The 93,994-nt window shown below is 60.4% G+C and carries 87 protein-coding genes, 2 tRNA genes and 2 riboswitches (1 of these 91 running past the window's edge); of the genes, 36 read left to right on the plus strand and 53 right to left on the minus strand.

Going from position 1 to position 93,994, the window contains the following annotated elements:
• Positions 1–434, plus strand: partial view of an FAD-dependent thymidylate synthase gene (gene thyX, locus AADA15_RS15365; protein WP_341642437.1) — the 3' portion only. Its footprint begins 325 nt before the window's first position; 434 of the gene's 759 nt are visible here — the last part of the coding sequence; its start codon lies off the left edge, out of view; its stop codon occupies positions 432–434.
• 391 nt (positions 435–825) lie between these two features.
• On the opposite strand, the gene AADA15_RS15370 is transcribed toward thyX, so the two are convergent.
• Positions 826–901 (minus strand) — tRNA-Lys (locus tag AADA15_RS15370).
• A 189-nt stretch (positions 902–1,090) separates the two neighbouring features.
• Between AADA15_RS15370 and dapF the strand changes: the two genes are divergently transcribed.
• Both dapF and mtaB read left to right on the plus strand, forming a co-directional pair.
• Complete coding sequence (gene dapF / locus AADA15_RS15375) at positions 1,091–1,933, plus strand: diaminopimelate epimerase (RefSeq protein ID WP_341642438.1); 843 nt, start codon at positions 1,091–1,093, stop codon at positions 1,931–1,933.
• A complete protein-coding gene (gene mtaB / locus AADA15_RS15380; protein ID WP_341642439.1) occupies positions 1,930–3,192 on the plus strand; it encodes a tRNA (N(6)-L-threonylcarbamoyladenosine(37)-C(2))-methylthiotransferase MtaB in 1,263 nt (420 codons plus the stop codon). The genes dapF and mtaB overlap by 4 nt, the downstream gene beginning before the upstream one ends.
• 101 nt (positions 3,193–3,293) lie before the next feature.
• On the opposite strand, the gene AADA15_RS15385 is transcribed toward mtaB, so the two are convergent.
• The 4 genes from AADA15_RS15385 to AADA15_RS15400 form a co-directional block, all read right to left on the minus strand.
• Complete coding sequence (locus AADA15_RS15385; protein WP_341642440.1) at positions 3,294–4,085, minus strand: cytochrome c1; 792 nt, start codon at positions 4,083–4,085, stop codon at positions 3,294–3,296.
• 19 nt (positions 4,086–4,104) lie between these two features.
• Entirely contained in the window at positions 4,105–5,436 is a 1,332-nt protein-coding gene (gene petB, locus AADA15_RS15390; RefSeq protein ID WP_341642441.1) for a cytochrome b, read from the minus strand.
• Between the two features lie 11 nt (positions 5,437–5,447).
• Positions 5,448–6,008: a ubiquinol-cytochrome c reductase iron-sulfur subunit gene (gene petA, locus AADA15_RS15395; RefSeq protein ID WP_341642442.1), complete on the minus strand. Its 561-nt coding sequence runs from the start codon at positions 6,006–6,008 to the stop codon at positions 5,448–5,450.
• A 214-nt stretch (positions 6,009–6,222) separates the two neighbouring features.
• Entirely contained in the window at positions 6,223–6,825 is a 603-nt protein-coding gene (locus AADA15_RS15400; RefSeq protein WP_341642443.1) for a glutathione S-transferase, read from the minus strand.
• A 119-nt stretch (positions 6,826–6,944) separates the two neighbouring features.
• Positions 6,945–7,204: riboswitch (FMN riboswitch) on the plus strand.
• 79 nt (positions 7,205–7,283) lie between these two features.
• Between AADA15_RS15400 and AADA15_RS15405 the strand changes: the two genes are divergently transcribed.
• On the plus strand, positions 7,284–7,733 hold the full coding sequence (locus AADA15_RS15405; protein WP_341642444.1) for a 6,7-dimethyl-8-ribityllumazine synthase: 450 nt from the start codon (positions 7,284–7,286) through the stop codon (positions 7,731–7,733).
• 122 nt (positions 7,734–7,855) lie between these two features.
• Here the strand turns inward: AADA15_RS15405 and AADA15_RS15410 are convergent, their stop codons facing one another.
• Genes AADA15_RS15410 through thiB form a run of 3 tightly spaced genes read right to left on the minus strand, consistent with a single transcriptional unit; the run spans position 7,856 to position 11,044 of the window.
• On the minus strand, positions 7,856–8,548 hold the full coding sequence (locus AADA15_RS15410) for a thiamine ABC transporter ATP-binding protein (protein WP_341642445.1): 693 nt from the start codon (positions 8,546–8,548) through the stop codon (positions 7,856–7,858).
• On the minus strand, positions 8,535–10,091 hold the full coding sequence (locus tag AADA15_RS15415) for an ABC transporter permease family protein (protein ID WP_341642446.1): 1,557 nt from the start codon (positions 10,089–10,091) through the stop codon (positions 8,535–8,537). Before AADA15_RS15415 ends, AADA15_RS15410 begins: the two co-directional genes overlap by 14 nt.
• A complete protein-coding gene (gene thiB / locus AADA15_RS15420; RefSeq protein ID WP_341642447.1) occupies positions 10,067–11,044 on the minus strand; it encodes a thiamine ABC transporter substrate binding subunit in 978 nt (325 codons plus the stop codon). The genes AADA15_RS15415 and thiB overlap by 25 nt, the downstream gene beginning before the upstream one ends.
• 46 nt (positions 11,045–11,090) lie before the next feature.
• Positions 11,091–11,182, minus strand: a riboswitch (TPP riboswitch).
• A gap of 159 nt (positions 11,183–11,341) precedes the next feature.
• Between thiB and aroC the strand changes: the two genes are divergently transcribed.
• Both aroC and AADA15_RS15430 read left to right on the plus strand, forming a co-directional pair.
• Entirely contained in the window at positions 11,342–12,445 is a 1,104-nt protein-coding gene (gene aroC, locus AADA15_RS15425) for a chorismate synthase (protein ID WP_341642448.1), read from the plus strand.
• 13 nt (positions 12,446–12,458) lie between these two features.
• Positions 12,459–13,403, plus strand: coding sequence for an AEC family transporter (locus AADA15_RS15430; RefSeq protein WP_341642449.1), 945 nt, complete (start codon positions 12,459–12,461; stop codon positions 13,401–13,403).
• 57 nt (positions 13,404–13,460) lie between these two features.
• On the opposite strand, the gene AADA15_RS15435 is transcribed toward AADA15_RS15430, so the two are convergent.
• The 4 genes from AADA15_RS15435 to AADA15_RS15450 all read right to left on the minus strand — a co-directional run bounded on the left by AADA15_RS15435 (position 13,461) and on the right by AADA15_RS15450 (position 16,734).
• Positions 13,461–13,793, minus strand: coding sequence for a hypothetical protein (locus AADA15_RS15435; RefSeq protein ID WP_341642450.1), 333 nt, complete (start codon positions 13,791–13,793; stop codon positions 13,461–13,463).
• Between the two features lie 299 nt (positions 13,794–14,092).
• Positions 14,093–15,646 (minus strand): DUF427 domain-containing protein, encoded by a 1,554-nt coding sequence (locus tag AADA15_RS15440; protein WP_341642451.1) that lies wholly within the window; start codon positions 15,644–15,646, stop codon positions 14,093–14,095.
• Between the two features lie 121 nt (positions 15,647–15,767).
• A complete protein-coding gene (locus AADA15_RS15445) occupies positions 15,768–16,469 on the minus strand; it encodes a winged helix-turn-helix domain-containing protein (protein ID WP_341642452.1) in 702 nt (233 codons plus the stop codon).
• Complete coding sequence (locus AADA15_RS15450; RefSeq protein WP_341642453.1) at positions 16,441–16,734, minus strand: hypothetical protein; 294 nt, start codon at positions 16,732–16,734, stop codon at positions 16,441–16,443. The genes AADA15_RS15445 and AADA15_RS15450 overlap by 29 nt, the downstream gene beginning before the upstream one ends.
• Before the next feature lie 213 nt (positions 16,735–16,947).
• Here AADA15_RS15450 and AADA15_RS15455 point away from each other — a divergent pair, with 213 nt between their 5' ends.
• The 8 genes from AADA15_RS15455 (at position 16,948) to AADA15_RS15490 (ending at position 24,561) form a co-directional block, all read left to right on the plus strand.
• Positions 16,948–17,424 (plus strand): hypothetical protein, encoded by a 477-nt coding sequence (locus tag AADA15_RS15455; RefSeq protein WP_341642454.1) that lies wholly within the window; start codon positions 16,948–16,950, stop codon positions 17,422–17,424.
• 104 nt (positions 17,425–17,528) lie between these two features.
• Positions 17,529–18,146, plus strand: coding sequence for a ribonuclease HII (gene rnhB, locus AADA15_RS15460; protein WP_341642455.1), 618 nt, complete (start codon positions 17,529–17,531; stop codon positions 18,144–18,146).
• Positions 18,147–18,255: 109 nt separating this feature from the next.
• Entirely contained in the window at positions 18,256–19,359 is a 1,104-nt protein-coding gene (locus AADA15_RS15465; RefSeq protein WP_341642523.1) for a site-specific DNA-methyltransferase, read from the plus strand.
• 194 nt (positions 19,360–19,553) lie between these two features.
• Positions 19,554–20,951 (plus strand): adenylate/guanylate cyclase domain-containing protein, encoded by a 1,398-nt coding sequence (locus AADA15_RS15470; RefSeq protein WP_341642456.1) that lies wholly within the window; start codon positions 19,554–19,556, stop codon positions 20,949–20,951.
• A 280-nt stretch (positions 20,952–21,231) separates the two neighbouring features.
• Positions 21,232–22,701, plus strand: a complete 1,470-nt coding sequence (locus AADA15_RS15475) for a methyl-accepting chemotaxis protein (protein ID WP_341642457.1) — start codon at positions 21,232–21,234, stop codon at positions 22,699–22,701.
• A gap of 385 nt (positions 22,702–23,086) precedes the next feature.
• Positions 23,087–23,162 (plus strand) — tRNA-Thr (locus AADA15_RS15480).
• A 513-nt stretch (positions 23,163–23,675) separates the two neighbouring features.
• Positions 23,676–23,966: a hypothetical protein gene (locus tag AADA15_RS15485; RefSeq protein WP_341642458.1), complete on the plus strand. Its 291-nt coding sequence runs from the start codon at positions 23,676–23,678 to the stop codon at positions 23,964–23,966.
• Positions 23,967–24,003: 37 nt separating this feature from the next.
• On the plus strand, positions 24,004–24,561 hold the full coding sequence (locus tag AADA15_RS15490; protein ID WP_341642459.1) for a hypothetical protein: 558 nt from the start codon (positions 24,004–24,006) through the stop codon (positions 24,559–24,561).
• 34 nt (positions 24,562–24,595) lie between these two features.
• Here the strand turns inward: AADA15_RS15490 and AADA15_RS15495 are convergent, their stop codons facing one another.
• The 5 genes from AADA15_RS15495 to ahcY all read right to left on the minus strand — a co-directional run bounded on the left by AADA15_RS15495 (position 24,596) and on the right by ahcY (position 32,107).
• The gene (locus tag AADA15_RS15495) at positions 24,596–26,629 is read right to left on the minus strand and encodes a DEAD/DEAH box helicase (RefSeq protein WP_341642460.1); all 2,034 of its coding nucleotides are present in this window, start codon (positions 26,627–26,629) and stop codon (positions 24,596–24,598) included.
• 253 nt (positions 26,630–26,882) lie between these two features.
• Positions 26,883–27,290, minus strand: coding sequence for a hypothetical protein (locus AADA15_RS15500; protein ID WP_341642461.1), 408 nt, complete (start codon positions 27,288–27,290; stop codon positions 26,883–26,885).
• A gap of 289 nt (positions 27,291–27,579) precedes the next feature.
• The gene (locus tag AADA15_RS15505) at positions 27,580–29,685 is read right to left on the minus strand and encodes a molybdopterin oxidoreductase family protein (protein ID WP_341642462.1); all 2,106 of its coding nucleotides are present in this window, start codon (positions 29,683–29,685) and stop codon (positions 27,580–27,582) included.
• A gap of 238 nt (positions 29,686–29,923) precedes the next feature.
• Positions 29,924–30,577, minus strand: a complete 654-nt coding sequence (locus tag AADA15_RS15510) for a VPLPA-CTERM sorting domain-containing protein (RefSeq protein ID WP_341642463.1) — start codon at positions 30,575–30,577, stop codon at positions 29,924–29,926.
• A gap of 141 nt (positions 30,578–30,718) precedes the next feature.
• Positions 30,719–32,107: an adenosylhomocysteinase gene (gene ahcY / locus AADA15_RS15515; RefSeq protein ID WP_341642464.1), complete on the minus strand. Its 1,389-nt coding sequence runs from the start codon at positions 32,105–32,107 to the stop codon at positions 30,719–30,721.
• A 946-nt stretch (positions 32,108–33,053) separates the two neighbouring features.
• On the opposite strand from ahcY, the gene AADA15_RS15520 reads away from it, so the two are divergent.
• A complete protein-coding gene (locus AADA15_RS15520; protein ID WP_341642465.1) occupies positions 33,054–33,467 on the plus strand; it encodes a response regulator in 414 nt (137 codons plus the stop codon).
• A gap of 79 nt (positions 33,468–33,546) precedes the next feature.
• Here AADA15_RS15520 and AADA15_RS15525 read toward each other — a convergent pair whose 3' ends face one another.
• The 6 genes from AADA15_RS15525 to msrA form a co-directional block, all read right to left on the minus strand.
• Positions 33,547–34,095 carry a biotin transporter BioY gene (locus tag AADA15_RS15525; protein WP_341642466.1) on the minus strand — a complete coding sequence of 183 codons (549 nt, stop codon included), beginning with the start codon at positions 34,093–34,095 and terminating at the stop codon, positions 33,547–33,549.
• A 51-nt stretch (positions 34,096–34,146) separates the two neighbouring features.
• Positions 34,147–34,746, minus strand: a complete 600-nt coding sequence (locus AADA15_RS15530; RefSeq protein WP_341642467.1) for an energy-coupling factor transporter transmembrane component T family protein — start codon at positions 34,744–34,746, stop codon at positions 34,147–34,149.
• On the minus strand, positions 34,721–35,485 hold the full coding sequence (locus AADA15_RS15535) for an energy-coupling factor ABC transporter ATP-binding protein (protein WP_341642468.1): 765 nt from the start codon (positions 35,483–35,485) through the stop codon (positions 34,721–34,723). Before AADA15_RS15535 ends, AADA15_RS15530 begins: the two co-directional genes overlap by 26 nt.
• A 239-nt stretch (positions 35,486–35,724) precedes the next feature.
• Positions 35,725–38,091 (minus strand): EAL domain-containing protein, encoded by a 2,367-nt coding sequence (locus AADA15_RS15540; protein ID WP_341642469.1) that lies wholly within the window; start codon positions 38,089–38,091, stop codon positions 35,725–35,727.
• Between the two features lie 6 nt (positions 38,092–38,097).
• Complete coding sequence (locus AADA15_RS15545; protein WP_341642470.1) at positions 38,098–38,874, minus strand: substrate-binding periplasmic protein; 777 nt, start codon at positions 38,872–38,874, stop codon at positions 38,098–38,100.
• Between the two features lie 186 nt (positions 38,875–39,060).
• Positions 39,061–39,726: a peptide-methionine (S)-S-oxide reductase MsrA gene (gene msrA / locus AADA15_RS15550; protein WP_341642471.1), complete on the minus strand. Its 666-nt coding sequence runs from the start codon at positions 39,724–39,726 to the stop codon at positions 39,061–39,063.
• Positions 39,727–39,869: 143 nt separating this feature from the next.
• On the opposite strand from msrA, the gene AADA15_RS15555 reads away from it, so the two are divergent.
• Both AADA15_RS15555 and AADA15_RS15560 read left to right on the plus strand, forming a co-directional pair.
• On the plus strand, positions 39,870–40,778 hold the full coding sequence (locus tag AADA15_RS15555) for a D-amino acid aminotransferase (protein ID WP_341642472.1): 909 nt from the start codon (positions 39,870–39,872) through the stop codon (positions 40,776–40,778).
• Positions 40,778–41,494 carry a sulfotransferase-like domain-containing protein gene (locus tag AADA15_RS15560; protein ID WP_341642473.1) on the plus strand — a complete coding sequence of 239 codons (717 nt, stop codon included), beginning with the start codon at positions 40,778–40,780 and terminating at the stop codon, positions 41,492–41,494. The genes AADA15_RS15555 and AADA15_RS15560 overlap by 1 nt, the downstream gene beginning before the upstream one ends.
• A gap of 39 nt (positions 41,495–41,533) precedes the next feature.
• Here the strand turns inward: AADA15_RS15560 and AADA15_RS15565 are convergent, their stop codons facing one another.
• From AADA15_RS15565 to AADA15_RS15580, 4 genes are all read right to left on the minus strand, one after another.
• Positions 41,534–41,914, minus strand: coding sequence for a hypothetical protein (locus AADA15_RS15565; protein WP_341642474.1), 381 nt, complete (start codon positions 41,912–41,914; stop codon positions 41,534–41,536).
• A 104-nt stretch (positions 41,915–42,018) separates the two neighbouring features.
• Positions 42,019–42,303 carry an SCP2 sterol-binding domain-containing protein gene (locus AADA15_RS15570; protein WP_341642475.1) on the minus strand — a complete coding sequence of 95 codons (285 nt, stop codon included), beginning with the start codon at positions 42,301–42,303 and terminating at the stop codon, positions 42,019–42,021.
• 79 nt (positions 42,304–42,382) lie between these two features.
• The gene (locus tag AADA15_RS15575) at positions 42,383–42,847 is read right to left on the minus strand and encodes a DUF1810 domain-containing protein (protein ID WP_341642476.1); all 465 of its coding nucleotides are present in this window, start codon (positions 42,845–42,847) and stop codon (positions 42,383–42,385) included.
• On the minus strand, positions 42,844–44,070 hold the full coding sequence (locus AADA15_RS15580; RefSeq protein ID WP_341642477.1) for an argininosuccinate synthase: 1,227 nt from the start codon (positions 44,068–44,070) through the stop codon (positions 42,844–42,846). The genes AADA15_RS15575 and AADA15_RS15580 overlap by 4 nt, the downstream gene beginning before the upstream one ends.
• A gap of 137 nt (positions 44,071–44,207) precedes the next feature.
• Here AADA15_RS15580 and AADA15_RS15585 point away from each other — a divergent pair, with 137 nt between their 5' ends.
• A complete protein-coding gene (locus tag AADA15_RS15585; protein WP_341642478.1) occupies positions 44,208–44,966 on the plus strand; it encodes a hypothetical protein in 759 nt (252 codons plus the stop codon).
• A 70-nt stretch (positions 44,967–45,036) separates the two neighbouring features.
• A complete protein-coding gene (gene ilvA, locus AADA15_RS15590; RefSeq protein ID WP_341642479.1) occupies positions 45,037–46,275 on the plus strand; it encodes a threonine ammonia-lyase IlvA in 1,239 nt (412 codons plus the stop codon).
• A gap of 15 nt (positions 46,276–46,290) precedes the next feature.
• Here the strand turns inward: ilvA and AADA15_RS15595 are convergent, their stop codons facing one another.
• Complete coding sequence (locus AADA15_RS15595) at positions 46,291–46,614, minus strand: Hpt domain-containing protein (protein ID WP_341642480.1); 324 nt, start codon at positions 46,612–46,614, stop codon at positions 46,291–46,293.
• Positions 46,615–46,827: 213 nt separating this feature from the next.
• On the opposite strand from AADA15_RS15595, the gene AADA15_RS15600 reads away from it, so the two are divergent.
• A complete protein-coding gene (locus tag AADA15_RS15600; RefSeq protein ID WP_437343207.1) occupies positions 46,828–48,060 on the plus strand; it encodes a PP2C family protein-serine/threonine phosphatase in 1,233 nt (410 codons plus the stop codon).
• Between the two features lie 276 nt (positions 48,061–48,336).
• On the opposite strand, the gene AADA15_RS15605 is transcribed toward AADA15_RS15600, so the two are convergent.
• Positions 48,337–48,774: an NUDIX hydrolase gene (locus tag AADA15_RS15605; protein WP_341642482.1), complete on the minus strand. Its 438-nt coding sequence runs from the start codon at positions 48,772–48,774 to the stop codon at positions 48,337–48,339.
• Positions 48,775–48,850: 76 nt separating this feature from the next.
• On the opposite strand from AADA15_RS15605, the gene hslO reads away from it, so the two are divergent.
• The 8 genes from hslO to AADA15_RS15645 all read left to right on the plus strand — a co-directional run bounded on the left by hslO (position 48,851) and on the right by AADA15_RS15645 (position 58,269).
• Entirely contained in the window at positions 48,851–49,834 is a 984-nt protein-coding gene (gene hslO, locus AADA15_RS15610; RefSeq protein WP_341642483.1) for an Hsp33 family molecular chaperone HslO, read from the plus strand.
• A 26-nt stretch (positions 49,835–49,860) separates the two neighbouring features.
• Positions 49,861–50,472, plus strand: a complete 612-nt coding sequence (locus AADA15_RS15615) for a CoA pyrophosphatase (protein ID WP_341642484.1) — start codon at positions 49,861–49,863, stop codon at positions 50,470–50,472.
• Complete coding sequence (locus AADA15_RS15620) at positions 50,472–51,635, plus strand: CCA tRNA nucleotidyltransferase (RefSeq protein ID WP_341642524.1); 1,164 nt, start codon at positions 50,472–50,474, stop codon at positions 51,633–51,635. Before AADA15_RS15615 ends, AADA15_RS15620 begins: the two co-directional genes overlap by 1 nt.
• A gap of 220 nt (positions 51,636–51,855) precedes the next feature.
• Positions 51,856–53,700, plus strand: a complete 1,845-nt coding sequence (locus AADA15_RS15625; protein WP_341642485.1) for an ABC transporter ATP-binding protein — start codon at positions 51,856–51,858, stop codon at positions 53,698–53,700.
• Positions 53,694–55,550, plus strand: a complete 1,857-nt coding sequence (locus AADA15_RS15630; protein ID WP_341642486.1) for an ABC transporter ATP-binding protein — start codon at positions 53,694–53,696, stop codon at positions 55,548–55,550. The genes AADA15_RS15625 and AADA15_RS15630 overlap by 7 nt, the downstream gene beginning before the upstream one ends.
• 69 nt (positions 55,551–55,619) lie before the next feature.
• The gene (locus tag AADA15_RS15635; RefSeq protein ID WP_341642487.1) at positions 55,620–56,867 is read left to right on the plus strand and encodes a class I SAM-dependent RNA methyltransferase; all 1,248 of its coding nucleotides are present in this window, start codon (positions 55,620–55,622) and stop codon (positions 56,865–56,867) included.
• Between the two features lie 30 nt (positions 56,868–56,897).
• On the plus strand, positions 56,898–57,689 hold the full coding sequence (locus AADA15_RS15640) for an ion transporter (RefSeq protein ID WP_341642488.1): 792 nt from the start codon (positions 56,898–56,900) through the stop codon (positions 57,687–57,689).
• Positions 57,690–57,750: 61 nt separating this feature from the next.
• A complete protein-coding gene (locus tag AADA15_RS15645; RefSeq protein WP_341642489.1) occupies positions 57,751–58,269 on the plus strand; it encodes a L,D-transpeptidase family protein in 519 nt (172 codons plus the stop codon).
• Positions 58,270–58,357: 88 nt separating this feature from the next.
• Here AADA15_RS15645 and dalA read toward each other — a convergent pair whose 3' ends face one another.
• Positions 58,358–58,852, minus strand: coding sequence for a divisome-associated lipoprotein DalA (gene dalA, locus AADA15_RS15650; RefSeq protein WP_341642490.1), 495 nt, complete (start codon positions 58,850–58,852; stop codon positions 58,358–58,360).
• Positions 58,853–59,018: 166 nt separating this feature from the next.
• On the opposite strand from dalA, the gene AADA15_RS15655 reads away from it, so the two are divergent.
• Both AADA15_RS15655 and AADA15_RS15660 read left to right on the plus strand, forming a co-directional pair.
• The gene (locus AADA15_RS15655; RefSeq protein WP_341642491.1) at positions 59,019–59,636 is read left to right on the plus strand and encodes a L,D-transpeptidase family protein; all 618 of its coding nucleotides are present in this window, start codon (positions 59,019–59,021) and stop codon (positions 59,634–59,636) included.
• Positions 59,637–59,774: 138 nt separating this feature from the next.
• Positions 59,775–59,957 carry a hypothetical protein gene (locus tag AADA15_RS15660; protein ID WP_065272066.1) on the plus strand — a complete coding sequence of 61 codons (183 nt, stop codon included), beginning with the start codon at positions 59,775–59,777 and terminating at the stop codon, positions 59,955–59,957.
• Positions 59,958–60,058: 101 nt separating this feature from the next.
• On the opposite strand, the gene AADA15_RS15665 is transcribed toward AADA15_RS15660, so the two are convergent.
• From AADA15_RS15665 to AADA15_RS15685, 5 genes are all read right to left on the minus strand, one after another.
• Positions 60,059–63,061, minus strand: a complete 3,003-nt coding sequence (locus AADA15_RS15665; RefSeq protein ID WP_341642492.1) for an aminotransferase class III-fold pyridoxal phosphate-dependent enzyme — start codon at positions 63,059–63,061, stop codon at positions 60,059–60,061.
• 157 nt (positions 63,062–63,218) lie between these two features.
• Positions 63,219–63,611 carry a hypothetical protein gene (locus tag AADA15_RS15670; RefSeq protein WP_341642493.1) on the minus strand — a complete coding sequence of 131 codons (393 nt, stop codon included), beginning with the start codon at positions 63,609–63,611 and terminating at the stop codon, positions 63,219–63,221.
• 85 nt (positions 63,612–63,696) lie between these two features.
• Entirely contained in the window at positions 63,697–64,251 is a 555-nt protein-coding gene (locus tag AADA15_RS15675; protein WP_341642494.1) for a hypothetical protein, read from the minus strand.
• A 186-nt stretch (positions 64,252–64,437) separates the two neighbouring features.
• On the minus strand, positions 64,438–65,499 hold the full coding sequence (gene hemH, locus AADA15_RS15680) for a ferrochelatase (protein WP_341642495.1): 1,062 nt from the start codon (positions 65,497–65,499) through the stop codon (positions 64,438–64,440).
• A gap of 121 nt (positions 65,500–65,620) precedes the next feature.
• Positions 65,621–66,463 carry a methyltransferase domain-containing protein gene (locus AADA15_RS15685; protein ID WP_341642496.1) on the minus strand — a complete coding sequence of 281 codons (843 nt, stop codon included), beginning with the start codon at positions 66,461–66,463 and terminating at the stop codon, positions 65,621–65,623.
• Positions 66,464–66,477: 14 nt separating this feature from the next.
• Between AADA15_RS15685 and AADA15_RS15690 the strand changes: the two genes are divergently transcribed.
• Positions 66,478–67,206 carry a ComF family protein gene (locus AADA15_RS15690; RefSeq protein ID WP_341642497.1) on the plus strand — a complete coding sequence of 243 codons (729 nt, stop codon included), beginning with the start codon at positions 66,478–66,480 and terminating at the stop codon, positions 67,204–67,206.
• A 684-nt stretch (positions 67,207–67,890) separates the two neighbouring features.
• On the opposite strand, the gene AADA15_RS15695 is transcribed toward AADA15_RS15690, so the two are convergent.
• The 4 genes from AADA15_RS15695 to AADA15_RS15710 are packed head-to-tail and all read right to left on the minus strand — an operon-like array spanning position 67,891 to position 71,854.
• Positions 67,891–68,652, minus strand: a complete 762-nt coding sequence (locus AADA15_RS15695; protein ID WP_341642498.1) for a proteasome-type protease — start codon at positions 68,650–68,652, stop codon at positions 67,891–67,893.
• Between the two features lie 29 nt (positions 68,653–68,681).
• On the minus strand, positions 68,682–69,485 hold the full coding sequence (locus AADA15_RS15700) for a transglutaminase family protein (RefSeq protein ID WP_341642499.1): 804 nt from the start codon (positions 69,483–69,485) through the stop codon (positions 68,682–68,684).
• A 3-nt stretch (positions 69,486–69,488) separates the two neighbouring features.
• Positions 69,489–70,424 carry an alpha-E domain-containing protein gene (locus AADA15_RS15705; protein WP_341642500.1) on the minus strand — a complete coding sequence of 312 codons (936 nt, stop codon included), beginning with the start codon at positions 70,422–70,424 and terminating at the stop codon, positions 69,489–69,491.
• Positions 70,424–71,854, minus strand: coding sequence for a circularly permuted type 2 ATP-grasp protein (locus AADA15_RS15710; protein ID WP_341642501.1), 1,431 nt, complete (start codon positions 71,852–71,854; stop codon positions 70,424–70,426). The genes AADA15_RS15705 and AADA15_RS15710 overlap by 1 nt, the downstream gene beginning before the upstream one ends.
• Positions 71,855–72,086: 232 nt before the next feature.
• On the opposite strand from AADA15_RS15710, the gene AADA15_RS15715 reads away from it, so the two are divergent.
• Positions 72,087–73,085 carry an aldo/keto reductase gene (locus AADA15_RS15715; RefSeq protein ID WP_341642502.1) on the plus strand — a complete coding sequence of 333 codons (999 nt, stop codon included), beginning with the start codon at positions 72,087–72,089 and terminating at the stop codon, positions 73,083–73,085.
• Positions 73,086–73,163: 78 nt separating this feature from the next.
• Here AADA15_RS15715 and AADA15_RS15720 read toward each other — a convergent pair whose 3' ends face one another.
• From AADA15_RS15720 to AADA15_RS15735, 4 genes are all read right to left on the minus strand, one after another.
• The gene (locus tag AADA15_RS15720) at positions 73,164–73,985 is read right to left on the minus strand and encodes an ABC transporter permease (protein ID WP_341642503.1); all 822 of its coding nucleotides are present in this window, start codon (positions 73,983–73,985) and stop codon (positions 73,164–73,166) included.
• Positions 73,978–74,745, minus strand: a complete 768-nt coding sequence (locus AADA15_RS15725; protein WP_341642504.1) for an ABC transporter ATP-binding protein — start codon at positions 74,743–74,745, stop codon at positions 73,978–73,980. Before AADA15_RS15725 ends, AADA15_RS15720 begins: the two co-directional genes overlap by 8 nt.
• Positions 74,746–74,810: 65 nt before the next feature.
• The gene (locus AADA15_RS15730; protein ID WP_341642505.1) at positions 74,811–75,833 is read right to left on the minus strand and encodes an ABC transporter substrate-binding protein; all 1,023 of its coding nucleotides are present in this window, start codon (positions 75,831–75,833) and stop codon (positions 74,811–74,813) included.
• Between the two features lie 50 nt (positions 75,834–75,883).
• Positions 75,884–76,501: a GntR family transcriptional regulator gene (locus AADA15_RS15735; protein WP_341642506.1), complete on the minus strand. Its 618-nt coding sequence runs from the start codon at positions 76,499–76,501 to the stop codon at positions 75,884–75,886.
• A gap of 202 nt (positions 76,502–76,703) precedes the next feature.
• Here AADA15_RS15735 and AADA15_RS15740 point away from each other — a divergent pair, with 202 nt between their 5' ends.
• Both AADA15_RS15740 and exaC read left to right on the plus strand, forming a co-directional pair.
• Positions 76,704–77,684, plus strand: coding sequence for a GAF domain-containing protein (locus AADA15_RS15740; protein WP_341642507.1), 981 nt, complete (start codon positions 76,704–76,706; stop codon positions 77,682–77,684).
• Positions 77,685–77,792: 108 nt separating this feature from the next.
• Positions 77,793–79,313, plus strand: coding sequence for an acetaldehyde dehydrogenase ExaC (gene exaC / locus AADA15_RS15745; protein WP_341642525.1), 1,521 nt, complete (start codon positions 77,793–77,795; stop codon positions 79,311–79,313).
• A gap of 51 nt (positions 79,314–79,364) precedes the next feature.
• Here exaC and AADA15_RS15750 read toward each other — a convergent pair whose 3' ends face one another.
• The 3 genes from AADA15_RS15750 to AADA15_RS15760 all read right to left on the minus strand — a co-directional run bounded on the left by AADA15_RS15750 (position 79,365) and on the right by AADA15_RS15760 (position 85,306).
• Entirely contained in the window at positions 79,365–80,795 is a 1,431-nt protein-coding gene (locus AADA15_RS15750; RefSeq protein ID WP_341642508.1) for a Hint domain-containing protein, read from the minus strand.
• Positions 80,796–81,031: 236 nt separating this feature from the next.
• Positions 81,032–84,151, minus strand: a complete 3,120-nt coding sequence (locus tag AADA15_RS15755; RefSeq protein WP_341642509.1) for an efflux RND transporter permease subunit — start codon at positions 84,149–84,151, stop codon at positions 81,032–81,034.
• A gap of 3 nt (positions 84,152–84,154) precedes the next feature.
• Positions 84,155–85,306: an efflux RND transporter periplasmic adaptor subunit gene (locus tag AADA15_RS15760; RefSeq protein WP_341642510.1), complete on the minus strand. Its 1,152-nt coding sequence runs from the start codon at positions 85,304–85,306 to the stop codon at positions 84,155–84,157.
• A gap of 71 nt (positions 85,307–85,377) precedes the next feature.
• Between AADA15_RS15760 and AADA15_RS15765 the strand changes: the two genes are divergently transcribed.
• Positions 85,378–86,040, plus strand: coding sequence for a TetR/AcrR family transcriptional regulator (locus AADA15_RS15765; RefSeq protein WP_341642511.1), 663 nt, complete (start codon positions 85,378–85,380; stop codon positions 86,038–86,040).
• 1,105 nt (positions 86,041–87,145) lie between these two features.
• On the opposite strand, the gene AADA15_RS15770 is transcribed toward AADA15_RS15765, so the two are convergent.
• From AADA15_RS15770 to AADA15_RS15800, 7 genes are read right to left on the minus strand one after another with little or no spacing between them, the layout of a single operon-like run.
• Complete coding sequence (locus AADA15_RS15770; protein WP_341642512.1) at positions 87,146–87,478, minus strand: DUF8776 family protein; 333 nt, start codon at positions 87,476–87,478, stop codon at positions 87,146–87,148.
• A gap of 2 nt (positions 87,479–87,480) precedes the next feature.
• Positions 87,481–87,867, minus strand: coding sequence for a response regulator (locus AADA15_RS15775; protein ID WP_341642513.1), 387 nt, complete (start codon positions 87,865–87,867; stop codon positions 87,481–87,483).
• A gap of 34 nt (positions 87,868–87,901) precedes the next feature.
• The gene (locus tag AADA15_RS15780; RefSeq protein WP_341642514.1) at positions 87,902–88,768 is read right to left on the minus strand and encodes a CheR family methyltransferase; all 867 of its coding nucleotides are present in this window, start codon (positions 88,766–88,768) and stop codon (positions 87,902–87,904) included.
• Positions 88,765–89,253, minus strand: coding sequence for a chemotaxis protein CheW (locus AADA15_RS15785; protein ID WP_274848828.1), 489 nt, complete (start codon positions 89,251–89,253; stop codon positions 88,765–88,767). The genes AADA15_RS15780 and AADA15_RS15785 overlap by 4 nt, the downstream gene beginning before the upstream one ends.
• On the minus strand, positions 89,237–91,402 hold the full coding sequence (locus AADA15_RS15790) for a chemotaxis protein CheA (RefSeq protein ID WP_341642515.1): 2,166 nt from the start codon (positions 91,400–91,402) through the stop codon (positions 89,237–89,239). Before AADA15_RS15790 ends, AADA15_RS15785 begins: the two co-directional genes overlap by 17 nt.
• Before the next feature lies 1 nt (position 91,403).
• Positions 91,404–91,778, minus strand: a complete 375-nt coding sequence (locus AADA15_RS15795; protein WP_341642516.1) for a response regulator — start codon at positions 91,776–91,778, stop codon at positions 91,404–91,406.
• Positions 91,775–92,062 (minus strand): STAS domain-containing protein, encoded by a 288-nt coding sequence (locus AADA15_RS15800; protein ID WP_341642517.1) that lies wholly within the window; start codon positions 92,060–92,062, stop codon positions 91,775–91,777. Before AADA15_RS15800 ends, AADA15_RS15795 begins: the two co-directional genes overlap by 4 nt.
• A gap of 420 nt (positions 92,063–92,482) precedes the next feature.
• On the opposite strand from AADA15_RS15800, the gene AADA15_RS15805 reads away from it, so the two are divergent.
• A partial coding sequence (locus tag AADA15_RS15805; RefSeq protein WP_341642518.1) for a HAMP domain-containing protein occupies positions 92,483–93,994 on the plus strand: 1,512 nt, incomplete at its 3' end.

A 93,994-nucleotide genomic window follows, 5' to 3' on the forward strand; every position in this document is an offset into this window, starting at 1 on the left:
CTTTCAGCCAGCTTTCCCAGCAGTACCACGACGAAAGCGAGGCGCGTGTCCTGCCGCCTGAGGGGCTTGAGGGTGAAGCGAAAGAAATCTGGGAAGCTGCCACATCAAAAGCGATTGGAGCTTACCGCAGGATTGTGGAGTTGACCGAAACGAATGAGGCAGCAAATCCAGAACGTAAACGTCGTCTGCGATCTGAAGCCAGAAGCCTTCTACCAAATGCGGTGGAAACTGTGATTGCTATAACTGCGAACGCTCGCTCGATTCGGCATTTTCTCAAGTTGCGCGGAGCGATTATCGGTGATATCGAGATGCGCCGAGTGAGCGCCGCAATCTATCATATGGTCGTCGGCGATGCTCGCGCGCTTTTTTCCGATTTCGAGGTCATTGAGCATAGCGACGGATACCCATTAGTCCGTCAACGTCTCGATCCCTGAGCATGGCTCCATGCTCGAAGAAGGTATCCAACCGACTTCGATAGATATCACCCTCCGGCTTCCTGCGTTGGCTGTTTGCTAGTGCCACGACCTACCACGGCGGCTACAATTATATCTCTTAAGGCCTATAGGCGTTGCTACTGGGGGTATCGGGATGTGCGTTTGTCGCCTCGCACAAGGGAGAACCCAAGCGATGCAGGCGCAGACTGAAAGTTTAGTTTGGGCTGTTGGCCGTCAACATGCATGTCTGCGACTTCAAGTGTTAGGCCTGTGACGGGAAAACCACGGGCCAATCTTGGTCACAGTGCTTCCGTATTGCTTCCGGAAGTTAGAGGCGCGAAAGCCGCGTCAGGTGACGCGGCTCGCAACATCTTGATATTCAAGAAAAAAGTGGTGAGCCGTGCAGGATTCGAACCTGCGACCCACTGATTAAAAGTCAGTTGCTCTACCAACTGAGCTAACGGCCCACTTCCTTTGTGCGGTCTAAGCGAAAACATCCCGAAGGATCAAGCGCTTATTTCGCGTCGGTCCGGCGTGGCTTGGTGTTCCATGCTGTCCCGATAGGCGGCGTATCTAGGGGGAGTAGCGCGGGGGGTCAACCCCCTTTTTTCAAGTTTATCCGCGCAAGGCTGGATTCATTTCCACGCCGGGTCTATATGCCCGCCATGAGCACATCAGATCATACCGGATTCCCCTTCATGAAGATGCACGGGCTGGGCAACGACTTTGTCGTTGTCGACGCACGCGTGCAGGATATCGCGATCACCCCCGCGCGTGCGAAGGGAATCGCCCATCGCCAGTTCGGGGTGGGATTCGATCAGCTCGCCGTGATTTCAAACGGTGTCGGGGATGCGCATCTGACATTTTACAACGCTGATGGCTCCACCTCGGCGGCCTGTGGCAATGCCACCCGTTGCATCGCCCGTCACCTGATGGGGGAAACCGGCAAGGGCGCGCTACACCTGACCACGGATCGCGGCGATCTATACGCGCGGGACGCGGGCGAGGGGCTGACCTCGGTCAATATGGGGCAGCCGCAGCTGGACTGGCAGGAAATCCCGCTGGCCGAAGAAATGGACACGCTGGAGCTGCCCATTGAGGGCGGCCCCACCGCGACTGGGATGGGCAATCCCCATTGCACGTTCTTTGTCGAGGATGCCGATCTGATCCCGCTTGCGGAGTTCGGCCCGCGCTATGAACATCACCCGCTCTACCCTGAGCGCACCAACGTGCAGGTGGCCCATATCGTAGGCCCCGATCACATCCGCATGCGGGTGTGGGAGCGCGGCGTGGGGGTCACGCTGGCGTCTGGCTCTTCCTCCTGCGCCACGGCCGTCGCAGCGGCGCGCAGGGGCCTCACAGGGCGCCGGGTGCGTATCGATCTGGACGGCGGCACCCTCTGGATCGACTGGCGCGAGGATGGCGTCTGGATGACCGGTCCGACCATGCATGTGTTCAGCGGCACCTTCACCGCAGATTTTCTGGAGTCGCTGGGATGACAGCGCCAAAATTCACCACGCTGGGCTGCCGCCTGAACGCCTATGAGACCGAGGCGATGAAGGAGCTGTCGCGCGCCGCAGGGCTGGAAAACGCCGTGGTGGTGAACACCTGCGCGGTGACGGCCGAGGCGGTGCGCAAGGCCCGCCAGGAGATCCGCCGCCTGCGCCGGGAAAACCCCGATGCGCCGATTATCGTCACCGGCTGCGCCGCCCAGACCGAGCCGGAGACCTTTGCCGCCATGGAAGAGGTCACCCGCGTCATCGGCAATACCGAGAAGATGCAGCCCGGTACCTGGGCTGAGATCGCCAAGGGGCCGGATTTCATCGGAGAGACGGAAAAGGTGCAGGTCGACGATATCATGTCTGTGACCGAAACCGCCGGCCATCTGATTGATGGGTTCGGAACTCGCTCCCGCGCCTATGTGCAGGTCCAGAACGGCTGCGATCACCGCTGCACCTTCTGCATCATTCCCTATGGCCGGGGCAATTCCCGCTCGGTGCCTGCGGGCGTGGTAGTGGACCAGATCAAGCGGCTTGTGGACCGGGGCTATAACGAGGTCGTGCTGACGGGCGTTGATCTCACCTCATGGGGCGCCGACCTGCCTGCGCAGCCGAAACTGGGCGATCTGGTGATGCGGATTCTGAAGCTGGTGCCGGATCTGCCGCGCCTGCGGATTTCATCCATCGATTCGATCGAGGTGGACGAGAACCTGATGCAGGCCATCGCCACCGAGCCACGCCTGATGCCGCATCTGCACCTGTCCTTGCAGCATGGCGACGACATGATCCTCAAACGGATGGCGCGGCGTCATCTGCGCGATGATGCCATCCGCTTTGCCGAGGAGGCGCGCAAACTGCGCCCCGAGATGACCTTTGGCGCCGATATCATCGCCGGTTTCCCGACCGAGAGTGAGGCGCATTTCGAGAACTCGCTGAAGCTGGTGACCGACTGCGACCTGACCTGGCTGCATGTCTTTCCCTACTCAAAACGCGAGGGCACGCCTGCGGCGAAGATCCCGAAACAGGTCGATGGCAAGACCATCAAGGAGCGCGCCGCCCGCCTGCGCGCCGCAGGCGATGCCCAGGTGCAGAAACATCTGGCCGCGCAGGTGGGGCAGACCCACCGCATCCTGATGGAAAACCCTCACATGGGCCGGACAGAGCAGTTTACCGAGGTGATCTTCGAGACGCCTCAGGAGGAAGGGCAGATCGTGACGGCAGTCATCACCGGCGCAAGGGGTGCTCAGCTGACGGCCTGACGTGTGCTGGTGTTCCGAGCGGCTTGAACGTGACATCACCTCTCAAAAGAAAACCCCCGCCAATGGCGGGGGTTCCTGTTTCTGCATCAGGGGCAGACCGATCAGGAGGTCTTCTTGCCCTTGTGCGGTGCCCAGAGGCGCTTGTTGGTGAGGTACAGCAGCACCGACAGCACGGTCAGGATCAGCACGCCGACGAAACCGGCGGTCTGGCGGGCCATCATCTTGGGCTCTGCGGTCCACATCAGGAAGGCCGCGACGTCTGCCGACATGCTTTTGACGTCATTGGCATGACCATCCGCGAATTCGACCTGCTCGTCGGACAGCGGCGGTGCCATCGAGATCCAGCCGCCGGGGAAGGCGGTGTTCTCGTAGAAGATGGTGCCCGCCTCTTCCTTTTCCTCACCGGTGTAGCCGTCCAGCAGGGAGGCGATGTACTCGGCGCCGCCCATGCCCTTGAACAGCTGGTTCATGCCCGACCCATAGGGGCCGTGGAAACCGGCACGCGCCTTGGCCATCAGGCTGAGGTCAGGGGCGTTGGCTGCCGTGTTTTCAGGGAAGTGATCGACGGGTTTCGCTGGGCGGAAATCGTCCAGCTCTTCGTCGAAAACCTGAAAGTTTTCGGCCGCATAGGCACGCACCTGATCCTCGGGCAGGCCGGGGCCGCCTTCGTCGGAAAGGGTGCGCAGCGGCACAAACTTGAGGCCGTGACAGGCCGCGCAGACCTCGGTGTAGATTTGAAGGCCGCGCTGCAGCTGGTTCTGGTCATAGGTGCCAAAGGGGCCTTCGAAAGAGAACTGGAAGTCCTCCACGTGCCCCGCTCCGCCTGCCGCAAAACCTGCGGCAGGGGTGAGCGCCAGAGCGAAGGCGGCACCGGTTGCGAGTTTCTTCAACATGGGTAGCAGTCCTTCTAGCTTACTCGGCAGGAGTGGCTTCACCGGATTTCTTGCCATAGTGGGCGTCGAAATCCTCTTCGATGGTTTCCGGCATTGCGTCCGGCTTCTCGATCACACCCAGCAGCGGCAGGATCACCAGGAAGTAGGCGAACCAGTAGGCCGATGCGACCAGGGAGTACATGTCGTAGGGGTACTCTGCCGGCATCGCCCCCAGCCACATGAGGGCAAAGAAGTCGATGACCAGAAGGTAGAACCACCATTTGAACATCGGACGGTAGCGACCCGAACGCACGCGGCTGGTGTCCAGCCAGGGCGCCAGGGCCATCACCGCGATGGCACCGAACATGGCCAGCACGCCGAAGAACTTCGCGTCGATGATGCCGCCGGTCACGAAGGAGGCGATCTGAACCACCCAGACGTCAGCGGTAAAGGCACGCAGGATCGCGTAGAAGGGCAGGAAGTACCATTCGGGCACGATGTGTGCGGGCGTCGCCAGCGGGTTGGCTTCGATGTAGTTGTCGGGGTGACCCAGGTAGTTCGGCATGAAGCCGACAATCGCCCAGAAGATCACCAGCACGATGGCCAGACCCAGGAAGTCCTTGATCACGAAGTAGGGCCAGAAGGGCAGGGTGTCTTTCTTGGCTTCTTCCTTCGAACCACGACGCACTTCAACACCGGTGGGGTTGTTGTTGCCAGTGGTGTGGAAGGCCCAGATGTGAACGATCACAAGCGCGGCGATCACGAAGGGCAGCAGGTAGTGCAGCGAGAAGAAGCGGTTCAGCGTGGCGTTGTCCACTGCCGGTCCGCCCAGCAGCCAGGTCTGGATCGGCTCCCCGATGAAGGGAATGGCGCCGAACAGGCCGGTGATCACGGTCGCACCCCAGAAGGACATCTGACCCCAGGGCAGAACGTAGCCCATGAAGGCGGTGCCCATCATGCAGAGGTAGATCAGCATGCCGATGATCCAGGTGATCTCGCGCGGGGCCTTGTAGGAACCATAGAACAGGCCGCGGAAGATGTGGATGTAGACGGCAACGAAGAACAGCGATGCGCCGTTCGCGTGCAGATAGCGGATCATGTAGCCGCCATTGACGTTGCGCATGATGTGCTCAACCGAGGCAAAGGCGAGATCCACATGGGGGGTGTAATGCATCACCAGAACGATGCCGGTGATGATTTGCAGGGCAAGGCAGAAGGCCAGAACGATGCCCCAGATCCACCACCAGTTCAGGTTCTTGGGGGTGGGGATCATGATGGTGTCGTAGATCAGACCGACGATCGGCAGACGGCTGTGGAGCCACTTTTCGCCGCCAGTCTTCGGTTCGTAATGGTCGTGCGGAATACCGGACATGTTGCGTCTCCTTATCCCAGCTTGATTGTGGTTTCGTCGACGAACTCGGCGACCGGTACGTGCAGGTTCTGCGGTGCGGGACCTTTGCGGATCCGCCCGGCAGTGTCGTAGTGCGACCCGTGGCAGGGGCAGAACCAGCCGTTGAACTCACCGGCACCGTCGCCCAGAGGCACACAGCCGAGGTGGGTACAGACACCCATCATCACCAGCCATTCGCCGGCGTCGTCCATGGTGCGGTTCTCGTCCGATGCATCGGTGCCCGGCTTGTTGGGGTTTTCCGAGGCGGGATCGATCAGATCGCTCAGCGCAACCGCGCGGGCTTCGTCGATTTCGGCCTGGGTCCGGCGACGGATGAATACCGGCTTGCCGAGGAACATCACGGAAATCTGGGTTCCCACTTCAACGCCACTGATATCGACCAGGATCGAGGACAGCGCCTTGACGTCGGCAGATGGGTTCATCTGATTGACGAGGGGCCATACTGCGGCACCCGCGGTGACTGCCCCGGCGCCGGCAGTGGCGTAGTAGAGGAAATCTCTCCGGGTTCCTTCGTTGTCTTCTGCGTGGGACACGAGGTTTTCTCCAATTCCAGCGCCCGTTTAGGGCAAACATGCGCATGCACTGCCAGAAATCCGCAGTGCCTCATCGCGGGTATCTAGCGGGGAGAAGCCCTTTCGTCCAGCCGTCATATACGCGCACCGGGCCTGCCCGGGCAGTTTCTTTTGACAGACTGTCACAAAAACCACTTGTGAAACGATTGGTTGGTCAACTGACCAGGTGGTGACGTCAACTCGCGGGGGGCTTTGTTTCCTGCATGGAGGGGCGCGATTCGAAGGACGCGAACCATTCTGCCAGGGCTTCGTTGCCGTGGCGCCAGTTTGACGTGGGATGACGGAAATCGAGATAGGCCAGAGCGCAGCCTACGGCGATTTGTCCCATGTCCAAGGGCCCTTTCAGGTGCGCCATCCAGCGATCATTGAGCGCCGAGCAGGCGCCGAGCACCTTGCCCAGTTGCGCGTCCAGCCAGGGTTCGAAGATCATGTTCTCGGGGCGCAGGCGACGCTCGTAGGTCATCAGGACGGCCGCCTCCATGATTCCGTCTGCGGTGGCCTCCAGCACCTTGGTATCCCAGGAACGGCCATAAAGATTGCTGCCCGCACGATGGTCCAGATAGGCGCAGATCACCCGGCTGTCATACAGGGTCGGACCGTTGCCGCGCGACAGGGCGGGGATCTTGGCCAGAGGGTTGCTGGTCTTGAGATCCTGATCGGGGCTCAGGGCCGTGGTCTGTACGTCAATGATGTCGACATCGTCGAGCTGGTCGGTTTCGTGCAGCACCACCATGACCTTGCGAACGAATGGCGAGGCCGCCGAGAAATAGAGCTTCATGATGTTTCTCCCCTGGTTTTCGGGCAGCCTACAGCCTGCCGCGACAAAGAAAAGAGGGCGCCTGCCTTTGCGCCCTGGTCAAGGCCTCTTGAAACTTGATACGGCCCTTGGCAAGGTCGCTTCGTTCTCAGGGCGGGGCGGAATTCCCCACCGGCGGTATGCGGGGCATCGACCCCGAAAGCCCGCGAGCGGCTTTCCGGGTCACGCACCCACAGCCAATGAGACGAAGATCGGCCCCGATGCCGTGGACAAACGCGTTCACAGCCCGAAAAGTGGGACTCGGTTTTCGGATCAAGCTGTGGAGCAGACAGGAAAGTGTCTAGCAGATCTGGTGAGAGGCCAGAGCCGACGGTTAAAGTCCGGATGGAAGAGAACGTGCGACAGGGCCTGCCATGGTGGCGGGTCTCCTGCCGTTCGTTATCGCCTTGGGTGACGTGTCGAACCTAAAGGAGATACCCATGACACACACCCGATATGCATTCATCAAGGCCAACTGGCACGCCGATATCGTCGATCGCGCGCTGGAGGGGTTTCAGGAATTGATCCCGGCCGATCAGATCGATGTCTTTGACGTGCCCGGCGCCTTTGAAATGCCGCTAATGGCTCAGGAACTGGCCAAGACGGGGCAATACGCCGCCGTGGCCTGTGCTGCGCTGGTGGTGGATGGCGGCATCTATCGCCATGACTTTGTCGCCCAGGCTGTAGTGGACGGGCTGATGCGCGCAGGGATGGACACCGGGGTGCCGGTGCTGTCCGTCTCGCTGACGCCGCATCACTTCCAGGAGACCGATCATCACATGGCAATCTACCGCGACCATTTCGTGCAAAAGGGCCGCGAGGCCGCCCAGGCCGCGCTGATGATCACCAGGACGCGGGCACAGGCAAAGGGATTGGCGCAGGCTGCGTAAACCTTTCTGTGTGTGACCAACAGCCTGCCGCTTCAGCGGCAGGCACGCGTCCGCCCGCCCCCACGGCGGGCGCGTTCCGCTCCCACCTCGGTCGGACGCTGAACTGCACTTCCGAAAACAAACTACCCCAGATAGGCCTTCAAGGCAGGCGGCGGGTTGTTCAAAAGCTCTGCCGTGTCTTGTGGCGCATGGGCTGTGCCCTCGGCCACCAATACCACCTGATCGGCGATGCGGCGGGCATCGCTCGGATCATGGCTCACCATCAACAGCGTTGCGCCGCTCTCCTGCGCCAGCTCGGCGACCAGATCCAGCATTTCGGCCTTCAAGGCAGGCCCCAGCGCCGCAAAGGGTTCATCCAGCAGAAGAATATCCCGCGCCTGCACCAGCACCCGCGCCAGTGCGACACGGCTTTGCTGCCCGCCAGACAGGGCAGCGGGCTTGCGCGACTCCATCCCCTCAAGGCCGACGCGGGTAAGCGCCTCTTGCACTCGGGCGTGTTCGGCATCCGTCAGCCGCAGGTTCGGCTTCACACCAAGACCCACATTCTGCGCTGCTGTCAGGTGGGGAAACAGGTTGCCGTCCTGAAACAGCATCGCCACCGGGCGTTTTCCGGGCAGGTGGTTGGTCAGATCCGCACCCTCCCAAATGACACGGCCAGCAACGAGAGGGAGAAAGCCTGCAATCGCCTCGATCAAGGTGGATTTCCCCGCGCCCGAGGGGCCGATCACCGCCACCTGCGCGCCACGCGGGATCTCCAGATCCGCCGTCAGGGTAAAACCGCCGTTGTCGATACGGATGCGATCAAGCTTCAGCATGCCAGCGGCCTCCTCGGTCCAGGATCCAGAATGCCGCCATCGACAGCACCAAAAGGAGCAGCGCCGCCCCGGCCGCCGCCTGCATCTGATAGGCGCCCATCAGGCGATAGACCTGCAAGGGCAAGGTGGCGACTTCGGGGTCGGCAAAAAGGGCGATGACCCCAAGATCTCCCATCGACAGCGCCGCGGCAAGCCCTGCGGCAAAGCCGATCTGCGCCCGCAGGCGTGGCAGCACCACATGGCGCAGGAAGGGCCAGCCGCGCATATCAAGCGTCAGCGCCAGTTTGCGATGCCGCTGAACCACGTCTCGGCAGGCGGGCACCAGTATGCGCAGGGCAAAGGGCAGCGCCATCACCGCATTGACCAGCGCCGTCACCGGCAGCGCCAGCGCAAATGGGCTGGCCACGGGGTAGATCAGGATGAACAGCCCTGTCCCGATCACAAGGGGCGAGGCGGCAAGACCCAAGAGCCCCGCGATCTCCATGGGCAAAGGCCGACCAAGGGCAGCCGCCAGCGCCATCGGCAGCGCCAGCGCCAGCAGGATCAGGGTGCTCGCCCCCGCCACAAGGACCGAGGCCAAGGCCGCCTGCCAGACCGAAGCAGGCAGGGACAGAACACCGGGCAAGCCAGACAGAACCACCGCCAGCAAAGGCAGCAATAGGAACAGGCCTGCAAAGACAATCCAAAAGGCATCAAGGCCCCGCGCCATTGCGCTGCGCCCGTCCCAGCGGCGCAGCATCCGGTCAAGGCCGGTGCCGAACCCCTCACCCACCGGCGCGCGCAGGGCCAGCGTTGCCGCCAGAGCGGTCAGCACCAGTTGCAGCCCCGACAAAAGCGCCGCGCGCCCGAGGTCGAAATCGAAGCTGAAGGCTTGGAATATCGCCAGCTCGATGGTGGTGGCGCTGGGGCCTCCGCCGAGGGTCAGCGCCACGGCGAAACTCGACAGGCAGATCGCAAAGACAACCGCCAGCGCGCCCGGTACGACGCGGGCCAGCATCGGCGCTTCCAGAAGCTGCCACATGGCGCGCGGCCCTGCATCCAGCTGCGCGGCAAGGCGAAAGCGTTCGGCTGGGATCTCTTGCCAGCCCTGCAGGATCAGCCGGGTGGCCAGCGGCAGGTTGAAGAACACATGCGCCAGCACCACGCCATGCAGCCCGTAGATGCTGAGCGGCTCCAGCCCGAACAGCGCCAGCGCATCGCTGACCCAACCCGCACGGCCAAAGACCGCCAGAAGGCCAAGGATGGCCACGATCACAGGCAGGATGAAGGGCGCACCCAGAAGGGCGATCAGCATAGACCGGCCTTTAAAGCGCCGCCGCGCCAGCGCGCGGGCAACGGGGACTGCCAGTGTGACGCTGAACAGGGCAGACAGGCTCGCCTGTACCAGGGTGAACCGCACGGCCGCCCAGTCGGCGGAACTCAGGCCCCGCCCGGCTTCGGCCCGCAGGGCAACTGCCGCCAGCGTGCCAAGGATCAGCGCCGCCACAAGGGCAGCGGCGCCATATCCCGCAGCCGGGCTTAGCGGCTGAGCGCGCCGCGCCATTCGTCCAGCGCCGCGTCACGCACCGCCGCAGCCTCATCCGCAGGCAGCAGCAGCGATTTCTCCGGGGTGATCAGGGTCTCGAACCCCTTGGGCAGACCGCCTGCCGGGGTCACCGCCGGATACATCCAGTTGGTGGTGGGAATGATCGACTGGAAGGCATCCGAAACCATGAACTGCAGGAACTGATCGGCCAGCTCGGGCTGATCACTTGCGGCCAGCTTTCCGGCAACCTCGACCTGCATATAGTGCCCTTCGGCGAACGACGCGGCCGCCTTGCCGGCGTCTTCCTCGGCGATCAGGTGATAGGCGGGGGAGGTGGTGTAGGAGAGCACCATGTCCGCCTCGCCCTCAAGGAACATGCCGTAAGCTTCGGACCAGCCCTTGGTGACGGTGACGATATTGTCAGACAGACCTTCCCAGATCGCGGGGGCTTCATCGCCATAGGCGGCCTTTACCCACATCAGAAGGCCCAACCCTGGGGTGGAGGAGCGCGGATCCTGGATCACGATCTTGGTGTCGCTTGCGGCCAGCGACTTGAAATCACCCGGAACATCGGCGTCTGCGTTGTGGACAAAGGCAAAATAGCCCCAGTCATAAGGAACGAATGTGTCGTCACCCCAGGCGATGGGCAAGTCGTAGTCAGCGGTGACGGAATGCGCGGCAAACAGCCCGCTGTCCTTTGCGGCGGCGGTGAGGTTGGTATCCAGCCCCAGCACCACATCGGCATCCGAGCGCGCGCCTTCCAGTTTGACGCGCGCCAGCAGCGCGGCGCCATCGCCCGCGCCGACCAGTTTCAGGTCGCAGCCGCAGACCTCTTCAAACGCGGCCTCAACCGCCGGGCCGGGGCCCCAGTCGGAGACAAAGCTGTCGTAGGTGTAAACGGTCAATTCGGGCGTCTCGGCAAATGCCGCCGATGCGCCCAGCAGTCCCGCTGCAAAAACAGAATACTTCATGGCATCCTCCTTTGCGGCGACGGGCAAGGGGAGGGCCTGACGTGCGGGGCTGCTCCAAAACCTTCCCTCCGCCGGTATGAGCCGGTTCAGGTTCAACGGGTGTACTCTCAGCGCCGCAGCGCACCCCGAGGTGAGCCGCAAACTAGGCTGCGTGCAGCGGAAAGACAAGGAAGAGCGGAATGTTTCGCGCGCGAAACAGGTGACCGGGGCCTTGCCGCACCGTGCGCAGCAGGCGCAATTGCACTTGAGCCATGCCCGCCCCGCCGCTAAGCACGTTTCGCAAAGGAGACCGCCCCCATGTCGATGAACAGCTTTGGCCATCTTTTCCGCGTCACCACCTGGGGTGAAAGCCACGGTCCCGCGCTGGGCGCCACCGTCGATGGTTGCCCGCCGAACGTGCCGATTGAACCGGAAATGCTGCAGCAGTGGCTCGACAAGCGGCGCCCCGGGCAGAACAAGAACATGACCCAGCGCAACGAACCCGATGCGGTCAGGATCCTGTCGGGTGTGTTCGAGGGCAAATCCACCGGCACGCCGATCCAGCTGATGATCGAGAACACCGACCAGCGGTCCAAGGACTACGGCGATATCGCCCAGACCTTTCGCCCCGGTCATGCGGATATCACCTACTACCAGAAATACGGCAATCGCGATTATCGCGGCGGCGGGCGTTCCTCGGCGCGGGAAACCGCAGCGCGGGTGGCTGCGGGCGGTGTTGCCCGCGAGGCGATCAAAGCGCTGGTGCCGGGGCTGGAAATCAAGGGCTACATGGTCGCCATGGGCGAGATGGAGATCGACCGCGAGCGGTTTGATTGGGACGCCATCGATCAGAATGACTTCTGGATCCCCGATGCGGGTGCGGTTCAGGACTGGGAAGACTACTTGCAGGCCCTGCGCAAGGCGCATGATTCCGTCGGCGCGGTGATCGAGGTTGTCGCGCGCGGCGTGCCCGCAGGCATTGGCGCGCCTGTCTATGGCAAGCTGGACACCGATCTGGCGGCGGCGATGATGTCGATCAATGCGGTCAAAGGCGTCGAGATTGGCGAGGGTATGAATGCCGCGCGTCTGAAAGGGTCTGAAAACGCCGATGAGATCTTCATGGGCAACGATGGCCAGCCGGTCTATTCCAGCAATCACGCAGGCGGGATTTTGGGCGGTATTTCCACGGGTCAGGATGTGGTGGTGCGCTTTGCGGTCAAACCGACCTCCTCGATCCTGACGCCGCGCCAGTCGATCCGCAAGGATGGCTCTCCGGCCGAGGTGATCACCAAGGGGCGCCACGATCCCTGCGTCGGTATTCGCGCCGTGCCGGTGGCCGAAGCGATGATGGCTTGCGTTATCCTCGATCACCTGCTTCTGCATCGTGGACAGATCGGCGAAAATCAGGGTGTGATCGGCTAAGAGGGTCTGTCCCATGGGCGCGATCCTTGCCATCACATTTCCGATCTATGCGGCGCTGGGCCTTGGCTATCTCATCGTCTGGAAGGGCTGGTTTGCCCCCGAGGACATGCGCCGGTTCGGATCCTATGTTCTGAACATCGCCCTGCCTGCGCTGATCTTTTCCGCTGTGGCCGCACGTAGCCCGGCGGAGGTGTTTCAGCCGGGATATGTGCTGATCTATGCCCTTGGCGGGCTGATGACCATTCTTGTGGCCTATGGGCTGTTCACCCTTCGTGGCGTCGATCCGCGCCGTCGGGCGCTGGGAGTGATGGGATCGACCTGTCCCAACAACGGCTTTGTCGGTTATCCGATCATGCTGTTGGTCTTTCCCGACCTTGCGGGGGTGATCCTGGCGCTGAACCTTCTGGTCGAGAACCTGATCCTGATCCCCGCCTGTCTTTTGCTGATGGAGCTTGCGGCCAGCGCTCCCGGTCAGAGGTTGCTGCCAAAGCTGCGCGGTATCCTGTGGAACATGGCGAAGATGCCGATGTTGATCGCGCTGGCGCTGGGTCTGGTGGTGTCCGCCAGCGGGCTTTCGCTGCCGGGGCCGTTTTTGCGGTTCGTGGATATGCTGGCAGCCTCGGCCGGGGCCTTGTCGCTGGTGGTGATCGGTGGCTCGCTGGTGGGTCTGCCGATGCACGGCAACCGCAGCCTCGCGGCGCAGATCGCAGCTGGCAAGCTGCTCTTGCACCCGGCGCTGGTGGCGGGGGGTGCGGCGGTTCTGCTTGGCGCGGGGCTGGTGACGCTACAGCCCGAGCTGCACAGCGCGGTGATCCTGTCGGCGGCGATGCCGATGTTCGGGATCTACACGGTGCTGGCCCAGCGGCAGGGGGTGGAGGGGGCTGCGAGCCTCGCCATGCTGACCGCCACCAGCCTAGCCTTTGTGACGCTGACCGCGCTGTTGTGGCTGCTGGTCTGACACGGTCGAAATGATGCAGCATGCTTGGCGCTGGCGTGCCACTCGTGTCTCTTTGGATCAGAAAGAGTTGCGGCGCAGGTAGCGAATAAGGCCGATCAGAACCAACCCGATCGGCACCCAGAAAATGGCACCCGCCAGCAAGAACCAACTCATCCATAAAAGGCTGTGGAGCAATCCACCGATGTCGGCGCCCAAGACGGTGCAGGCTTCGGGCCCCTTTGCCAGGGTCTTGCAACCGGTCAGGGTGGCAATCTGAACGACTGCAAAGCCAACAGCCCACAGCAAGGCTGGCCAGGTGAGGATCAGGACAGAAAGCCAGCCGGGGAGCTCGTCCGGGTCTGGGTCCGAAGGGGAGGGCCTATCTGGAGATGGGTCTGGGGGGCGTGTCATGAAGAATGAGCCAATAAGAACATGGGAATGACCAAATCACAGCCAAGGCAGGACAACAATGGTGGGGTGCTCCCGCGCCCGCAGGGGGTCGGCTGCGCCAACTCCCTTTTGTGCGGCCTTGGGCCGGGCGCTGCCCTTCGGGCAGCGAAGAAGGATCTGCTGAGAGGTCCGCTGAGGGGCAGATCTGCCCTCAGGCGGACCCTGTCGATGGTCATGCCCGCTGGTGACGCCTCAAGGGTGAACCGCGCTGTCGCGCGGCCGCGATGCGGCCCTTGACCCCTCACCAGCGCGCGTCAGGATCAGGCCGCCCTGATCGCGTAGCTGTTCACCGGGCGGGAGACTCCGTGCAGCTCGACCTCGCCCAGCGGGATGGCGGTGGAGGGATCCTTCAGAACATCGGCGCTGACCACGATCTGATGGCCGAGCGATTTGCCGTATTCACCAAGCCGCGCCGCCACATTGGCGGCCTGGCCGATCACGGTGAAATCGAGCCTCTCCTGCGATCCGACGTTTCCATAGGTCACGGACCCATAGGCGATCCCCGTGGAGCAGTGGAGTGTCTCGAGGCCGGTCTCCTCCGCAAGGGCGGGCAGGGCGTCGACGATGGCGCGGGCCGATGTCAGCGCCTGCTTGCGGGCGCGGAAGCTCTTGTGCGGATCGGCCGGAAAGACCGCCAGCACAGCGTCGCCGATGAATTTCAACACCTCGCCGCCATTGTCGTGCACGATGGTCGAAACGGTTTCGAAGAACCCGTTCAAGAGCTGGATATAGGCGCGGCGACCCAGCTCCTCTTCCAGCCGGGTGGAGTTGCGCAGATCGCAGAACATGATGGCGGCGTCGATCTCATCCCCGTCGCCGCGGCGGATCTCACCGCCCAGAACGCGGGCACCGGAACGTTTTCCGACGTAGGTTTCCAGCAGCGACTGCGCGTTCTCGCGCTGCATGAAGACCTCATAGTAGCGGGCAATCACGGCAGAGCATTCGAAGATCAGGCCGAGGTTGGCGGTGGTGAAGCCGTCGGGATGATCGCTTGCGACGGTCATGACGTTGATGCGCCCGTCAGAGAAGGGAAGCGGCATGGCGACATAGTCGGTCGCGCCTTCCTCGCGCAGATCCTGCAGGATCGGGAAGGCGTCATCCGGCAGATCCCGGTGCAGCCGGTGGCGCACGCCACCCAGCCCCTGCGAGACATGGCGCAGGGGGCTGCTTTGATATTCGGGTGAGCTGAGAATGTCATAGCTGGGTGCGAGGACGGTGATATCGTCGGTGCTTTGTTTCCAGACGTAGTTTTTCCCTGCGATCATCGGGTGCAGGGACCAGGACAGGACCGACAGGCGGGTCAGATGCACGCCCTGTTCGCGCAGTTTTTGCGCCAGCGCCCTGGTGAAGTCCTCGGGCGTTGGCAGCATCGCCGCCTCCCGCAGGAGCCAGTCGATCAGCGGGCCCGAGATATTGCCGTGATCGGGCGGGGTGATCTCATTGTCACCAAGGTCGATGTGGGTTTTCTCATCGCAGACAAAGCCCACATGGCCCGCGATCCCGGCGGCCTCAGGCAGCGTCTGCTCGTAGATCCAGACGGCGTTATCCACGCGCCCGTCCTGCAGCTTGAGGTCATGGTAGCAGGCGGTGCCCTTGAAGGGACAGAAGGTCTGCAGGCCCACGTGGTCCGACAGAGGGACTTGGATGGCCTCGCGCGGGAAATAGACCGAGGGCGGCAGGCGGGTTTCATACATCACCTTCGCGGCCGTGGTTTCCGCGAGAAGCACGCCATTGCGATAGACGCGCACCGGACCGCTCAGCGGTTCGACAAGGATACCATAGCCCCCGGTGGGTGGTGCAACATGAACATTCATTTGGGAAACGACCTCTTCGGGACGGCAGGCCGCCAATATGGACCCGAAACGCGCGGTTTTCCAGAGGTCGCGGCAGGCGCTCTCGCACAGGTGATGTGCAGGGCAGAGCGGTAGGGCGCGGTCAGACCATGCGGATCACGTCCTTGCTGATGGCAAGTACATAGCCGCGTTTGGCGATGTTCTTGACCAGAAGTTCGCTCACCATCTGGTTGCCCAACGTATCGCGCAGGCGTTTGATGCGGGTGGCGCCTGCGGCCTCGTCGCAATCACTGCTGTGGCGACCCGAAATCACCGCTTCGATTTCTGCGCCTGACAAGACATCGTCGTCCATGCGCGCCTCGGCGAGGGCCGAGAGGGTCTCCATCGCTGCCGGGGTCAGCTTGAACCCCATGCTGTTGAGATAGACGGTGTTCTCTTCGCGGCTGATCAGCAACTCGTTGACCTGAATGCCCGCCCGCTCGATCTGGGCCATACGCCGGTTCAGCATCAAAAGCATCGCCAGCACCACCAGTGCGGCGATCAGCATCGCGGTGGCAAAGATCAGCAAGACAAAGATCACCATGCGATAGCTGGCCAGAGTATCAGCAAAGGCGGTGCCGGACTGGGCGAGGATTTCCAGGAGCTTGATCTCGGCCTGGCTGGTCAGGTCGTTCTCGACAAAGACCCGCTCGACCCGCGCGTTGAAGGCATTGGCGTCGGGCAGGGTCAGGAGCAGCAGGGTACCCGCGATCACAAGGATGCCGACGATGGCGCCGATGCCGAGGGTGATCACCCGCCCGCCGGCCGCGCGCATTTCAGAAACGGAGGAAGTAGGAGCCCGCATTGGCCTTCCTTTGTTGCAGCCCCTCGGGGCCAAAGAGCGAGATCACATTCAAAAGTGTCCAGCCCACCGGGGCAAGACGGACGGCGATTTCCCGGCCTGCGGCGCCTTTCTCGCAGGGGCCGGACAGCTGAATGACGCCGTAGTGCAGTTTCAGCGGATTGTCCTGCTTGGCCTTGTAATCGGCATAGCAATCCGCCGCGCGGGCCTGCGGGGCAGTTGCCACAAGGGCCAGAGCAAGAAGGGGGATCAGGAGGATCTGTTTCATGAGGCAACCCTGCGCGCGATTGCGCCGATATTCAATAACAACAGCGCGTTGGGCGGGCTGATATCGGATAGCAGGGCGCCGTTATTGCCTGTCCGGCGAGGGCGGGGCGAGGGTCGGATCACCGGCTCGGATCACTTGCTCCGCGCCATCACCTTCTCTTTTGGTGCATGCCCATGAGCGGCAGCGACGCGCCCCATACCGAAAGGCTTTGCCATGTCTCTTTTCTCTTCGCCCCGCAATCAGCACCGCAAGTTCATCACGCTGGTTCTGTCGCTTTCGCTCGCCGTGACTGGGTTTTCAGCGGCACCGGCCCGCGCCGATGAAGACGTTCTGAAGTTCATCGCGGGTGCGGCGCTGCTTGGGATCCTGGGGGCGGCCATCAACGATGCGCGACACGACAGACGTGCCAATCCTTCGGTTGTCACCCCGCCGCGCCCGCCCCATCCCGGTCCGCGCCCGTTGCCGCCGCATGTTGCGAAATACGATCTGCCTGCGCAATGCGTGCGCTACTTCCCGCGCTACAGCAACACGCGCACCCTGCTGGGGCAGAAATGCCTGCGAAAAAACTATCAGTATATGCACAGCCTTCCGCAGTCCTGCCGCGTGACCTTCTGGAACGGGCAGCGCAACCGCGCGGGCTACAAGCCGCGTTGCCTCCAGCGGAAGGGATACCGACTGGTGCAAAGATGAGCGGCGTTCCGCTTTGATCCAAGAGGGGGCCGCTGGCCCCTCTTTTTGTGTTCCTGCGCCATGCATCCCTTGCAAATCGGCGCGGGTTTGGGTCTGACAGGGGGATGGATATGCCGGATTACAGCCTGGAAAGAGCGGCCCTTGAGCGGGGTCATGTCAGAATCGCCGGAGTGGATGAAGTGGGCCGCGGCCCGCTTGCCGGGCCAGTGAGTGCCGCCGCGGTGATCCTGGATCCCGAAAACATCCCCGAGGGCCTGAACGATTCCAAAAAGCTGAGCGCGAAAAAGCGCGAAGCGGTGGAGGCAGAGATCTTTGAGCGGGCCACGGTGTCCATCGCCCATGCAACGGTGGAAGAGATTGATTCCCATAACATCCTGCGGGCTTCGCACATCGCAATGGAGCGCGCCGTTGCCGCCCTTGACCCCCAGCCTGACTACCTGCTGATCGACGGAAACCTGATCCCAAAGGGCCTCAGGATTTCGGCCGAAGCGGTGGTCAAAGGGGACGGCAAATCACTGTCGATCGCGGCGGCTTCGATTGTTGCCAAACTGGCCCGCGATCGGATCATGGTGGATTTGGCGCAACAGTTTCCAGGATATGGATGGGAGAAAAACGCAGGCTATCCGTCCAAACAACACCGCGAGGCGCTAGTAGACTTGGGTGTGACACCACATCATCGGCGTTCATTCAAGCCGGTCCACAAGATATTGTATCAAGAGTGAACCGCAGCCTCTTGTTCTAAAAAACAAATTGACCTCGAATCCGGGATGACTCATCCTGTGGATAACCAAAATGAGCGCAAAAAGCGCCGTGGTTATTGAGGCAGAGCAAATGAACAAAACCATGACGAAGGGCGCAGCCGCGCTCCCTCTAAACGCGATTCTTGGTGGCAATTGCATCGAGGTCATGGCCGGACTTCCGGCAAACTCCATCGATCTGATCTTCGCCGATCCCCCCTATAACCTGCAGCTCAAAGGGCAGCTTCACCGCCCCGACAACAGCAAGGTGGATGCGGTCGATGATCACTGGGATCAATTCGACAGCTTCCGCGCCTATGACGATTTCACCCGCGCCTGGCTGCGCGAGGCGCGCCGGATCCTGAAGCCGAACGGCTCGATCTGGGTGATCGGCTCCTACCACAATATCTTCCGGGTCGGCGCGACGCTGCAGGACGAAGGCTACTGGATCCTGAACGATGTGATCTGGCGCAAATCGAACCCGATGCCGAACTTCCGCGGCAAGCGCTACACCAACGCCCATGAGACGATGATCTGGGCGTCCAAGTCCGAAGGCGCAAAATACACATTCAACTACGAGGCGCTGAAAGCGCTGAACGAAGGCATCCAGATGCGCAGCGACTGGGTGCTGCCGATCTGCACCGGGCACGAGCGCCTGAAGGACGAGAACGGCGACAAGGCGCATCCGACGCAGAAACCGGAATCGCTGTTGCACCGTATTCTCGTTGGCTCGACCAATCCGGGCGACGTGGTGCTTGACCCGTTCTTTGGCACCGGCACCACCGGCGCCGTGGCCAAGATGCTGGGCCGCGAATTCATCGGGATCGAGCAGGAGGAAGCCTACCGCGAGGTGGCTGCCAAACGCATCAAGGCTGTGCGCAAGTTCGACCGCGAAGCTTTGCAGGTCTCGGCCAGCAAACGGGCCGAGCCGCGCGTCCCCTTTGGCCAGCTGGTGGAGCGCGGCATGCTGCGTCCCGGCGAAGAGCTGTTTTCCATGAACCAGCGCCACAAGGCCAAGGTGCGCGCCGATGGCACTCTGATCGGCGACAACATCAAGGGATCGATCCATCAGGTCGGTGCCCATCTGGAGAACGCGCCCTCTTGCAACGGCTGGACCTACTGGTGCTTCCGCCGCGATGGAAAGACGGTTCCCATCGATGTTCTGCGCCAGCAGATCCGCGCGGAAATGCAGAACTGATCGGCAGTCCGATCCTCTGACAATACCCAAAAGAACACCGCTGGTGCCTGCGCCCCGACCTGTCTGGTCCGGGGCCGGGTGCCTCACCTTGCCCCGCCCGTATCGGCGGGGCCTTTTTGTCTCAAGACCTCCGATAGGGGGTGCGCCCGAGCCTGCCGATGCCTATTGTTCTTACGGGAACGAAGGAACGGAAAATGGCGGATACGGCGGCAGATACCAGTCTGAGCACAGGGCAGGTGAAGACCGATCAGGTGGCTGATCCGGTCGGGGACAGCCAATATGCGGCTGATGCTCTTGCGGCGCACAAGCGCGAAGGACTGGAACTGGCAGTTCGGGCGCGCTTTGTCGCGATGGGGGTCATCTCGGTCTTTCTGGTGGCGGTCAACCCGGCCTGGGATGTCCTTTATTATCACTTCATTCTGTTTCTGCTGTGCGTGAACGGCTGGCTGATCCAGCGGTTTGGCCGCGTGGGCCGGTCCCGCGCCGAGTTGTCTTTGATCTTCCTCGATCTGTTGATCATGACCGTGGGTATCGTGGCCCCCAATCCGTTCAGCCCCGATACCCTGCCGCTGGCCATGCAGTACAGGTTCGACAACTTTATCTATTTCTTCGTCATCCTTGCAGGCGGCACCCTGGCGTTTTCCTGGCGTACGGTAATTGCCATCGGCGTCTGGACCTCGGTGATGTGGGCGGTCGCTCTGGGGCTTGCCTGGTATTTCGCCACACCTTTCCCCGAATTGGCTGCCGCAGCCGCGGCCGCCTTTGGTGCCGGGACCGAGCTGGCCATCGAGATGGACCCGAACAACTTTGGCTTTCCCCTGCGCATCCAGGAGATCTTTGTCTTCCTGCTGGTGGCCGTGACGCTTGGGATCTCCTCGCGTCGGTTCAGCACGCTCTTGATGAACAATGCGGGGCTGGAACGGGAACGGGCCAACCTGTCGCGCTATTTCTCGCCCAATGTAGTGAAACAGCTGTCGCAGAATGACGAGCCTCTGAAACAGGTCCGTAGCCAGGATGTGGGGGTGCTTTTCATCGATATCGTCGGCTTCACCCGGATGAGCGCGGGGCAGGATCCACACCGGGTGATCGAGCTGCTGCGCGAATTCCATGGCAGGATGGAGCGCGAGGTCTTCCGTCATCGCGGTACCTTGGACAAATACCTTGGCGATGGTCTGATGGCGACATTCGGCACACCGATGGCCGGGCCGCAGGACGCAACCGATACCCTGGCCTGCGCCCTTGCCATGCAAGAGGCATTGGACGAGTGGAACCGGGAGCGCCGCCGCCGTGGCGAGCCCGAGATCTGCGCCGGAATCGGCATCCATTATGGTGAGACGGTATTGGGCGACATCGGCGCAAACAGGCTGGAATATGCCGTCATCGGAACCGCCGTGAACGTGGCAGCGCGCCTCGAAGAGATGACCCGCCCGCTCAAGGCCCGGATCGTGATGAGCGACGATCTGCGCAAACAGGTTCTATCCGAAAGTGCGGCGCCGGATTTGCTGGAGGCTTTCGTGGTGCGAGACGCGCAGGATATTCGTGGCCTTGATCAGGCCATGCGCGTCTGGTGCATGCCATCGGCCCGCCCTTAAGCCCTCTGAGCAGGATCTGTTGCCACGCCACGTCATCCAAACCGTGGCGACCCTCTAACCATGTGAAAACCTGTCGTGTGACACAATCCTGTACGGCGCACGTCTGGGTTGCCTGTGGCAGGCAAATTGCGCTGCGTTTCGATTTATCGTAGAATTAAAGTGCATAAAAAATAGTCACTTACATGTGAAAATTGGCATATCGCATGTATCAATTTAAGATGTTGTAAAAGGTCTGGGTGGCAGAACGGCGCATATACTGTCCAATAAGCAAGAGCCCGAAATGCCATCTTCCGATCATCAGAGTTTTTTTCAGTGGTTTGGTTTGAATCCCGACAGCAAAGCCAAGATTACCGAGATTGGAAAGCTCTTGCTGCCGCATATGGATGCGGTGCTGGAGCGTTTCTACAAGCGCGTGCTGGAGCGGGAAGAAACCCGGAGATTCTTTCCCGACGAAAAGACCGTTGCCCATGCAAAAGCGGCCCAAAAGGCCCATTGGCAGCGGCTGTTCTCGGGCAAGTTTGAGCAGGAGTATTTCGACTCCGCTGCGCGGGTCGGTAAGGTCCATTACGATCTGCGCCTGCCCTTCATCCAATATCTGGGGGGTTATTCTTCGGCCGGGGCTGACATGATCGATGTGCTGGTGCGTAAACGTCTGACCGGTCGGGCAGCCCTGTCCACGCAGGTGCAGCTTCTCAATCAGGTGATGCTTGCGGATTGCGAGCGGGTGATCGATTCCTATTTCAAGGCCCAGCACGCTGAACAGAGCAAGGCTTTGGATGTTTTGACCGCGGGCATTCATGAACTGGAAAAGGGCAATCTGGCCAAGCCGATCCGGGTCGAGGACGGTATCCCGCCCCGTTTCGATGGCATTCGCAAGTCTTACAACAACCTGATCGCCCATTGGTCCGGGATCCTGTCCGACGCCACGACCCGATCCCACTCGGTAGCCGGCAAGATCGCTTCAACCTCTGTTCTGACGCAGGAAATGGCAAACCGCGCCGAACAGCAGGCTGCCACCCTGGAAGAGGCCGTCGCGGCGGTAAGCCATGTCACCTCGGGCACATTCGAAGCCACCGACATGGTCAATAAAGCCACCGAGCGCTCCGAAACCAACCGCAAGGACGCCGAGCAGGGCGGCCTTGTGGTGGAAAAGGCGATTGCGGCCATGGAGCGGATCGAAAGTTCTTCTTCCAAGATTGCCAAGATCGTCGATGTGATCGAGGACATCAGCTTCCAGACCAACCTGCTGGCGCTGAACGCCGGGGTCGAAGCAGCCCGTGCCGGTGAAGCGGGTCGCGGCTTTGCGGTGGTCGCTTCCGAGGTGCGCTCTCTTGCGGCCCGCGCGTCGGATTCTGCGACTGAAATCAAATCGCTGATCGCCGACAGCTCGATCCATGTGAACGACGGCAGCGATCTTGTGCGCGCGACGGGCGAAAGCCTGTCCGGTATCCGCGAAGGGGTGCTGGATGTCTCTCAGGTGATGGCCGAGATCTCAGCTGTCATTTCCCGCCAGTCGCTGAGCCTGCAGGAAATCGACTCCAGCATGAATGAGCTGGGCCGCACAACACTGGATAATGCCTCAAAGGCGAATGAGGTCTACGAGACCTGCTCCAAGCTGGTTGAAGATGCCGGTCAGCTCAAGGCAACCATGGATGGCTTCAGCACCGCGATCGGGCACGACGAAGCGGAACTGGATCGGAACTACGAGGCCTATATGGCCAGCCCCGATCGGGCGGTCCGGGCCAATTGATCGTGCATGGCCGGTCGCTGATTCAATGGAACGATGCTCTGCGGCGCGGGTGGTAGTCCAACGCGCTGCGCGGCCTGACGGGGTGTCGTGGATGCGCTATTTTTCGATCAGGGTGTCCTGACTGCGCAAGTTGTAGAAGGTTTCGCTGGTCACGGTCCCGTGCCCTGAGGCCGTTGGCCTGGCGAATTCACACAGTGCATCTTGGTTTCGGTCCGGTTTCGGCGTTGGTGCCCGCTTCACCTTCGCCGGACCGCGCGCCCGCAGTATCGCGATGCGTTGGCCGTGTCGTTTTGGGTGACGGCGCGAACCTCCTGTGTTTCCTCGCCGATCACCACAAGCATTTTGCGTTGCGCGGCAACTCGCCATCGTTTAAAGAACCTTCTGCGCCGATGTAGCTCAGCTGGTAGAGCAACGCATTCGTAATGCGTGGGTCGTAGGTTCGAGTCCTATCATCGGCACCATTTCCATCACATTGCGATGCACGAACCAGACAGCTTCAATGTCTTTAGATGCTGTCGGAAGCCGGTTACTCGAAAACACATAACATTTTGATTTTTTGATATAAAAGCGTCTGGTGGTCACTCGGCACGACTGACGCGCCCTGCTGTCCGAGCTACAGAGACGGCCCGTTTTGAGCGGCTCTGGTGTGCGTGGCCAGAGGCCCAGTGCGCCCCTTTCGGTCCTGTGGCCAGGTCCAGCCCTTCATCACTCTGGTCAATGATCCCTGATATGGTGCATCGGACAGTGTTCTGAAACCAAAGGCGCGGCACCTGATGGAACCGCGCCAGAAAAATGTTTGGATGCTGAAAATAGTATGTACGGCGCCCACCACTCACGGTTTTTTGAAGCTACCGAACAAAACTATACTATCGCATAGGAGAATTGTGTCAACGTGATACTAAATCGCGTTTCACATGGTGAAAAATTTAGTCTATTATCTACAGTCGTATAAGGTACTAATTGAACAGGACACTATGTCTGATATTTCCAAACTAACCGAGTTGCGCAAGCTGATGCTTGACATGGAACATGCCATGGGGCTACAGGACCTATCCACGGTCGAGCGGGATGTGTACTATGCTGCCAGTGATTGTACCAGTGCCGCGGACAGTGTGCGGACCAACCGGATCCGCGAACATGCCATCGTTGCGAGCATGTCGCGCCCTACGTTCTTTCGTGCGTTGAAATCGCTCGTCGGGAAAGGGTATCTGGAACAGAGCGGCAGTGCGAGCCGCGGCAGGTATCTCGTCAAGGCGCCAAAATAGTCTGGGGAAATGACGCGGATGATGGCGGGAGCGGGATTTGAAAAACCTGGCGGTAGAGACAACAGCGGTTTCGCTATTCTATCTGGTGGCCAGTTTCATAACCTTCGCTGTTGTCATGCCCGTTCAGCAAAGCTTGTTCCCGGGGCTGGAAAATAAGGCGAGCCTTCTGTTTCTCCCGCATGGGGTAAAGGTTCTGTCGGCCTGGTTGCTGGGCTGGCGTTCCAGTCTGGCGCTGTTTCCCGGTGTTCTGGCCGTTTTCGCGTATTTTGCCGGTTGGGGCGTTTTTGAGCCTCACCGAATGGCTGCGGTACTCAGCGCCGTATTGGTTCCGGCGGCCGTTTTCCATGTTTCGAAAAAACTTGGCTGGGATCTTTCCCCCAAGGCTGGGCGTCGGCCGCGTTGGGCCATCATAATGATTGTAGGTTTGTTGATCTCGGTGGTGTCGTCGGTCTTGAGCAACCTTGCCTACGGAAACGCGCCAAAGAACTACGTCGCCTATCTGATCGGGGATTTCTTTGGCCTGTTCTTCCTGTGCCTGATCCTGATGTTCTTGTTCCGGGCCTGGCGGTCGATGGCGCCGCTTTCAGAACAATAAAAACGGGGCAGAGGATTTCCTCTGCCCCTTGTTTTTATGCCTTTGGGCGTTTTGGCTTCGTAAACCCGCCCGGAGCACCTTTTCCAGCCTTGGTCGTTGCAGCACGTGCCTTGTTCTTCTTGCTGCTTGGCTTGCCCTTCGGCGGTGGCGGCCCTTTCGGGCGGCCCGCACCGGAGCGCGGTTTGCCACTGTCCTTTCCGCGCAGGCTCTTGCTGGTGTCGCCAGCGCCTGGTCGGCTTGTCGGATTTGCGGCCGACTTGCCGGCGGATTTCCCACGCGGTTTCACCACGGCATTCGGTTCACGCGGTGCTTCGGCTTCGGGTCTGTCCCAGCGTGGGCGCTTGTCCTGCTGCGGCTTATCCGGGCGCGGCGGGCGCGGTCTGCGCTCACCTTCGGGTTTTTCGAAGTCACCCTTGCCACGATGCGGGCGTTTTGGTCCCGGCTTGCCGGATCTGGGGCCGTCGAACTTCCGCGGACCCGAGGGGCGTCCGGCAGGCAGGTTCGGGGCCTCGTCCAGACGGGTCAGCTTGCTGCCGTCATCCAGAACCATCTCGGCGCCGAGTGCGCCGAGAAAACCGTCAACACTGCTCTCTCGGATCTCGGCAAAGGTCTCGTCCTGTTGGATGCGGATCGCACCGATGTCGGACTTGGTAATATCTCCGGCCCGGCACAGCATGGGCAAAAGGCGGCGCGGATCGGCACCGTCATTGCGGCCTGTGGCAATAGAGAACCAGACACTGGGGCCAAAGGGCGCGCGCGGTTCCGGCTTGGCATCTGCTTCTGACAGCTCTTCAGGGGCAGAACGCCCACTTCGCCAAAGCCGCAGATAGGCGGCAGCCAGCTGTTCGGTCGAGAATTTCTCGGCCAGCTGAGTGACCATGGGCTGTTCACTGGCGCTGATCGCGTCCTGCCAGATCGGATCTTCCAGCATCCGCTCTCCATCGCGGGCGCTCACCTCTTCGGCAGAGGGCGCATTGCCCCAGTTGACCTGAAGCTTGGCCATTTTCAACAGGCGTTCGGCCTTTTTGCGCGCCTTCTGGGGCACCACCAGCGCGCTGACGCCCTTGCGTCCGGCGCGGCCCGTACGGCCCGAGCGGTGCAGCAGGGTTTCATGGCTCGACGGCAGTTCCGCGTGGACGACCAGATCCAGATTCGGCAAGTCGATCCCGCGTGCGGCCACGTCGGTGGCGACACAGACACGGGCGCGCCCGTCGCGCATGGCCTGCAGGGCGTGGCTGCGTTCTGCCTGTGACAGTTCACCCGATAGCGCCACGACCGAGAACCCCCGGTTCGACAGGCGCGTTACCAGCCGGTTGACCATCGCTCGCGTGTTGCAGAAGACGATGGCGTTGGGCGCCTCATAGTAGCGCAAGACGTTGATAATGGCGTTCTCGTCATCGCGCGGGGCAACGGCCATGGCGCGGTATTCGATATCGCTGTGCTGGGATTTCTCGGCCACGGTCGAAATCCGTATCGCGTCGCGCTGATAGCTTTTGGCAAGCTCGGCAATTGCGCGCGGAACGGTGGCCGAAAACAGCAGCGTCTGCCGCTCTTCGGGGGATTCACCAAGGATGAACTCCAGATCCTCGCGAAAGCCGAGGTCCAGCATCTCGTCAGCCTCGTCCAGAACCACGGCCCGCAGATCAGAGAGGTCGATCGAGCCGCGCATGATATGATCGCGCAAGCGGCCGGGCGTCGCGACAACGATATGAGCGCCGCGTTCCAGCGCGCGGCGTTCGTCGCGCATGTCCATCCCGCCCACGCAAGAGGCAACCTGTGCGCCCGCCTCGCCATAGAGCCAGCCGAGTTCGCGTTTCACCTGCAAGGCCAGCTCGCGGGTGGGGGCGATGATCAGGGCAAGGGGCAGGGCCGCAGGGCCAAAACGCTCTTCCTCGCCCAGGATTGCGCCAGCGATGGCGAGGCCAAATCCAACGGTCTTGCCCGATCCGGTCTGCGCCGAGACCAAAAGATCCGCGTTGCCGAGGGAGGGGTCGGTCACGGCCTCCTGAACGGGTGTAAGTGTATCATATCCACGGCGCTCCAGCGCCATAGCGAGTGTTTGTTTCAAAGGAGGGTCTGCTTTTTTCTATAGGAGCGAGCACGGCTCTTTCGGCAGCGCGACATGCGGAGCCAAAGCCAACAATTGGCCGCGTATAAGCTATTGGTGCAAGAATGTATAGCGGTGTTGTGACTGAAATCCAAAAGGTCGGCGGACGTCGCATGTTTTGCATGGTTGCTTAGAAGCGACAGACTGTGCCAGTCCAAATGGATTGAATCCTCCTTTGTCAGCCTGACGTGATGGGCCACAAAAGGCGGCGGCTTCATACAATGCTGAGCGTTCGGCCCCGGCTGATTCCCACGCGCGCCAATTGGCGGTCGAGTTCTTGCATGATGTGGCCCCGCGACTTGCAGCGCGCGATGATCTGAAAGAAGCTCTCAACGTCTTCCTGGCTTGGCGCGGATTGCCCGGTTTCGGAACACTGGGCTGCCGAATTCGCAGGCTCCATTTTCAACAGCTCTTCGCGTTTGAAGCCAAAGCAGCGGTCCAGGACTGCGATACGGACCAAGGCCTCAAGGGATGCCTTTGTGACCGAAGCGTCCTTTGCTTCTTCGATGCAGGGTTCCGCAAGACTTGCCAGATCAGTCCAGCAAATGAGCCGATCGATTTCCGCCAGGAATTTGACTTTCCGCGGGGCTTTTTCTTTTCTGGCAAGAAGGTTCTTACGCATCCGTTTCTCCCACTCTTTCCGCAATGCCGACTAAAATGCCGGTCAAATTTCGTTGAATCCAAATTCGAATTTTAAGGGTATTGAGTCAATTCGGCCCCCCGGGAGCAATCGTTCACCGGGAAGGCACTTTTGCGGTGTTCAAGCGCCGAAGGCGATGCGGGATATACCGAAGGGTAGCGACCTATTCTTTTGCGTAGATTCGCGCCGACCCTCGTCGTGAAACGATGGCAGTGCCCGGCCAGATCAAGACTGAACTGGCCGAGGTCATTTTCATGGGGTAGGCAAGGGGTTACCCGTTCTGCGTTACGGGCTGAAGCGCCACGGGCACGCCGTTGAAGGCCGCATTGCCGCTGACCGGATCGATGCGCAGATCGTCGGTAAGATCGTTGATCGAAACGGTCTGAACCTGGGTGGCAACGGACAGATGCGCGCCGCTTTGCCCCCACCCCTGTGGGATCGAAACCACGCCCGGTGCAATCTCGTCGGTGATCTCGACCGGCAGTGTCACCTGGCCGACGCGGCTTTGGACGCGGCTGTCCTGCCCCTCGCTCAGGCCCAGACGCGCGGCATCGGCGGGGTTTACCTGCACGGTGCAGCGGTTGCGGCCCTTGACCAGGCGCTTGCTGTTCTGGGTCCAGCTGTTGTGGCTGCGCACTTGCCTGCGCCCGATCATCAGCATCGGAAAATCTGCCGTCACCGGAGGGGCAAAAGAGTGCAACCGCTCCAGATCCTCCACAAAGGCCTCTGGTGCGAGGTTCAGCTGACCGTCCGCTGTTTCCAGCCGGTCCGCAAGGTTGGGCACCAGCGGGCCTAGGTCGATGGACCCGATTTTCGCATCCAGCATGGCAGCGATGCTGACCTTGTCACTGTGGTACCCCTGCGGCAGCAGCAACGCCAGCATCTCTTCTGGCGATGGGCCGATGCTGTTGCTGCCACTCAGACGCGCCGCCAAGGTCGAGATCACCTCCCATTCCTGCGGGTTGTTATTGGGGGGCTGGAAAATCGGCTTCGCAAAGGCTGCGGTATTGCGCACGGCAAAGCTGTGAAAGACCATGTCATAGACATGTTCTTCCAGCGCGACGGTGGCGGGCAGGATCAGATCGGCATGGCGCGTGGTGTCGTTGATATGCAGGTCGATCGACATCATGAAGTCGAGCCCCTCCATCGCCTTGCCGATGCGCAGGCCGTTGGGCGCGGTCAGAACCGGATTTCCGGCCACTGTCACCATGGCCCGGATCTGCCCATCGCCCGGTGTTTCCATCTCTTCGGCCATGACCGAGACGGGGAATTCGCCGTTGTACAGCGGCTGGCCCGACACGCGCGAGCGTTTCTCCGGATAGCTGCGCACGCGGCCCTTGCGGCTGGTCATGCCGACATAATCCAGCGCGGGTGTGGTGAACATCGCCCCGCCGGGACTGTCGAAGTTGCCGGTGATGATATTGAGCGCATTGCTGGCCCATTGGCAGATCGAGCCGAAGCTCTGTGTCGAGGCTCCCATGCGGGCATAGCAGACGGCGGTTTTCGAGGTGGCAAAATCACGAGCGAGTTTGCGGATGGTTCCAGCAGGGATCCCGGTGCGCTCGGCGGCCAGCTCTGGCGTAAATGGCTCTGCGGCCTTGCGCAGCGCATCCATTCCCCGGACCACAGGCTCCAGCGCGCCGAGACGTTCAAGCCCGGTGGCAAAGACCTCGTGGATCAGCGCCAGCAAGAGGAAAGCGTCGGTTTCGGGGCGGATGAACAGATGATCGCTGGCCTTGTCGGCGGTTTCGGTGCGCCGGGGGTCGACCACTACGGTGCGCCCGCCGCGTGCGTGGATCTCCTCCATCCGTCTGCCAAATCCGGGCGCGGTCATCATCGACCCGTTCGACACCAGGGGATTGCCGCCGATGATCAGCATGAAATCAGTGCGCGAGACATCCGGCACCGGGATCAGCATCGGATGGCCCAGCATGTGGATCGAGGCGACGTGATGGGGGATCTGGTCTGCGGTGGCCGAGGAATAGCGGTTCTGCGTCCCCAGCGCCTTGACCAGCCGGGGCAGGGTCAAGAGGTTGCCGAACTTATGCGCATTGGGGTTCCCCAGGTAGACGCCGACCGCATCCTTGCCATGGGCATCCTGAACTGCGCTCAGCCGCTCGACAGCATAGTCATAGGCCTCGTCCCAGGAAATCGGCACGAATGTGCCATCGACTTTCTTCAGCGGCGTTGTTACCCGATCCGGGTCGGTGCGGAAATCCTGCAGGGCAATAGCCTTGGGGCAGATATGCCCCCGCGACAGCGGATCCTCCGGGTTCGGTTTGATCGATAGGACCGCGTCATCGGTATGTGTCACGATCAGCCCGCACATGGCTTCGCATATGTTGCAGGTCCGAAAATGTGTCTTCTGGTCGCTCATGGCTGCCTCCCCTTTTCCTCCCGATCCCGAAGGGCCAGAGGCCGTCGAGACTGGATACAGCCTAGCGTGGCAGGTTTCGCCTGGGCAGGGGGGTATCCCGAAGGTTGAGCCTTGCGACCGAACGTTATTTCCGTGACAGGTTCAGGGAAGGCAAAGAAAAGGCCCTCGCGCGATGCACGAGGACCTCCGAATGTCAGGCTTCATGCCCGTAGTACAACGTGTCCGGCCAATGGGAGTGTCACGCTTCCCTGCGCCGCCGACGTACCGCCGCCATGCCCATCAGGGCTGTGCCCAGCAGCAGCATCGAGGCCGGAATTGGAACCGGCGCGACCGAGACCCAGACGTTCACGCCGCCGTTGTTGTTCTTCAGTTGAGTGTGGAGGGGGTTGTTGTAATCGTTTTCCCCCCAGATGATACTGCCATAGCTGAAAACAGCGTCCAGATGGGGGCCATAAAGGGAGATCCAGGGATCCTCACTGACCCCGGCGCCGCGGTCCAGAATATTTGCAGCCTGTCCGCCTGGATTGAGGCTTGTGGCGTCCCAGAAGAAGTTGGCGTCAAAACGACCCTCTGCAGCATCAATCGTGGTGCGCAGCGTTGCGTAGTCGGACATGGCCCAAATGTTGCCATTACCGGTGATGAACAGGATGTCCATCCCCGCCCAGACGTCAAAGGGGCGTGCAAAATCGTCGGCCTGGTTCTCACTGACATAGGTGCCATAGCTATAGGTTGGCCTCAGTTTGCCATTGCCATCGAACATTCCGGCATCACTGTCGGACATACGGGCGGCCTGGAACCATTTGCCGCTGTCCAACGGTGAAACTGGCGCAGCCTCTGCAAGGCTCGCGACTCCCAGCGCCAGGGTGGCAACCAAAACTTTAATCATATTCATCACAAATCCCCCGGTTTTCTCTGTTTCTTCCACAAATCGCCCGCAAAATACAGTCAGATTTGACGAGAGAGGTTCAAACAAAGAAAAGCCGCGCAGACCTTTGTGTCTGCACGGCTTGGCTTTTGATCCGACTCGGATTGCTCAGTATCTGTAGTGTTCGGGCTTGAAGGGGCCTTCTGGGCTGACGCCGATGTAGGCGGCCTGTTCGGGGCTGAGCTGGGTCAGCTTGACGCCGATGCGGCCCAGGTGCAGACGCGCCACCTTTTCATCCAGATGCTTGGGCAGGATGTAGACCTCGTTGTTGTAGTTTTCGCCGCGGGTCCACAGCTCGATCTGCGCCAGAACCTGGTTGGTGAAGGACGCCGACATCACGAAGGAGGGATGCCCCGTCGCATTGCCGAGGTTCAGAAGACGCCCCTCGGACAGAAGGATCAGACGGTTGCCCGAGGGCATCTCGATCATGTCCACCTGTTCCTTGATGTTGGTCCACTTGTGGTTCTTGAGGGCGGCCACCTGGATCTCGTTGTCGAAGTGGCCGATGTTGCCGACAATCGCCATGTCCTTCATCTCGCGCATATGCTCGATGCGGATCACGTCCTTGTTGCCGGTGGTGGTGATGAAGATGTCGGCATCCGCCACCACATCCTCGAGCAGCACAACCTCAAAGCCGTCCATCGCCGCCTGCAGGGCGCAGATCGGGTCGGCTTCGGTCACCTTGACGCGCGCACCGGCACCGGCCAGCGAGGCGGCCGAGCCCTTGCCCACGTCGCCATAGCCGCAGACCACCGCAACCTTGCCCGCCATCATCACGTCCGTGGCGCGGCGGATGCCGTCGACCAGCGATTCCTTGCAGCCGTATTTGTTGTCGAACTTCGACTTGGTCACGGAGTCGTTGACGTTGATCGCCGGGAAGGGCAGCTGGCCGTCCTTGACCAGCTGATAGAGCCGGTTGACGCCGGTGGTGGTCTCTTCCGAGACGCCCTTGATCGCATCGCGGGTCCTGGTGAACCAGCCGGGCGAGGCCTCCATGCGCTTCTTGATCTGCGCCTTGATGACCTCTTCTTCCTCGGACTGGGGCACCGGGATGATGTCCTCACCGGCCTCGGCCCGCGCGCCCAGCAGGACATAGAGCGTCGCATCGCCACCATCGTCGAGGATCATGTTGGCGCCCTCGGGGAACATGAAGCTCTTGTCGAGGTAGTCCCAGTGCTCCTCCAGGGTCTGTCCCTTGATGGCAAAGACCGGGATGCCCGCCTCGGCGATGGCCGCCGCCGCGTGATCCTGGGTCGAGAAGATGTTGCAGGAGGCCCAGCGCACATCGGCGCCCAGCGCCACCAGGGTCTCGATCAGAACCGCGGTCTGGATGGTCATGTGCAGCGAGCCGACAATGCGCGCGCCCTTCAGCGGCTTGGCCGCACCATATTCCTCGCGCAGGGCCATCAGCCCCGGCATCTCGGTCTCGGCGATGTCCAGTTCCTTGCGACCGAACCCGGCCAGCGACAGGTCTTTCACGATATAGTCCGCGCCCATTGGCAAACTCCATTCTGGGTAAACACAACTTGGCAAAGCTGCTAACACCACAATCCTTTACAAGCAACGAACAAGGAACCAGTGGCCGCCATCGCCAACTGCAAAAGGCAAACCCGTCCTTGGCCTGGCGGGATTAAAGGCCGGGAAATTTCCGCCTGCCATTGGCTCAAAACCGTTTTGATCTTCCCCAGGAGAGGCACCTGAGGCGGTTTTTTGGTGATGGGGCGATATTGCAAAGCGGAGATGCAGAAGGGTCAGAAACGGCTTCTGAAGTGTTTTGGAACAATGTTTTGCGTATAAATATTGGTTCATGACAATGGTTGTCGATTTGTGTTATTTTCACGATTTATTGAAGGTAGCGCTCGACTCTTGGGGCGTCGGAAAGCGGGCGAATTCGGGAAATTCGAGCTCAGTCAGTGCCTTGGGGCGGGAATGTGAAAAATGCCTTTGATCTTTACCGCAAATTTGTTCGAGATTTTGCGTCCGGCAGACATGCCGTGAAAATAAAAGAAATCTTGCCTTTGAAATGTGGCTGCCGCTTTTTTTCAGATATGGGCGTGAAGGGCAGGGCCTTGATTTTCAATGAATAAAAACTCACGGCGTGAAGTGTTCCAAGGCTCTGGTGCAATTTGGAGCGGCGTTTTCTCCAAGGCGATCAGTCGCCGATAACCCCCGGTGCGGAGAGTTTTGGAAATGCATTTCTTTGTATGTCCGGTCAAAGCTGCTACTGTGTAGTCAGGAGAGTAGTTGGTTTGGAAATTCCGTTACTGAGTACGGTGACCTGTTCGCACGCGGGCCATTGCGAGGTTTTTGATCGAGTGCGGCCTGTGAAACGGTGTTTTGACAACCAGCACGATTGAGAACCGGATTTAGTCAGCGCCACTTTCAGCGCCCACTCTTTTGGGAGGCGAATGCCTTGATGCGATCAAGTGCAGAGGTCATTTCTATGAAGCCCGACCGAGGACCCGTGGTCCTTGCCGTGGACGATGATCCTTGGGTTCGTTTTCGGCTGGAGGGGTTCTTGCTGGATTCGCAGGCGCCTTTCGAGATGTGTTCCGATCCATTCGATGCCTTGGAACGGTGCAAGGCGCGTCCGTCATTTTATGGTCTGGTTTTCATGGACATCCGGTTCCCCGGCGGGGATCTTGGCTTTGAGGTGTCAAAACGCATTTCTGCTCTTGGCAACCCATCCCAGCGGCCCGCAATCGTGGGCATGTCAGGCTACCCCAATCTGTACAAGTTCAATGGGGGCGCGGAATGGGGTATGGAGGATATCCTGCCCAAGCCTCTGTTCAAATGGCTCGTTTTCAACATGGTTCGGGAGTATTGCGGTATGGAAAACTCCGAAATCGAACCATAAGTCACATGTGCGGTTGCTGTAATGCGAAATAACGCGGACCTCATGGAGATCCGCATCGCTGATTTTGAGCTGGGGGGGGCTAAACGGACCGCGACAACAGGCTGCTTGGACGTGCCCGCGCCAGACCAGCGGTCAAAAGACCCGCGATCACCGCTTTCAGGATGTCGCCGGGGATGAAGATCAGGATCAGGCTGGCCGCCTCGAGGAAAGATTTCTTGAGCGTGATGGCCATGCCGGTCACGCCAAAAAGGTAGAGCACCAGAATGCCGCCGATCACCGAGGCAACGATGGCGGTGGGCAGAATGGCGACGCTCCGCAGGCGTTCCATGATCAGGCCGGTGACGAAGGCTGCGACCGGAAAGCCGAACAGGAAGCCTGCCGTGGGCGATCCGAAAACGGCAAGGCCGCCGCGACCGCCGGACAGCAGCGGCAGTCCCAGTGCCACCAGCAAGAGAAACAGCAGAACCGCCAACAGCCCGCGCCGCGCGCCAAGGACCGTTCCGCACAGCATGATACCCATGCTTTGCGCCGTCACCGGAACACCAAAGGCCAGCGTGATCTGCGGGATGAATCCCAAGGCGGCAATCAGCGCCGCGAAAAGAGAGATATAGGCGATGGAACGTTCCATTGTGTCGTGATCCTTGTGTCTGCCCCGTGGAGTTCTGTTGAGGCTTGCAGGTTATAGAATGCCGCCGCGTGCCTTCAGTGCTTCGGCGACGTGATCTGCGTCATCCAATGCCGAAACCGTCAACGGCAGGGCGATCCGCCAGGAGGGCCGACGCGCCGATCTTGCGCGCCAGGCATCGGCGAGTTGTGCGCCGCGCAGGCTCAGCAGCGGTGTGAAACGGATGACAAGGGCAATGGCGATTTCCAGACCTCGGGTACTGAGGCCAAGCCGCCGGAACGGGGTCAGAAGCCAGGCCGCAACATCGATCATATCGGATAGTCGGCTTGTCATAGTGACAAAATTCGCCAGGGCCACGGTGCTGGACAGGCGCAGAGCGATGGACAGCCCTTCACGGGGTGTGCCGTCTATCATGTGCCAAAGAAAGATCACCGCAAGGAAGGGCCAGAGGATGCGCAGGGTTTTGAGGCCGCTCCGGGCAAACAGGCGGCCTGCGCTCAGATACAGCAGGACCGTCAGGGTCAGAGCGGTTGCCTGCACCGGTATCGATGTGAAGGAAAACAGCGCCAGTGTCGCACCTGAAAGGCAAGCCAGTTTCCAGCCGACCGGAATGGGATGCGCCCAGGTTTCAGACGGGAATGTCAGAGAGATCATCGCTCGCCCCCCATGCGGTCATCTGCCTGGTAAAAGCAGGAAGCACCTCACCCGCGGGGCCATCGGCCTCGATCCGTCCGGCCTCGATCCACAGGATCCGGTCGTAGTGCTCGAGGTGGTGTGGGTCGTGAGAGATATGGAAGGTCTGAGCTCCGACCCGATCCAGCGTGCGCTGAAGCTGCATCCGTGTGGGAATATCCAGGCCAGAGAAAGGCTCATCCAGAATGATGACACGCGGGGCCATGGACAGGATGGCCATCAGGCAGACCAGCTGCTTTTGCCCCTGAGACAACAGATGGGTAGGGGCCTTGGCCCATGGCGCCTTGCCGAAACGGTTGAGGATCTGCGCGACCCTTTCATCTGCGTCGCTTTTTTCCAGCCCCATCTGGCGAAGCCCAAAGGCGAGTTCTTCCTCGACAGTGGGAAAAATGATCTGGCGGTCCGGGTTCTGGAACAGGACCCCGACGAGGCCGAGAGCCGTTTTTCGGTCACGGCAGATGTCCGTGCCGTCTATCCGGGCTTCTCCTGCGTCCGGGGCAACCAGGCCACTCAGGACCCGGGCCAGCGTGGTCTTGCCTGAGCCGTTGCGCCCGACGATGCCCACGCGTCGCTCGTCTGCCGAAAAGGAGACATCCTGCAATAGCGGTTTTCCATTTGCAGCCAGACTTACGCCTTTCAGTTCGACCGTCACACACCCAAGGGGCGGGACGAGGAGGCTGTCTGGCGCGGCGGTTTTCAAGCGAATGGTTCCTCTCGTGATCTATTCCGGACAGGGCGGCGTCCTGAAAAAGAGTTCGGGAGGTGATAGCCGATTTTTCGCGGCAGGCAACATTTTCGATGGCCAGAGAGACGACAAACGGGGCCGGTCGTCTCAGATACGGGACGCAAAGCCTCAAAACGGTACCAGAAGGCCGTTGCGCCCCTTAGATGCTCCAGTTCCCTCGTGCCGGGATGGCTTCCGTCACCTGGCCGCGAAGGCTAGCCGGACATCTGCAGATGCAGACCTTCGCCGGGGAACAGACGGGCCGTGGCGGCGCGCTCGGCGAGGGGCGGGCCATCAAAGTAACCCTGCAAGTAATCCACCTTGCACTCCTGCAGCAGTCTGCGGTGCTCTTCGGTTTCTGCACCTTCCCCGGTCACATGCATCCCAAGGGCATGTCCAAGCTCTGCAATGGCAACAACGATGGCCTTGGTTTCGGGGGATTCCGGCAGTTTCGAGACAAAGGCAGCATCGACCTTGATCTTGTTGACGGGAAACTTCTGCAGATAGCTGAGCGAAGAATATCCCATGCCAAAGTCGTCCAGGGCCACGGTCACCCCAAGCCGCTGCAGGGCTTCGATCTCGCGCAGGGCCGATTGGCCGCTGGACAGGACGACCGTTTCAGTGATTTCGGCCTCAACGGCACTGGCCGGACAGCCGGTCTCGTAAAGGCAGTCGTTTACGAATTCGTCCACTTGCGAGCCGAACAGTTTGGGCGACAGATTGACCGCGACCCGTCCTTTAAAGCCCATGTCATGCCAGCGGGCTGCGGCCTGGAAGGCCTGGGTCATGATCTGATAGGTCAATTCGCGGATCAACCCGCATTCCTCTGCCACGGGGATGAACTCGGCCGGTGACACGCTGCCCAGATGCCGGTGATGCCAGCGCGCGAGGGTTTCAAACCCGATGATCTCGCCTGTGCGCAGATCCGTCTGAACCTGGAACACGGGCCGGATCCCGCCCTCCTTGAGGGCGCCGCGCAGTTCACGTTCCAGAAGCGCTTTGCGTTTGATCGCGGTTTCGAGATCGGTGTGGAAGACCTCGACCCGGCCGCGACCGCCTTTCTTGGCCTCGTAGAGCGCAAGGTCGGCGCAGCGGATCCCGTCGGCGGCGCGCGCATCCTTTCCGCCAAGCGTCGCTATACCCGCACTCATCCCGGTGTGCAGCACATTGCCGGAAATGGTCAGCGGTTTGGACAGATCATACACAAGCGAATTGGCAATATTGCTCAGGCGTTCTTCGCTGGCAGCGCCCTTTACGACGATGGCGAATTCGTCGCCCCCCAGCCTGGCGGCCAGCGCGTTGGTTGACGTGCTGGCAGAGAACTTGTCGGCAACGACCTTCAGAAGGGCATCGCCGATCGGATGGCCAAGGGTATCGTTGATGGTTTTGAAATGATCGAGATCCGCCAGCAGGATCGACACCTGTTCGCCCGTCTCCAGCCAGCTGGCCAGAGTCTGTTCCAGCAGGCGGCGGTTGGGCAGACCGGTCAGACTGTCATGCTCTGCCATGTATTTCACGCGCGCAGCCTGGCGCGCCTGATCGCTGTGATCGGTCGCCAAAAGAAGCGTGCCAAGGTACAGCCCGTCTTCGTTGCGGATGGGACCGCCCCGTACAAAAAGGTTCAACTCTTCGCCGCTGTTGAAATGCGTGACGCTGGCCTCTGCAGCGAAATCCTCATTTGCGGCGACACGCTCTTCGATCTGTTCGGCGACATCTTCGGGCAGCCAGGATCGGAAGTTCAGTTTGTCCCCGTCGCGGGCATCGGCAAAGAAAATGGAGGCATTGGCGTTGGAAAAGACGACAATACCCGTCTCGTCCGTCAGGATGACACCGTCGCGGGTGGATTTCAGGGCCCGATGAATCCGGTGGAGTTCGCGGCGCGCGGCTTCGGTGCTCTGGTTTCGCAGCTCTGCCATTTCGATTTCATTGCGCCGCATCTGTTCAAGCGCCTGGGCCAGCATGCCGACCTCGTCATTGCGGTTCTGATAGGGAATGGAACAATCCAAACGGCCGTTTTGCAGATCCGAGATGGCATCGCTGATCGCGGTGAGCGGTTTGGAAATGCGGGAGAGGACGAAAAAGACACTGCCGGACACCAGCAGGAAAATCACTGCAGAAATCACGAGGTGATGTGCCGTCGACTCGAACAGGGGGGCCTGAATGTCGGCAAGGGGCAGGGTGAGATGCAATTCACCCAGCACCTCGGTATATTCGCCCAGCGTGTAGGTTATCTGGTGAGTCTTGAGGATATCGCCATCGGTCGGGAGGTAGTCGGAGGCGGTTACAGAGGCAATGACACGTCCGTCTGCTGCGATCACCTGGGCCTGTCCGACATGTGTCAGGCCCGCAATATCATGGAGTGTTTCCTCAACCTGGATGAGATCAAAGTCCCAGAGGGGTTGGGATAGGGCCGCAGACGTCAGCTGTGCCAGCATGTTGGCGCGCGAATCCAGGCTTTCGATAAGGTGTTTGCGGTGATCGTAGCTCTCAAAGGAAAGACCTGCCGCCAGAATCAAAAAGACGGGAGCAAGAACACCAATCAGCAGGCGCGTTCGGATGGTTTTTGGTCCGAAAGAGTTCATGCCGTCTTACCCTGGCAGTCCGTAACGTGCGAGGATTTCGGCGTAGCGACCAGAGGCCTTGAGGCGCTCGATCCCTTCGGAGAGTTGCTGGGCATAGATCTGCGAGCTTTCCAGCGCGGGTGAGAAGGCGATGAACAGATCAGAGGCGTCTTCGTAGGGCACAAGTTCTACCTGATCTGCAAGACCCAGCTCACCGATCGTGTAGTTCACGACCGAGCGCTCATCCATCGTCATATCGATACGGCCAGAGGTCAGCTTCAGCAGGTTGCGCTTGAGTGCGTCATCGCCGCCAATGATCTGAACACGTGTCGGATCCCGTTCATTCTCGGTGATATAGGTGTTGAAGATCGGGTAGTAGTCGTAGTCCACGACGACGCCAATGCGAAGCCCGTCCAGATCTTCTACCGTCTCGATCTGTCGTCCTTCTCCCCCGCGGAAGATCAGTGTTTCCTGATACGTGCCAAGCGGAGGGCCAAAGATCAGATCGGGCGACTCGTCCTGATCGGTCCCGATGACGCCATTGACCTCACCGCTGCGGGTCTGATCAAGGCTGCGGCTCCAGGTCAGGGTATCGTAGCGCACGTCATGTCCGTAATGGGCCAGCGCCTCCCGTGCGAGTTCCACCATGAAACCGGGACGGTCACTGTTCGGTTCGCAATTGAACGGACACCAGACGTCCCCGCGCAGTTCGATCGTGTCGGCGCGCGCGCCTGAAGAGGACCATGACAAAGCTGCCAAGCCAAGAAACAAAGTGAGGGCCCGAGTGAGACCTGAGCTGGGCATTTTCATTCACCTGCGCCACCAATACTGAACGGCTCTCAGGGTCTACAAAATCGGTTAAATGAATCTCATCAGAGGGCGGTAAACCCTGAAAAGGTGTGTGCAAATCGCAGGAATTTGGGGACAAGTTTAGTCGAAATCGGTCAGAACAAATACCTGGCGGATCCGCCCGAAGTGGGGCAGGGCCGCTCAATGACCGGCGGCAAAAGGCGCGCTCTCGCCCCATAGCGCACGCACCCGTGCATCACGCCCGCAGGCCTGGCGGTAGCGTTTGTAGGCTGCGGCCTGACGTTTCGGGCCAAAGCGGGTGAAGACCAGCGCCTCTCCCTTGTAGTAGTCCTGGTGGTAGTCCTCGGCAGGATAGAATGTGCCAGCAGGCAGAATGGGTGTCACGATGGGCTGGCCAAGCGCCTGCTGGGCCTCGGATTTGGCCTGCTGCGCGAGGGAGTTCTCTTTTTCGCCAGAGACAAAGATGGCGGTTCTGTAACTGTCGCCGCGGTCACAGAACTGCCCGCCTGCATCCGTGGGATCAACCGAGCGGAAAAACAGGCTGAGCAGCGTTGCCCGGCTGACCTTGCCTGCGTCAAAGGTAATCTGCACCGCCTCGTAATGGCCGGTTCCGCCGCGCGTCACCTCTTTGTAGGTGGGGTTTTCCGTGGTGCCGCCGGTGAAGCCCGATACGGCCTCGATCACGCCGGGGACGGATTCAAAATCGCTTTCGACGCACCAGAAGCAGCCGCCTGCCACGGTCAGCACCTCGGGGCTTGCGGCATGGGCCTGATGGCCGCGCACAAGGCCCGCCGTCAGGATGAGGATGGCCAGGGAAACCTGTTTGATCTGATGCAGTGGATTCATCATCGCCTCCGTTTTTCAAAGACCCTGCCGCTTGCCTGTTTTCCGCTCAAGCCCGTGTCATCAAATGTCACGCAGAGGTGAGCGCAAGTTATCGCTTGGAAATTGGATCCAATCTGGCTAGCGTGCCGGAAAAGGAGGGGCGGATGACAGAAAAAATGAGCACCCATCAGGCCGAAGAAGACCTGCGCAACGAAGAGATCCTCATATATGTGAACGGTCGGATCGTGCCCAAGGCCGAGGCCACCGTCAGCGTCTATGACAGCGGCTTCATGCTGGGTGATGGCGTCTGGGAGGGGCTGCGGCTCTATAACGGAAGCTGGGCCTTCATCGACGAGCACCTGAACCGCCTGTTCGAGGCGGCCAAGGCCATCGATCTGGACATCGGCCTGACCCCGGAAGGCGTGAAACAGGCGGTTCTCGACACGCAAAAGGCCAATGGCATGACCACCGATGCCCACGCCCGGCTGATGGTGACACGCGGCCCGAAAACGCGCCCCTTTCAGCATCCCAGCCTGTCGCAACAGGGGCCGACCATGGTGATCATCATGGAGCATTCGCGCCCCAACCTGCCACGCCCGATCAATCTGGCCACCGTGCCCCATATCCGGGGCCTGCCGATGAGCCAGGATCCCAAGCTGAACTCCCATTCGAAACTGAACTGCATCCTCGCCTGTATCGCCGCCGAAAAGGCGGGCGCGGACGAGGGGCTGATGCTGGATGTGAACGGCTTTGTGAACACCACCAACGCCTGCAACTTCTTCATCGTGCGCGGCGGCGAGGTTTGGACCTCGACCGGGGATTACTGCATGAACGGGATCACCCGGCAAAAGGTGATCGATCTTTGCCGTGCCAATGACATTCCGGTGTTCGAGCGTAATTACTCGCTGGTCGATACCTATGGCGCGGATGAGGCGTTTTTGACCGGCACCTTTGGCGCGCAGACGCCGGTCGGGATGATCGACGGGCGCCAGATCGGCACGGGCGAAATGGGTCCGATGACCAAGCGGATCCGGGCGTTGTACAAAGCATTGATCGAAAAGGAGTGCACCTGATGCGGATTGCAATGTGGTCGGGGCCGCGGAACCTGTCGACGGCGATGATGTACGCCTTTGGGAACCGGGGCGATTGCTCGGTGGTGGATGAGCCCTTTTATGCGGCCTACCTGAAGATGACTGGCCTCGATCATCCCATGCGGGATGAGATCCTGGAAAGCCAGAGCCAGGATCCGGACGTGGTCTCCGATTTGCTTCTAGGCCCCATCCCGGCTGCAAAACCGGTCTATTATCAAAAGCATATGAGCCAGCACATGATCCCCGGCATGCCACGCGACTGGATGCGACAGGTGACAAACGTCTTCCTGATCCGCCACCCGGCACGGGTCATCGCCTCTTATGCGGCGAAACGCGAGAATCCGACCCTGGATGACATCGGCTTCCGCCAGCAGGCGGAGCTTTACGATCTTTGCCGCAACTGGGGGCAGTCCCCGGTGGTGGTGGACAGCTATGACATCCGCCAGGATCCCGCAAAAAAGCTGGAACAGATGTGTGAGGCGATCGATCTGCCTTATTCGCCAAAAATGCTGTCCTGGCCCAAGGGCGGCCACAAGGACGATGGCGTCTGGGCCGAGGTCTGGTACGGCGCGGTCTGGACCTCCACCGGTTTTGCCGGTCCCGAAGGCGATCTGCCCGAGGTGCCCGAGCACCTGCAACCGGTGCTGGAGGCGGCGATGCCCTATTACGAGCAGCTGAAGGCGGTAGCGATCAAGTGAGAATGGAGGAGGTTCCTTTCGTGGAACCTCCAGATCGTCTTATTTCTTTTCTACACAGGACAGCCAAATCTCTTGTGCAGGACGGGTTGTTCCATCGGCTACAGTCACAGTGACCGGTTTGGATGGATCTCTTGGGTATGCTTGCCCAGTCGCACCGCGGTTTTTGAACTGGGCGCAGTACTTGCCCACCCGCTTCTTGACGGTGCTTTCAGACACTTCGTCGGGGAAGTAAATGATGTCTAATGTGGCATAATATCCATATACTTCAATTGGGAAGACCAAGAACAGGCCCTTTTGATCTGCCTGATTTGGGAAGATTTGCTGAATGAGTTTTACCCGTCTTTCATGGGCAGCTTGCGGGTCAACTGAACACGCAGCGACAAGAGCGGTAAGGGCAAGGAGTAGGAGTGATTTTTTCATTCTGGATCTCTAAATATTTGATTGCGTGCCTTTTTTATGGCGAAACCACCCAGAATTGCAACGATGGTGTCAAGCTAACGTTATAGGCTGTGGCGCGACGGGCCTCACCCGATCAGCTTGCCCAGTTTCATCGCGACGCCCATGTCGCCGGTGATCTTGATCTTGCCCATCATCACCGCCGTCATAGGGTTCAGCTTTCCGGTCAGCAGCTTTTTCAGGTTCTCCTGCGACAGGCGCAGGGTGCAGTCGGTCTCGCGGTCCTCGGTGGTTGCCGTGCCATCGGCCAGAACGATCACGCCGTCTGTCCCGCAGTCGAATTTCAGCGAACCGTCAAAGCTTTTGCCGGAAAGGCCGGACTGGATACCGGCCGCGATGTCTTGAAGGGCCATCAGGGATCTCCTCTTGCTTGACCTTGGGGTTAAGCAAGAGCCCTGCGCCGGGCAAGCATGACCAAGGGGGAGGTGGGCCTCAGGCCTGACTCAGTGCTTCAATCGTGAGCGGGCAGGGGGCGCCATTGTAAAAGGCGTCGATCACCTGTTTGAACGTGTCCGGCGCATCCGGCACGGCGGCAAACAGCGTCATGGAGGAGCGCAGTTTCTTGGCATCCACTTTGCCGAGGATCTCAGCCGAGTCCTGCCCCTGATGCGACAGCATCAGCTGCGCGACCTCTGTCAGGCGCGGCCCCAGAACCTCATGACCCAGATAGGCCTTGGCCTCGGCCAGGTCTTCGATCCCGTAAAGCTGCGCCATGTGGGATTTGCCCAGCTCGGCCAGTTGCGGGAAGACGAACCACATCCAGTGGCTCGTCTTTTTGCCCGCAGTCAGTTCGCTCAGGACATCGGACCAGACCGTGTCCTGAGCTTCGACGAACATCTCCAGCTCTTCTTCGAAGTCATCCTCGAAGTCGCCGTCTATGTCGTAATCGTCGCTCACTTCTTCAGGCGGCGCTCGCGCGCGGCCAGCAGTTTCAGGCGCAGGGCGTTGAGCTGGATAAAGCCCGCCGCGTCCTTCTGATCGTAGGCGCCGGCGTCTTCCTCAAAGGTCACATGGGCCTCGGAGTAGAGCGAATGCTCGGAATCGCGCGCCACCACGAAGGCGGATCCTTTGTAAAGCTTCAGGGTCACGGTGCCGGTGACATGCTCCTGGCTCTTGTCGATCAGGGCCTGCAGCATTTCACGCTCGGGGCTGTACCAGAAGCCGTTGTAGATCAGCTCGGCATAGCGCGGCATGATCGAGTCCTTCAGGTGGCCCGCGCCGCTGTCCAGCGTGATCTGCTCGATACCGCGGTGCGCTGCCAGCAGGATGGTGCCGCCGGGGGTTTCATAGATGCCGCGCGACTTCATGCCGACAAATCGGTTTTCCACGAAATCGAGACGGCCAATGCCGTGCTTGCGGCCGTATTCGTTGAGCGCGGTCAGGATGGTGGCCGGGCTCATTGCCTCGCCGTTGATCGAGACCGCATCGCCCTGCTCAAAGCCGATGGTGATGACTTCGGGCGTATCAGGCGCATCCTCGGGGCTCACGGTGCGCTGGTAGACGTAATCCGGTGCCTGCTCGGCGGGATCTTCCAGCACTTTGCCTTCCGAAGAGGTGTGCAAGAGGTTCGCATCGACCGAGAAGGGCGCTTCGCCGCGCTTGTCCTTGGCAATCGGGATCTGGTTCTTTTCGGCAAACTCCAAGAGGCGCGTGCGCGAGGTCAGGTCCCATTCGCGCCAGGGGGCGATCACCTTGATGTCGGGGTTCAGCGCATAGGCCGCCAGTTCGAAGCGCACCTGGTCGTTGCCCTTGCCGGTGGCGCCATGGGCGACGGCATCGGCGCCGGTTTCGGCGGCGATTTCCACCAGACGTTTGGAGATCAGCGGACGCGCAATCGAAGTGCCCAGCAGGTACTCGCCCTCATAGAGCGCATTGCCACGGAACATCGGGAAGACGAAATCCTTCACGAACTCTTCGCGCACGTCTTCGATGTAGATGTTTTCCGGCTTGATGCCCAGCATTTCGGCCTTGGCGCGGGCGGGCTCCAGCTCTTCGCCCTGGCCCAGATCGGCGGTAAAGGTCACCACCTCGCAGCCATATTCGGTCTGCAGCCATTTCAGGATGATCGACGTATCAAGGCCGCCAGAGTAGGCCAGCACAACTTTCTTGGGCGCGGACATGGGTTTTCCTCTTGATCAGAACGTCTGCGGCGTAACGGGTTTTGCGGGCAAGGGCAAGGTTCGCCGGGTTTTCCTTGTCTTGCCGCCCGTAATACGTGCAATAACGCTGGGACGACTATTTACAGGAGACATTGCCCGTGATCGGCTGGAAGCTATTTTCGCATTCGATTGGAATGATCAGCAGGAACTTTCAACAAGCGGTACAGATCTTTCTTGTGCCGCTGGTTCTCATCGCCGTGGTGATATTCGCCATGGTCGGTCAGATGACAAGCGAACTGATGATGCATGGAAATGGAACGTCCTTGCCAATCGGTATGGTTGGGCCGGGGATAGTGCTGAGGATCCTTTTGCTCTCACTGGTCGTCGCCGTGATCAGCATGTGGGGCATTGTGGCCTGGCACCGCTATGTGCTGCTCGAAGAAATGCCGAAAGGGTGGATCCCGCGGCTCAACCCGTCAAACATCCTTATGTATTTGCTGCGCAGCCTTCAGCTGATGCTTGTATCGATGGTCTGCATGCTTCCGGTCGCGTTCATAGGTTCTGCAATCATGCAGGCCGGGGGCGTGATCGGTGCAGTCTTTATGGCGGTTTGTTTCGTTGCTGTATTCGTGTTCTTGGGCCGGATGGTGCTTGTCCTGCCAGCGGCGGCAATCGGGGCGTCCTTCGGGCTTGGGGAGGCTTTGCGCGCGACAAAAGGTCAGTGGCCGACCTTCCTTGCGGTGGGTTTTTTCATCTTTTTGGCAAATGTCGTCGCCTCGGTGATCCTGCTTGGCCTGTCTTCGATTCCGTGGCTGATGAGCGTAGTTCAACTCGGCTTTTCGGCCGTGCTGAGCCTGCTGAACATCAGTATCCTGACCACGCTTTACGGCTACTTCGTGGAAAAGCGCCCGATCTGATATCGGTATTCTTTTGCATGCTTTGCGCCTGCCCCTTGCCTTGGGGGCGGGCTTGGGCCACTGAAAGGGTATGAGCGATTTTCAGACCCGGTTCAAAGATGCCGCCCGCGCCGCCGAGGCGGCCATGCGCGAGGTGTTTCCCGCAACACCCCTGCAGCGCAATGTTCACCTCTCGGAACGGTTCGAGGCGGATATCTACCTCAAGCGCGAGGACCTGAGCCCGGTCCGCTCCTACAAGATCCGCGGGGCGCTCAACGCCATGCGCAAGCAGCCCGATCAGGCGCTGTTCGTCTGCGCCTCGGCCGGCAATCACGCGCAGGGCGTGGCCTTCATGTGCAAACACATGGACAAGCGGGGCGTGATCTTCATGCCGGTCACAACCCCGCAGCAGAAGATCCAGAAAACCCGCATGTTCGGCGGCGACAATATCGAGGTGCACCTGATCGGTGACTACTTCGACGACACGCTGGCCGCCGCGCAGGAGTGGTGCGCGCGCGAGGGCGGGCATTTCCTGTCGCCCTTTGACGACAGCGATGTGATCGAAGGTCAGGCCTCCATCGCGGTGGAGATCGAGGAGCAGTTCGGCGGCACGCCCGATCACGTGATCCTGCCGGTGGGCGGGGGCGGCATGTCTTCGGGCGTTGCGACCTTTTTCGGCGATGCGGTGCATTGCCTGTTTGTCGAACCCAACGGTGGCGCCTGCCTGCGGGCAGCCCTTGCGGCGGGGCATCCGGTTGCGCTGGACAAGGTCGATACATTCGTTGACGGCGCGGCGGTTGGCACCATCGGCGCGCAGCCGTTTGATTTGCTGAAACACATCCCGTTGCCGGATGTGATCACCATTTCAGAGGACCGGATCTGCTCCACCATCATCGAGATGCTGAACGTCGAGGGCATCGTGCTGGAACCCGCCGGCGCGCTGGCGGTCGAGGCGCTGAATGATGTGCGATCCTGGATCCGGGGGAAAAGCGTGGTCTGCGTCACCTCGGGCGGCAACTTCGATTTCGAGCGCCTGCCAGAGGTCAAGGAGCGCGCGCAGCGCTATTCGGGGATCAAGAAATACTTCCTGTTGCGCCTGCCGCAGCGTCCCGGCGCGCTGAAGGAATTCCTCAATATCCTCGGCCCCGAGGACGACATTGCACGGTTCGAGTATCTGAAGAAATCGGCGCGCAACTTTGGCTCCGTCCTGATCGGGATCGAAACCAAGCGGCCCGAGAATTTCGCGGCGCTGTTCGCGCGTCTTGAGGCGGCGGGGATGACCTATACGGACATCACCAATGATGAGACGCTGGCGCAGTTCCTGATCTAGGTTCCCGGGGCCTGTTCAGGCCAGAGCGGGCAACTTGCTGAGAAACTCAGCCTTGGATTGCTCGTAGGACAGAAACACAGCGTCAAGGTCAACGGATGCGGCGGCTCCCGCAGCCGAGTCACGCTCACCTTTCAGGCACAGCGTCGAAAAGCCATCAAAACCGAGATTCATCGCGCTGCCTTTGAGAAAGTGCAGATCCTGTTCCAGCATGCTGCGATCTCCGGTCCGCAGCTTACCGATGACACCTTCCACTTCTTCCAGGAACAGTTCCACGACTTCATCGAAGTCTTCTTCTCCGACTTCATCGCGGAGTTCTTTGACACGCGGCCAATTGATCATGGCAAAAGTTCCCGATTTTCTTTCTTTGGTAAGCATTTCATAAGGGCCAACCCGTAAATTTTGAGTGAAGTCGCGGTATCTTTCAAATTGTATGTTTCACGTCCCATTAAAGAACCGGCTTGATACTGTTCCCATTGCGGGCCAATTCGTTGCTAGTGTATGAGGTATCGATAGTTGCTGCCAGACAGTCCAGTGGACCATGAGGAAAACGCCATGAGCGGTTCGATCAACCGTGTTCTGGTTGTCGATGACAGTCGGCTTCAGCGCCGTATCCTCGTGGCGTCTCTGAAAAAATGGGGTTTCAGCGTCCTCGAAGCCGAGAGCGGCGAGCAGGCTATGGAAATCTGTCTGGCCGATCCCCCCGATCTTATCCTCAGTGACTGGATGATGCCGGGGATGAACGGCATCGAGTTCTGCCGGGCGTTCCGCAAGCAATCTACTGATAACTATAGCTATTTCATTCTCCTGACCTCAAAGAGCGAAAAGAACGAAGTGGCCGAAGGGCTGGATGCGGGGGCGGATGATTTTCTGACCAAACCCGTCAGTTCGGATGAGCTGCGCGCGCGCATCTCGGCTGGGGAGCGCATCCTGCGGATGCAGCGGGAGCTGTCGGAGAAGAACCGTATCGTCTCTGAAACCCTGGGTGAATTGCAGCGGGTTTACGATGCGATCGATAAGGACCTGATCCAGGCCCGGAAGATCCAGGAATCACTTGTCCCTGAACTGTCCAAGAGCTTTGGGTCCTCGACCGTCAGCCTGCTGCTCAAGCCCTGTGGGCACATCGGCGGTGATCTGGTGGGCATGTTCTGTCCGGGCGTCAACCGAATCGGTTTCTACTCGATCGATGTGTCCGGCCACGGGATCACCTCGGCGATGATGACCGCGCGGTTGGGTGGCTATCTGTCCTCGACCTACTTCGACCAGAACGTCGGCATGGAGAAGCGTTTCAACCGGTTCTATGCGCTGCGTCAGCCGGAAGAGGTTGCCAGCCTGCTCAACGCCCGCCTGATCGCCGATACCGGCATCGAAGAATACTTCACCATGGCCTATTGCATCGTCGATCTGCGCAGCGGTGTCTTGAAGATGGTGCAGGCCGGTCATCCGCATCCGCTGCTCTTGCGCAAGGACGGCAGCGCCGAATTTATTGGTAAAGGTGGCGTTCCTGTCGGTTTGGTGCCCGATATCGGCTACAGTCAGGAAGAGCTGATCCTGGAAAAGGGTGACCGGCTGCTGCTCTATTCAGATGGGTTCACCGAAGCCCGTCTTGAGAATGGCGAGATGCTGGAGGCCGAAGGTCTGCTGGATCTGGTAAAGAAATGCGATAGCAGCCAGAGCGGCAAGGAATTCCTGGACGACCTCTATTGGAACCTGACACAGATGCTGTCGCAGGAACATGGCCTCGAGGATGACGTGTCGGCCACGCTGTTCGAGTACGAAGGCCCCTGAGCAGCGCTCTTCGTCCGCTCGCCTCAGCCTATCTTACATCCGGCCAACGAAGCACTCCCGCCAATCGTGAGGTGATCAAGGATCACCGCCTCTTGTTGGGCGGGGCTGCACGCTGGCGCGTGCAGCGTTTTCGCCACTTTTCAACGTCAGCGAGCTGAGGCTGGAGCAGCGCGCTTGCGCGCTGCCATGCCCAAGGTCGGCCCAAGGCCCCATGGGCCGATCAGGCCGGGCGCGGGAGGGGCACCGATTCCGGGTCAGGGCGTTGTCAATGCGATATCAGGCGCAGAACCGGGCGGCGAAATGGCGGTCTCCGGGGTTGCCAAGGTGATGCAAAGCCTCTTGCGGTGCCATCCACAGGGCCTCGTGACCGGCTTCCTTTGGCGGGCCCAAACGGCGCAGAGGGCGGGCCATGTAGATGTGGCACAGCTTTTCGGCCCACAGATCGTATTCGGGCATAAAGACGAACCGGCGAAAGGCGCCCAGCCTGCGTGGGCGGCCGATGCTCCAGCCGGTCTCCTCGAACACCTCGCGGTGCAGGGCCGCAATGGGCGCCTCGCCCGGATCTATTCCGCCGCCGGGCAGCTGGATGTCCGGCCCCGGATCCATCTGGCAGGTCAGCAGCAACTGTCCATCCCGCGGCAACAGAGCGTAGATCCCCGGTCGCAGCCTGTAGTCTCGCCCTGCCTCGGGCGGCTGTCCGAAACGTCTGATCACTTGCGCCCCCTTCACTCCAAATGGGAAAACCCTATATAGGCTCGATATGCCAACCTCCGGCGTGTAAGGAAACCCCATGACACTTGGTTCGAAAATCGCGTGGGACGATACGGTCCTGCCCTTCCAGCTTGATGCTTCCGACATGCGGGGCCGCGTGGCGCGCCTTGATGGCGTGCTTGATGGCATCCTGAAGCAGCACGACTACCCGCCCCAGGTCGAGGCGCTGGTGGCCGAAATGGCCTTGCTGACCGCGCTGATCGGCCAGACGATCAAGCTGCAGTGGAAATTGTCGCTGCAAGTGCAGTCCAAGGGTGCCGTGCGCATGATCGCGACCGATTACTACGCGCCGCAGGCCGAGGGTGAACCGGCCAAGATCCGCGCCTACGCAAGCTATGACGCCGCACGGCTGAAGCCGGGCCTGCCTTTTGACCAGGTGGGCGAGGGCTATTTTGCCATCCTGATCGATCAGGGCCAGAACATGCAGCCCTATCAGGGCATCACGCCTCTGGCGGGCGGGTCGCTGTCTGGCTGCGCCGAGGCTTATTTCGCCCAGTCCGAACAGCTGCCGACGCGGTTCAGCCTCAGCTTTGGTAAATCCTCCGAACCGGGGGTGTCCGAGCATTGGCGTGCTGGCGGGGTGATGCTGCAGCATATGCCCAAGGCCTCTCCGTTTGCGGCCGAGCTGCAGGGGCGCGGGGATATTCTGAACGCGGACGATCTGGTCTCGGGCGATACGCAGGAGAACTGGAACCGCGTCAACATGCTGCTGGAGACGGTCGAGGATCTGGAACTGATTGGTCCAAGTGTGACGCCGACCGATCTGTTGGTGCGCCTCTTCCACGAAGAAGGCCCGCGGGTCTTTGATGCTCAGCAGGTGCAATTCGGCTGCACCTGCTCGGAAGAGCGTGTGCGCAACAGCCTGTCGATCTACTCGGCCAAGGATCTTGAGAAGATGACCACCGAGGACGGCCGCGTCACCGCAGATTGCCAATTCTGTGGCGCGCATTACGATCTCGATCCGAAAACGCTGGGTTTCGATGCCGAAAACCCGCCGTCCTGACGCGCATTACTGGAACAGGCCCACAGATGAATGACTCCCCCGAGAAGCTGACAGACCGTCTGCGCCGTGCCGTTGAGGTCGTGGCGGGTGATGGCTCCTCGGATTTCGACCTCAACCCCGATTTCACCCTGCCGCCGGGGCGCAAATTGCGTCCGGCGGGGGTTCTGGTGCCGATCACTCTGACCGGGTCCGAGCCGCGTGTGATTCTGACGAAACGTTCCTCTGCCCTGAAACACCATCCGGGCCAGATCGCCTTTCCCGGTGGCAAGGTGGACGAAGGCGACCGGGACGTGACTCACGCCGCCTTGCGCGAAGCCTGGGAGGAGATCGGCCTGCCGCAGGAGCTGCCCGAGGTGATTGGCCATCTGCCGACCCACGAAACAGTCACCAGTTTTCAGGTAACGCCGGTGGTTGCGATCCTGCGCTCCGATTTTGAGATCAGGCCCGAAGCGGGTGAGGTTGACGAGGTGTTTTCTGTGCCCCTGTCCCATGTGCTCGATCCACGCAATTACATCGTCGAATCCCGTCGCTGGCGGGGGACACGGCGCCGGTATTACACCGTGCCATTTGGCCCCTATTACATCTGGGGTGCCACAGCGCGAATGCTGCGCCAGTTTGCGGATCGGATGGGGGCGTGATGCAGATCGACCAGCCCTGGCTTTCTGCACCAGAGACTCAGGCGGTGTTTGCGGCCCTGACAGCCAATGGAGCAGACGCCTATGTTGTGGGGGGCTGCGTGCGCAATGCGCTGCTGGGGGTGCCTGTCTCGGACATAGACATCGCCACCGATGCAACGCCCGAGACTGTGCTTGACCTGGCAAAGAAAGCCGGGATCCGCGCAGTGCCAACCGGGATCGAGCATGGCACCGTGACCCTGGTCGAAGGCGGCATCCCGCATGAAGTCACCACCTTCCGCAAGGATGTGGCCACCGATGGCCGCCGCGCGGTCGTGGCTTTTGCAACCGACATTGCCGAGGATGCGGCGCGGCGCGATTTCACGGTGAACGCGCTCTATGCGCGCCCCGATGGCAGTATTGTCGACCCGCTGGGCGGCATGCCGGATCTGGAGGCACGGCGTATCCGTTTCATCGGCACCGCCGAAGACCGTATCCGTGAGGATTATCTGCGTTCGCTGCGCTATTTCCGTTTTCACGCCTGGTACGGGGATCAGGAAGCTGGTTTTGATCCCGATGCGCTGGCGGCGATTGCGGCCAATCTGGATGGGCTGGAGCAGCTCTCGCGGGAACGTGTTGGGGCCGAGTTGCTGAAACTCCTGCGTGCACCTGACCCTGCGCCCGCGATTGCCGTGATGCGGCGGACTGGGGTTCTGGGGCAGATCCTGCCGGGGTCCGAGGACCGCGCGCTGGCGCCGCTCATCCATTTGGAGGGCGAGGCCGGGTTGGCCGCTGATCCGATCAGGCGACTGGCCAGCATCAGCGGTGGTGTGGATCTGCAAGACGTCTTGCGATTGAGCAAAGATGACGCGCGCAGGCTGGATCGCCTTTATGAAGCCGCGATTGGCACCATGGGGCCTGGGGAGCTTGGCTACCGTCTTGGGGCAAAGCAGGGGTGCGATACGCTGGTGCTGCGCGCGGCCCTGTTGGAGCAGCCCCTGGCGCCGGGTGCTATTGAAGAGGTGGATCATGGGGCGTCCCAAACCCTCCCGGTGGTGGCGCGGGATCTGATGCCCGATCTGACCGGCGCTGCGCTGGGCGCAGAGTTGAAACGGCTGGAGGCAGCCTGGATTGCCTCCGGGTTTACCCTTGATCGTGCCGCGCTTTTGGACCGCTCAGAGGGCTGATCCGCGTCCGGTCACATTTTGAGACATGCCGGGGTGACAAACGCGATTTTGCCGACTATCCATAGGGTTGTTGTGATCGAAAAGGCTCCGGGAGGAATGCGCATGTATTACGGGATCTGGTACAGCTAACGCCGATACCACCCGTTTGTCAGGGGCCGTTCGGCACCCTTTTGACGCATGTCTGCATTCCATTATTGCTCAAATCATCGGAGCACCCGCCATGTTTCGTTTCTTCGAAAACCTCATTGACCCTTATTGCGACTATCCCGAAAAGGATGCTCCTCCGACGCGGCTTTGGCCGTTCCTGCGCGACTATGCGCAGCCCTTCAAACGTGTCTTCCTGCTGACCGGAATCATGTCCGTGATCGTGGCCGCGATCGAGATCGGGCTGATCTATTACATGGGCCGGGTGGTGGATCTATTGGGAGGCGCGCCTGCACAGGTGTGGCAGGACCACGGAACGGAGTTGATCGTCGTGGCCCTTCTGATCCTGTTCCTGCGGCCTGCCTTGCAGCTGGTGGACGTGCTGCTTCTGAACAACGCGGTGCTGCCCAATTTCGGTACGCTTATCCGCTGGCGGGCGCACCGCCATGTGCTGCGCCAGTCGGTCAGCTGGTTCGAGAATGACTTTGCCGGGCGCATCGCCAACCGTATCATGCAGACGCCCCCCGCCGCAGGCGAGGTGGTGTTTCAGGTCTTCGACGCGATCACCTTTTCACTGGCCTATCTGGTGGGGGCGGGGATCCTGCTGTTTGCCGCCGATGCACGGCTGATGCTGCCACTGGCCATCTGGTTCGCGCTTTACGGCCTTCTGGTGCGCTGGACGATCCTGCGCGTGGGACCGGCCTCCGAGGCCGCTTCGGATGCGCGCTCGACCGTGACGGGGCGGGTGGTGGACAGCTATTCCAACATCCATTCGGTCAAGATGTTCGCTCATGACAGCCGCGAGCTGTCCTATGCCAAAGAGGCGATCGAGGATGCGCGCACCACCTTTCAAAAGGAGATGCGAATTTTCACCGTGATGGACGGGGTGCTGGTCGTTCTGAATGGGCTTCTGATCGTCGGCGTTGTCGGCTGGGCCTTCCTGCTCTGGATGCAGGGCGCGGCCTCGGTCGGGGTGGTGGCGGCGGCAACCGCGCTGACGCTGCGGCTCAATGCCATGACCGGCTGGATCATGTGGGCGCTGACCTCGTTCTTCCGTCAGCTGGGTGTCGTGGCCGAGGGGATGCGCACCATCGCCCAGCCCATCGATCTGGTGGACCTCCCGGATGCCAAGCCCCTGCAACTGACCAAGGGTGAGATCGAGCTGCGGGAGTTGTCGCACCACTACGGGCGCGAGGCGGGCGGGCTGGATGCCATCAGTCTGACCATTCGCCCCGGCGAAAAGATCGGCCTGATCGGGCGCTCGGGCGCGGGCAAATCCACGCTCGTAAAGCTCCTGCTGCGGTTCTATGACCCCGACAAAGGTCAGATCCTGATCGACGGGCAGGACATCGCTGCGGTGACGCAGGATAGCTTGCGCAGCCATATCGGCATGGTGCAGCAGGACAGCGCGCTGTTGCATCGCTCGGTGCGCGATAACCTGCTGTATGGTCGCCCGGATGCCAGCGAAGAGCAGATGATCGCCGCCGCGCGTCAGGCCGAGGCGCATGACTTCATCCTCGATCTTGAGGATCCGCAGGGCCGCCGAGGTTATGACGCCCATGTGGGCGAGCGCGGCGTGAAACTCTCGGGCGGGCAGCGCCAGCGGATCACGCTTGCACGGGTCATCCTCAAGGATGCGCCGATCCTGCTGCTGGACGAGGCGACATCGGCGCTCGATTCCGAGGTGGAGGCTGCGATACAGAAGACCCTGTACGGCATGATGGAGGGCAAGACCGTGATCGCCATTGCCCACCGCCTGTCCACCATCGCCCAAATGGACCGCATTCTGGTGCTGGATCAGGGCCGAATCGTCGAAGAAGGCAGCCATGACGCGCTTTTGCTCAAAGGCGGCCTATATGCTCAATTCTGGGCGCGCCAATCGGGCGGGTTCCTCAATGCAGAGGCGACAGAGCAATGCTGAAATCCTTTCTTGACCGGCGGCTGGACCCGTTCCGCCCGGCCTCCGGCCCGCCGCCCGGTACCCTTGTGGGTTTCACGCGCTGGGCGCTGGCCGGGGCCTGGCCGGTGCTGGGGATCTTCGTGGTTCTGTCGATCCTGGCGGGGGGTATGGATACGCTCAACGCCTTCCTGCTGGGCTATATCATCGACACTGCGGTGGAGGCGGGGCCGAGTGCGTTCTTCACGCAGCACATGCCGGTGGTCATTGCCTTTGTCGCTTTCTTCCTGCTGTTGCGCCCCGCAATCCTTGGCCTGGGCGCCTTTGCCAATTCGGTGCTGGTGCAGCCCTTTATCTCTCCGCTGATCCTGTCGCGGCTCAACACCTGGGTGCTGGGGCAATCGGTGAGCTATTTCGACGACGATTTTGCGGGGCGCATCGCGCAGAAGCAGATGCAGACCGCCAATGCGATGACGAATGTCGCGGTCGAAGGGATCAACGTGGTGATCTTCGGCTTGGCTGCCCTTGCCTCTACCTTTGTCCTGCTGGGGTCGATCGACTGGCGGATCACCCTGCTGTTTGCGGTCTGGCTCATCGGGTATTTCGCGCTGATCCGCTACTTCCTGCCGCGTGTCCGCAAACGCTCGGGCAAGATGGCCGGCGCGCGGGCGATGGTCTCGGGGCAGGTGGTCGACACCATCACCAATATCAAGACGGTGAAGCTGTTCGCACATGCGGGTAACGAGGAAGAAAGCGCCAAGGGTGCCATGGCGACCTACCGCGAAGCGCGGCTGCATCTGGGCACCCTGTCGGCCAGTTTCCGGTTCTTCCTGATGGGCTGCGCGGGAATCTTGCCGGTGATGATGATCGGCGCATCCCTGATGCTGTGGCAGGCAGGGCAGGCGAGCGAGGGCGATATCGTCGCCGCAGGCACCATCGCCATCCGGCTTGCGCAGATGACGGGCTGGCTCAGCTTTGCGTTGATGGGGATCTACGCCAACGTGGGCGAGGTGGAAAACGGCATCAAGACGCTGGCCCGCTTTGACCGGATCACCGATGCTGAGGGTGCGCGGGATCTGACCGTGCGCGAGGGCCAGGTGCACTTCGATGGTGTCAGCTTTTCCTATGGCCGCGATATCGGCGGGGTGCGCAATGTCGATCTGACCATCCACCCCGGCGAAAAACTGGGCATCGTCGGGGCCTCGGGCGCGGGGAAATCCACCTTGGTCTCGCTCCTCTTGCGGCTCTACGACCCTGAAGGCGGGCGCGTGCTGATCGACGGGCAGGATGTGGCCGAGGTCACTCAGGACAGTTTGCGTCGCCAGATCGGAATGGTCACGCAGGAAACCGCCATGTTCAACCGCTCGGCCCGTGAGAACATCCTTTATGGCCGCCCCGATGCCACTGAGGAAGAGCTGATCGCGGCGGCGAAAAAGGCAGAGGCGCATGAGTTCATTCAGGACCTTGCTGATGGTCAGGGGCGCAGCGGCTATGACGCCCATCTTGGCGAACGGGGCGTGAAGCTCTCGGGCGGGCAACGCCAGCGGATCGCACTGGCCCGCGCAATCCTGAAAGACGCGCCTATTCTGGTGCTGGACGAGGCGACATCGGCGCTGGATTCCGAGGTCGAAGCCTCGATCCAGACCGCGCTGGAGCGGGTGATGGAGGGCAAGACGGTTCTGGCCATCGCACACCGGCTGTCGACCCTCAGCGAGATGGACCGGATCATCGTCATGGATCAGGGCGAGATGGTCGAGACCGGCACCCATGAGGAGCTCTTGGCCCTGGGCGGGCGCTATGCACAGTTCTGGGCGCGCCAGTCGGGCGGTTTCATCGGCACCGAAGACGAAGAGGCAACGCAGGCTGCGGAATAACGTGCGGCGTTACAGATTCTGCGTGGTTTGTCCCTTTTGCAAAGGGCGGGCGCAGTCTATCTAGGCGCCATGACAAACGCAGCCAGAACCACAGCCACGATCCTGCGCCTTGGTGCGCAGGGAGACGGGATCGCCGAAGGCCCGCTTTTTGCCCCCCGCACCCTGCCGGGAGAGGTCGTAAGCGGCGTTGCCAGTGGCAGCCAGCTGACGGATCTCCGTATTGAGACACCTTCCGAGGCGCGCGTGCAGGCGCCATGCCGCCACTACAAATCCTGCGGTGGCTGCCAGTTGCAGCATGCCAGCGATGCCTTCGTGGCGGGTTGGAAGGTCGATGTGGTGCAAAATGCGCTGAAGGCGCAGGGGCTTGAGGCCGAATTCCGCCCGATCCACACCTCGCCTGCGCAGAGCCGCCGCCGCGCCACCCTGACCGTGCGCCGCACCAAGAAGGGCGCGATGGCGGGCTTTCATGGCCGGGCTTCGGATGTGATCACCCCGATCCCCGATTGTCACCTGCTCGACCCTGCGCTTATCAAGGCGATTCCTCTGACCGAGGCGCTTGCCATGGCAGGGGCAAGCCGCAAGACGCCCTTGTCGGTCACGCTGACCACCTCCGAGGCTGGCCTTGATGTGATGGTGCGCGATGGCAAGCCGCTGGACAGTGCGTTGCGGGCTGAACTGGCCGACATTGCAGGCCAGAACGGTGTTGCGCGCTTCACCTGGGAGGATGAGCAGGTCGCGATGGAACAGCCGCCGGTGCAGGCTTTTGGCACGGCCCGTGTCTGCCCGCCGCCCGGGTCCTTTCTTCAGGCGACCAAAGACGGGGAGGCGGCCCTGCTTGCGGCTGTTCGCGAGATCACCAGGGGCGCGAAACGCGTCGTTGATCTTTTCGCAGGCTGCGGCACTTTTGCACTGCCATTGGCCAAAGATGCCGAAGTGCATGCGGTCGAGGGCGAGCGGGCGATGATCGCCGCGCTCGATGCGGGCTGGCGGCAGGCACAGGGCCTGAAGAAGGTCACCAGCGAGGTGCGGGATCTGTTCCGCAATCCGTTGCTGCCCGAAGACCTGAACCCATTTGGTGCGCGTTTCGAGGCCGCCGTGATCGATCCGCCCCGCGCGGGTGGCGAGGCGCAGGTGGCAGAGCTGGCCCGGGCGCGCACGCCCGTTGTTGCCTATGTTTCCTGCAATCCGGTGACTTTTGCGCGCGATGCCAAGGTGTTGGTGGACGCGGGCTATCGGCTGAACTGGGTTCAGGTGGTGGACCAGTTCCGCTGGTCCGCCCACACCGAACTGGTTGCCAGTTTTACCCTTGATTCCTAATTGCCAAACGCACGTGGAGTGACAACCGTAATGGACACCCTTCGCAAGATCCTTGATAGCCACCGCTTCAGCCGGTTCATCACGGCGGTCATCCTGATCAACGCCGTGACACTGGGAATGGAGACCTCTCCTGCCATTATGGAGCGGGTCGGTGCGCTGGTGCTGATGATCGACAAGATCTGCCTGTCGATCTTCGTGGCCGAGATCCTGCTGAAAATCTTCGTGGCGCGGCATCGGTTTTTCCTCAGCGGCTGGAACATCTTTGATTTCGTGATCGTGGGCATTGCGCTGATCCCGTCGGCACAGGGTGTTTCCGTGTTGCGGGCGCTCAGGATCCTGCGGGTATTGCGGGTGATCTCGGTCGCGCCCCGTCTGCGCCGTGTGGTCGAGGGCTTCATCACCGCTCTGCCGGGCATGGGATCGGTGTTCCTTCTGATGGCGATCATCTTCTACATCGGCGCTGTGATGGCGACCAAGCTGTTCGGAGACAGTTTCCCGGAATGGTTCGGGAACCTTGGCCTCAGTGCCTATTCCCTGTTCCAGATCATGACGCTGGAAAGCTGGTCGATGGGGATCGTGCGCCCGGTGATGGAGGTCTACCCCTATGCCTGGGCCTTCTTCGTGCCCTTCATCATGGTCACCACCTTTGCGGTGGTGAACCTTCTGGTGGGTCTTATCGTCAACTCGATGCAGGACGCCCATGCCGAGGAAGACAACGAACGCACCGACGCTTATCGCGATCAGGTGCTATCCCGGCTTGAGGCGATCGAACGGCGACTGGCGGAAAACGCTGGCACCGGGTCCGGACAGATGAAGAAGTGATTTTGCCGCGGCCCTGAATCGGTGTATTTTCAAAACAGGCAAACATAAGAGCGGACATCAAATGGACAGGCGGCAGTTTGGGCTTGCGGCAGCATCCTCCCTGGCTTTGGCAGGGTGCGGTCGGGCCGATAGCAAGTTCAAAACCTACAATGGACCTGACGTGACCTCGATCGTGGTCAACAAGGGCGTGCGCAAGATGTACCTTCTGAACAACGAAGAGGTGCTACGCGCATACGAGGTCGATCTGGGTTTTGCCCCAGAAGGGCCGAAACGTATCGAAGGGGACGGAAAAACGCCGGAAGGCACCTACCTGATCGACCGGCGCAATCCCAACAGCAGCTTTCATCTGTCAGTGGGAATCTCTTATCCCAACTCCGCCGATGTGGCGCTTGCCCAGTCGATGGGCAAAAAACCGGGCGGCGAGATTTTCATTCACGGCGAGCCAAACGATTTTAAGGATCGCAAACGGGCAGAACGCGTAAGGGACTGGACCGCCGGGTGCATTGCCGTGAAAAACCATGAGATCGAAGAGATTTACGCCATGGTCCAGACCGGCACTCTGATCACTCTGCGCGCCTGACAGTGGCATCCGGCGCGGCGTTTGTGGCTTATCAGCCTGTCAGCCTGCGGTTGGCGGCCCCTTGTCATTCAGACTGCTGCGCCGGGTCTCAGCTACCCACCACCAGGGTCCACCACAGTTTGCCGTTGGGCTCCTGGAACCAGGAAAAGCCCATGTTCACGGCTTTGGGGTCCAAAATTACGGCGCGGGTTCCTTTGTCTTCCATCCAGGCGGTCAGGGTCTGAAGCTCGTTCTCGTAGGTTTCCGAGATTGCTTCGCCCAGAAGGGAGCCCGGGTATCCGATCCGCGCAACCCGGTCCAGCGGTGAGGAGCCGTCCGAACCAAAGTGCCAGGGGCGGTTCTGCACCGACATGTCGCGGGAATGCGTTGCGGCGGCTGCGTTCAGCTGGGCGTTCAGTTGCAAAGCCGGAGCGCCAGCGGCCTGCCGCAGGGCATTGATTGAATCAAGCATGCGAATCTGGACCTTGTCGGCGTTTCGAATGCGGTAGATCTGTCCACTTCCTTCTCCGCCTTGCGTCACCGGAGTACAGGCAGCGGTTAGCGTTGCAAGGGCAGCGGCCAGGATCAGAAATACGCGCGTCATTAGGCTTCTCGCTCAAGTCACAGTGACACTGCACTTAGCGCTCCTGTGGCACAGGTGCAAACATGTGCGGGGCAATCGGCGGCCCAGACGGGTTGTTTGGTTTGCGACTGAGGCATTCCAGCCATATTATGCACAGCATCTAGTTATACGTGCAGGACCAAATTCCATGACCCGTCGTCTGTTTGATACCCCGTCCCGCCGCCAATTTCTGGCCGGTTCCGCCGCGCTGATATCTGCGCCCGCCCTTGCCGAGGAAAAAACGGAAGATCAGGAGGTTGCCTATGACCCTCTGCGTCCTCCGCCAGAGCCTGAACCGCCCGTAAAGCGTAACATTTCGTCTTTCCGGGCGAAAAACTGGCGGCCTTACTTCGACACCCTGCGCAATGGGGCAATCCTGGTCGATATCGACAGCCGTGCGCTTCACTACTGGTCCGAGGACGAATCGGTCTACCGGCTGTTCCCCTCGTCCGTGCCCCTGTCGGATGATCTGACCCGACGCGGTCGTACCAAGGTCGTGCGCAAGGTCGACGGGCCGAGCTGGTCTCCGACCCCCAACATGCTCAAACGCAACCCGGAGTGGCCGAAGTACATCCCGCCCGGCCCGGACAACCCGCTTGGATCACATGCGCTTTACCTGTCCTGGAAGTTTTATCGCATCCACGGCACCCACGATACGCGCAAGATCGGGCGCAAATCCTCCAACGGCTGCATCGGGCTATATAACGAACACATTGCCCAGCTCTTCGAGATGACCAAGGTGGGTACTCAAGTGTTGCTTATTTGACGACATTTTTGCACCTGCACGGCCACTTGCGGAAACAAGCATTTGCATTCCCACAAGTTAGCTGTTTAGAAAAAAATACGAGATATGTCTTGGGTGCGTCGGCCATAGGTATGCCCGGCGCGAATTCTGGAGGTTAACATGAAAAAACTCGTTATCGCCGCTGCTCTGACTGCTGCTGCTTCCACCGCTTCTGCTGGCAACCTGGCAGAGCCCGTTATCGAAGCACCTGTGATCGTTGAGCAGGCCGAAAGCTCGTCTTCCGGCATCCTGCTGCCGCTGCTGCTGCTGGTTCTGGTTGGCGCCGCTGTCGCAAGCAACTAATTGCTTCGTTAAAAGATTTAAAAAGGCGGTGGTTTTCCACCGCCTTTTTTTTGTTGCCGTCTGGTCTGATGTCTGTTTGCAGGGGGGTAGGCGGGGGCGCTCTAAAGAGCGCCAACCTCGCCCAGAATCAGATCAAGCGTCTGCACGATCATGTCCACGTCATCGGTATCGATGGTCAGCGGTGGGCGGATCTTCAGGATGTTGTCCTTTGGACCTTCGCTGCCGATCAGGATGCGGTGATCGCGCATCCGGTTCTTGACGTAGGAACACATCTCGGTGTCCTCGCTGCCGTCCGCGCGGATCAGCTCCACCCCCAGGAACAGCCCCATACCGCGTACATCGCCGACGCAGGCATGCCTCTCCATGAGTGCCTGCAGCCCTGCCATCAGCTGCGTCCCCATGGCTTTGGCATTCTGCTGCAGCCCTTCGTCATCGACGATGTCCAGCACCTCCTTGCCGATGCGGCACGAGAGGGTCGAGCCGCCGAAGGTCGAGAAGAACTCCGGACCCTTGGCGAAACTCTCGGCAATGGCGCGGGTGGTGACCAGCACCCCCAGGGGGTGTCCGTTGCCGATGGGTTTGCCCATCACCACGATATCGGGTAGCGCGCCCTGGTGTTCGAAACCAAAGTAATAATCGCCAAGACGTCCCAGCCCGGTCTGCACCTCGTCTGCAATGCAGACGCCCCCGGCCGCGCGGATCTTTTCATAGACTGCGGGCAGGTATCCTTTGGGCGGAATGATCTGCCCACCGACCGAAGGGAAGGTTTCGGCGATGAAACCGGCCAGCCCGTGACCCTTTGCCTGAAGTCGGGCAATGGCCGGGTCCACCAGATCCGCAAACCTTTGCGCGCGATCAGGATCGTCCCGTTTGAAACTGCCGCGATAGTCGTCGGCGACCTCGACGAGCTCCACCCAGTCCGATTGGCCCACGCCGCCCGGCGCGTTGAACTTGTAGGCGGAGATGTCGATCACCCCGGTGGTATTGCCGTGATAGCCATGATCCGGCGTCACCATCCCCTTGGCCCTGGTATGGGCGCGAGCAAGGCGCAGGGCTAGCTCGTTCGCTTCGGTGCCTGAGTTGACGAAAAAGCAGACCTCGAAGGGGTCCGGCAGTTTCGACAGCACTTTTTCGGCGAAAGCCACCTGCGCGGGATGCAGGTAGCGGGTGTTGGAGTTCATCCGCTTCAGCTGATCCGCTGCCACCGCCTGAATGCGCGGATGGGCGTGGCCTACGTGGGGCACGTTGTTGTAGGCATCCAGATAGGGCCTGCCCCATTCGTCGAACAGATGATGCTTCCAGCCTCGCAGCAGCATCACCGGGTCCGAATAGGTCAGGCGCAGGTTCTCCCCGAAATGGGCGCGTCGCGCGTTCAGAATCTCGCCCTTGTCGGCGGGCCGGTAACAGGTCTTGGCGTCCGGCAGGTTCATCAGCGCCGCCGGGTTGGGGCAGATCGCGTGCCAGAGGTACATCTCGTCCGGATCCCCCACACCGGGCCAGTCGGCCTCAATCCCGTCGGTGGTCATGGCAAGCTGGAAATGCACGTGCGGCGCCCAGCCGCCGTTCTGCGTCGGATCGCCAAGGCGGCAGAAGGCTTCGCCCCTTTCCACGGTATCACCGGGTTTCAGGCGGTTGCAGCACTCCGGGTCCAGATGGCCATAGAGAGTATAGAAACTGTCCCCCGCCGGGGTTTCATGGCGCAGGATGATGGTGCCGCCATAGTCGAGATGATGTGCGCGGTTCTCGACGATGAAGATCTCGCCCGCCAGCGGCGCGTAGAGGGGCGCTCCCGCAGGGGCGAACCCATCCACGCCCAGATGCACCGTGCGACGATTGCTGGCCTTCCAGCGCCCCTTGCGGAAGGCGGGCGCGGTATAGATCAGCCGGGGTTCGTTGTAGTAGCCCAGCCAGATGCCGCTGCCGTACTCCTCGCCGACGCGGGCGGCCTCCTCCAACGGCATGTCAAAGGGGTTCTGCGGCCAGGTGGAATGCTCGACCGAGAGCGACCCCATCGGCGCATCGCCGAGGTCCGTGCCCATCAGAGGCGCGAAATTGCCGCGCTCCGCATCAAGCCACGCCAGCACCCGGTCAGCGCCGTCGACCACGGGCAGGCCACAGGCGGCGCGCAGGCGGGCGTTCACAAGCTTTCCGTTCAACTCATGCCCTTCAAGGAACCGCCAGGCAGGCGCCTGAGAGATGGTCACATAAGGGTCATCCGGGTTTTCCGTCGCCATCAGGGTGGAATTTACCACCGAGACTGCCAGCCGCATCCGCAGCAGTGGCCAGACCATGTCCACCTCTGCCGGGGTCAGCGGATTGGCGGCGTGATAGCCCGCCACAAGTGCGGCAAGGGTGGCTTCGGGTTCGGGGTGGTCCAGCACGATATAGGCCGCCGCAATCGCCAGATCGCAGATGCGCGGGGCCCGGCACATATCGCCAAGATCAATAAGGCCCGAGACCCGGCGCGGCTCGCTCAGGGTTCCTGCGACGATGATGTTGTAGTCGTTGGCATCATTGTGGATGGCCTGTGCGGGCAGCTGTGTCAGGGCCGGAAGCAGGTCGGAAAACTTGGCGTTGATCGCTTCCAACAGGGCGCGGCGCGCCGGATCGGTGATGCAGTCCAGTTCATCTGCAATCCAACCTGCCTGCATGAGGTTCCATTTGAAATCGCGTTCAAGACCTGAGTGCTGGAAATCCGCCAGGGCCTTGCCCATGCGGCCCAGAACCGCGCCCACCTCTTGGATGAGGGCCGCGCTTTTGGGGGCAACCTTGGCATAGCAGCGGCCGGGGAGTTCGTTGATCACCCAGACCAAGCGTTCGGCGCCACTTTCGTCGGCGATGGAGAGCATCGCAGCGCCATCGCTGCTGCGGATCACGCGGGGGCAAGGCAGATCTGGTGCGGCATTGGCGACATGTTCGAACGCTTTAACCTGCAGATCGACCAGCTCTTCCGGACATCCCGGACGCATTGCCTTGACGATATAGCCAGCGCCATCCGCCGTGCGCGCAAGGAAGTTCAGATCATACTCCCCATCAAGGCCCGTCAGCTTCGCCTCGATCCCCCAATGCGCCGCCAAGGCAGCTGCCCAATGTCTGTTCGTCATCAAATCCCCCGAAAAGCTTATTCGTATATTGGATCCCTAGAGCAAAACGTGGAAGAGCAAAACACCCTGCCGGACCTGCAGAGGTGTGATGATATGAAAACTGCGCTGGAATGCGGGGCGCGTGTGGATGGCAGTGCACAAACCCGCCCCGGGGCAGTCAGGTATCCAGTCTTTGAATAGTCCCGTCAAACAATACTTTGACGGGCAGAAACTGACCGCATTCTTTGAAGCGATAGCTGTCCCGGTTCAGGCCGCCAAGCAAAATTGGATAAGGTCTGGCATAGTGAAAAGTGTACCCCCATTTTTTGTATCCTGGAGCGGTGTATCTGATAAAGCATGTTTTGAATGCGTAATAATTGAACTCGGTGCCATGTCGTTCGAAGTAATGTTTTCCTCGTTCCGCACCAAGGCCGACTTCACTTAGGTGTTGGTCCAAATAGTAGTTTGCCCTTTGGATGCGCTTGTCAGCCAGATAGGCAAAGAAGACGTCCAATCCCAAGGCAAGGATAACCAGGGCAATACATGCGAATGCTATTTGTTTGGCACTCATGCCCTAGTGGTTTTCATTGGTTTGGTTGGCATTGAGGCGGAAGCGCCTTGAGCCTAATGAGTCGCAAATTAAATGTAATAATTGGTTATCCTTTTTCTCCAAATATATAAACATAAAACCCATCACACTCACTCACCTCTTTCATTTCAAGTCCCATTGGTGAATTTGGCGGTTGGTGTGTAGCCCTATTGAAGTAGGTGCTGGGATAATTTAGCCTATCCATATCATAGGGGCCTCTCAGGCCATTCTCCAAATCTTCATGTCGAGATTGAGTGAAGATTCGGACCACGAACTCGCCATCCTTTGCATAAACCCCATTTGTTCTTCTTACATAGACGCTTGCAGGATAACAATTTTCCGACTTGGTGTGGGTTCTGATTTCGACATGTGATTTGCATATGCTCGTCACATCAATTTTTCTAGCAACTACGCAGGGGCCGGAAGTGGGGTCAATTGGTTTTCCAAAAGTTTCAAGAACAATCAGTCTGTTCGATAAGGATTTGAATGCGTTGTGAACATTTTTTTGCTCAACTTCATTATCCCAAACCATAAAAAATAAGTGCACCTTGTAGGCCAAAAATACCGAAAGGCCAAGAAGCATAAGTATCAGGGTTTTTCTTGTTGATATTTTTCTATTCACGTTTGAATGGCCACAACTTCCTTTCGAAGATCTGCTCAGCAGGACGGGCAAAGGGAAATGCACGGCGAATCATGATCGCCGCCCGCAGTATTTCTCCATTTCACAGCCTTAGTTCGCAGATCAATCCACGGTATACCTGTGTAAATTGCAAAGTCAACTTAGGTGCTGATCTGAGCGAGCCAGCCCTCAGTCCAGCCAGCCCTTCAGGTTCTGTTCGATCACGCCTGCCAGCGCCGCGATGTGGTCTGCGTCGTCGTTAAGGCAGGGGATATAGAGGAAGTCTTCGCCTCCGGCCTCTTCAAAGCTTTCCTTGATCTCCTCGTTGATCTCTTCCAGCGTTTCGATGCAGTCGGCGGAAAAGGCCGGGGCGATCACGGCGATGTTCTTTTTGCCTGCCTTGGCCAGCGTCGCGACATGGTCGACGGTATAGGGCTTCAGCCATTCCTCGGGGCCGAAGACCGACTGGAAGGTGGTGGTGATCTCGGTGTCTTCCCAGCCAAGGCGCTCTTTCAACAGGCGCGTCGTTTTCTGGCACTGGCAGTGGTAGGGATCGCCCTGCATCAGATAGCGTTTCGGCATCCCGTGGTAGGAGACGACCAGGATATCGGGGCGTTTTTCGGCCTTGGCATAGGCCTCTTCGACAGAGCGGGCCAGCGCCTCGATATAGGGGGGCTCGTTGAAATAGGGGGCGATGGTGCGGGCGGCGGGCTGCCAGGTCTCTTCCATCAGGGCGCGGAAGAACTGGTCGTTCGCGGTGGCCGAGGTGGCGCCGGCATACTGCGGGTAAAGCGGCACGAAGAGGATCTTCTGGCAGCCGGCCTCGACCATCTCACGGACCTTGGACTTGGTCGAGGGGTTGCCATAGCGCATGCAGAAATCGACCATGACCTGATCGCCGTACCGGTCGGCCATGACCTGTGCCATCTTGGCGGTCTGGTCCTTGGTGATGGTCATCAGCGGGCTTTCGCCCTTGTTGTGGTTCCAGATGGATTTATACGCCTCACCCGAGGTGAAGGGCCGCTTGGTCAGGATGATGAGCTGGAGCAGCGGCTGCCATTTCCACGAGGCGTAGTCGATCACCCTTTTGTCCGACAGGAACTCGTTCAGATACCGGCGCATGGGCCAGTAGCTGTAATCGTCCGGTGTGCCGAGGTTCGCCAGGAGGATCCCCACCTTCTCCGGCATGACCTTGGGATGGTCGGCAGGGGCGTGGACGGGGCATTTGGCGGTCGAAGTCGAATCCAGCATTTCGGAGTCCTGTGCGGTTGGCATCTTTGGTTGCGGTGGAACAGTAAGGGCATACGCAGGCAAAGACCAATCGGATCACATTTGCGCATCCAGAGGCTTGCCTTATCGCAGGGGCAGTCGGCTATTCGGGCAGTTTCGTCTCTGGCACTTTCAGCGCATCGGCAAGGCGCATCTTTGCCGAGCCGGGGCGCAGCGGTTTCTGCTGGCTCTCGGAGGGCGACCAGCCGGTCAGGCAGATCAGTTCAAAACTGGCGGGGAGGCGACCTTCTGTGGTTTCAAAGTGCGCGCGGTAGATTTCCTCGGCGCGGGTGAACAGGCGCCGCGGGACAGGGCGCCGCAGGCGGCTTTCCAGTGCGTTGGCCTCGCCCATGGCGCGCAACTCGTGCATCAGGTGCATCAGATCGCGATACTGGGCGGTCAGCGGCACCACATCGGCCACCGGCAGGGCGAACCCCGCGCGCTGCAAAAGGGCGCCCAGATCGCGCACTTCACCCATCGGGGCGATTCGCGGAGACAAGCCGCCCAGCACCTCGGATTCAGCCCCGGCGAGGGCGACGCGCAACTCTTGCAGGGTCTGTCCGCCGAGCAGAACGGTCAGCAACAGCCCGTCCTTTTTCAGGGCACGGCGGCACTGGATCAGCTGGCCTACCGGATCATTGGCCCAGTGCAACCCCATGGAATGTATCACAAGATCATGGGCGCCGGGTTCAAGATCCAGCATGTCGTCGTCCGGAACCAGCTTTGCGCCAGACAGGGGGGCGGCCAGACCGTCCTCCCAAACCTCCGCAAAAGGAGTCACCACGGCGGGCGCGGTAAAGGTTCTGTTAACCAAGGTGAGTCGATCCTCAACCTCGTTCCTGGCCATCTCGTGCAGGAACAGGGCCCCTAGCTGCCGCCGGGCTCTATTTGCTGCCAATGCCTTCCTGTCAAACAGCTTCGGCTGTGCTGTGGGAGTGTGCGTCATGGGGGGATACATATATGCTGCATGCGCGGTTTCAAACCGCTGTTTCACTGGTTTATCCGCCGCAATGTCTGGGCTGCGGAGGGCTGGTCAATCAGGAACCGGGTCTGTGCGGCCCCTGCTGGCGGGAAGCGGAATTCATATCCGGAACGGTTTGTGAGGGATGCGGTGCGCCCTTGCCGGGGGAATACGATGGATTTCGCGTTGAGTGCGACGATTGCCTCTCCAGCCCGCGCCCCTGGAGCCGGGGCCGGGCGACGCTGATCTATGAGGGCAAAGCGCGACAGGTGGTGCTGGCACTCAAGCACGGAGATCGACAGGATATCGCTGTGCATGCAGCAGGCTGGATGGAGCGCGCCGCCTTGCCGCTTTTGCGTGACAACCCATTGGTTTGCCCGGTTCCCCTCCACTGGAGCCGCCTTCTGAAACGGCGATACAACCAGTCCGCCCTGCTGGCCGAGGCTTTGGCAAAGCGGGCCGGGCTGGACTATTGGCCCGACCTTCTGCGGCGTTGCCGCAAGACGCCTTCGCTGGATGGGCGTTCGCGGGCGGAGCGGTTCGGGATCTTGGCCGATGCGATCCGGATGCCCGTACGCCACGCGCCATTGATCAGGGGGCGCACCATTCTGGTGGTCGACGATGTGCTGACCTCGGGTGCGACGCTATCGGCCTGTGCGGATGCCTGCCTCAGGGCCGGAGCGGAAGAGGTGCGGGTGGCGGTGCTCGCCCGCGTTCAGCGCATGTGAGCCATGGCTGGCATTCCTAGCACCGCCGACAGACCTGTCAGTTGGTGACCGTATCGATGGAGTCCGGGCGAGCTTCTACGGTCACAGCATAGGCTTCACCACCTGTCGTTGTGAGCTGGCGGGTTTCACTGGCTGCCGTGCCGATAATCGGACCACTCTAAGCCACGCGGGCCGTCAGCCCCAGAGCGAGAAGCATCAGGAAGGGCGGCAAGGTGATTTGGAAATGATATCAGAATGACTCATCCTTTCGAGGGGCGTCGTCATAAGCGGCGCATAACGTTGATCTGCTGGCGCTGGTGGGTGTCTTCGGCACCGATCCCCTGCATCCAGTTCAGGGCGATCGCCGTGTCCGGATTGAAGCGGTAGGTTGCGCCGATCTTGCCGCGCGTGAGACCACGATCGCCGGTGATTGTGATCGTGCTGCTGGCGCTTGCCCGGTGGACAGTGCTGAGAACAGAACTGCGCCACAGACGGCTGCTTCAGATCGGGACAATGCTCGTTCCTTGGCAATCAAGATCTCTCCCAAATCCTGCGCGCGCCTGCGGACAGGGGCACCATGGGCCAACGCCGTCTAAGGAACGGGGCATCGAAAGTTGCATTTTGACAAAGATGACAGAAACAATGGCTGACGCTTGCTGGTTTCGAATTCCAGCGCGCCGCACTGGGCGCCTTTCGGCGGTCGGCCTATCCGCCTTGGTCGCCGTCCTGATCAAGCGAATAGGGGGGCAGGGCCTGAACGGCTTCTTTCAGGGCCTCTCCCCAGCCCTGTGACAGGGCTTCGAAATAGGGATCACCTACCTCGATCCGTCGCTGCGCGCCGATCGTGAGGCTGTCCTTGCTGTAGACATGCAGATCGAGCGGCAGGCCAACTGACAGGTTTGCCTTCAAGGTCGAGTCAAAACTCAGCATGGTAATCTTGATCGCATCCTCAAAGCTGACCTCAGGGTCAAAGGCGCGCACGATGATGGGCTTGCCATATTTGGTCTCGCCAATCTGGAAGAACGGTGTCTCTTCGCCGGCTTCGACGAAATTTCCCTCGGGATAGATCATGAACAGGCGCGGCTCGCTGCCTTTTACCTGTCCGCCCACGATGAGGCTGGCGGAAAACTGCGCTTCGGCGCGGGGGCCATCCTCGCCCGCCTGATCCCGGATCACCTCGCGCAGGGTTTCCCCCACCAGTTTGGCCACCTGGTACATGGACGAGGCCTGCAGGATCGACGGTGAACCCCGTTCTTCGACCGGGAGGGTACGTTCGTTCAGGAGGCTGATCACCGCCTGGGTAGTGCCAAGGTTGCCGGCGGTCATGATGGTGATGCAGCGCTCGCCCTCACTCTCCCAGTGGAACATCTTGCGAAACACGCTGATGCTGTCGACACCCGCATTGGTCCGGGTGTCGGACATGAAGACCAACCCGCGTTTCAGTTTCAGACCAACACAATATGTCATGGCGACGCTCCGCTCTTGCTGCGGACCTGTTATTGCTCTTGGACGGCAACGTCCACAGACAAGGTTTCGTTGCCCGCACCAAACCTGAGCCCGGAGATGGGGGCGGCTTCGCGATAATCAAGTCCGGTTGCAACGCGAACGTAACGTGCATCCGGCGAAATACCGTTTGAAACGTCGAAGCCGACCCAGCCAAACCCGTCGACATGGGCTTCGGCCCAAGCGTGCGTTGCGTCCTGCTGTTCGCGGTCGTCCATCATCAGATAGCCGGAGACATAGCGCGCCGGATAATCCATCGCCCGCGCGGCCGCGATAAAGATATGCGCATGGTCCTGACATACGCCATATCCGTGCTCGATCGCCTCATCGGCCGAGGTGGCCGCATGGGTGCTGCCGACCGCGTAAGGCACCGCCTCCAGGATGCGCGCAGAAAGATCATGCAAGAGAGCAATGTCGTTGTCATGCGCATCCCGCAGCCCCTTGGTCAGGCGACGCACATTGGTCGTCGCCCGTGTCAAATCGGTCGAGCGTTTGAATAGCCATAGTGGCAAGAAACCGCGGTGCTTGCCGACGACACCATGCTGATCCTCGGTTTCGATTTGGCCAAAGCAGCGGATGTGGATTTCCTGCACTCCGGGCGTAAAAGAGATCAGGGAGACCAGATTGGCGTTCTGATCCTCGAACTCGATTTCAACCCTGCCGCCCTCGATCTGAGTCGACCAGTTCACGACCTTTTGGCCCAATCGACCTTTCGGGGTGAGCCGCAGTTGTTGCAGGCCATAGTGCGTGGGATGGTCAAATTTGTATCTGCTTGAATGATCGATCTTCAATCGCATGCGTTACTCCGTGAACCTGAAATCGGCTTCGATCTCGGCGCCAAGGCGCGAGATATTCGCCAGAAACTCTGTCAGGAATTCGTGCAGGCCCTCTTCGAAGACCGCTGCGACGCTGCCGACCCTCAGACATCGATGCAGCTTCTCTACTGTTTCATGGCAGGCGTGCCGTTCAAGATACTCGTTTTCCAGCATTTCCAGATTGCTGCGGATCTTGTTCACCGAAGAGCGCAGGCTACGGGGCATCCGCGGGTCGAAGATCAGGAAATCCGCGATTCCCATCGGGGTCGCCCTGCCCTGGTTGAGCCAGCTATAGGACCGCACGCCCGAGACAGAGCGCAGGATCGTCTCCCATTGCACATTGTCGAGCGATGAGCCGACCTGTGTGACCGAGGGGAGCAGCACGTAATACTTCACATCCAGAATACGGGCGGTGTTGTCGGCCCGCTCAAGGAAAGTGCCCAGGCGGCAGAAATCAAAGACGTCATTGCGCAGCATAGACCCATGCAGTGCACCCCGCACCAGAGCCGAGTGCTGACGGATCTGGGCCAGAACATCCGGTAGATCGCGCTCGGTCACAGGGCGGGCCAGACGTTTCCTGAGCGTCATATAGGCGTCGTTCACCGCCTCCCAGACCTCGCGGGTCAGGGCGGTGCGCACCATGCGCGCGTTCTGGCGGGCCTGGGAAAAGGAGGACATGACCGAAGACGGATTCTGCGGGTCGCGCAGCAGAAAGTCGATCACCTTGGATTGGACCACCTCCCCGTGGGCCTCTTTGTAGGCATATTCTGCGGCGGCGGTCTTAAGGACGCTTGTCCATTCCTCGCTGCCCGGCCGTGTCAGGGCAATGCGAAAGCCTGCCTCGATCAGGCGTGCCGTGTTTTCGCTGCGTTCCAGATATCTGAACATCCAGAACACGCCTCCTGCGGTTTTCCCTAGCATCAGTCGTCCTCCAACACCCAGGTGTCCTTGGTGCCGCCTCCCTGGCTGGAGTTGACCACAAGGCTTCCTTTTTTCATCGCCACCCGCGTCAGACCGCCCGGGGTGATATCGATGCCTTGCGGACTGAACAGCGCAAAGGGGCGCAGATCCACGTGGCGCGGGGCAAGGCCCGCCTTGGTCAGGATCGGCACGGTCGACAGTGCAAGCGTCGGCTGCGCGATATAGCCTGCGGGTTTGGCTTCCAGCTTTTTGCGGAAGGCCGCCAGTTCCTTTTTCGAGGCCGCCGGGCCGACAAGCATCCCATAGCCGCCAGATCCATGCACTTCTTTCACGACAAGGTCGGCCAGGTTATCCAGCACGTAAGCCAGCGCATCCGGCTCAGAGCAGCGCCATGTCGGTACATTCTGCAGAATCGCTTTCTCGCCGGTGTAGAACTCAACGATATCGGGCATGTAACTGTAGATCGCCTTGTCATCCGCGATGCCGGTGCCCGGTGCATTTGCAATGGTAATGCGGCCTGCACGATAGACGTCGAAGATGCCGGGGACCCCCAGCATGCTTTCGGGATTGAAATTCAGCGGATCTAGAAAATCATCGTCCACCCGCCGGTAGACCACATCGATCGGCTTGTAGCCGCGCGTGGTGCGCATGGCGATCCGCCCATCGACGATCTTCAGGTCCGTTCCTTCCACCAGTTCGACGCCCATGTGGTCGGCAAGAAAGGCATGTTCGAAATAAGCCGAGTTGTGAATGCCCGGTGTCAGCACCGCAACGGTCTGATCGGGGCTGGGGTCGGGTGGCATGCAATTGGCCAGGGAGTTCAAAAGCGAGGACGGATAGTCCGAAACCCGCCGCACTTTCACTTTGCTGAAGAGTTCCGGGAACATCTGCAGCATGGTTTCCCGGTTTTCGAGCATGTAGGACACGCCGGAGGGGGTGCGGGCATTGTCCTCAAGGACAAAAAACTCGTCCTCGCCGGTGCGCACCATGTCGATGCCGACGATATGAGTGTAGATCCCGCCGGGGGGCTGCACACCGACCATCATCGGCAGAAAGGCCTCGTTTCGGGCAATCAGCTCGACCGGAACGCGGCCCGCGCGCAGGATTTCCTGACGGTGATAAATATCGTGCAGAAAGGCGTTGATCGCCCGGACCCGCTGCTCGATCCCCTTGACGAGGCGGCTCCATTCCTTGGCCGAAATGATGCGGGGAATGATGTCAAAGGGGATCAGCCGCTCTTCGGCATCCGCTTCCCCGTAAACATTGAAGGTAATGCCGGTGCGGCGGAAAAACTCCTCTGCCTCTCGGGCTTCCTTGATCAGGTCTTTGGTGTTTTCTCTGCCGAACCAATCAGCGTATTGCGCATAAGGGGGTCGCGCTGCGTCCCCATTGCCGTACATTTCGTCAAAGTAACGTGTTTTATCTGTCATGGCGTCTCCCAGTGCAGCTACGCTACCAGTCTGTTGTCGCAAGAGCCAATTGCAGAGCGATCATAGACCGGACATCTCGATTTTTTGCACAATTTTTCGGCAAACAGGTGTTTTCGGAGCCGTGCCAAAAGGCACATGCAATGGTCTATGCGCTTGCAAATGTTCGACAAACGGGAATCTTTGCCCCACCATAGAGGCGTCACTTTCCTCAGCAGAATGGGAACTCATCCGCATGAAAACGCGCAAACTGGGCGCCGATGGCCCTGAAATCGGATGTATCGGCTATGGGGCGATGTCCTTTTCGGACATGTACGGTCCCACCAACGAAGCCGAGAGCCACGCGATTCTGAACCGGTGCCGCGATCTGGGCGTCACCCATCTGGATACGGCCAACGTCTACGGCATGGGCAAATCCGAAAGCGCGATCGGGACCTACTTCAAGGCAAACCCAGCTGCGCGAAATGAATTTGTCATCGCGACCAAGGCCACGATCACTACGGATGCGCAGGGCAATCGCTGTTTTGACAACTCGGCCGAGCACCTTGAAGCGGAGCTGGACAAGTCCCTGCAGCGCCTTGGAGTGGACTGTGTCGATCTGTTCTACGCGCACCGTCGCGATCCCCGTTTCACGCCCGAGGAAACCGCAGAAAATCTGGGCCGGTTGGTCAAGATGGGAAAGACCCGCGCCATCGGCCTCTCCGAAGTGGCGCCCTCGACGCTGAGGCGCGCGATGAAGGCCCATCCCATCGCCGCGGTTCAATCGGAGTATTCCCTGTCCACCCGTTTCCCGGAGCTTGGCCTCGTGCAGACCTGCGCCGAACTGGGGGTGGCGATGGTGGCGTTTTCACCTGTGGGGCGGTCCTTGCTGACGGACAATCCGATCCCGAAGGAGCGGATTCCGAACCTGCCCTTTCTGGCCGGAAATCCGCGCTTCATGGAGCCGAACCTGTCCGAAAACCTGCGGATCACCGACGGATTTCGCAAGCTTGCCGCCGAGATGGGCACCTCGGCGGCGGCGCTGGCCAATGCCTGGCTTCTGAGCCGAGGAGATCATGTGATCCCGATCCCGGGCACCCGCAGTATTGATCACCTCGATGAGTGCATGGCGGGCGCCGATCTTGCGCTGTCCGAGGCGGATCTGGCCCGCATCGAAGCGTTTCTTCCGGTGGGCTGGGCCCATGGCGACCGGTATTCAGACGCGCAATGGATCGGCCCGGAGCGCTATTGCTGAGCCGACTTTATCCTGTTCAGCCTGAGGCGGGGTCGGCGGACCTTGTCGGCCCGCAGCCTTTGCTTTGCAACGAAAGGGTCAGCTGCGCCAGCTGAGCAGGCGGCGCTCTACCAGCCCGATGGCGCCAGAGGTCAGGACTCCAAGCAGCGACAGGATGACCACCCCGGCAAACAGCCGCTCCAGATCATAGAGCGAGCCTGCCTCAAGGATATAGGCTCCGATCCCGTATTGCGCGCCCAGCATCTCGGCGGCGACCAGCAGGATGATGGCGATGGCCAGGCTGATGCGCAGCCCCGACAGGATCCCCGGCATGGCGCCCGGCAGCACGATCTTGCGCACGATGGACAGCCAGCTGAGGCCAAAGCTTTGGCCCATGCGGATCAGTGAGCGATCCACATTGTCCACTGCTCCATAGGTGGCAACGACCGTGGGCGTGAACGTCCCAAAAGCAATAAGCGCGTATTTAGATCCCTCATCGATGCCGAACCAGATCACGAAAAGCGGCAAAAGGGCGATTTTCGGGATCGGAAATATCGCCGCCACCAGCGGAACGAGGCCAGAGCGGATGTAAGAAAACAGCCCGATCAGCACGCCCACGCAGATCCCGATGCCTGCCCCGATAGAGGCTCCGACGGCCAGCCGGGTCAGCGATGGGGCCAGATGCTGGAACAGCATGCCCGACTGCCACAGCTCGCCAAAGGTGGCCAGCACATCCGAGGGTTTGGGCAGGGTCAGCGCCGAGATAAAACCCGTGCGCGTGCCCCATTCCACGATGGCGATCAGTACCACAAAAACCGCGACGCCCACCCATTTCTGAGGTCGGGGGGCAAAGCCTGCGCCGCGAAACCGGATTTCTACAGGGCCTTGGGGCTGCGCCGTGCCTTTTGCCAGATCAGACATGTAGCAACTCCTCGTCTGCGGCGCGGGCCTCGTCACGCATAAGATCCCAAAGATGCTTTTGCACCTCTTCCAGATCCGGGTCTGCATAGCCGCGCTCGGCCAGGGGTTTGTCGATTTTCACCACCTCGCGGATGCGCCCCGGACGCCGGGACAGGACGACGATGCGATGACCAAGGCGCACCGCCTCCGCCAGGTTGTGGGTCACGTAGACGGCGGTAAAGGGCGCCCGTGTCCAGAGGGTGATCAGATCGTCCATCAGCAGCTCGCGGGTCTGACTGTCGAGCGCGGACAGTGGCTCGTCCATCAGCATCACCGCCGGATTGACAGCCAAGGCGCGGGCTATTGCGACCCTCTGTTTCATGCCACCCGACAGCTGTTTCGGCAGGGCTCTTGCAAAATCGGTGAGCTTGGTGCGTCCCAGAACGTCACATATGATGTCCTTCGCGGCTTTGCCCTTGATGCCATGATCCTCCAGCACCAAAGAGATATTCCCCTCGACACTGCGCCAGGGCAGCAGGGCAAAGTCCTGAAAGACATAGGTCAGGGGGTTGAGGCAGCCTTCGGGCGGCGTGCCGATCTGCAGCACACGCCCCGCCTCGGGCTTTTCAAGGCCGCCCATGAACCGCAGAAGGGTGGATTTACCGCAGCCCGACGGACCCACAAGGCAGACGATCTGCCCGGAAGGTACGTCCAGCGAGATGTCACGCAGTACCTCTGTGCTGCCATAGTGATGGCTGACCCCGTCCAGTCGAATATCCATGGATCCTGGCCCTTGATCGATACGCGGGGCAAGCCGTGTGCCGCCCCGCGATGGTTTCAGTTGCCTCAGGCGTCGATGGTGTCGACGTAAGAGGTGTCCAGGAAGGTGTCGAGCGTGATGGCGCTGTCCACCAGCCCCGCCGATTGCATCCACTCCAGTTGGTCGCGCACCGAAGCCACATTGATCGCCGCGCCTTCGTTGATGCGCATCGCCCCGTTGATGATCGAGGGCGCCGCCTTTTCCAGCGGGCGGTCGGTGTAGACGTATTTGTGGATCAGCTGCACCATCTCGTCGATCGCCGCATCGCCCTGGGATTTTTCAACCATGGTGGCGTTGAAATCGCTCACGCCGCGGGTGAAGCCGGCCAGGAAGGTTTCGACCAGCGCCCGGTCATTGGATGCGTTCTGCGCCGAGGTGAAGACGGTGGTCACCTGATAATCCGGCAGGTAATCGGCCACGTCTCCGATGATATGAACCGCTCCCGAACCGGCCAACGCCTTGGCGATATGCGGCACGATGGACCAGGCATCGATCTGGCCTGACTTGAGAGCGCCGATGATGGCACCGACCTTTTGCAGGGGTATGAACTTCATATCGTCCACCCCATGTGCGGCGGCGATCTTCGATCCCATGTAGTGGAAGGACGACCCGGCTGTCGTCATGCCGAAGCGTTTGCCACCCAGCGCTTCGGGGCTGGTCAGACCGGCCTGGAACGCGGCGTCCGAGGCGAGGATCTTTTGACCGTCAATCCCGGCTTCTTCGGAAAGGGCGCCGCCGATCACCTTGACCGCGCCTTTTTGTGCAAGACTCAGCAAGCCGCCGGAAATTGCGGTCACGCCGAAATCCACGTCGCCGCTGGCGATGGCAACCGCCATGGGCTGCGCCGCCTGGAAAAACTTCAGCTCAACATCCAGACCGGCTTCGGCAAAATAGTTGCGCTCCACGGCGATGAAGCTGCCAGAGTGGCTCGTGAGGCTCAGCGCACCGACCACGGCTTTGCTGTTCTTGGCGATGGCCGGTGCCGCAAGTCCGGTTGCCGCTGCCGCGCCCAAAAGGCCGATGGCCTGACGTCTGTTGAATGGTGTCATTGTGGTGCTCCTCCCTAAATAGCAACCTGTCGTTCAAATTTGGTGTGCGCCTAAGTCATCTCGGCGCTGATATCCTCTTCGAGCAGGGCCAAAGCCGCTGCATCATCCCTGGCTATGACCGCGTCTTTCAAAGCATCGCGCCGCCTGCCGCGCTTGGCAAAATCGATCCGCCCTTCACGCAAGAGGGTCAGGCGGAACCGGCGTGACTGATCGAAGTAGCGACCAATGGTGTCGAGCATGCGCGGGCTGTTGCAGGCGCCCAGAAGTGCGAAGGAAAAGGCGCGGCAGGTCTCGTCCCATTCAAGGGCGGTCACATCGTCAGGGTTGCTTTGAACCGCGTGATCGGCCCGGTTCAGCCGGTGTGCGGCGGCAATCACCGAGGCCTCCCAGTCGACCCCGCCATTTTGCAGCGCACGCGACAGGGCCAGCCCTTCGAGGCTGAGGCGCATCAGCAGAATGTCATTGCGGTCCTGATCGGTGGCCGAGGTAACGCGAAATCCGCGCTGGGCTGTTGCCTCGACCATGCCTTCCACGGTGAGCATCCGAAGTGTTTCGCGCATGGAGTGGTTCGACCCGCCGTAGCGTTGCCGCAACTGCTCGATCTTGAGTTTCTGATCCGGGGCCAGAACACCAAAAGAGATGTCGCGACGCAGGGCGGACGCCAGCATTTCGACGACCGTGTCGTCTTCGCGATGTTTTCCCCCAAAAATCAAAATCGTCCACCAGTCTGCAAAACGTTGGAGATTTTGCTAGGTGCTGGAGGATCGGGAGTCAAGCGCTGCAGGTCGCCGCACTGCGGCGTAAATTCCGGTCAGCCTGTGGTTCCCTAGGGGTGCGAATTGCCCTAGCGTTTTGTGAAGGGAGGGCAGCATGGCCAAGACCGATCTGCACATTGCCCGCGTGGTAGAAACCGCAAGCGATCCAGGCGCTGCGGCGCGCTCGCGGCTGGCGGCCTCGTGGCGGCGCTCGCTGGATCATCATGGGCTGGATCCTGGCCAGCGCGGCGACGTGCAGCGCATCACGGACACCGAACTGGCGCACCGGCGGGAAAAGGCCGAAGCCATGCACCGGATTTCGATGCCCAAGCTCGACAGCCTCTACCAGCTTGTCGGCAGTTCAGGCTGCGGCGTGCTGCTGACCGATGCTGACGGGGTGGTGCTGGATCTGCGTGCCGCCGATGGGGATCGCGCCGTGTTCGAGACATGGGGGCTGACGCCGGGATCCGATTGGTCCGAAGCCTCGGAAGGCACCAATGGGATTGGCACGTGTATCGCCGAAAGCCGCCGGGTGATCATTCATCGCGACGAGCATTTCCACGCCCGCAACACCGGCATGAGCTGCATGGATGCGCCGATCTTTGGCCCCGAAGGAGAGTTGATCGGAGCGCTGGATGTCTCTTCGGCGCGGGCGGATCAGACCGAGGCCTTTAACCGGCTGATCGCGGCGCAGGTGGCCCAGACCGCGCGCCAAATCGAGGTCGACACCTTCCGCGCCGCCTTTCCCAAGGCCCGGATCATTGTGGCCGACAATGACGACAGCGACGCGGCCATGCTGCTGGCGGTCGACGGCGATGACCTGCTGTTGGGGGCAACACGCGGCGCCCGGCGGGCCTTTGGCCTCAGCGCCTCGGGGCCGATCCGGTCCACGCCTGCGTCTGACCTTTTTGGCCGCGAGGCGGGGCCGACCGGCTTTGAAAAGGCCGAGCGTGCGGCGGTGGTGCGGGCGCTGTCACGGGCGGATGGCAATGTCTCAGAGGCAGCCCGCGCCCTCGGGATTGGCCGCGCGACCCTCTATCGGCGCATGAAACGGCTGGGCATTGGTGAAAACGGCTCTGACCTGTCTCACTCCTGAGACAGTCTGGCGCGAATGCCTGTTTCCCCCCGGCTGACAGGGCGGGCCGTCTTGCAACAGGGTGCCTTCATCCCCGGCGGAGGACCGGGAGACATGGAGGAACATCAAATGAATGAAATGACCCAAGTTGCGGGCGGCTACACCTCGCCCTTCAAGATGCGCTATGACAACTTCATCGGCGGCACGTTCATGCCGCCTGCGAAGGGTCAGTATTTCGACAACATTACCCCGATCACCGGGGCCAAGGTCTGCGAAGTGGCCCGCTCGACCGCCGAGGATGTCGAACTGGCGCTGGACGCGGCCCATGCCGCAAAGGACGCCTGGGGCAAGACCTCGGCTGCGGAACGCTCCAACATCCTCTTGAAGATTGCGGACCGGATCGAGGAAAACCTCGAGATTATCGCCACCGCGGAAACCTGGGACAACGGCAAGCCCATCCGTGAGACGATGGCGGCCGACATCCCGCTGGCTGTGGACCACTTCCGCTATTTCGCGGGCGTTCTGCGCGGCCAGGAAGGCAGCATGTCCGAGATCGACCACGATACCGTGGCCTATCACTTCCACGAACCGCTGGGCGTGGTCGGGCAGATCATCCCCTGGAACTTTTCGGTTCTGATGGCGGCCTGGAAACTGGCGCCAGCGCTGGCGGCGGGCAACTGCATCGTGCTGAAACCGGCAGAGCAGACCCCTGCGGCCATCATGGTGCTGGTTGAGGCCATTGCCGACCTTTTGCCGCCGGGCGTTCTCAACATCGTCAACGGCATGGGCCCCGAAGTGGGCGGGCCGCTCGCGAAATCCTCGCGCATTGCCAAGATCGCCTTTACCGGATCGACCGAAACGGGCCGCATCATCATGAAGGCCGCAACCGAGAACCTGATCCCGGTGACGCTGGAACTTGGCGGCAAATCCCCCAACATCTTCTTTTCCGATGTCATGGCCGAGGATGATGCCTTTCTCGACAAGGCGGTCGAGGGCTTTGTGCTTTTTGCCTTCAACCAGGGCGAGGTCTGCACCTGCCCCAGCCGTGCGCTGATCCAGGAGGACATCTATGAAGAGTTCATTGCCCGCTGCATCGAGCGCGTGAAAGCCATCAAACGCGGCGACCCGCGTGATCCGGACACCATGGTGGGCGCGCAGGCTAGCCAGGAACAGCAGGACAAGATCCTGTCCTATCTGACCATCGGTGTGGAAGAGGGGGCCGAGGTGCTGGTCGGCGGCGATGCAGAACGGTTCAATGGAGATCTGGCGGGCGGCTTTTACATTCAGCCCACGATCCTGAAAGGCCACAACAAGATGCGCGTCTTCCAGGAAGAGATCTTTGGCCCCGTGGTTTCGGTCACCACCTTCAAGACCGAGGAAGAAGCGCTGCAGATCGCCAATGATACCATGTACGGCCTGGGTGCCGGTGTCTGGACCCGCGACGGCACTCGTGCCTATCGCTTTGGCCGCAATATCGAAGCCGGGCGCGTCTGGGTGAACAACTATCATGCCTATCCGGCCCATGCGGCCTTTGGCGGCTACAAGCAGTCCGGTATCGGGCGGGAAACCCACAAGATGATGCTGGATCACTACCAGCAGACCAAGAACATGCTGGTCAGCTATAACCCGAGCAAGCTTGGCTTCTTCTGAATGCTCTGAACAAAACAGCAGGCCGCCGACCGGATGCTCCGGCTGGCGGTCTCATCGCGTTTGGGACAAAAGCCGACTTTCGTGCGCCTTGATCTCAAGCCGCGCGGTTGGGCCGTAGTCTTCCATCTCAGCCATCAGTTCAAGAACTTCGGCGCGGGTTTGGGCGTCGAAAGAGTCCAGCGTCTCGGCGCCGGGATGATAGCTTTCGCTGGGAAAGCCATTGCAGGTGACGATTTCATGCTGGTCAAACAGAAGGTGCACATAGGTGATCACGCCGCCATGGGCATCGATGCGGATCGTCTGGTCGTTCAACAGGTGCTTGGCCTTTACCAGCACTTCGCGCTGACCACACAGAAGCTCTGCCATTTCGGACCTCAGCAGCACCCGGTGGTTTGGGGAGACGGAGATCGGTCCGTGCTCGCCGATCGCGTCAGCGGCAAAGGCCACGGGTGCGTTCTTTCCTTCGGCCCGGCGACGGCAACGCCCGATCCAGCGCAGCGGCTGGGGGCCGTGATCGCGCGTGATGACAAGATCTCCGATCTGCAGATCCTCCACTGCGACATCGCCTTTCAACGTCCGGATGCGCGCTCCGGCCACAAAGCAGGGCGGCACTTTGACCTTGGTCGAGACCTTGACCCAGCCGATGTCCGTCTGTCCCTCGCCATCGTCGAGCGTGTAGGAAAACGAGTTGGTTTCATCCAACGCGCTGTCATTGGTGATGGACAGCGTTCCATCGGCGTTCAGCGTCACCACCTCGCCACTGGGCAGGGTCACCGATCTGCCCGGCGCGATTGCCTGTCCATTGATCTGGGTAATCTTCAGGTCGGTGCCATCGCCATGCTGGTCGTTGTCCAGAATGTTCAGCTGTTCCGAGCCATCGCCAGATATCGTCAGGACGTCATCAACGGCATCCAGCACGTCCTTGAACGGGCCCGTCATCGTGTCGATGTCGGAATTCCAGTCCAGCCGCCCCAAAAGGCCGCCGCCCGGAAGACCCGAGAAATCGATGGTCAGCGTCGTGTAAAGATCACCAACCGGCGCGCTGCCGGACAGGTTCACAATCCCCGAGTAGGTTGCCGTGATTTCGCCTGCCGTGTCTTCGTAACCCGGTCCCAGTTTGAACGGAAAGCCGTTGAGCGATCCGGGTGTGGACGGATCACCGGGATCGTCCCCCATCGCTGTGGTGGTGTCAAAGACCGAGTTCGCAGGCGACAGATCGATGCTGAGCGAGGCGAGGGTCTTTGTGGTCGTCAGCTCGTGCCAGCTGTAGCCAAAGAACATGTTGATGTCCGTGCCGCTGGCTCCGCCGGTCGTGTAAGGGTCAAGCGCTTTCCAGGTCAGGGTCTCGCTCGTGCCGTCCGCATAGGTCGCCGTGATCTGAGCCCCCTCAAGGTCGACGCCACGCGACGATGTATCCGAGCGAACCCCATGGTCAGTTTCGCGTGGCGTGCCATCAACCCGGACTATATCAATGCTGGCCATGGGGCCTGAACCTTTTTTGCAATCGGAATGCGCGACGGTATCCTCCGCAACTGTCTTGCGGGTCGCTTCTGCGGGTCTAAGATCAGCGTTTCAGGCCGGTGACGCGGTCATCCTGTGACTCTCAGTGTTCCGTCGTAGGTGCGCAAAATGGCAAAAAAAGAGCCGCTTTGGGGCATTTCCGCACGGTTCCACTGCAACTGTGCGCATTGCCAGATACCCGTCCCGCAACATCAGGTTCAGTTTGCAGGGCAAATTGGCTTCCTGCCTGCGCGAAACAGCGTGATCACATCTTCGGTGATGGCAATCAGCACCGGCACGAGGATCAACATCAGCGCGGTGCCGAACAGCTCCCCAAAGGCCAGAGAAACCGCCGCAGGGATCAGGTACTGCGCCTGCTCGGAGGTTTCGGTGAGCAGGGGCAGAAGGCCGATCACCGTGGTGGCCGTGGTCAGGAAGATCGCCTGAAACCGCCCGACCCCCGCGTCATGCAGCGCCTCGGGCACGGTTTTCCCCTCTTCGCGGGCCTGGTTGTAGCGGGTGATCATCACCAGACTGTCGTTTACCACCACACCGGTAAGCGCCAGCATCCCAAAGAAGGAAAACAGCGATAGAGACACCCCCATGATGAGATGCCCCATCGCAGCGGCAATGAACCCAAAGGGCACGATTGCGAGGATCACCACCGGCTGCCAATAGCTTTTGAGGGGTACGGCCATCAGTACGTAGATCAGCACGGCCGCAAGGATCAGAGCCTGGATCATGCCGCCCTGTATCTCTCCCATTTCCTCCAGCTCTCCGGCTGCGACGACCTTGACGCTTGGATAGGTCCTGGCCAGTTGCGGCACCAGCCGTTCGAACACGGCCTGCCCGACTTCGGACGGGGCCACAACGCTGCGCTCGATCGAGGCCATGACGGTGTTCATCCGCTGCCCGTCCCGGCGATGCAGCGCGGCGGAGACATAGCTGCCTTCAACCTCTGCCACGGTGGCGAGCGGCACCCAGACTCCGGTGTCGCTGCGCAGGCGTGTCTGCATCAGATCGTGGATGGTATCGCGCGCATCGCGGGCATTCTGCACCACGACGCGCACCTCGGCGCCATCGCGGCGCACCCGCGTCACCTCGGCGCCGCCAAAGCCATTTCCGATCTGGCTTGCGAGGGTTTCGGCCGAAAAGCCAAGGTTGCGGGCATCGGGGCGCAGGCGCAGGCGCAGCTCGGGCTGTCCGCCCACCAGATCATCGCGAATATTGGTCACGCCATGGATATCGCCGAGGAAGGCGCGCATCTCCTTGCTGGCGGCGCGCAGCAACTCTTCATCCTTCGACATCAGGCGGATGCTGAAGCCCCCGGCCAGGTCCTCGGAGCCGGTGAACTCCAGCTCGCTCGCGCCTTCAACGGCCCCGACGCGCGCGCGCCACTGGCGCACCACATCAAGGATCGGCACATTCGGGCGCTCTGCCACGGGCAGCATCTCGGCATAGATCTGGGCGCTGCCCGCGCCGTTCACGATGGTGAAGAAGGTGCGGATCGGCAGCTCTTTCATGCCTGCTTCAGCCGCCAGTTCTTTGTTCAGGCGGCGGCCTTCGACCTCAATACGGTCGACGTTGTCGCGCGTCAGAGAGAAAGGGGCACGGGCGTCCATCTCAAGGTTCACGGTGATCACCTGGCCCGGAACATCCGGGAAGAACACGGTCTTGACCTTGCCCTTTTCCAAGAGGCCCAGACCCAGCACGCCAGCGGCAATGAAGAGGATCAGAACCGCGTAACGGTGGCGTACGGAAAACCCAAGGGCAGGCCGGTAGAGGTGGTCGCGTACCCACATCAGCCCGTCGCGCGCGCCGTCCTGCACCCGACCCCAAAGGCGGGCGGGCAGGCTGTGGCGCGGCTCGTCCAGTGGTACACGGGCTAGGTGCGCGGGCAGGATGAACTTGCTTTCAAAAAGCGAGAACAGCAGCGCCAGAATGACAATGCCTGCAAATCCTGCCAGTGCCTTGCCCAGCGGATTGTCGATCAGCAGCATCGGATAAAAGGCGGCCACGGTTGTCAGCACCCCAAAGACGGTTGCGGTGGCGACGCGTTTGACGCCGGCCTCGGTCTGTTTGATCGAATCGCCGCCTTTGCGGCGCTCCTCATAGACGCTTTCGCCGACGACAACCGCGTCATCGACCAGGATCCCGAGGGCAATGATCAGGCCAAACGTGGTGACGTCGTTCAGGGAGTAATCAACCCATTTCGACCCGGCGACGGCCAGTGCCCCCATGACCGAAATCGGAATGCCCATGGCCACCCAGAAGGCGAGGCGCAGGTTCAGAAAGATCGCGAGGAGCAGCGTGACCAGCAACAGACCCTGCACGCCGTTCGACTGCAGCAGCGCAAGGCGGTCGGCGATATAGCCTGCGCTGTCGCCCCAGACTTCGGCTTTGACCGAGGGGGGCAACTGGCGCTCGAAATCACTCACCACGCGGCGCACCACACGGCTGATATCCAGCAGGTTTTCCTTTTGCCCCACCAGCACTTCCATACCGATGGTTGGGTTGCCGTTCAGGCGAAAGAGGAACTCGCCTTCTTCAAAGCCGTCTTCGATCCGTGCGATATCGGACAGCGGAACAAAAGAGCCATCGGGGCGTTCGATGATCGGCAGGGCGCCGTATTCCGGCGTATAGCGGGCGCGATCATCGGCGCGCAGGTAGATGGTGCCGCCTGTGGTGCGAAGTTCACCGGCCTGAAAATTGAGAGAGTTGGCCTGGATCGCAGCGCTCACATCCGCGACCGTCAGCCCGTATTGACGCAGGATTTCGGGCTCGACCTCGATCCGCAACTCACGCGGGATCAAGCCCCATATCTTGAGCCGGGACAGTTCGGGTTCTGCCAGAAGGGTCTCCTTCAGCTGCTGTGCCAGGGTTTGCAGGGTTGCGGGGTCGGCCGGGCCGTGCAGGTTGACATACAGCGCCGGGAAGTCATAGCCCGAGGCTTCGATCACCGGTCTGCGCGCCTTGTCCGGAAGGTCGGTCAGCCCGTCGATGCGGATGCGGACTCGGTCCAGTACGTCCTGAAGCCGCGCACCACCGGCCCGTCGCACCGAAACCGAGGCGTAGCCATTGCCCGACATCGAGGTGATAGAGCGCACGCCTTCAACGCCTTCCAGAGCCTGTTCGACTTTTTGCGTGACCAGATCGTCTACCTGCTGGGCAGTTGCACCGGGGTAGTGGATTGTGATGTCCACGCTTTCGGGCGGAATGCGGGGGAAGCCTTCGATGCGTATGGAAAAGAGGGTCTGCACGCCCAGGAACAGGATGAGCAGCATCATCAGGTTGGCAGCGACGGGGTTGCGGATGAACCAGACGGTCAGCGCATGCATGGATCAGCCCTCTACCCGTTGCGGAGACACCCGCTGCCCCGGCAGGAAAGAGGCCAGCGGCGTTCGCACCACCCGCCAGTGGGCGGGCAGGTCTCGCGGGGCATCGATGGTGATCCTGCCTTCGCTGCGAAACAGGATCTCGGGGCTGAGACGAACCAGAAGATCGTTCTTATCCACGAGCCAGACGTATCCGGCGCGGGTCAGCGCGGTTTCTGGCAGGGTCAGGGCGTTCGCGATCCGGCGCCCGTAAAAGACCACGCGCAGGAAATCTCCGGCCAGTACCCCTTCAGCCGGATCCGAGACCGCAAGAAAGACTCGCATCTGCCGGGTTTGCGGATCGAGGAAACCGCCCCCCTGTCGGATATGCGCCGTGCCGAGCGACCGCCCATCCCGGTGAAACAGCCGCGCCTTGCCCCCGGCGATGGGGTGATCCAGCAGGGCCCAGTCGGACTGGCTCAGCTCTACCGTCAGCTCGAAGTGACTGTCATCAGACAGCGTCACCAGAGCCTCCCCGGCGCTGACGGTCTGGCCGAGACTGGCGAGCCGGGCGGTAACGAACCCCGAGAAGGGCGCCGTGACGACGGTATCGGCCAACTGCTGACGGGCAGCGGCCAGTTGCGCCTGCGCCGACGTGAGCGATTTTTCTGCGATCCGCAGGTCCGGCAGGTGCAGGGCAAGATCGTTGGGCGGCTCGGTGCCGTCACGGGCGAACTGCCGCCGTGCGACGGTCACGGTGTTCTGCGCGCGAAGGCGGGCCAGTTTCGCCTTTTCCACGGACATCTCGGCTGCGGTCACGGCAGTTTCATAAGGAGTGCGTTCCACCTCGAAAAGTGGCGTTCCGGTGGCCACGCGCGTACCGGCCAACGCGGCGTCATGCACGGTGCGGATACGGCCCGAGACCGCCGCGCGGATCTCGGCGCTCCAGCGGGGGCGCAGTTCGGAAAAGGCTGAAACCTGTGCCGTGACCTCCGTTTTGGTAAGGTGCAGGACCGAAACAATCGGCACATCCGGGGCGGCAGTCTTGTGTGAGACATCCGCTGAATCTTCGGTCTCCGCCAGCAGGAGCACCACCACCGCCAGCACCACAAGGGCCAGCGCCATGAATAACCAGCGCCTTGGGGGCGTGGTGCGGATCTCGGTCTCCGTGTTGAGCACGTTTTGTCCTTCCGTCGGCGGAACTTCGAATCGAAAAGCCAGTTGCGGCCATTGGGTGAAAGGCATATACAATGAACGAACGTTCGTTCAATGCCTGGAGTGAAATGAAAATAACCCCTGCATCCGCGCCATTGCCGGATAAAACTCGTAATGCTGCCCTGACTGCGCGGCGGCAGATGATCCTGGAGGCTGCGGTGATGTGCTTTCTGGAGAACGGCTTTCACCAGACCGGCGTGCGTGACATCGCGGCGCGTGCAGGGGTGAGCCTTGGCAATCTCTATAACCACTTTCCGGGCAAACACGATGTGCTGCTGGAAATCGCGCGGCTGGAGCGGATGGAGCTTGATCCCTTCATTGCCCAGCTCGAAAAGGAGGGTCCGGCGCCGAAGAGGTTCAAAAAGTTCGTTGAGGCCTACGCAAAGTACCTCGCGGCCCCCGAAAACGTAATCCTGACCATCGAGATCACCAGCGAGGCCATCCGCAAGGACGACCTTGGAGAGCTGTTCCGGCAAAACCGTGAGGCGCTGGTTTCAGCCTTGAAGGGCCTGTTGGATCGCGGGGTGGAAAACAGGGATTTCACCTTGCCGACGACCTCTGAGGAGGCGGCGCATATGGTGTTGGAACTGATTGAGGGCCGCGCCTATCACAGCGTCCTGGGGGAGGCGAAGATGGGAAAACTTCTCCCCGGCCTCCAATCCTTCCTGAACGCAGCGATCGGGACAAGGACGCGCTAGACGCCGTTTCGGTGAAGCCTCCGGGATCTGATCGTCGGCCTTCGCTTCCATGTACGCTCAGGTCCGGGCCATTCCGGCGGATCTCTCCCCGGTGTTCGGGGCAAATCTGGCAGATAGACATGGTGAACGCTGAGAAAAGTGGAACGCCTTTGCCATGGCTGCCGGTGGAACAGGGTTCGACGTAACGGGAAATCAAGAGCATCAAGGCCTGCGGAGATTTGATCGCACCGGACGACAGGATGACGTACTTGCGCGCTTTGATGGTCAGGGGGCATCTGGACAGGTCACCCCGGTGACCTTTCGGCCATCGCGTTCCACTCGCTACACAAGGGCGCGGAGTATGACTTGCAGGTTGGGTCGTCCCTTGGCCGGATTGAGAACGACCACGGCGGCGCTGCAGCGACGCCCGTTGCGCGTGGAGAGCAGGAAATGGCCAACACCCCCTTGCCCGGCGCCGTTGCAGCTGGATTGAACCGATAGTCTGCCTATACTGGGGCTGCGATCCTGGCACCGCAGATCGGGTGCTGCATCTGCATGTTGGAAGCCGCCAGAGGTTCGCCGACCCAGCGATGGGGCTCCAATGGAACTTGAGCCGGGTATCGCGGTAAAATTCGTTCTGCGCTGCAGGTGCTTACGGCGTCAGTTCAACACTTTTGGTTGCGCAAGTGCTTCATGAACAACGCAATGCCAAGCCTGCGAAACGCACGTTGAAGTCTGGTGGGGCGGGGGTCAACGTGCGCAACCTTCTGATCGAGCGCGCGGGCGTCTTGGAGTTTGTCCGCGATCTTGACGACCGGGCCTTTGGACCGGGACCGCGTTTGCGCAGGATGGGGCTTGGGTGATCAAGCGGTTTTTCAACACCAACCTCGCCATGGGGGTTGCCACATCGACAAGCTGGACAACTCTGCCAAGGTGAGCGGCGGGACCCGGATTTGATGATGGTAAACCGCCCCGGCCCCGATTGCGTAGTTGTGAGGAGCAAGGCATTCAAGCGGGGCTTGTGTGGATCGACAAAGGCGGCGTCCAAAACATCTGCGGGCCAGACAGAGACGCGGTCCATTCAGGAGCTGACATCGAAACGCCGCCCTCAAGGGCGGCGCAATGTTCAGGCATTCTGTTTTTGCAAGCCCTCGGGGGCCAATAACCGCTCGCGTAGCTTTTCCAACGTCACGCCCTTTGCTGCGGCAGGGAGATCCGCCGGCCCGGATGCATTGATCTGATCCTGAACCCGGTCATAGAAACCCGACAAACCTGAGAGTGTCTGGATTACCAGATCAAAATCCTGCAGTGCTTTTAGCTCTTGGCTGGTCGGGCGCGTTCCGCGCTCCAACACCGTCAACGCAACGTCTTCTAACTCTTGAATCTTGGCTTTCAGCTGCTGCATTTCCCATGAGGAAATGGCGCAGAGATCTCTCAGGGCTTTGTCGGGATGCTCCATGGTTACAGGCGCCCAACCACTTGTTCGATGGCCTGCTTCATTGTCGCAACCGTGAAGGGTTTACGTACGATGTTGTTCAGACCCAACTTTTTGCCAACCTGAATGATTTCAGGTGTGGGTTTGCCTGTCACCAGGATGAATCCGACGCGCTGGGTGACCTGATGGCCGCGCACAGCTTGCAGAAGGCCGAGGCCGTCCATGCCAGGCATGTTGTAATCCGACAGCACGAGGTGCACCGGCGTTTTCGTCATTTTTTGGAACGCGGACTGGCCGTTGTTTTCCACCATGTAGTTCTTGATGCCCAGCTCATCCAAGGACTGCGTCAAGATCCCCCGGCTTGTCGACATGTCGTCCACAACCATTACGCGCAGATTGTCTTTCAAGCTCATGTTTTTTCCTCGTGTTTCTCTTTACTGCTCAGACTTATCGGGCATCCCCACCCGATGGAGTATGAATGTATGTAGTGATCCCTGCCGTTTTCATGTGTTGCGCGGCAGGTCCGGACATCCGTTCGGAATGTCCGATGAACAGGTAACCCCCTGGCACCAGCGACCTTTGAAACGCCTGCCAGACTTTTTGCTGGGTCGGTGTATCAAAGTAGATGGCCACGTTTCGACAGAAGATCGCATCGAATTTTCCCTTAAATGGAAAGGGCTCGATGAGGTTCAGAACGCCCAGCGTGACCATGGAACGGATGCTTTCAGGCAGTCGGCCATCCGCGTCCAGCTTGGGCACATACTTGCGGTATTCCGCAGAAATCTGCGCCAGTTCGTCAGCGGGGTATTTCGCAGCCGTAGCCGTTTTCACCACGACCGGATCGATATCGGTGCCCAGGATCTTGAAGTTCAGACGGTTCACGTCCGGGCACATGTCGTGGATGATCATAGCCAGAGTGTAAGGTTCCTGACCATTGGAGCATCCTGCCGACCAGATACGGACCCGTCCGCCCTCCCGCGCCTTCTTGATCAGTTCAGGAAGAACATCCTTGCGCATGGTCTCAAAATGATGCGGCTCTCGGAAGAACTGCGTCACATTGGTGGTCAGCAACGACAGCAGGTTGCTGCGTTCTGCATCTGAATTCGGCCCGTTGAGACGGGCAAGATAGTCCTTGAAATTGACGACGTTCTGCTGGCGCAGACGCCGCGCCAAGCGTGCAGAAACCAGAGGTTTCTTGCTGCTCGACATAGACAGCCCGAAATGCTTGTAGGCAAATTGGGCGATGGCTTCGAAATCCTGATCAGTCAGGGTGAAACCATCAGTCTTGGGATCTATGGGACTTCTTGCGTTCACATCATCACCTGTTCAGGCACGGAGATCACCGCATCCAGGTTGATGATCCGAACCATCGTTTCATCGTGCGAGATGATCCCCTGGATGTACTCCATCGTGTAGCGGCTATCGACCGGCGGGGTATCCTGGATGTCATCCGGGTTGATCGAGATGATTTCCGAGACGGACTCGGCCAAGAGACCAACCGGTTTGCCGCCAACAGCCACAACGATCACGACATTGCGCTCGCTGGCTTCGGTCTGGTGTAGGCCGAAGCGGGCCGACAGGTCATAGATCGGGATCACCGCACCGCGCAGGTTCATCACACCAAGCACGTCCGACGGGGCGTGCGGCAGGATCGTCACCGGCGACCAGCGACGGATTTCACGGATCTGCGTGATTTTGAGACAGAAAGCCTGCCCCGCCACAGTGAAGCTCACGAACTCACTGAACTGGGCGTGTTTGACTTCCTGATCGCCGTGCTTGACTTCAACTTGCGACTGCATTGTTCATTCTCCGCTCGGTGTCAAAGGCGGCTGCCGAAGGCGAGGCCGCGATAATGCTTTCCGGATCAAGGATCATGGCGATCTTGCCGTCTCCAAGAATTGTGGCGGCTGCCACACCGGCAATCTCTCCGCACACGCCATCCAGGCTCTTGATGACCACCTGGCGCTGGTCATGGATGTCATCCACCGCAAGCGCACTGCGCTGGCCGGTTTCAGTCTCGACCAGCAGATAAACGCCGGGCGGTTGGTCATCTCGTTTTTCCAGACCCAGCGCTCCGGCCACGTCGCAGACGGGCACGAAGTTCCCTCGGATCGACAACAGCGTGCCATCGGCACCCAGGTTGTTGATCATGTCATCGCTGCCGCGCATCGTTTCCACGATGGAGGTGATCGGAACCACCATGGTCTGATCCGCAACCGACACCACCATTCCGTCCATAACCGCGAGAGTCAGGGGCAGGATGATCGTAAATGTCGAACCCTTTCCGGGGGCGGACGAGATGTTGATGCGGCCACCGAGGCCGGTCACGGCGTTCTTGACCACGTCCATGCCCACGCCGCGCCCCGAGAGGTTCGACACCTCCTTGGCGGTCGAGAAACCGGGCAGGAACAACAGGTTGTCGATCTCGCTGTCGGTCAGTTCCGCGTTCTCTGAGATCAGACCCTTGTCGATCGCGATCTGCTTCACGCGTGGTCGGTTCACACCGGCACCGTCGTCCTTGATCTCGATACAGACACTGCCCGAACGATGCGAGGCCGTCAGTTTGATTTCGCCGACCCTGTTCTTGCCCGCGCTTTCCCGGTCACCGGGCTTTTCGATCCCGTGGTCCACCGCGTTACGCAAGATGTGTGTCAGCGGGTCCGACAGACGTTCGATGACCGTCTTGTCGACTTCGGTGTTTTCACCTTCGGTCACAAGCTTACAGGTCTTGCCCGTCGCACTTGAGGCTTCGCGGACAATCCGGGCCATACGCTGGAACAGAGGCTTCACCGGTTGCGCGCGAATCGACATGACGCCTTCCTGGATGTCGCGGGCCAGGTTCTTGAACCCTTCCAGCTCTGTCTCCACATCCCGCATGTCGGCGACATCAAGGTTGGCAATCTGCTGCGCCAGCATCGAGTGGTTGATGATCAGCTCTCCAACCGCGTTGATGAGCCGGTCCACCCGTTCAAGCTCTACGCGCAGGGTCGGTTTCGGCCCCCCGCGCTGCTCCGCCTTTGCGTTGTCTGCCTTCGGAGCGGGAGCCTTGTCAGCAGAAGAGACCGCAGCGGGTGCAGGGCCTGCTTCTGGCGTAGGATCGGGGGCCGGCTGTTCAAAAGGGGCGGGAGCGTTCTCCCCGTCCTCTGCGGACGGAGCAACACCAAATGCAGCATCCAGGGCGGCCAAGGCCGCAGCATCCGCCTCGGCGTCGCCATCACCTTCGATCGACAGCTCGCACAGGCCTTCCACGAATTCGAATACGGACTCGATCTTGTCACGCGACTCCGAGGTCGTCAGGACCAGATCCCAAGCCAGGTAGCTCTCGGCGACATCGATCGCATCAAAGCCGGGCAGCTCGGTATCATCAAGCTTGATCTCAAGCTCGCCCAGTTCCTTGAGAGCCTGGAACAGGAAGAAGGGTTCGTTCCCGGTTCCATACATCTCTTTCATCGGATGGAAGCGGATCCGGTAGGCTTCTTCCTTCGGCGCGTCCGGAATGTCGATCGCTGCCGGGGCAAAGCCGCCCGGAGCGCCGAGACCCATCGGCTCAAAGGTGAGATCCTCTTCCTCTTCGGGAATGTATTCATCAAGCGCGGCGATCAGCATGTTGTGATGCGCTTCATCGGTCTCACCGCCGTCACGGGCGGTTGCAACCAGGTCGCACAGGTGATCGCTGGAGCGCAACAGGAGCTGGATCAGCTTGGGTTCAAGCTCCATCCGGTTGGCCCGCACTTCGTCGAATACGGTCTCAAATCTGTGGGCAAACGCCACCAACTCGTCCAAGCCAAATGCCCCGGCGCCACCCTTGATAGAGTGGACGGCGCGGAAGACGGCATTGACCACCTCCGGATCGTGATTGCCACCCTCGATGGCAGTCAGACCCTCGTCCGTTGCTTCAAGGAGTTCTTCACACTCCTCAAAGAAGGTATCTTGAATCGACCCGGACATCTTATGCCGCAGCTCCAGTGACGCGCTTGAGCGCGAAAATCAAAGAGGCGTCGTCAAAGGGTTTGGTGATCCAGCCGGTTGCTCCTGCGTTGCGGGCGCGCGCCTTCATGTCGGCAGCGCTTTCGGTGGTCAGGACCAGGATCGGCACCTTGGAATTGATGCCTTCGCCTCGCAATTCCTCGATCACGCCGAAACCGTCCAGGTTGGGCATGTTGATATCCGTGATCACCACATCAGGTGCAATTTCGGGATACATGTCGACACCTTCGCGGCCATCAACCGCACAGTGGTATTCAAAACCGGCCTCTTCCAGGGTGGCCGCAAGCAGATTCCGAATCGTGCGGGAATCGTCGATGGCAAGAACTTTGGTTTTCATGCTGTTTCCTCGTCTTCAAACCGGTTGGACTCTAAACCCAAAAGCGACAGAGACTTTCGGCACGATTCACTGATGTTAGTGACCGCAAAGCCCAGTTCTTCAGAGCGCCACTGCTGTTCTGCGCTGAGCAGAAGCTGTAGGCAGCGCGATGGCATGGCGGCGACCCCTTTGCAGTCGATTTCGACCGCTGAGGTGCGCGCGCCGCGCAGGAATGCAATCAGCGGATCAAGATCCGAGAATGCATTCGGCAATTCCAAAAGGTGTTTTTGCGTTTCCGTGGTCATCTTCCGCGAGTCGCACCCCCGTTGTCGGTCACATGTTAGAGTTTGATGGGTTCATTCTTAGGGTTGGGGGCTTAATAATTGATTGCCGGAATATGGCGGGAGTGCCGTTTTGTATGGTGCTAAGCTGAGTCGGGGCCGCTCTTTTCCGGAAAATTTTAGGGGCCTCTTGGTGGCGATCTGCCGTCTGTGCTCCCGGCTTGGAGATTGGGTCACACAGTTAGAATCCCCTATCGCACACACGGGGGGGCGGCGGGCGTGGTGCCAAGCCCTGCGTTTGTGTCTGCGGGCAGGCTGCCTTCGTAAAATTTGAAACAGCAGGCAAAATTTAAGCGGCAAATTAACACCTGCTGAGCATTCACTAGGGGTAAGTGAGCCCCGAGTGGGCCTTTCAAGTTCCAAGACGAAAAGGCGCGTGGTACAGTGAAAATCGCTCAGAAACTCCCACTATTGGTTGTTGGATTTGTCGTGGTGCTGGCAGCAGTTATCGTGACAATCAGTACCGTTACGTCCCATAGAAGCGCCAAGCATCAGGCCGAAGAGCACTTCGAATCGCTTGTTGCTGGCCGCAAGATGGCCGTCGAAGCTTTGATGAATGGCGTTGAGGCAGACCTTCTTACCCTTGCGGCAATGCCGTCGACCGAAACCGCGTTGCAGCGTCTTTCGGGGGCTTGGACGAATCTTGGCGACGAGGCCGCCGATACCGTGCGGAAAGCCTATATCGACGACAACCCGAATGCGCTGGGCGAACGTCATCTGCTGGATCGTGGCAAGGCGACGATCCCCTACAACATTCATCACGCCAAATTCCACCCGGCGTTCCGGACGTTGCTGACCTCCAAAGGGTACTATGATGCCTTCCTGGTAAACCTGTCGGGCAACATCATCTACACCGTCTATAAAGAAGACGACTACGGAACGAACCTGATTGACGGTTCTTACAAGGATTCGGGTATCGGCGACCTCTACCGCAGAGCGGTCGAAGCGGAGCCCGGGAAAGTGCTGTTTTCGGATTTTACGCCCTATGCCCCCAGCAACAATGCGCCGGCAGCCTTTGCCGCAACGCAGCTGGTGTCCAGTTCGGGGCAAATGGTCGGCATTCTCATCCTGCAGATTCCGGTCACTATGATCGATTCCTTCATCAATGACTCGCGCGGCATCGGAGACAGCGTTGATGCCTACCTCGTGGGTCCGGACAACCTCTTTCGGTCCGGCTCTCGCTATGAGGGGGGCCACCAGACCTTGGACGCGGCACCCGAACTTGAGCAGATCAGAGGTGCACTGAACGGAGAAAGCGCCTTTTACCCGGCCGTCATGGGGGTGAACGGGAACGAAGTGAGCGCGTTTTCAGAGCCCTTCTCCATGATGGGGGCGGATATGGGCATTGTCATTGAGCAAGATCGGGCCGAACTGATGGCACCGGTAAATTCTGCGATGGCCTTTATGATTGTTGTTTCCCTGGCGTGCGCGGGGGGGCTTTCTGTCCTGGGCTGGCTGTTTGCGCGCTCGATTACACGACCGCTTGAGCGCATCAGCAGTAACATGGAAGCTGTGTCGTCTGGCAATCTCAACACCGAAGTGGCGGAAGCCAAGCGCAGCGATGAGATCGGTCAGATCGGAAAGACCCTAGTATCGATGCAGGAAGATCTGCGTCATGCGCGCACCGCTCAGGAGGAGCGTGCCGAGCAGCAACGTCAGCAGGAAAAAGTTGTCGAGAAGCTCAGCACTGGCCTGCTGAGGCTCTCGCAGGGCGATTTCTCGGACACGATTACTGATCCGTTCTCTGAAGAGCATGAGCAGCTGCGCACCGATTTCAACCGGACCGTCGAAACCCTGAGTGCCACCATTTCTCAGGTCATCGAATCGGCGCAGAGCATCCGCAACGGCGCGGCCGAGATCAGCCAGTCTTCGGACGACCTGTCGCACCGCACCGAA

The organism is Phycobacter sedimenti (assembly GCF_038148855.1).
Taxonomy (GTDB): domain Bacteria; phylum Pseudomonadota; class Alphaproteobacteria; order Rhodobacterales; family Rhodobacteraceae; genus Phycobacter; species Phycobacter sedimenti.

Coding starts and splice junctions, on each gene's coding strand:
- AADA15_RS15710 (WP_341642501.1), bottom strand. CDS start 71,854: ATGACAGATAAAACACGTTACTTTGACGAAATGTACGGCAATGGGGAC.
- AADA15_RS15775 (WP_341642513.1), bottom strand. CDS start 87,867: ATGAGCTTGAAAGACAATCTGCGCGTAATGGTTGTGGACGACATGTCG.
- rnhB (WP_341642455.1), top strand. CDS start 17,529: ATGGATATGCCGGATTACAGCCTGGAAAGAGCGGCCCTTGAGCGGGGT.
- AADA15_RS15800 (WP_341642517.1), bottom strand. CDS start 92,062: ATGACCACGGAAACGCAAAAACACCTTTTGGAATTGCCGAATGCATTC.
- AADA15_RS15450 (WP_341642453.1), bottom strand. CDS start 16,734: ATGAAACAGATCCTCCTGATCCCCCTTCTTGCTCTGGCCCTTGTGGCA.
- dalA (WP_341642490.1), bottom strand. CDS start 58,852: ATGACGCGCGTATTTCTGATCCTGGCCGCTGCCCTTGCAACGCTAACC.
- AADA15_RS15670 (WP_341642493.1), bottom strand. CDS start 63,611: ATGAGTGCCAAACAAATAGCATTCGCATGTATTGCCCTGGTTATCCTT.
- AADA15_RS15430 (WP_341642449.1), top strand. CDS start 12,459: ATGGGCGCGATCCTTGCCATCACATTTCCGATCTATGCGGCGCTGGGC.
- AADA15_RS15400 (WP_341642443.1), bottom strand. CDS start 6,825: ATGAAGCTCTATTTCTCGGCGGCCTCGCCATTCGTTCGCAAGGTCATG.
- AADA15_RS15720 (WP_341642503.1), bottom strand. CDS start 73,985: ATGTCTGATCTGGCAAAAGGCACGGCGCAGCCCCAAGGCCCTGTAGAA.
- petB (WP_341642441.1), bottom strand. CDS start 5,436: ATGTCCGGTATTCCGCACGACCATTACGAACCGAAGACTGGCGGCGAA.
- AADA15_RS15750 (WP_341642508.1), bottom strand. CDS start 80,795: ATGGCCAGCATTGATATAGTCCGGGTTGATGGCACGCCACGCGAAACT.
- AADA15_RS15525 (WP_341642466.1), bottom strand. CDS start 34,095: ATGGAACGTTCCATCGCCTATATCTCTCTTTTCGCGGCGCTGATTGCC.
- AADA15_RS15415 (WP_341642446.1), bottom strand. CDS start 10,091: ATGGCGCGGCGCGCTCAGCCGCTAAGCCCGGCTGCGGGATATGGCGCC.
- AADA15_RS15555 (WP_341642472.1), top strand. CDS start 39,870: ATGACAGAAAAAATGAGCACCCATCAGGCCGAAGAAGACCTGCGCAAC.
- AADA15_RS15560 (WP_341642473.1), top strand. CDS start 40,778: ATGCGGATTGCAATGTGGTCGGGGCCGCGGAACCTGTCGACGGCGATG.
- dapF (WP_341642438.1), top strand. CDS start 1,091: ATGCCCGCCATGAGCACATCAGATCATACCGGATTCCCCTTCATGAAG.
- AADA15_RS15700 (WP_341642499.1), bottom strand. CDS start 69,485: ATGCGATTGAAGATCGATCATTCAAGCAGATACAAATTTGACCATCCC.
- AADA15_RS15715 (WP_341642502.1), top strand. CDS start 72,087: ATGAAAACGCGCAAACTGGGCGCCGATGGCCCTGAAATCGGATGTATC.
- AADA15_RS15600 (WP_437343207.1), top strand. CDS start 46,828: ATGAGCGGTTCGATCAACCGTGTTCTGGTTGTCGATGACAGTCGGCTT.
- AADA15_RS15795 (WP_341642516.1), bottom strand. CDS start 91,778: ATGAAAACCAAAGTTCTTGCCATCGACGATTCCCGCACGATTCGGAAT.
- AADA15_RS15770 (WP_341642512.1), bottom strand. CDS start 87,478: ATGGAGCATCCCGACAAAGCCCTGAGAGATCTCTGCGCCATTTCCTCA.
- AADA15_RS15785 (WP_274848828.1), bottom strand. CDS start 89,253: ATGCAGTCGCAAGTTGAAGTCAAGCACGGCGATCAGGAAGTCAAACAC.
- AADA15_RS15790 (WP_341642515.1), bottom strand. CDS start 91,402: ATGTCCGGGTCGATTCAAGATACCTTCTTTGAGGAGTGTGAAGAACTC.
- AADA15_RS15725 (WP_341642504.1), bottom strand. CDS start 74,745: ATGGATATTCGACTGGACGGGGTCAGCCATCACTATGGCAGCACAGAG.
- AADA15_RS15440 (WP_341642451.1), bottom strand. CDS start 15,646: ATGAATGTTCATGTTGCACCACCCACCGGGGGCTATGGTATCCTTGTC.
- AADA15_RS15470 (WP_341642456.1), top strand. CDS start 19,554: ATGGCGGATACGGCGGCAGATACCAGTCTGAGCACAGGGCAGGTGAAG.
- ilvA (WP_341642479.1), top strand. CDS start 45,037: ATGAGCGATTTTCAGACCCGGTTCAAAGATGCCGCCCGCGCCGCCGAG.
- AADA15_RS15625 (WP_341642485.1), top strand. CDS start 51,856: ATGTTTCGTTTCTTCGAAAACCTCATTGACCCTTATTGCGACTATCCC.
- AADA15_RS15755 (WP_341642509.1), bottom strand. CDS start 84,151: ATGCATGCGCTGACCGTCTGGTTCATCCGCAACCCCGTCGCTGCCAAC.
- AADA15_RS15595 (WP_341642480.1), bottom strand. CDS start 46,614: ATGATCAATTGGCCGCGTGTCAAAGAACTCCGCGATGAAGTCGGAGAA.
- hslO (WP_341642483.1), top strand. CDS start 48,851: ATGACACTTGGTTCGAAAATCGCGTGGGACGATACGGTCCTGCCCTTC.
- AADA15_RS15765 (WP_341642511.1), top strand. CDS start 85,378: ATGAACGAACGTTCGTTCAATGCCTGGAGTGAAATGAAAATAACCCCT.
- AADA15_RS15570 (WP_341642475.1), bottom strand. CDS start 42,303: ATGGCCCTTCAAGACATCGCGGCCGGTATCCAGTCCGGCCTTTCCGGC.
- AADA15_RS15540 (WP_341642469.1), bottom strand. CDS start 38,091: ATGAACTCTTTCGGACCAAAAACCATCCGAACGCGCCTGCTGATTGGT.
- AADA15_RS15735 (WP_341642506.1), bottom strand. CDS start 76,501: ATGCTGGCGTCCGCCCTGCGTCGCGACATCTCTTTTGGTGTTCTGGCC.
- AADA15_RS15545 (WP_341642470.1), bottom strand. CDS start 38,874: ATGCCCAGCTCAGGTCTCACTCGGGCCCTCACTTTGTTTCTTGGCTTG.
- AADA15_RS15455 (WP_341642454.1), top strand. CDS start 16,948: ATGTCTCTTTTCTCTTCGCCCCGCAATCAGCACCGCAAGTTCATCACG.
- AADA15_RS15485 (WP_341642458.1), top strand. CDS start 23,676: ATGTCTGATATTTCCAAACTAACCGAGTTGCGCAAGCTGATGCTTGAC.
- AADA15_RS15640 (WP_341642488.1), top strand. CDS start 56,898: ATGGACACCCTTCGCAAGATCCTTGATAGCCACCGCTTCAGCCGGTTC.
- AADA15_RS15730 (WP_341642505.1), bottom strand. CDS start 75,833: ATGACACCATTCAACAGACGTCAGGCCATCGGCCTTTTGGGCGCGGCA.
- aroC (WP_341642448.1), top strand. CDS start 11,342: ATGTCGATGAACAGCTTTGGCCATCTTTTCCGCGTCACCACCTGGGGT.
- AADA15_RS15445 (WP_341642452.1), bottom strand. CDS start 16,469: ATGCGGGCTCCTACTTCCTCCGTTTCTGAAATGCGCGCGGCCGGCGGG.
- AADA15_RS15705 (WP_341642500.1), bottom strand. CDS start 70,424: ATGCTAGGGAAAACCGCAGGAGGCGTGTTCTGGATGTTCAGATATCTG.
- ahcY (WP_341642464.1), bottom strand. CDS start 32,107: ATGGGCGCGGACTATATCGTGAAAGACCTGTCGCTGGCCGGGTTCGGT.
- AADA15_RS15660 (WP_065272066.1), top strand. CDS start 59,775: ATGAAAAAACTCGTTATCGCCGCTGCTCTGACTGCTGCTGCTTCCACC.
- AADA15_RS15620 (WP_341642524.1), top strand. CDS start 50,472: ATGCAGATCGACCAGCCCTGGCTTTCTGCACCAGAGACTCAGGCGGTG.
- AADA15_RS15435 (WP_341642450.1), bottom strand. CDS start 13,793: ATGACACGCCCCCCAGACCCATCTCCAGATAGGCCCTCCCCTTCGGAC.
- AADA15_RS15500 (WP_341642461.1), bottom strand. CDS start 27,290: ATGCGTAAGAACCTTCTTGCCAGAAAAGAAAAAGCCCCGCGGAAAGTC.
- AADA15_RS15645 (WP_341642489.1), top strand. CDS start 57,751: ATGGACAGGCGGCAGTTTGGGCTTGCGGCAGCATCCTCCCTGGCTTTG.
- AADA15_RS15510 (WP_341642463.1), bottom strand. CDS start 30,577: ATGAATATGATTAAAGTTTTGGTTGCCACCCTGGCGCTGGGAGTCGCG.
- AADA15_RS15385 (WP_341642440.1), bottom strand. CDS start 4,085: ATGTTGAAGAAACTCGCAACCGGTGCCGCCTTCGCTCTGGCGCTCACC.
- AADA15_RS15465 (WP_341642523.1), top strand. CDS start 18,256: ATGAACAAAACCATGACGAAGGGCGCAGCCGCGCTCCCTCTAAACGCG.
- AADA15_RS15685 (WP_341642496.1), bottom strand. CDS start 66,463: ATGACGCACACTCCCACAGCACAGCCGAAGCTGTTTGACAGGAAGGCA.
- AADA15_RS15630 (WP_341642486.1), top strand. CDS start 53,694: ATGCTGAAATCCTTTCTTGACCGGCGGCTGGACCCGTTCCGCCCGGCC.
- exaC (WP_341642525.1), top strand. CDS start 77,793: ATGAATGAAATGACCCAAGTTGCGGGCGGCTACACCTCGCCCTTCAAG.
- AADA15_RS15410 (WP_341642445.1), bottom strand. CDS start 8,548: ATGCTGAAGCTTGATCGCATCCGTATCGACAACGGCGGTTTTACCCTG.
- AADA15_RS15655 (WP_341642491.1), top strand. CDS start 59,019: ATGACCCGTCGTCTGTTTGATACCCCGTCCCGCCGCCAATTTCTGGCC.
- thiB (WP_341642447.1), bottom strand. CDS start 11,044: ATGAAGTATTCTGTTTTTGCAGCGGGACTGCTGGGCGCATCGGCGGCA.
- hemH (WP_341642495.1), bottom strand. CDS start 65,499: ATGCTGGATTCGACTTCGACCGCCAAATGCCCCGTCCACGCCCCTGCC.
- msrA (WP_341642471.1), bottom strand. CDS start 39,726: ATGAATCCACTGCATCAGATCAAACAGGTTTCCCTGGCCATCCTCATC.
- AADA15_RS15520 (WP_341642465.1), top strand. CDS start 33,054: ATGAAGCCCGACCGAGGACCCGTGGTCCTTGCCGTGGACGATGATCCT.
- AADA15_RS15580 (WP_341642477.1), bottom strand. CDS start 44,070: ATGTCCGCGCCCAAGAAAGTTGTGCTGGCCTACTCTGGCGGCCTTGAT.
- AADA15_RS15740 (WP_341642507.1), top strand. CDS start 76,704: ATGGCCAAGACCGATCTGCACATTGCCCGCGTGGTAGAAACCGCAAGC.
- AADA15_RS15505 (WP_341642462.1), bottom strand. CDS start 29,685: ATGAGCGACCAGAAGACACATTTTCGGACCTGCAACATATGCGAAGCC.
- AADA15_RS15690 (WP_341642497.1), top strand. CDS start 66,478: ATGCTGCATGCGCGGTTTCAAACCGCTGTTTCACTGGTTTATCCGCCG.
- AADA15_RS15615 (WP_341642484.1), top strand. CDS start 49,861: ATGAATGACTCCCCCGAGAAGCTGACAGACCGTCTGCGCCGTGCCGTT.
- AADA15_RS15665 (WP_341642492.1), bottom strand. CDS start 63,061: ATGACGAACAGACATTGGGCAGCTGCCTTGGCGGCGCATTGGGGGATC.
- AADA15_RS15565 (WP_341642474.1), bottom strand. CDS start 41,914: ATGAAAAAATCACTCCTACTCCTTGCCCTTACCGCTCTTGTCGCTGCG.
- AADA15_RS15405 (WP_341642444.1), top strand. CDS start 7,284: ATGACACACACCCGATATGCATTCATCAAGGCCAACTGGCACGCCGAT.
- mtaB (WP_341642439.1), top strand. CDS start 1,930: ATGACAGCGCCAAAATTCACCACGCTGGGCTGCCGCCTGAACGCCTAT.
- AADA15_RS15530 (WP_341642467.1), bottom strand. CDS start 34,746: ATGATCTCTCTGACATTCCCGTCTGAAACCTGGGCGCATCCCATTCCG.
- AADA15_RS15695 (WP_341642498.1), bottom strand. CDS start 68,652: ATGACATATTGTGTTGGTCTGAAACTGAAACGCGGGTTGGTCTTCATG.
- AADA15_RS15635 (WP_341642487.1), top strand. CDS start 55,620: ATGACAAACGCAGCCAGAACCACAGCCACGATCCTGCGCCTTGGTGCG.
- AADA15_RS15475 (WP_341642457.1), top strand. CDS start 21,232: ATGCCATCTTCCGATCATCAGAGTTTTTTTCAGTGGTTTGGTTTGAAT.